Annotated in this window: 101 protein-coding genes, 4 tRNA genes and 1 pseudogene (2 of these 106 only partly in view); 29 read left to right on the top strand and 77 right to left on the bottom strand. The window is 39.0% G+C overall.

Annotated elements, in window-relative coordinates; genetic code table 11:
- From JFU24_RS16960 to JFU24_RS16945, 4 genes are all read right to left on the bottom strand, one after another.
- A protein-coding gene (locus JFU24_RS16960) for an ATP-grasp domain-containing protein (RefSeq protein WP_201187619.1) crosses the window boundary here: on the bottom strand, positions 1 to 396 show its 5' end (the start). Its footprint begins 558 nt before the window's first position; the window shows 396 of its 954 coding nt (coding positions 1-396); the start codon lies at positions 394 to 396; its stop codon lies beyond the left edge, outside the window.
- A gap of 104 nt (positions 397 to 500) precedes the next feature.
- Entirely contained in the window at positions 501 to 1,688 is a 1,188-nt protein-coding gene (locus JFU24_RS16955; RefSeq protein ID WP_242485352.1) for a class I SAM-dependent methyltransferase, read from the bottom strand.
- Positions 1,689 to 1,721: 33 nt separating this feature from the next.
- Entirely contained in the window at positions 1,722 to 2,630 is a 909-nt protein-coding gene (locus JFU24_RS16950) for a phosphotransferase (RefSeq protein ID WP_201222537.1), read from the bottom strand.
- Positions 2,631 to 2,645: 15 nt separating this feature from the next.
- Entirely contained in the window at positions 2,646 to 4,208 is a 1,563-nt protein-coding gene (locus tag JFU24_RS16945; RefSeq protein WP_201250205.1) for a DEAD/DEAH box helicase, read from the bottom strand.
- Between the two features lie 330 nt (positions 4,209 to 4,538).
- Here JFU24_RS16945 and JFU24_RS16940 point away from each other — a divergent pair, with 330 nt between their 5' ends.
- The gene (locus JFU24_RS16940) at positions 4,539 to 5,831 is read left to right on the top strand and encodes an NCS2 family permease (RefSeq protein WP_201187626.1); all 1,293 of its coding nucleotides are present in this window, start codon (positions 4,539 to 4,541) and stop codon (positions 5,829 to 5,831) included.
- Positions 5,832 to 5,929: 98 nt separating this feature from the next.
- On the opposite strand, the gene JFU24_RS16935 is transcribed toward JFU24_RS16940, so the two are convergent.
- Positions 5,930 to 6,478: a hypothetical protein gene (locus JFU24_RS16935; protein WP_201187628.1), complete on the bottom strand. Its 549-nt coding sequence runs from the start codon at positions 6,476 to 6,478 to the stop codon at positions 5,930 to 5,932.
- 8 nt (positions 6,479 to 6,486) lie between these two features.
- The gene (locus JFU24_RS16930) at positions 6,487 to 7,680 is read right to left on the bottom strand and encodes a ParM/StbA family protein (RefSeq protein ID WP_201250204.1); all 1,194 of its coding nucleotides are present in this window, start codon (positions 7,678 to 7,680) and stop codon (positions 6,487 to 6,489) included.
- Positions 7,681 to 8,065: 385 nt separating this feature from the next.
- Here JFU24_RS16930 and JFU24_RS16925 point away from each other — a divergent pair, with 385 nt between their 5' ends.
- Positions 8,066 to 8,326, top strand: coding sequence for an FAD-binding oxidoreductase (locus JFU24_RS16925; RefSeq protein ID WP_201250203.1), 261 nt, complete (start codon positions 8,066 to 8,068; stop codon positions 8,324 to 8,326).
- Between the two features lie 84 nt (positions 8,327 to 8,410).
- On the opposite strand, the pseudogene JFU24_RS31370 reads toward JFU24_RS16925, so the two are convergent.
- Positions 8,411 to 8,559, bottom strand: a pseudogene (locus JFU24_RS31370) (ParM/StbA family protein); the annotation flags it as partial.
- Between the two features lie 469 nt (positions 8,560 to 9,028).
- On the opposite strand from JFU24_RS31370, the gene JFU24_RS16915 reads away from it, so the two are divergent.
- The 3 genes from JFU24_RS16915 (at position 9,029) to JFU24_RS16905 (ending at position 11,718) form a co-directional block, all read left to right on the top strand.
- A complete protein-coding gene (locus JFU24_RS16915; RefSeq protein WP_201222530.1) occupies positions 9,029 to 10,546 on the top strand; it encodes an FAD-dependent oxidoreductase in 1,518 nt (505 codons plus the stop codon).
- Between the two features lie 110 nt (positions 10,547 to 10,656).
- A complete protein-coding gene (locus JFU24_RS16910) occupies positions 10,657 to 10,851 on the top strand; it encodes a YwbE family protein (RefSeq protein ID WP_053348380.1) in 195 nt (64 codons plus the stop codon).
- A 207-nt stretch (positions 10,852 to 11,058) separates the two neighbouring features.
- Entirely contained in the window at positions 11,059 to 11,718 is a 660-nt protein-coding gene (locus JFU24_RS16905; RefSeq protein ID WP_201222528.1) for an SIMPL domain-containing protein, read from the top strand.
- 64 nt (positions 11,719 to 11,782) lie between these two features.
- Here the strand turns inward: JFU24_RS16905 and purU are convergent, their stop codons facing one another.
- Positions 11,783 to 12,682 carry a formyltetrahydrofolate deformylase gene (purU, locus tag JFU24_RS16900; protein ID WP_056527664.1) on the bottom strand — a complete coding sequence of 300 codons (900 nt, stop codon included), beginning with the start codon at positions 12,680 to 12,682 and terminating at the stop codon, positions 11,783 to 11,785.
- A gap of 166 nt (positions 12,683 to 12,848) precedes the next feature.
- Entirely contained in the window at positions 12,849 to 13,190 is a 342-nt protein-coding gene (locus tag JFU24_RS16895) for a hypothetical protein (RefSeq protein WP_201187641.1), read from the bottom strand.
- Positions 13,191 to 14,007: 817 nt separating this feature from the next.
- Here JFU24_RS16895 and JFU24_RS16890 point away from each other — a divergent pair.
- The 4 genes from JFU24_RS16890 (at position 14,008) to JFU24_RS16875 (ending at position 18,195) form a co-directional block, all read left to right on the top strand.
- Positions 14,008 to 14,787, top strand: a complete 780-nt coding sequence (locus JFU24_RS16890) for a transporter substrate-binding domain-containing protein (protein WP_201187644.1) — start codon at positions 14,008 to 14,010, stop codon at positions 14,785 to 14,787.
- Between the two features lie 26 nt (positions 14,788 to 14,813).
- Positions 14,814 to 15,479 carry an amino acid ABC transporter permease gene (locus tag JFU24_RS16885; protein WP_053348376.1) on the top strand — a complete coding sequence of 222 codons (666 nt, stop codon included), beginning with the start codon at positions 14,814 to 14,816 and terminating at the stop codon, positions 15,477 to 15,479.
- 11 nt (positions 15,480 to 15,490) lie between these two features.
- Positions 15,491 to 16,231, top strand: coding sequence for an amino acid ABC transporter ATP-binding protein (locus tag JFU24_RS16880; RefSeq protein ID WP_056522118.1), 741 nt, complete (start codon positions 15,491 to 15,493; stop codon positions 16,229 to 16,231).
- Positions 16,232 to 16,542: 311 nt separating this feature from the next.
- Positions 16,543 to 18,195: a glutamine--tRNA ligase/YqeY domain fusion protein gene (locus JFU24_RS16875; RefSeq protein ID WP_057216200.1), complete on the top strand. Its 1,653-nt coding sequence runs from the start codon at positions 16,543 to 16,545 to the stop codon at positions 18,193 to 18,195.
- 65 nt (positions 18,196 to 18,260) lie between these two features.
- Here JFU24_RS16875 and JFU24_RS16870 read toward each other — a convergent pair whose 3' ends face one another.
- From JFU24_RS16870 to JFU24_RS16830, 9 genes are all read right to left on the bottom strand, one after another.
- Positions 18,261 to 19,118, bottom strand: a complete 858-nt coding sequence (locus tag JFU24_RS16870) for an STAS domain-containing protein (protein WP_201250202.1) — start codon at positions 19,116 to 19,118, stop codon at positions 18,261 to 18,263.
- A gap of 23 nt (positions 19,119 to 19,141) precedes the next feature.
- On the bottom strand, positions 19,142 to 20,101 hold the full coding sequence (msrB, locus tag JFU24_RS16865) for a peptide-methionine (R)-S-oxide reductase MsrB (RefSeq protein WP_201187653.1): 960 nt from the start codon (positions 20,099 to 20,101) through the stop codon (positions 19,142 to 19,144).
- A 182-nt stretch (positions 20,102 to 20,283) separates the two neighbouring features.
- On the bottom strand, positions 20,284 to 21,468 hold the full coding sequence (locus JFU24_RS16860) for a NupC/NupG family nucleoside CNT transporter (RefSeq protein WP_201187656.1): 1,185 nt from the start codon (positions 21,466 to 21,468) through the stop codon (positions 20,284 to 20,286).
- Between the two features lie 382 nt (positions 21,469 to 21,850).
- Positions 21,851 to 22,369: a hypothetical protein gene (locus JFU24_RS16855; RefSeq protein WP_201250201.1), complete on the bottom strand. Its 519-nt coding sequence runs from the start codon at positions 22,367 to 22,369 to the stop codon at positions 21,851 to 21,853.
- Between the two features lie 167 nt (positions 22,370 to 22,536).
- Positions 22,537 to 23,775 carry a sensor histidine kinase gene (locus tag JFU24_RS16850; RefSeq protein ID WP_201187661.1) on the bottom strand — a complete coding sequence of 413 codons (1,239 nt, stop codon included), beginning with the start codon at positions 23,773 to 23,775 and terminating at the stop codon, positions 22,537 to 22,539.
- A 10-nt stretch (positions 23,776 to 23,785) separates the two neighbouring features.
- A complete protein-coding gene (locus JFU24_RS16845; protein WP_201222520.1) occupies positions 23,786 to 24,457 on the bottom strand; it encodes a response regulator transcription factor in 672 nt (223 codons plus the stop codon).
- A gap of 108 nt (positions 24,458 to 24,565) precedes the next feature.
- Positions 24,566 to 25,744: an ABC transporter permease gene (locus tag JFU24_RS16840; protein WP_342214750.1), complete on the bottom strand. Its 1,179-nt coding sequence runs from the start codon at positions 25,742 to 25,744 to the stop codon at positions 24,566 to 24,568.
- On the bottom strand, positions 25,692 to 26,423 hold the full coding sequence (locus JFU24_RS16835) for an ABC transporter ATP-binding protein (RefSeq protein WP_207196236.1): 732 nt from the start codon (positions 26,421 to 26,423) through the stop codon (positions 25,692 to 25,694). Before JFU24_RS16835 ends, JFU24_RS16840 begins: the two co-directional genes overlap by 53 nt.
- Position 26,424: 1 nt before the next feature.
- Positions 26,425 to 27,387 (bottom strand): efflux RND transporter periplasmic adaptor subunit, encoded by a 963-nt coding sequence (locus JFU24_RS16830; RefSeq protein WP_201222518.1) that lies wholly within the window; start codon positions 27,385 to 27,387, stop codon positions 26,425 to 26,427.
- A gap of 335 nt (positions 27,388 to 27,722) precedes the next feature.
- On the opposite strand from JFU24_RS16830, the gene JFU24_RS16825 reads away from it, so the two are divergent.
- Together JFU24_RS16825 and JFU24_RS16820 are read left to right on the top strand one after the other, a co-directional pair.
- Complete coding sequence (locus JFU24_RS16825) at positions 27,723 to 27,998, top strand: DUF485 domain-containing protein (RefSeq protein WP_377375636.1); 276 nt, start codon at positions 27,723 to 27,725, stop codon at positions 27,996 to 27,998.
- A gap of 13 nt (positions 27,999 to 28,011) precedes the next feature.
- A complete protein-coding gene (locus JFU24_RS16820; RefSeq protein ID WP_201222516.1) occupies positions 28,012 to 29,550 on the top strand; it encodes a solute symporter family protein in 1,539 nt (512 codons plus the stop codon).
- Between the two features lie 224 nt (positions 29,551 to 29,774).
- On the opposite strand, the gene JFU24_RS16815 is transcribed toward JFU24_RS16820, so the two are convergent.
- From JFU24_RS16815 to JFU24_RS16805, 3 genes are all read right to left on the bottom strand, one after another.
- Positions 29,775 to 30,221, bottom strand: a complete 447-nt coding sequence (locus JFU24_RS16815; RefSeq protein ID WP_201187683.1) for a threonine/serine exporter family protein — start codon at positions 30,219 to 30,221, stop codon at positions 29,775 to 29,777.
- A 19-nt stretch (positions 30,222 to 30,240) separates the two neighbouring features.
- Positions 30,241 to 30,996, bottom strand: coding sequence for a threonine/serine exporter family protein (locus tag JFU24_RS16810; RefSeq protein ID WP_053348362.1), 756 nt, complete (start codon positions 30,994 to 30,996; stop codon positions 30,241 to 30,243).
- A gap of 423 nt (positions 30,997 to 31,419) precedes the next feature.
- Positions 31,420 to 32,226, bottom strand: a complete 807-nt coding sequence (locus JFU24_RS16805; RefSeq protein ID WP_201250200.1) for an alpha/beta fold hydrolase — start codon at positions 32,224 to 32,226, stop codon at positions 31,420 to 31,422.
- Positions 32,227 to 32,394: 168 nt separating this feature from the next.
- Between JFU24_RS16805 and JFU24_RS16800 the strand changes: the two genes are divergently transcribed.
- Complete coding sequence (locus JFU24_RS16800) at positions 32,395 to 33,663, top strand: dicarboxylate/amino acid:cation symporter (protein WP_201187686.1); 1,269 nt, start codon at positions 32,395 to 32,397, stop codon at positions 33,661 to 33,663.
- 139 nt (positions 33,664 to 33,802) lie between these two features.
- Positions 33,803 to 34,483 (top strand): lysoplasmalogenase, encoded by a 681-nt coding sequence (locus tag JFU24_RS16795; protein ID WP_201250199.1) that lies wholly within the window; start codon positions 33,803 to 33,805, stop codon positions 34,481 to 34,483.
- Positions 34,484 to 34,561: 78 nt separating this feature from the next.
- Here the strand turns inward: JFU24_RS16795 and JFU24_RS16790 are convergent, their stop codons facing one another.
- The 3 genes from JFU24_RS16790 to JFU24_RS16780 all read right to left on the bottom strand — a co-directional run bounded on the left by JFU24_RS16790 (position 34,562) and on the right by JFU24_RS16780 (position 38,379).
- The gene (locus tag JFU24_RS16790) at positions 34,562 to 35,761 is read right to left on the bottom strand and encodes a class I SAM-dependent rRNA methyltransferase (protein WP_201187690.1); all 1,200 of its coding nucleotides are present in this window, start codon (positions 35,759 to 35,761) and stop codon (positions 34,562 to 34,564) included.
- Between the two features lie 110 nt (positions 35,762 to 35,871).
- Positions 35,872 to 36,864 carry a PTS transporter subunit IIC gene (locus JFU24_RS16785; RefSeq protein ID WP_053348846.1) on the bottom strand — a complete coding sequence of 331 codons (993 nt, stop codon included), beginning with the start codon at positions 36,862 to 36,864 and terminating at the stop codon, positions 35,872 to 35,874.
- A 612-nt stretch (positions 36,865 to 37,476) separates the two neighbouring features.
- Positions 37,477 to 38,379: a LysR family transcriptional regulator gene (locus JFU24_RS16780; protein WP_056522058.1), complete on the bottom strand. Its 903-nt coding sequence runs from the start codon at positions 38,377 to 38,379 to the stop codon at positions 37,477 to 37,479.
- 161 nt (positions 38,380 to 38,540) lie between these two features.
- Between JFU24_RS16780 and gdhA the strand changes: the two genes are divergently transcribed.
- Positions 38,541 to 39,923, top strand: a complete 1,383-nt coding sequence (gdhA, locus tag JFU24_RS16775) for an NADP-specific glutamate dehydrogenase (protein WP_201187692.1) — start codon at positions 38,541 to 38,543, stop codon at positions 39,921 to 39,923.
- Between the two features lie 376 nt (positions 39,924 to 40,299).
- On the opposite strand, the gene rbsB is transcribed toward gdhA, so the two are convergent.
- The 12 genes from rbsB to JFU24_RS16715 form a co-directional block, all read right to left on the bottom strand.
- Positions 40,300 to 41,220 carry a ribose ABC transporter substrate-binding protein RbsB gene (gene rbsB / locus JFU24_RS16770; RefSeq protein ID WP_053348355.1) on the bottom strand — a complete coding sequence of 307 codons (921 nt, stop codon included), beginning with the start codon at positions 41,218 to 41,220 and terminating at the stop codon, positions 40,300 to 40,302.
- Between the two features lie 15 nt (positions 41,221 to 41,235).
- Positions 41,236 to 42,180 (bottom strand): ABC transporter permease, encoded by a 945-nt coding sequence (locus JFU24_RS16765; RefSeq protein WP_053348354.1) that lies wholly within the window; start codon positions 42,178 to 42,180, stop codon positions 41,236 to 41,238.
- 1 nt (position 42,181) lies between these two features.
- The gene (locus tag JFU24_RS16760) at positions 42,182 to 43,663 is read right to left on the bottom strand and encodes a sugar ABC transporter ATP-binding protein (protein ID WP_201222513.1); all 1,482 of its coding nucleotides are present in this window, start codon (positions 43,661 to 43,663) and stop codon (positions 42,182 to 42,184) included.
- A gap of 18 nt (positions 43,664 to 43,681) precedes the next feature.
- On the bottom strand, positions 43,682 to 44,074 hold the full coding sequence (rbsD, locus tag JFU24_RS16755; protein ID WP_053348352.1) for a D-ribose pyranase: 393 nt from the start codon (positions 44,072 to 44,074) through the stop codon (positions 43,682 to 43,684).
- Positions 44,071 to 44,955 carry a ribokinase gene (gene rbsK, locus JFU24_RS16750; protein ID WP_201222511.1) on the bottom strand — a complete coding sequence of 295 codons (885 nt, stop codon included), beginning with the start codon at positions 44,953 to 44,955 and terminating at the stop codon, positions 44,071 to 44,073. Before rbsK ends, rbsD begins: the two co-directional genes overlap by 4 nt.
- Positions 44,952 to 45,938 carry a LacI family DNA-binding transcriptional regulator gene (locus tag JFU24_RS16745; RefSeq protein WP_201222510.1) on the bottom strand — a complete coding sequence of 329 codons (987 nt, stop codon included), beginning with the start codon at positions 45,936 to 45,938 and terminating at the stop codon, positions 44,952 to 44,954. The genes rbsK and JFU24_RS16745 overlap by 4 nt, the downstream gene beginning before the upstream one ends.
- Positions 45,939 to 46,178: 240 nt before the next feature.
- Positions 46,179 to 47,990, bottom strand: a complete 1,812-nt coding sequence (locus JFU24_RS16740; protein ID WP_201222509.1) for an IucA/IucC family protein — start codon at positions 47,988 to 47,990, stop codon at positions 46,179 to 46,181.
- A gap of 22 nt (positions 47,991 to 48,012) precedes the next feature.
- Positions 48,013 to 49,341, bottom strand: coding sequence for a lysine N(6)-hydroxylase/L-ornithine N(5)-oxygenase family protein (locus JFU24_RS16735; protein ID WP_201222508.1), 1,329 nt, complete (start codon positions 49,339 to 49,341; stop codon positions 48,013 to 48,015).
- Entirely contained in the window at positions 49,316 to 49,900 is a 585-nt protein-coding gene (locus JFU24_RS16730) for a GNAT family N-acetyltransferase (RefSeq protein ID WP_201187704.1), read from the bottom strand. Before JFU24_RS16730 ends, JFU24_RS16735 begins: the two co-directional genes overlap by 26 nt.
- Positions 49,890 to 51,695 carry an IucA/IucC family protein gene (locus tag JFU24_RS16725; RefSeq protein ID WP_201250198.1) on the bottom strand — a complete coding sequence of 602 codons (1,806 nt, stop codon included), beginning with the start codon at positions 51,693 to 51,695 and terminating at the stop codon, positions 49,890 to 49,892. The genes JFU24_RS16730 and JFU24_RS16725 overlap by 11 nt, the downstream gene beginning before the upstream one ends.
- Positions 51,695 to 53,203 carry a pyridoxal phosphate-dependent decarboxylase family protein gene (locus tag JFU24_RS16720; RefSeq protein WP_201187708.1) on the bottom strand — a complete coding sequence of 503 codons (1,509 nt, stop codon included), beginning with the start codon at positions 53,201 to 53,203 and terminating at the stop codon, positions 51,695 to 51,697. The genes JFU24_RS16725 and JFU24_RS16720 overlap by 1 nt, the downstream gene beginning before the upstream one ends.
- Positions 53,204 to 53,210: 7 nt before the next feature.
- A complete protein-coding gene (locus JFU24_RS16715) occupies positions 53,211 to 54,563 on the bottom strand; it encodes an aspartate aminotransferase family protein (protein ID WP_053348344.1) in 1,353 nt (450 codons plus the stop codon).
- A gap of 273 nt (positions 54,564 to 54,836) precedes the next feature.
- Here JFU24_RS16715 and JFU24_RS16710 point away from each other — a divergent pair, with 273 nt between their 5' ends.
- The 5 genes from JFU24_RS16710 to pepT all read left to right on the top strand — a co-directional run bounded on the left by JFU24_RS16710 (position 54,837) and on the right by pepT (position 61,539).
- Complete coding sequence (locus JFU24_RS16710) at positions 54,837 to 55,520, top strand: polyphosphate polymerase domain-containing protein (protein WP_056522033.1); 684 nt, start codon at positions 54,837 to 54,839, stop codon at positions 55,518 to 55,520.
- A gap of 34 nt (positions 55,521 to 55,554) precedes the next feature.
- The gene (locus JFU24_RS16705) at positions 55,555 to 56,259 is read left to right on the top strand and encodes a DUF4956 domain-containing protein (protein ID WP_201250197.1); all 705 of its coding nucleotides are present in this window, start codon (positions 55,555 to 55,557) and stop codon (positions 56,257 to 56,259) included.
- 69 nt (positions 56,260 to 56,328) lie between these two features.
- Positions 56,329 to 58,113: a CotH kinase family protein gene (locus JFU24_RS16700; RefSeq protein ID WP_201250196.1), complete on the top strand. Its 1,785-nt coding sequence runs from the start codon at positions 56,329 to 56,331 to the stop codon at positions 58,111 to 58,113.
- 515 nt (positions 58,114 to 58,628) lie between these two features.
- The gene (locus JFU24_RS16695; RefSeq protein ID WP_201250195.1) at positions 58,629 to 60,086 is read left to right on the top strand and encodes an alpha-amylase; all 1,458 of its coding nucleotides are present in this window, start codon (positions 58,629 to 58,631) and stop codon (positions 60,084 to 60,086) included.
- A 217-nt stretch (positions 60,087 to 60,303) separates the two neighbouring features.
- Positions 60,304 to 61,539, top strand: a complete 1,236-nt coding sequence (gene pepT / locus JFU24_RS16690; RefSeq protein WP_201250194.1) for a peptidase T — start codon at positions 60,304 to 60,306, stop codon at positions 61,537 to 61,539.
- An 85-nt stretch (positions 61,540 to 61,624) separates the two neighbouring features.
- Here the strand turns inward: pepT and JFU24_RS16685 are convergent, their stop codons facing one another.
- The 5 genes from JFU24_RS16685 to JFU24_RS16665 form a co-directional block, all read right to left on the bottom strand.
- Positions 61,625 to 63,700, bottom strand: coding sequence for a catalase (locus tag JFU24_RS16685; RefSeq protein WP_201250193.1), 2,076 nt, complete (start codon positions 63,698 to 63,700; stop codon positions 61,625 to 61,627).
- A gap of 473 nt (positions 63,701 to 64,173) precedes the next feature.
- Positions 64,174 to 64,782 (bottom strand): hypothetical protein, encoded by a 609-nt coding sequence (locus JFU24_RS16680; RefSeq protein ID WP_201187722.1) that lies wholly within the window; start codon positions 64,780 to 64,782, stop codon positions 64,174 to 64,176.
- Positions 64,779 to 65,420: a phosphate starvation-inducible protein PhoH gene (locus tag JFU24_RS16675; RefSeq protein ID WP_201187724.1), complete on the bottom strand. Its 642-nt coding sequence runs from the start codon at positions 65,418 to 65,420 to the stop codon at positions 64,779 to 64,781. Before JFU24_RS16675 ends, JFU24_RS16680 begins: the two co-directional genes overlap by 4 nt.
- A gap of 284 nt (positions 65,421 to 65,704) precedes the next feature.
- Entirely contained in the window at positions 65,705 to 66,604 is a 900-nt protein-coding gene (locus tag JFU24_RS16670) for a LysR family transcriptional regulator (RefSeq protein WP_201250192.1), read from the bottom strand.
- A gap of 369 nt (positions 66,605 to 66,973) precedes the next feature.
- Positions 66,974 to 68,422, bottom strand: coding sequence for a DEAD/DEAH box helicase (locus JFU24_RS16665; protein ID WP_053348338.1), 1,449 nt, complete (start codon positions 68,420 to 68,422; stop codon positions 66,974 to 66,976).
- A gap of 367 nt (positions 68,423 to 68,789) precedes the next feature.
- Here JFU24_RS16665 and JFU24_RS16660 point away from each other — a divergent pair, with 367 nt between their 5' ends.
- Positions 68,790 to 69,122, top strand: coding sequence for a heme oxygenase (locus tag JFU24_RS16660; protein WP_201250191.1), 333 nt, complete (start codon positions 68,790 to 68,792; stop codon positions 69,120 to 69,122).
- Between the two features lie 207 nt (positions 69,123 to 69,329).
- Here JFU24_RS16660 and rlmN read toward each other — a convergent pair whose 3' ends face one another.
- The 25 genes from rlmN to JFU24_RS16535 form a co-directional block, all read right to left on the bottom strand.
- On the bottom strand, positions 69,330 to 70,397 hold the full coding sequence (rlmN, locus tag JFU24_RS16655) for a 23S rRNA (adenine(2503)-C(2))-methyltransferase RlmN (RefSeq protein ID WP_201187729.1): 1,068 nt from the start codon (positions 70,395 to 70,397) through the stop codon (positions 69,330 to 69,332).
- Between the two features lie 81 nt (positions 70,398 to 70,478).
- Positions 70,479 to 70,958, bottom strand: a complete 480-nt coding sequence (gene rlmH, locus JFU24_RS16650) for a 23S rRNA (pseudouridine(1915)-N(3))-methyltransferase RlmH (RefSeq protein WP_056522008.1) — start codon at positions 70,956 to 70,958, stop codon at positions 70,479 to 70,481.
- A 745-nt stretch (positions 70,959 to 71,703) separates the two neighbouring features.
- On the bottom strand, positions 71,704 to 71,868 hold the full coding sequence (locus JFU24_RS16645) for a CxxH/CxxC protein (protein WP_376182820.1): 165 nt from the start codon (positions 71,866 to 71,868) through the stop codon (positions 71,704 to 71,706).
- Between the two features lie 171 nt (positions 71,869 to 72,039).
- Positions 72,040 to 73,263 carry a S1C family serine protease gene (locus JFU24_RS16640; protein WP_201187731.1) on the bottom strand — a complete coding sequence of 408 codons (1,224 nt, stop codon included), beginning with the start codon at positions 73,261 to 73,263 and terminating at the stop codon, positions 72,040 to 72,042.
- Between the two features lie 267 nt (positions 73,264 to 73,530).
- Entirely contained in the window at positions 73,531 to 74,325 is a 795-nt protein-coding gene (locus JFU24_RS16635) for an MBL fold metallo-hydrolase (RefSeq protein WP_056522003.1), read from the bottom strand.
- Between the two features lie 6 nt (positions 74,326 to 74,331).
- Positions 74,332 to 75,129: a two-component system regulatory protein YycI gene (locus tag JFU24_RS16630; RefSeq protein ID WP_201187733.1), complete on the bottom strand. Its 798-nt coding sequence runs from the start codon at positions 75,127 to 75,129 to the stop codon at positions 74,332 to 74,334.
- Entirely contained in the window at positions 75,116 to 76,447 is a 1,332-nt protein-coding gene (locus JFU24_RS16625) for a YycH family regulatory protein (RefSeq protein WP_201222492.1), read from the bottom strand. The genes JFU24_RS16630 and JFU24_RS16625 overlap by 14 nt, the downstream gene beginning before the upstream one ends.
- The gene (gene walK / locus JFU24_RS16620) at positions 76,444 to 78,279 is read right to left on the bottom strand and encodes a cell wall metabolism sensor histidine kinase WalK (RefSeq protein WP_201222490.1); all 1,836 of its coding nucleotides are present in this window, start codon (positions 78,277 to 78,279) and stop codon (positions 76,444 to 76,446) included. The genes JFU24_RS16625 and walK overlap by 4 nt, the downstream gene beginning before the upstream one ends.
- 5 nt (positions 78,280 to 78,284) lie before the next feature.
- Entirely contained in the window at positions 78,285 to 78,992 is a 708-nt protein-coding gene (gene yycF / locus JFU24_RS16615) for a response regulator YycF (RefSeq protein WP_034316131.1), read from the bottom strand.
- Between the two features lie 284 nt (positions 78,993 to 79,276).
- Complete coding sequence (locus JFU24_RS16610; protein ID WP_201222488.1) at positions 79,277 to 80,698, bottom strand: M23 family metallopeptidase; 1,422 nt, start codon at positions 80,696 to 80,698, stop codon at positions 79,277 to 79,279.
- A 412-nt stretch (positions 80,699 to 81,110) separates the two neighbouring features.
- A tRNA-Phe gene (locus tag JFU24_RS16605) sits at positions 81,111 to 81,183 on the bottom strand.
- A 42-nt stretch (positions 81,184 to 81,225) separates the two neighbouring features.
- Positions 81,226 to 81,301: transfer RNA gene (locus JFU24_RS16600), tRNA-Asp, on the bottom strand.
- A 23-nt stretch (positions 81,302 to 81,324) separates the two neighbouring features.
- Positions 81,325 to 81,396, bottom strand: a tRNA-Glu gene (locus JFU24_RS16595).
- Between the two features lie 7 nt (positions 81,397 to 81,403).
- A tRNA-Lys gene (locus tag JFU24_RS16590) sits at positions 81,404 to 81,479 on the bottom strand.
- A 403-nt stretch (positions 81,480 to 81,882) separates the two neighbouring features.
- On the bottom strand, positions 81,883 to 83,175 hold the full coding sequence (locus JFU24_RS16585) for an adenylosuccinate synthase (protein WP_053348328.1): 1,293 nt from the start codon (positions 83,173 to 83,175) through the stop codon (positions 81,883 to 81,885).
- 509 nt (positions 83,176 to 83,684) lie between these two features.
- Entirely contained in the window at positions 83,685 to 85,049 is a 1,365-nt protein-coding gene (gene dnaB, locus JFU24_RS16580) for a replicative DNA helicase (protein ID WP_098177049.1), read from the bottom strand.
- Positions 85,050 to 85,199: 150 nt separating this feature from the next.
- Positions 85,200 to 85,649: a 50S ribosomal protein L9 gene (gene rplI, locus JFU24_RS16575; protein WP_098177048.1), complete on the bottom strand. Its 450-nt coding sequence runs from the start codon at positions 85,647 to 85,649 to the stop codon at positions 85,200 to 85,202.
- A complete protein-coding gene (locus JFU24_RS16570) occupies positions 85,646 to 87,616 on the bottom strand; it encodes a DHH family phosphoesterase (RefSeq protein ID WP_056521986.1) in 1,971 nt (656 codons plus the stop codon). Before JFU24_RS16570 ends, rplI begins: the two co-directional genes overlap by 4 nt.
- A gap of 35 nt (positions 87,617 to 87,651) precedes the next feature.
- Positions 87,652 to 88,593 carry a YybS family protein gene (locus JFU24_RS16565; protein ID WP_201187741.1) on the bottom strand — a complete coding sequence of 314 codons (942 nt, stop codon included), beginning with the start codon at positions 88,591 to 88,593 and terminating at the stop codon, positions 87,652 to 87,654.
- Positions 88,594 to 88,871: 278 nt separating this feature from the next.
- Positions 88,872 to 89,111 (bottom strand): 30S ribosomal protein S18, encoded by a 240-nt coding sequence (gene rpsR / locus JFU24_RS16560; protein WP_053348323.1) that lies wholly within the window; start codon positions 89,109 to 89,111, stop codon positions 88,872 to 88,874.
- A 47-nt stretch (positions 89,112 to 89,158) separates the two neighbouring features.
- Entirely contained in the window at positions 89,159 to 89,689 is a 531-nt protein-coding gene (ssb, locus tag JFU24_RS16555) for a single-stranded DNA-binding protein (protein ID WP_201187743.1), read from the bottom strand.
- A gap of 69 nt (positions 89,690 to 89,758) precedes the next feature.
- Positions 89,759 to 90,043 (bottom strand): 30S ribosomal protein S6, encoded by a 285-nt coding sequence (gene rpsF, locus JFU24_RS16550; RefSeq protein ID WP_056521977.1) that lies wholly within the window; start codon positions 90,041 to 90,043, stop codon positions 89,759 to 89,761.
- A gap of 208 nt (positions 90,044 to 90,251) precedes the next feature.
- The gene (gene ychF, locus JFU24_RS16545; protein WP_201187745.1) at positions 90,252 to 91,352 is read right to left on the bottom strand and encodes a redox-regulated ATPase YchF; all 1,101 of its coding nucleotides are present in this window, start codon (positions 91,350 to 91,352) and stop codon (positions 90,252 to 90,254) included.
- A gap of 167 nt (positions 91,353 to 91,519) precedes the next feature.
- The gene (locus JFU24_RS16540) at positions 91,520 to 91,717 is read right to left on the bottom strand and encodes a DUF951 domain-containing protein (RefSeq protein ID WP_201187747.1); all 198 of its coding nucleotides are present in this window, start codon (positions 91,715 to 91,717) and stop codon (positions 91,520 to 91,522) included.
- A gap of 21 nt (positions 91,718 to 91,738) precedes the next feature.
- Positions 91,739 to 92,575 carry a mechanosensitive ion channel family protein gene (locus JFU24_RS16535; protein ID WP_056521973.1) on the bottom strand — a complete coding sequence of 279 codons (837 nt, stop codon included), beginning with the start codon at positions 92,573 to 92,575 and terminating at the stop codon, positions 91,739 to 91,741.
- A gap of 391 nt (positions 92,576 to 92,966) precedes the next feature.
- Here JFU24_RS16535 and yyaC point away from each other — a divergent pair, with 391 nt between their 5' ends.
- Entirely contained in the window at positions 92,967 to 93,602 is a 636-nt protein-coding gene (yyaC, locus tag JFU24_RS16530) for a spore protease YyaC (protein ID WP_201187749.1), read from the top strand.
- 68 nt (positions 93,603 to 93,670) lie between these two features.
- On the opposite strand, the gene JFU24_RS16525 is transcribed toward yyaC, so the two are convergent.
- The 11 genes from JFU24_RS16525 to rpmH form a co-directional block, all read right to left on the bottom strand.
- Positions 93,671 to 94,372 carry a DUF554 domain-containing protein gene (locus tag JFU24_RS16525; RefSeq protein ID WP_201250190.1) on the bottom strand — a complete coding sequence of 234 codons (702 nt, stop codon included), beginning with the start codon at positions 94,370 to 94,372 and terminating at the stop codon, positions 93,671 to 93,673.
- A 76-nt stretch (positions 94,373 to 94,448) separates the two neighbouring features.
- Positions 94,449 to 95,309 carry a ParB/RepB/Spo0J family partition protein gene (locus JFU24_RS16520; RefSeq protein ID WP_053348315.1) on the bottom strand — a complete coding sequence of 287 codons (861 nt, stop codon included), beginning with the start codon at positions 95,307 to 95,309 and terminating at the stop codon, positions 94,449 to 94,451.
- Positions 95,302 to 96,063, bottom strand: a complete 762-nt coding sequence (locus tag JFU24_RS16515; RefSeq protein ID WP_053348844.1) for a ParA family protein — start codon at positions 96,061 to 96,063, stop codon at positions 95,302 to 95,304. The genes JFU24_RS16520 and JFU24_RS16515 overlap by 8 nt, the downstream gene beginning before the upstream one ends.
- A gap of 225 nt (positions 96,064 to 96,288) precedes the next feature.
- Positions 96,289 to 97,149, bottom strand: a complete 861-nt coding sequence (gene noc, locus JFU24_RS16510) for a nucleoid occlusion protein (RefSeq protein ID WP_056521967.1) — start codon at positions 97,147 to 97,149, stop codon at positions 96,289 to 96,291.
- Between the two features lie 410 nt (positions 97,150 to 97,559).
- Complete coding sequence (gene rsmG / locus JFU24_RS16505) at positions 97,560 to 98,276, bottom strand: 16S rRNA (guanine(527)-N(7))-methyltransferase RsmG (RefSeq protein WP_056521964.1); 717 nt, start codon at positions 98,274 to 98,276, stop codon at positions 97,560 to 97,562.
- A 30-nt stretch (positions 98,277 to 98,306) separates the two neighbouring features.
- On the bottom strand, positions 98,307 to 100,193 hold the full coding sequence (mnmG, locus tag JFU24_RS16500) for a tRNA uridine-5-carboxymethylaminomethyl(34) synthesis enzyme MnmG (protein ID WP_053348312.1): 1,887 nt from the start codon (positions 100,191 to 100,193) through the stop codon (positions 98,307 to 98,309).
- A gap of 20 nt (positions 100,194 to 100,213) precedes the next feature.
- Positions 100,214 to 101,599: a tRNA uridine-5-carboxymethylaminomethyl(34) synthesis GTPase MnmE gene (gene mnmE / locus JFU24_RS16495; RefSeq protein ID WP_201250189.1), complete on the bottom strand. Its 1,386-nt coding sequence runs from the start codon at positions 101,597 to 101,599 to the stop codon at positions 100,214 to 100,216.
- Positions 101,600 to 101,945: 346 nt separating this feature from the next.
- On the bottom strand, positions 101,946 to 102,566 hold the full coding sequence (gene jag, locus JFU24_RS16490) for an RNA-binding cell elongation regulator Jag/EloR (RefSeq protein WP_201222487.1): 621 nt from the start codon (positions 102,564 to 102,566) through the stop codon (positions 101,946 to 101,948).
- Complete coding sequence (spoIIIJ, locus tag JFU24_RS16485) at positions 102,563 to 103,351, bottom strand: YidC family membrane integrase SpoIIIJ (RefSeq protein WP_053348309.1); 789 nt, start codon at positions 103,349 to 103,351, stop codon at positions 102,563 to 102,565. The genes jag and spoIIIJ overlap by 4 nt, the downstream gene beginning before the upstream one ends.
- Positions 103,352 to 103,532: 181 nt before the next feature.
- Positions 103,533 to 103,889 (bottom strand): ribonuclease P protein component, encoded by a 357-nt coding sequence (gene rnpA / locus JFU24_RS16480; protein WP_053348308.1) that lies wholly within the window; start codon positions 103,887 to 103,889, stop codon positions 103,533 to 103,535.
- A gap of 80 nt (positions 103,890 to 103,969) precedes the next feature.
- Entirely contained in the window at positions 103,970 to 104,104 is a 135-nt protein-coding gene (gene rpmH / locus JFU24_RS16475) for a 50S ribosomal protein L34 (protein WP_034316183.1), read from the bottom strand.
- 988 nt (positions 104,105 to 105,092) lie between these two features.
- On the opposite strand from rpmH, the gene dnaA reads away from it, so the two are divergent.
- The 8 genes from dnaA to JFU24_RS16435 form a co-directional block, all read left to right on the top strand.
- On the top strand, positions 105,093 to 106,442 hold the full coding sequence (gene dnaA / locus JFU24_RS16470; protein WP_053348307.1) for a chromosomal replication initiator protein DnaA: 1,350 nt from the start codon (positions 105,093 to 105,095) through the stop codon (positions 106,440 to 106,442).
- A 193-nt stretch (positions 106,443 to 106,635) separates the two neighbouring features.
- Positions 106,636 to 107,772 (top strand): DNA polymerase III subunit beta, encoded by a 1,137-nt coding sequence (gene dnaN, locus JFU24_RS16465; protein WP_056521949.1) that lies wholly within the window; start codon positions 106,636 to 106,638, stop codon positions 107,770 to 107,772.
- A 220-nt stretch (positions 107,773 to 107,992) separates the two neighbouring features.
- Positions 107,993 to 108,205 (top strand): S4 domain-containing protein YaaA, encoded by a 213-nt coding sequence (gene yaaA / locus JFU24_RS16460; protein WP_053348305.1) that lies wholly within the window; start codon positions 107,993 to 107,995, stop codon positions 108,203 to 108,205.
- Positions 108,206 to 108,226: 21 nt separating this feature from the next.
- Positions 108,227 to 109,345: a DNA replication/repair protein RecF gene (gene recF, locus JFU24_RS16455; protein ID WP_053348304.1), complete on the top strand. Its 1,119-nt coding sequence runs from the start codon at positions 108,227 to 108,229 to the stop codon at positions 109,343 to 109,345.
- 12 nt (positions 109,346 to 109,357) lie between these two features.
- Positions 109,358 to 109,621 (top strand): extracellular matrix regulator RemB, encoded by a 264-nt coding sequence (remB, locus tag JFU24_RS16450; protein WP_053348303.1) that lies wholly within the window; start codon positions 109,358 to 109,360, stop codon positions 109,619 to 109,621.
- A gap of 77 nt (positions 109,622 to 109,698) precedes the next feature.
- On the top strand, positions 109,699 to 111,624 hold the full coding sequence (gyrB, locus tag JFU24_RS16445) for a DNA topoisomerase (ATP-hydrolyzing) subunit B (protein WP_201225048.1): 1,926 nt from the start codon (positions 109,699 to 109,701) through the stop codon (positions 111,622 to 111,624).
- A gap of 95 nt (positions 111,625 to 111,719) precedes the next feature.
- On the top strand, positions 111,720 to 114,284 hold the full coding sequence (gene gyrA, locus JFU24_RS16440) for a DNA gyrase subunit A (RefSeq protein ID WP_201187764.1): 2,565 nt from the start codon (positions 111,720 to 111,722) through the stop codon (positions 114,282 to 114,284).
- 328 nt (positions 114,285 to 114,612) lie between these two features.
- Positions 114,613 to 115,343 carry the 5' portion of an HD-GYP domain-containing protein gene (locus JFU24_RS16435; protein ID WP_201222485.1) on the top strand. The gene runs 265 nt beyond the window's last position, so only the first 731 of its 996 coding nucleotides appear in the window; its start codon is at positions 114,613 to 114,615; its stop codon lies off the right edge, out of view.

Below are 115,343 nucleotides of genomic sequence, written 5' to 3'. Positions count from 1 at the left end.
AGCGGCATTTAATTTCTCTGCTGCTTTCATGATATTTTCCTTGCCTACAGCTGCGATCGTTTGCGGAGTCTTAATTCCAGCCTTTGTCAGTGCCGTATATTGATTGACTTTGCTGACCTCCAAACGAAGCGCTCGTGTCCCATTGAAGACTGTACGATTATGCTGTTCAAGCCACGCTAGCACAGATTCTGTCATTTCAGGAGCAAATCGGTGCCCACGAGTATGTGAGCTTGCACTCATACGGCTATAAAAAACGCCCTCTGGCGGTTCCTCTGTTAAATCCACCACACCCTGATCAAGATGCCATTCTTCATAGGGAAGTTCTAACTCATTCATTCTTTTGGTTAAATGGGCAGTCCATTCCTCATTTTCATGAATGATATAAATTTTACTCATAAAAGGTTCCTCCTGATTGTTTAAAATTTAATTTTTTTATCTGAGGGCATAGAGACATTAATACAAACATCCTTTTTATATGCATAACACTTTTGACTGCATCCTTACACTCGTTCCGCTACCAAGGTATATGTTTTCGGAAGACCGATATCGTGGATCTTATGGTTTGGTTCTTCCTCAAGCACCTTGATCGCAAGCCCTGATTGACCTACTGCCGTTATAAGTTCTCCTATTGTCCATTTACGCTGAACCACTTTTGAAAGGCTCTCTTTTTCTTCATCCGGCATATGCTTGGAAAAAGCGACCTCGTTGTTTTCAATTGCTGGAGCAAAATAGTTGCCTGCCACCTTATGCTTTTTACCATTAGAGGTAATGAGTTTTGTTGAAATCGGGTGGAATTCATGTAAAATGAATCGTCCACCTGGCTTTAAAATCATTTTAATTTTTTCGAATAATGGTTGAAGATCAATTAGGTAGTGAAGCACACCCAGCTCCATTAAAACCAAATCCTGTTTCTCAGATACATGTTCTGATGATAATGACAGCACATCAGAGATGATATACTCAATCGTAACATCGGCCTCTTTTGCCAATTCATTTGCAAAAGTCGCGTTTTCCTGAGAAAAATCAACTACCTTGACATTGGCCCCTATGATGGCCATGGCAACCGCTTTAACGCCATTTGACCCCATTAAATGAGTGATTTTTTTGCCTGTTACATCTCCCATATATTTATAAAATGGATGCAGTCTCCATTTGGGATTTTGTCTGATTTTAGATGCCAGTTCTTTGGGTTTTCCGTAACGATTGACAAGTGCTAAATAATTATTCTGGTTCCATGCCTGTTCATTTTCAGCTGTGAAGCCCTGCTGCTCGGCAGATAAGTAGGCATGAATTTCAGCACTGTACTTCTTCATTTCCTCGTCGTATAAATAACTGTACAATGACCGGCACCAAATCTCCATTTCTCCAATCTTTATAGACAATCGATAAGGATCTGTTTTAATAGTCATGTTAAACAAACAGCGAACTGTGACTGTAACCCCATCAATCCCCAATAGAAAAGAAGAACTCTCAGGATTTTTTTCAGGCTGCGTAGGGGCGAATTTGGAAAACAGCTCAAAAACCTCATTAAAGACATCCCATTGCACATCAATGGTGATGTTCTTATACTCATCAACCTCCACTCCTTGCACAAACAGAGCAGATTGACCTGTATATTGATAAGGAACGTTAGATTTATCCAACATTTTCCCAATTAACGTAATTGTATGAAAATAACTTGCTTTCATATTAACCTCCCAATCATTAAAAGAAAGTAACAATTATTCTTCTATAGCAAATTTCAAACCAGTGCTCGTTATAGCAATCAGCTGTTCATCCTGACGATCAATGCCATAAACGAGTAAAGTAACAAGCATATATATTGCTCTGAACCGGGCCAAGCACTCCATCTCTTTATCGATGTCACCATAAATCCCAAAAAATACTTGGCGTGCTTCTTTTGGAAAATAGCTGTATAAAAAGGAAAAATCAATAGCTGGGTTTCCGATATGAACATCTCCCCAATCAATAATTCCAGCGAGAACACCTTTTTTATCGAGTAAAACGTTCCGGATATGAATGTCTCCATGAACGAGTGAGATTGGATGATGAACATTCAATGGTTTGAGTTTTTCAAAAAAATCCTTAACGGCATACGCCTGCTCAGAGTAACCTAGTTTTAATAGAGTAGAGACATTTTCCATTAGCATTTTCTGGCGAAAGGATATATCGAGCCTCATCATTCCATCAGGCTTTACACCTAATCGCTTCGCTTTTTCAACAGGAAAACTATGAAGTTCTTTTAAAAAATGGGCAAATCTTTTTGCCGATATAATCTTATTTTCAACTGATTCTTCCACAGGCAAGTATCCCTTTACCATTTTATAACCTGTAAAGGGATATGGATAAATGCTACTTGGTTTTCCAAAAAAAATCGGCTCAGGTATAGCAAGTGGAAAGTTACCTGCTATCGAGGGCAGAAGTTGATTTTCCACTTGGATTAACGTAACTGCAATAGGGCGTCGAGGGAAACGGAATACATATTGCTCATTAATTTGAATGACCGTGTTATCAAACCCCTCCCCAAGTTGGTTTATCTCTTTCAACTCAATTTCTGGAAACTGCAGCCTGATTAATTTCTCTGCTAGCTCTAAGGAAACTGGATATTCCGCCAACCAAGGCTTTTCCACTTCCATCGCCTCCTTTTACCGGTTTCTTCCTCTATTTGAAAAGCCCCCAGACCCGCCTCTCCTATTACTTGGCCCTTGGGTATTTCCCCCTTTTGCTCCCCGGCTGTCTCCTTGGCGGTCACCACGGGTATTATCACGCTTCGGTCCACGGCTGTCTTCTGGGCGTCCTCCCCTTGAATTCTCACGTTTCGGCCCGCGACTGTTTTCCGTACGACCTCCACTTGGATTCTCAAGTTTCGGTCCACGACTATTTTCCGTACGACCTCCGCGTGGTTTCTCTAGCTCTAATTCACGGTTGTCTGCTTGATTAGCAGAACGGTGACTTCCTCGATTAGGCCCTCTTGTATCTATACGCTCTCTGTGGCGGCGACCTCCTCCTGTACGTGGGCGACGAGTTCCCTCTTCTGAAGATTCTTCATAACGCTTCTTTTTATGACCCGTCTCATCAGGTTGGAACATTTTGACGCCTTCAATTGTTCTTCGTTCAATTTTCATTGAAATTCCTTTTTCGATATCACTTAACAGCTGCAAATCCTTAGTGGCAATAAAGGTTACGGCTAGACCATTCTCACCCGCTCGTCCTGTACGACCAATTCGGTGGATATAACTTTCCGCATCCTCAGGGACATCATAGTTAAATACATGGGTCACTCCTTCTACATCCAGCCCCCGCGCCGCAACGTCCGTTGCCACTAAATATTGGAGCTTTGCATCTCTGAAGTTTTTCATAACACGTTCTCGTTTAGCCTGTGAAAGGTCCCCATGAAGTTCCTCAGAATTAAAACCAGCGGATTTTAGAGCATCATTCAAGACTGAAACACGGCGTTTAGTGCGGCAAAAAATAATGGCTAGGTAAGGCTGTTCTTCTTTTATTATGGTAATTAATGAAGACTGTTTGGCACGATCTGTCGTCTCGATAACAAGTTGACGGATTTGCTCGACTGTAACTTGATCAGCCTTTACTGCCGCAGTTAATGGTTTATTCATGTAGCGTTTAGCTAGCTGATGAACTTGTTCAGGCATTGTGGCAGAAAAGAGCAATGTCTGCCGTTCTTCTGGAAGCTGCCCCATAATCTCTTCTACTTCCGGTAAAAAGCCAATATGAAGCATTTGGTCAGCTTCATCCAGAACGAGTGTCTGTGTTTGCGATAAATCAATGGTGCCTCTTCGTAAATGATCTAAAAGCCGCCCTGGCGTGGCAACCACGACAGAAATATTTCGTGTCAACTTTTTCATTTGCTGTTCGACATCCTGTCCACCATATACAGCAAGCACCTGCAGCTCCTCAATTTCATTAGCAAACTTTTTCAGTTCCGCTGTGATTTGCAAAGCTAATTCCCTAGTTGGTGTAACAATTAACGATTGGATGTGGGATGCTGTCGGATCTACTTTTTCTAAAATAGGCAACAAAAACGCCAAGGTCTTCCCAGTCCCTGTCTGTGCCTTCGCGATGACGTCCCTTCCCGCAAGAATATCTGGTATGGATTTCTCCTGGATAGGTGTCGGGTTAGAAATTCCTATTTGTTTTAATATCGCGTTAATCGCCGGGCTAACACCCAAGTCGATGAAATTTGTCATATATAAACCTACTCTCTAAATTTGTCATTCCCTTGTTTTTCCCATTAAAAAACTTGTAAATCGTCTTAAGGAACGTTGCGGAGTTACACTCTAAGGGAAACTTCCTTAATCTAAGCTATTTGTTAGTATATCATTATCTAATTTCGAGAAAACCTGTCACTGTAAATTTTACATGCTATTGTACTTTAGTTGTTTTTCTAATATAATTTATAAGATTTTATTATCAAATAAATTATACTACCGAGCTACTTACTTGAAAAAAGGGTAAGCACCTCCTCCTTGTAATGATTAGTACAAGGATTTTTTGTATATAAAAAGAGGAGTAACCGCATGTTTAAATTAAAAGAACGGAATTCAAATATTAAGACGGAAGTACTTGCGGGGCTTACAACCTTTTTAACATTAGCTTATATCATAGTTGTAAACCCAATGATTCTTTCTGATGCCGGGGTCCCCTTTGACCAGGCCTTCACAGCAACCATCATCGCAATCATAGTAGGTACTCTTTGCATGGCTCTTTTAGCCAATTATCCAATTGTCATAGCACCTGCGATGGGATTGAATGCCTATTTTGCGTACTCAGTGCTAGGCACTCATAATATCTCATATACAGTTGCCTTTTCGGCAGTCTTTGTTACAGGGATTATTTTTATCTTTTTATCACTTACCTCTTTCCGATCAAGATTGATTGAAGCCATCCCCAATAATTTGAAGCACGCAATCAGTGCTGGAATTGGACTTTTCATCACCTTTATTGGACTTCGTTTGTCAGGCGTTGTTACAAGTCATGAATCCAATCTAGTTACCCTTGGAAGTTTTAGAGACCCTAGTGTGGCACTTACGTTAATTGGTTTGGTTATAACGATTGTGTTAATTGTACGTAATGTGCAGGGAGCAATATTCATTGGAATGATCGTCACAGCCATTATCGCCTTCTTTACTGGACAGTTAAAAATTGATGGCTTTGTTTCGACACCGTCATTACCTGAGGGAATAATCGTCGCTAATCCAATCACATCTATTGCAGATGTCATTAACTACGGGCTATATGGAGTTGTCTTCTCAATCTTACTTGTCATGCTATTTGATACAACCGGAGCGTTACTTGGAATTGTACGTCAAGCTGGATTGTTGAAAAATGGGAAGCTTGAGAAATCTGGGAGTGCCTTCTTTGCAGACTCCATTGGTACAACTGTTGGTGCCATGTTCGGTACAAGCCCTACCGCTGCCTCAGTTGAGTCTTCTGCTGGCGTAGGTGCAGGCGGTAAAACAGGATTAACAGCTCTTGTCGTAGCTATTCTTTTCTTAATAACCGCCTTCTTCAGCCCCCTTATCGGAGCTGTCTCAAATGTAGCGGCAATCACCGCACCAAGCCTGATTATTGTAGGAAGTATGATGATTAAAAGCATTAACGAGATTGACTGGACGCATTTTGATGAATCTTTCCCAGCCTTTTTGGTCATTGTCGCAATGCCGTTAACATCAAGTATCGCCAATGGGATAGCACTTGGATTCATCACTTATCCTATTTTAAAAATGGCTAGAGGAAAGTTCCGAGAAGTGCATCCGTTAGTGTACATGTTTGCAATTCTTTTCCTCTATCAATTAATTTTCCTAGCTTAATTCATTCAAGAGGGGCCCTGAGGTCCTTCTTTTTTTGAAAGTCCCCGTTAATAAAAAAGAAGGATATCCAACATGTTGTCAGATACCCTTCTACATACTTATTGATTCATTTGATCAAGAAAATCACCAAGAAGATCATCAAGGTTTTCCTCTTCAGGTTCTGGTTCCTCCACTTGTTGTGTGGTTTCATCCAAACTCCAATCAAAGTCATCCAAATCTTTCTTAGATATTTCCTTCTGCACCACTTCAGTATCCTGTTCCTGTTCTTCGGGCCCATCCTGCAAATAAATCTCCTCATTAATTACATTACTGTTCAATGAGGCTAGCAAGGCAGTCGCGCGTAAAGGATCGGATAAAAGATGGTACATAATCGTTCCAAGCATAGCTTCTGAGTGGGAATGCTTGAGCCAGTCACGCTGAGATTTGCTAAGCTTGTTCGGCATGGGTAGAGCAATCATTTCCCGTTCCTGATGGGTGGATTGTCCGATTCCATCGAGAACATACTCGGCAATTTTACTGGAAAAATTCCTTCTTTCTGTTTCCTTCAATTTCTGCAGCTGTCTTAACGTATAATCTGATACATCTGAAGGGATACGAAAAGTGATGGCTTGTCCTCTTTTGATTTCAGAAGAAGCTGTTTTTTTCATTCTCTCACCTATTTAACAGCACCTGATCTATGTTCTTTCTTCTTTTGCGGGGATTGATGTTGTTCCTTTGAATTCCGGCGATTAAAATCCGAAATCAATTTATAATAGGCGTTGGCCATCATCCAAACGCTTTCCCGTTCATCTTCAAAAAAGTCTATATTGTAGCCATCAAAATTTTGATTTAGCGTTTTCAGATAATCTTTCAAGACAATCGATCCTCCGCCGACAAAATAGCAGATTTCCGTTTGCGAGTTTTTCTGCCATACGTTACGTAGGTGACGGTATTGCTTTTTCGCAAGTTCTCCTAAAATCCGGTCGATGATATCATGGACGCTTGTCCGGCTTCCGCGAACCATAATATGATTACGGTCGTTTTTCTTCGTGATGATTTCAACGACATCGCGTCTGCTATCCAACTCGACACCGTGTTTTTTTCTGATTTCTTCACGAATAGATTCAAGAGCCTCAGCTACTCCAAGATTGAATCCTTGCGCCTTATCATCGTCAACTTTACGGTTTTTAATGACCGCGATATCTGTCGATAGTCCGCCAATATCTTGAATGAGAATTCTTCTGTCTATTAATTCACGGTTAATGATATTCAAATCATTGTCCATGACTAAATTAATGTATGCGGCGAAGCCCTCTGGATAGACTTTCACTTCATCAAATTTGATATTAACCTTCATACCTTGGTATTTGGGTGTAATTAAAAATTCTACTTGGTGAACGGAACCCAGTAACTTCGAACGGTATCCAACATCTTTCCCTTCCTTAACTTCCCGAAGAGGTAGACCTGTGCCCAGCGTATAATTCGCTTCGACAACGTTATTTACTTTTTTGAACTTATCATTATTCCCTTGCTTGGCAGCATCCAATGCAAGAGCCGCAAAAAGCATTACTAATGTTTGGTCTTCCTCTGATTTACTGCTCCCCAAATCTAGTTCTGCTGGGTTATCACTTTTTGTCGCTAAATTTCCCACACGATAAATGGCATTATTGTCTTGCAGGGCAGGTGAATGGACTCTAATATGTATCCCTTCTAATGGGTTTTTTTCATCGAGTTCTTCGATTCCTATGACCGGCCGATCTTCAATGTCTTTTGCAATGACATTTGGTATATATAATTCAGACTCTAGCTTTCCAAAAATAGCTTTAATTGCATCATTTCCTACGTCTACTGCTGCGATTCTAGAACTCATCTAAAAACATCCCCTTTTATAAAAAAATTTAGGTGGAGCACTCTATTAAGCATAGAAAAGGTTTCTATAATAGTCAATCCATCATAAGTTGTAGCTTTATTTGTCGAATTGTATTCATTTTTGTGTACATTAGGAACAAATATGTACACACGTTATATATAACCATGTGTACTCATTTGTAAACCTGTTTACTTTTTCGTGTACAAACCATCTACTTTTGTTTACTTGCATACATAATTGTAAACAAGTAAAATAACTAACTTTTATAAATCTTCTTCTTATAAAAGCAAGCGTATATATAAAAGAAAATTTTGGGAGCGGTAATAAATGGAGATATTAAAAATGACCGAAAAAATACAGAACTCCCCCAATATCCGGAGCCATATTGGCGCAGTACTTTATCTTTCCTTCGTTTTCTAAGCTAGAAACGGATATAACAGCTGATGTCTTAATTGTTGCTGAAGGAATTTCTGGTATCACCTCAGCCTATCTATTAGCCAAGCAAGGTGTGAAAGCCACACTCATTGAGGCAGGCGAAATACTTAATAGAACAACTGGCCAGACAATCGCAAAAATCACGGCCCATCATGGCTTGATTTACGACCAGTTGATTACTGACCACGGTGAGGAAAAGGCTAGACTATGAAGCCAACACTGAAGGAATGGGGCTTATCAAAGGATTGATAGAAGAACATTCTATTGAATGTACAAGATGTTTAGTTTACGCAAATACTAATGTTTGGTCTTCCTCTGATTTACTGCTCCCCAAATCTAGTTCTGTTGGGTTATCACTTTTTGTCGCTAAATTCCCACACGATAAATGGCATTATTGTCTTTTAGTGCTGGTGAATGGACTCTAATATGTATCCCTTCCAATGTTTTTTGCAATGACATTTGGTATATATAGTTCACAGACTCTAGCTTTCCAAAAATAGCTTTAATTGCATCCTTTCCTACGTCTGCTGCTGCGATTCTAGAACTCATCTAAAAACATCTTCTTTTTCATAAAAAATTTAGGTGGAGCACTCTATTAAGCATAGAAAAGGTGTTTCTATACTAGTCAATCCTTCATAAATTGTAGCCTTATTTGTCTAATTGTATACATTTTCGTATACATCAGGAACAAATATGTACACACCATATATATAGCCATGTGTACTCATTTGTAAACATGTTTACTTATTTGTGTACAAACCATCTACTTTTGTTTACATGTATACAATATTGTAAACAAGCACAAAAACTAACTTTTAATAGTCTTCTTCTTATAAAAATAAGCGTAAAAAAAGAGAATTTGGGCATGGTAATAAATGGACAAACCACTAATGAAACGTATGGAGGTATTCAAATGACCGAAAAAAATACAGAACTTCCTCAATATCCGGAGCCATACTGGCGCAGTACTTTATCCTTTCCTTCGTTTTCTAAGCTAGAAACAGATATAACAACTGATGTCTTAATTGTTGGTGGAGGAATTACGGGTATCACTTCAGCTTATCTATTAGCCAAGCAAGGTGTGAAAGTCACACTCATTGAGGCAAGCGAGATACTTAATGGAACAACTGGCCATACAACCGCAAAAATCACGGCCCAGCACGGCTTGATTTACAACCAGTTGATTACTGATCACGGTGAGGAGAAGGCCAGACTTTACTATCAGGCCAACACTGAAGGAATGGAGCTTATCAAAGGATTGATAGAAGAACATTCTATTGAATGCAATTTGAATGTTCAAGATGCTTATGTATACGCAAATACCGATGAATATAAAAGTAAAATCCAAGAGGAACTAAAGGCCTATCAAAAACTTGGCATTCGAGGAGATTATGCAGAAAAGATCCCTTTCTCTATTCCATGTAAAGCTGCTGTGATTATGAAGGACCAAGCCCAGTTTCATCCATTAAAATATTTAACAGCCCTCATCCCCCCTATTCTGGAAGCTGGAGGGAATATCTATGAACGTACAACGGCTATGAAAATTGAAGACGGCAAGCCACCAACCGTTATAACTGAAACGGGGCATACAATCAAAAGCAACCATATAATAGTTGCCTCTCACTTCCCATTTAATGATGAAATGGGATTATACTTTGCTCGTACTCATATAAAAAGATCCTATGTTCTTGGAATTAAGACCGAACAGGAATACCCCGGTGGTATGTATTACAGCGCTGACAACCCTACCCGTTCCCTTCGTTATACAGAGGACAATGGGGAAAAACTTATACTTGTAGGCGGGGAAGGCCATAAAACCGGTCAGGGTATCTCGACAATTGAACATTATGAAGCCTTACAGGACTTTAGTTCCCAATATTTCAATGTAAAAGATATTCCTTATCGCTGGTCAGCACAAGATATTGTGACACCAGATAATCTGCCATTCGTCGGCCCAGTAACATCTAATCATCCAAACGTTCTCATTGCAACCGGCTATGCGAAATGGGGTATGACGAATGGATCAATTGCTGCAAAAATCTTAACTGATCATATTCTGCAAAAGGACAACCGATATGCAGATCTATATAATCCAGCCCGTATAAAAGGAATGAAAAATATAGTCGAAGACAACGCTGATGTAGCGAAGCATTTGATTAAAAGTAAATTGGCAGTTATTCATAAAACGCCAGAAGATTTAGGGATAGATGAAGGTGCCATCGTCAAGGTAAATGGAGATAAAGCCGGGTGTTACCGAGATCATGAAGGCCAGCTTCATATTGTAGATTCCACATGCACTCATATGGGTTGTGAGGTGGCGTGGAATAGCGGCGATCGCACCTGGGACTGTCCATGTCATGCTTCTCGTTACTCTATCACTGGTGAAGTATTAAATGGCCCTGCTGTCGAGCCGCTTAAAAAGATTCAATAGAGCTTTGCGAGATTGTTATCTAAAAGTCGACTAGGTCTGCTGTTTTCCTTATACTGAAGTTACTGCACTATCAAAGGTTGCAAATAACTCTAAAAAGGACTGAATTAAACATGAACGGTCAAAATCGAAAAGATATTACTCCAGGTACCTCTGTGGACATTGTTCTTAAAGCAGATCAACGCAGCGGAAAGCTAACACGTGGAACAGTAAAAGATATTTTAACCAACTCCAGCAGCCACCCGCATGGAATTAAAGTAAGATTGACAGATGGCCAGGTTGGCAGGGTTCAAGTCATTCATAAATAAAACGCACTCGGTTTTAGGCCGAGTGTTTTTTTGTATCTTTTTTTAAGCTAAAACAGATTAAAAAACATTCTGTTAGACATCCCTTTTTTCTTTAAATGTGCCGAAAGAATTAATAGCAGCCGGGATATTTCATATTTCAATCATGTTTCCCCCTAATACTTCGTACAATAGGGTTGAGATTATCTCTTTAAAAAGGTTGGTGTCAAAATGAATCAAGAATTTATTGTTCCTGACCGGGATTATCAACATAGCAGGAATCATACTTTGAAAGTTTCCGGTTCAGAAACGCTCCAGGCTGCTCCTGACCAAGCCGTAATCACCCTTGGAGTTATATCCGAGGATGTGGACCCTCAGGTAGCTCAGCAGGCCAATTCTCAGGCAATAGCGAAAGTCATTGCATCTCTTAGATCCATTGGCATTCCAGAAGAGCAATTAAAAACAAGTGATTACAGAATTGATCCACAATATGATTATATCGAAGGAAAAGAATTGTTTAAAAACTATAAAGTCCAGCACATTATCCAGGCCAAAACGACTGACATTGAAAAAATAGGCAGCATAATCGACACAGCAGTCAGAAGTGGTGCCAATTCCATTACAAGCATTCGCTTTTCCTTATCCAATCCAGAAGCTTACTATAACCAGGCACTTTCGCTTGCTTTAAAAAATGCATACGAAAAGGCCCTTTCCATGGCTCGAACGTTAGGAATCTCATTGAATCCAGTCCCTAATCAGGTTGAGGAACTCTCAGAAACTTCGCCACCCGCCCTTTTCCAAACCAGTTCCTATACAAAAATGGCCTCTACCCCTATTCAGCCTGGAGAATTAAACATCACGGCCTCAGTAAGGGTAGAATATACGTATTAATCATTACTTATTCAATACAAAAACCCCCCTTCAGCAAATTTCAATACCAAATGGGGGGCTCTTATTAAAAGACTACTGTTTTATTTTCATGAACAAGTACACGGTCCTCCAAATGCCATTTAACAGCACGGGCAAGTACCCTGCGTTCAGCTGAACGACCGACTTTCTTCATATCTTCTGCAGAATCACGGTGATCGACACGTTCAATATCCTGCTCGATAATTGGACCCTCATCCAAATCGTTTGTTACATAATGCGAAGTTGCCCCAATCAGCTTAACACCTCGATTATAAGCTCTTTCATAAGGTCGGGCCCCGATGAACGCAGGTAAAAACGAATGGTGGATATTGATGATTTTATTCGGATGTGCAGCCACAAAATCAGGCGTCAATATCTGCATATATCTTGCTAGTACAATTAGGTCGACATTAAATTCTTCCAGAAGTTTAAGCTGTTGTGCTTCCACTTCCTTACGTATGTCCTTATTAGCAGGAATATAATAAAAAGGAATGTTCATGGATTCGACAATTTGCCTCGTATCTTCATGATTACTGATGACAAGCGCAATATCAGCCAATAGATCCCCGCTTTGCCACTCCCATAGCAATTCCAGAAGGCAATGTGGCTCCTTAGAAACGAAGATTGCCGTCCTCTTTAAATCACTCACATAGTTAAATGTCCATTGCATCGAAAATTTTGTCGAAATTTCTTGAAAGGCTACTTCCATATCCAAAGCCTTTTCCTTTAAGCCCGGGCAATCAAATTCTATCCTGGTAAAAAAGGTGCCGCCCTCTGGGTTCATGGAATACTGGCTCAATTCAACAATATTAGCTCCATGTTCTTTAAGGAATGCCGTAACCGTCGCAACAATTCCTGGTTGGTCCGGACATTTTATAATTAAACGACCTCTATCTTGATTTTTCACACGAAATTCCTGTAACTGTTCTTGCACAAAGTTGCTCACTATTTTCCCAACTGCCCTTCTGCTATTTTGCTATATATTATACTTCAACACATAGGCAAAGTTAAAGTCAGTCTATTCAGAAAAACCCTGCCTGAAGCTAACTTGCCCCCTTAACTTTTAGAATAATTGTGTTTTTTTACAAAAAAAGGTAACAAAAGAAGGCTCATTATCCTTCTTTTGTTACCTTTTTTAAAAGCTCTTTTTCGTTGTTGTTATCTACCACAATAATGTAATCTTCTGTTCCCTTAACAGAATAGATTTTCGATCCAACTTCAAAATAATTTGATTGATTTTCTTTTGGCATTTCATCTGGTTTTGTTTTCTTTTCTACTGTACCAATCTCTTCTCCAAGCTCTTTACTCTTGTCTAGTTTATCTTCAGTTCCGTTATATTCTTTATTATTAACTATAACAATTACAGCAGAACTACCTGAGTCTGTGCTTTCTTGATTGCACCCAGTTAAAATAACTAGATAAACAATCAATAAAATAAAAAGTGCTTTTTTCATATTTGCCTCCAAAATAGAATTTTAAAATGTAATATATTTGATATTTTACCTTTTATTACTTTATCATTAAATTGAAATATTCAGAACAAATAGTATTAATTTATAAATATCGAATACTTACAACAAATACTTTCCATTAACTATATATAATTGTATAAGCAGGTCTTAGGTCTATTATGTTTTTGCATTTAGGCAATACATTATTCTTAGAATTTTGTCTCTTTTAATGAATGTATGTTAAGTGTAAATATCATACATTCAAATCTTTGATTTCATTGACCTCACGTTTATTCTCTTTATACTCAAAATAGAAGAAAAATCGTACATTCAAACCGCTGGTTGAAAAGGATTTATAGTTAAAGAAAGGTCGATGAAAGATGACTCAATCAAAAGACGTGCAGCAGTTAGAAGATATGACGGTAATTCAGTTAAAAAGGACTGAATTACCGTTTTTTACGTTTTAGAGAAATACCTAAAAAGAAGCCATTTTTACTGCATGAGTTAGATAACTATCCCAAAGAAATTAACCAATAATTAAAATTAATCCAATTCCTTCAATCCATATTAAAGGTTTACATATGGTGTGATTTCTCCATCTTTGTAATCTTTAATTATCGTTAAATCAAATGAAGTACAAATCAATATTATCCTCATTAATTTGCATATTAAAAAGGAATTAATCATTGAAAAGTCGGCCTATTCAGGGTTGACTTTTTATTGATTTGGTTTATTTTTCCTGTAAAATAAGGTTATTCACGATCTCATTAGGGTATAGACCATTCTATTAGTTTTTTTCAAAGGGGGAAATGAAATAATCATGAAATTATCAGTTAAATTCATTCTAGTATTACTGATTATTCTTGGTCTTCTGTCCGGCTGTGCTGAAAAAGATCAGCTAGAGGATGGTAGTAAGCTGATCAATAAGGACCAGTTTGTATTCGCTGCCTCAGGTGAATTCAAGCCATTTAGTTACGTTAATGATGACATGACCGTAACAGGATTTGATATTGAAGTCGGAGAAGCAATCGCGAATGAACTTGGTCTAGAACCGGTCCCAAAGCGGATTAAATTTAAGGGAATCGTCGAGGGTGTCAAAACCGGTCGGGCAGATGCCGCGGTTGCCAGTCATACAATTAATGAACAACGAAGTAAACATGTTGCTTTTTCCACCCCGTATTACTACTCAGGTCCACAAATTTTCGTCCGATCCGATAGTGATATCAAAACAGTCGAAGATTTAAAGGGAAAGGAAGTTGCCGCTTCTAAAGGATCCACATACGCAACCACAGCAGAAAAGTATACAACCAATGTAAAAACCTACGACAGTGATATCACCGCTCTTAAAGCATTAAGCGGAGGTCGTCATGATGCCGTTATTACCGACTTTGTAACCGGTAAAGAAGCGACCAAAGAAGGATTCGACATCAAAGGGCGTCAATTGATAGAACGCAGTGAGCAGGCCATAGTTCTACCGAATGATAACCCCCAGCTGCTGATACGCATTAATGAAGCACTTGAAAACCTCCGAGAAGATGGAACACTTGCAGCAATTAGCAAAAAGTACTTTGGGGAAGATATCACTACTAAACCTGAATAAAGATTGATAGAAAGGGAGTTTTTACATTGCCAAGCTTTTCTCATTTTTTTGATACATTATTTAGCTCATCGGATGTGTTTATCCGAGCCATGCTCCTCACATTGGAGCTTACGGTGGTTTCCATATTAGTAGGAATTATCATCGGGTTACTCTTCGCACTTTTAAAAATTTCTAATATAAAAATTCTTGCTTGGATTTCAGATACATACGTATTCCTGGTACGAGGAACACCGCTTATCGTACAGATATTTATTCTCTATTTTGGTATCAGCAATCTCTTCCTCCTACCAGACTTCTGGGCAGCGTCACTTGCCCTAGCCTTTCATAACGGAGCTTATATCTCTGAAATTTTACGCGGTACAATTCAATCCATTGACAAAGGCCAAATGGAAGCTGGACGTTCCCTTGGAATGAGCAATGCACTCGCATTAAGAAGAATCATCCTACCACAAGCCTTCCGACGCGCATTGCCGCCACTAGGCAACCAATTCATCATCGGACTGAAGGATTCATCACTAGCCGCCTTCATATCCATGAATGAGTTGTTTAACGTAGCCACTACGTTAGGTTCAAATAATTTTGATGAAATGACATATTTATTGATTGTAGCGGTCTACTATTTAATTCTTGTGGCATTCCTGACCATTATCGTCAATACATTTGAAAAGAAACTGTCCATTAGTGATCGATAGGGGGAATTGAAATGGAACAAAAAGAAATGATTCGCATTAGGAATTTAAATAAATCTTATGGAAACCTTCACGTGCTAAAAGATATTGATATGAAGGTATTAGATAGTGACGTTGTCTGTCTGATCGGGCCTAGCGGTTCCGGAAAAAGCACCCTGCTCCGTTGCTTGAACTACTTGGAGAAGAAAGACAGCGGACAAATCCTTATCGAAGGAACTGAAGTAGAGCCGGGTACCCACGATATTAATAAAATTCGTGAGAAAGTTGGAATGGTTTTTCAGCATTTCTATCTCTTCCCGCACATGACCGTACTCGAAAATGTTATTGAAGCACCGACTCACGTCAAAAAAATCCCAAAGGCCCAAGCCATCGAGGAAGCAAAAGCGCTACTGGCTAAAGTTGGGTTATCAGATAAAGCAGATGTCTATCCAAGCAAGCTCTCCGGTGGCCAAAAACAGCGGGTTGCGATCGCTCGAGCTCTCGCCATGAAGCCCGATATCCTACTCTTTGATGAGCCCACCTCTGCTCTCGATCCTGAACTTGTCGGTGAGGTACTAGCTACGATGAAGGAACTTGCCTTAGAAGGGATGACAATGGTAGTCGTTACCCATGAAATGAGCTTTGCCCGTGAAGTTGGGGATTGGATTGTCTTCATGCATAATGGACGGGTTGTAGAAAGTGGCCCACCAAAAGAATTTTTCTCCAATCCAAAAGAAGAGCGAACGAAGGAATTTTTACAAACAACGGTATTTTAACTATAATCCTTTATTAAGCAATGCAGGCTTGATTCCTGTATTGCTTATTTTTTATAAAAGTGATTCGATAAAACCCATCAATAGGTTTCGTTTTTTGTTTATTAAATACTAGTTAGATAGTTTCCTCACATAAATGATTAAAGTTTCAGGGATATTTCCGATCTGATTGTGCAAACTAAATACTAGATGAATTGTTTAAGAACGTATTCTAAAACCCTGATTCCGGCTCGAACATGGAAAAATATCTGTATTTATGGTATATATACAGGTAAAATTAAAAGAAGTATATAAATGAAAGAGGTCGAATTCAGTTGGAAAATAACTCTTCGAATTTTATTAAAAATATTATAAAAGATGATCTAGAGTCCGGAAAACATGATCATATTATCACCCGCTTCCCTCCTGAGCCAAACGGATATTTACATATTGGGCACGCCAAATCAATTATTTTGAATTTTGGAGTGGCTGATGAATTTAATGGTAAAACCAACCTTCGATTTGATGATACCAATCCATTGAAAGAAGATATTGAGTATGTCAATTCTATCAAGGAAGATGTGAAATGGCTCGGTTACGATTGGGATAACCTTTTTTTCGCGTCCGATTATTTTGACGAAATGTACAAAAGAGCTGTACTGCTCATCAATAAAGGACTGGCATACGTCGATGACCTGAATGCCGACCAAATCCGCGAATATCGTGGAACGTTAACAGAGCCGGGAAAAGATAGCCCGTACCGCAACAGAACAGTCGAGGAAAACCTTGAGTTATTTGAAAAGATGCGTAGCGGCGAATTCGAGAACGGTACAAAAGTACTGCGAGCAAAAATCGATATGAGCTCACCTAACATCAATCTGCGCGATCCCGTTATTTACCGAATCTCCCATACAGAACACCATAATACCGGCGACAAATGGTGCATCTACCCAATGTACGCCTTTGCCCACCCTATTGAAGATGCAATTGAAGGAGTCACACACTCCATTTGTACGCTTGAATTTGAAGATCAACGCCCGCTTTATGATTGGATTGTTGAAAACTGCGAAATGGAAAGTAAGCCACAGCAATACGAATTTGGCCGTCTAAACCTGACAAATACCGTAATGAGCAAGCGGAAACTGAAGCAACTTGTCGATGAAGCCTTTGTGGACGGCTGGGACGACCCACGTATGCCTACCGTATCCGGATTACGAAGACGCGGTTATACACCCGAAGCTATTCGTGCATTCTGCCTTGAAATAGGCGTTGCGAAAACTAGCGGTGTCGTAGACTCTCAAATGCTCGATCATTTCGTTCGAGAAGATCTAAAACTAAAGGCGCCACGGACCATGGCTATTCTAAAGCCTCTTAAAGTAGTTATCACCAACTATCCAGAAAATGAAGTTGAATGGCTGGATGCTGAGGTCAACCCAGAAGTTCCGGAGATGGGTACGCGACAAATTCCATTCTCACGTGAAATATATATCGAACAGGACGATTTCATGGAAAATCCCCCGAAAAAGTATTTCCGTCTTTTCCCGGGCAATGAAGTCCGTTTAAAACATGCTTATTTCATTAAATGTGAAGAAGTGATAAAAGACGAAGCTGGAAACGTCATTGAACTTCGCTGCACTTACGATATTGAAACAAAAAGCGGCTCTGGTTTCACTGGTCGTAAGGTGAAAGGAACACTGCACTGGGTCGAGGCTACACAAGCTGTTTCAGCAGAATTCCGTAACTACCAACCTTTAATTTTGGATAAGGAAAGTGAAGAAGAAGAAGAAAAATCATTCTTGGAGCGGGTAAACCCTGAATCCATAGAAATTTTACAAGGGTTTGTTGAGCCCAACATGAAAAATGTTAAGCCTCAGGATAAATTCCAATTCTTTAGACACGGCTATTACAATGTTGATTCAAAACTCACTGCAGCTGATCACTTGGTCTTCAACCAAATTGTTGGATTGAAGAGTTCATTCAAGTTATAAAATCACTAAAAAGAACCAGATCCCTTATTGGAATCTGGTTCTTTTTCACTCTATACACCCTTGAGTCATTTTCTTTCATATAGTTTGATTCCTTGCTTGGAAAGTGCCTGCTTAAGAGTACTGTGAGTCGAAACGTGACTAAAATCCAATCCTAGCTGAATGGACATCTGTGCTACTTCAGGACGAATTCCGGAAATTGTAGATTGAATGCCTAATAAATTAAGGGTACTTATCAATTGATAGATTTGATGAGCAACCATCGTATCTAAAAGGGTCACACCCGATAAGTCGATAAATAAGTGAGAAACATTTTTACTAATACATTTGCCTGGAGTAGTATTCAAAATCCCCTTTGCCCGAAAGGTATCAATTTCCCCGATTAATGGCAATACCGCAATAGCATCAACAATAGGAATAACTGGAGCACCTAATTCATTAATCAGTTCCTGTTGCGCTAGTAAACGTTCTTTTGTCAAAAGATAATACTGCTCAGTGAACTCATGGTTCAATTGATCAAATGCGCTATTAATAAGCCGACTCCATCGGATAATTGTCCCCTTTGAAATCCCCGCATCAACCTGGAGCATATAGCCAGCGATAAAATCCCAGTATGTTCTCCGTACTTTATTAAGCGCTTCTAACACTTCGTATATGGGCGTATCCGACTCAACCCTACTTTTCGCTACCAATGTTGCCCACTGCTCCATAGTTTCTACAAAAACAGTTTTATCCTCTAGTAAGACACTTGTCACTGTCTTGATAGTCAACGTATTCTGCTTCCTAAGAATCTCCTCAACTTCTTCATGGGTATCAACTGAATAGATGGATCCATCTTGTTTCTCTCGTAAAGCCAGCCAGTTTTCCGTAATTGTGGAAGAGTGATCAAGGATGTATCGATATAACAATTCATCTTTTATATCCATTTGTGTTCCCCTATCTCAACTAATTATTTCATTGAAAAAAGCAACAATAAATCTCCATAGCCTTCCCGCTCCATTTCATTTCTAGGAATGAATCGAAGGGCGGCAGAATTGATGCAATAGCGCGTGCCCTTAGGACCAGGACCATCCGGAAAAACGTGACCAAGATGTGAGTCAGCTTCCCTGCTGCGTACCTCCGTCCGGGTCATCCGATGGCTTAGATCCATTTTTTCATTGACGCTTGCCGACATGATCGGCTTTGTAAAGCTTGGCCACCCACATCCGCTATCATACTTATTCCGTGAACTGAAAAGGGGCTCCCCTGAAACGACATCCACATAAATGCCTTCTTCAAAGTGATTCCAATATACATTATCGAAAGGTGGCTCTGTCCCATTTTCTTGGGTGACATGAAACTGACTCTCGGTTAAAGTTTCTCTGAGATGAGCTTTATCATTAGGCCAATTTTCTTTTATAAAAGCATCGCGTCCTGAGCTTTTACGATACAATGCATAACGAAATTGATTTTTCCGATAGAATTCCTGATGGTATTCCTCGGCCTCATAAAATTCCCCTGAGGGTAAAATACCCGTAATAATAGGCTTTTTAAACCGCCCGCTCATCATTAAATTTTCCTTTGATTGCTCCGCTTCCATTTTTTGCTGATCATTTAGAAAGTAAATTATTGCCCTGTATTGCTTACCTCTATCCGAGAACTGTCCACCATCATCTGTCGGATCAATTTGCTGCCAAAATATCTCTAATAGTTCTTTATAGGCAATGATTGATGGATCAAATACCACTTGAACAGCTTCTACATGATCAGTCGTACCTGAAATCACTTGTTTGTAACTGGGATTGACTACATTACCACCTGTATAACCCGATGTTACTTTAATAATCCCATCCATATCATCAAAGGGAGCAACCATGCACCAAAAACAACCTCCTGCAAAGATAGCCGTTTCACTCTTATTCATTGTCATCTCCACTCCCTTTTCATGGCTAGTTATGCTGTTTATGTATTATATACCAGCATGCTAATCCCCTTCAATTCCCATCAAGAAATAGGAGTTTCCCAATCCGCCGAATAATAAAAGGCACTTGGGATATACCCAAGTGCCTTGAATGTTAGTCAGTATATTGATGAGCTGTCTAATCCCGTGATTTAAAGAATCACACTGACGATGATTGCTGATAGAATGCTGACAAGAGTCGCACCGTATAGCAACTTCAAGCCGAAACGAGCCACAACATTACCTTGTTTTTCATGTAGGCCTTTAACAGCACCTGCAATGATTCCGATAGATGAAAAATTCGCGAATGAAACCAAGAAAACCGAAACGATTCCTATCGTCCTATCGCTCAAGGCTGCTGATGCATCCCCTAAGCTCAGCATGGCAACAAATTCATTAGTTACTAGTTTTGTCGCCATGATTCCGCCTGCAGTCACGGTTTCTGAAATCGGTATCCCCATGATAAAAGCAAACGGTGCAAAAATATACCCCAAGATGTCTTGGAAACTGATGCCGATAATCATATCGAATAAGCTGTTAATTCCTGCAATTAGTGCAACGAAACCAATTAACATCGCGGCTACAGTGATAGCAACCTTAAATCCATCCATGATATATTCCCCAAGCATTTCGAAGAACGACTGCTTCTCTGCCCCTTCTTCAACAGGGAGAATATCATCTTCATCCGTTACCGTATAAGGGTTAATAATGGATGCAATGATAAATCCACCAAACATGTTAATAACAATAGCCGTCACAACATACTTTGGTTCAATCATAGTCATATAAGCTCCGACAATCGACATCGATACGGTTGACATGGCTGACGCACAAAGCGTATACATACGTGATGGCGGAATGGAACCGAGTTGCTTCTTCAAGGTTATGAAAACCTCGGATTGGCCGACAATTGCTGATGCTACCGCATTGTAAGATTCCAATTTCCCCATTCCATTCACCTTACTAAGCAGGTAGCCGATCCACTTCATGACGAACGGAAGGATTTTGAAGTGCTGTAAAATCCCTATTAATGCCGAGATGAATACGATAGGAAGAAGGACATTTAAAAAGAACGGCGATGCTCCTTCGTTTACAATCCCACCAAATACAAATGTAATCCCTTCATTTGCCCATTCTAATAGTTTTCCAAAACCATCGGCAATCGAATTGATTATCACTAAACCAAACTTCGTATTTAATAATAGATAAGTTAAAATAAGCTGCATGATCACCATGAGGATAATCGGTTTAACTTTGACTTTCTTTCGGTCACTGCTTGCCAACAAGGCTAGTCCAAAAACAATAAGCAACCCTAAAATTGCTATCAGAAATTTCATGTATTCTGCCTCCACTAAGGTGAATTTTAATGATCGTGCATTAATAGTAGGATACCCTCAAAAATTTTATGCAAACGTTTTCTATTTAATCCATATTACATTACTTGTACGTACATCTTCAAATTTATATATTATACTAATATTTTTTCAAGTGCAATTATTTTCTCTCTTTTTCAAAATGGGAATTTACGGGAATGCTAACTCTCCAAACATAAAGAAAAGGCTCCTTTATATAAGGAACCCTCTCTTTACATGCTTTGATTCCTATCACAAACACTAAAGACGTATAGTTTTTTGCAGAAATGTTCTTATAAAAACCTCTACTTGCTATAAACAATTAGGCAACAGTGTTCACTTATCATCTATTCATAAAACATGTAGTTTACCGTAATCTATATGTATATATAATAATTTCTTTTAAGTCTGCAGATTTTCTGGACATCACCGACGTGACTAATCCAGCTCCTCCTATGACAAGGATGATAATAGATGTGGCCAAACCACCCACCCCTTGATAAAAGTTGATAACTTTACCTGCTAAAGAGTCTCCGCCTTGAAAGCCCCCACCGCTCGGCATCTCACCTGGAGTTCCAGATCCGTTAGGCCCCCCCTGAGGAGGTGTCCCCATATTACCCTGTCCACCATTAGGGGTCGTAGCGGTAGTTGAATCATCGGTCGCTGCCGTATCGCTATCCGTTGAATCTTCTGTTATCGAGTCATCAGTTGTAGCCGAGTCAGTAGTGTTGTTGTTAGTAGGCTGGCCCATCATCCTTTGTCCTGCCATCTCCTCCTGTGTGTCACCGCCATTCACATACATCATGATGCCGAAAACTGCTTGAACAACTAAAAGGACTGAAGCAACTATCCCAATCAAAAAGTGTAACTTACTAAATTTCACCATATACAATTCTCCTTCGTAACAAAATGTATTATTTCTTATAAGGAGATTATCTAAAAAGACCCTTAATTTTTCCTTAAGTGACTGGGAAAAATAAGAGTCTTTTTTATTTCTATATTTTAATAAAAAGTATTTTAAATCTATTTCTGTTATAGGTCTTTTTAAAACCATTATTTATTTTTTTGGTTTCTAGGAAAAGTTATTTCAAAACGAGTGCTTGTATTCGGTTCACTAGTCACTTTGATAGTCCCTTGGTGGGTGTTGACAATCCATTTAGCAATAGACAGGCCTAATCCTGAACCTTCATTTGCGGAGCGAGACTGCTCAATTTGATAAAATCGATTAAAAATCTTTGGAATCTCTTCCTGGGGGATGCCTTTTCCATTATCCTCTACAGAAAGAATAATCGAAGATGAATTTTTAACGCAGGAAATGGAAATTACACCACCCTCATCCGTGAATTTCATGGCATTATCCACTAATATTACCAGTAACTGGTGTATTCTTTCTTTATCGCCAAGGAAAACAACCTGATTAGGAGCATAACTAGTAATTGTTTTTTCTTCGAAAGAAGCTATATCCGTATACTGTTCCACAATTTCCAAAAGTAAGTCATCCAGGAAAAAGTTTGCCTTTTTGACCTCCATTTGATTCGAATCCGTCCGAGTCAAGGTTAAAAGACCATTTACCAGCTTATTCAACCTCCTGACTTCTTTAGATATAATCGATATATCAACCGCTTTTTCCTCGATTGTCGCGTTCGGTGATTGAAATAGCAAATCAGCTCGCGATTGAATGACGGCAAGCGGCGTTCGAATTTCATGTGAGGCATCCGAGACAAACTGCTGCTGCTGATCCCAAGATTTCTTGACCGGGATCAGGGCCCGCCCTGCCAGAAGATAGCCTGCACCTACCGCCACTAGGCTTCCAATTCCTCCACCAACAAACAATATGAGCAACAAGCGATCGAGCATTTCCTTTTCTGTATCCACATTCCTGATGAATTGTACGGCCATCTCTCCATACTCCGTATCGACCTTGGTGGAAAGAGCCCGATACGTGTATCCATTCACCGATATTTCTTCAATCTCATCAAAAATTTCAGGGAAAAATTGTTGTTCATTGACCTTAAAAAAATGATCCTCACTCAGTCTTGGCTCAATGATCGTTTCATCCGGTCCCCAAACGATGACACTCGGTCCCGGTCCTAAGAGAAACTCACCTTGCGGACGTCCGCCTGGCATTCCTCCATTATTGAAATCCCTGTAATCCTTTTTAAGTGAATCATTGACATCCTTATAGATCTGATTTTCAGTATAGAAATAAATCGTTCTGCTTAATATGGCTATTAAGACAATAAAGACGACAGAATTCAATAATGTTAGTTGAAGCCGCGTTTTTTGGAACATAATGATCCCCTTATGGTTGTTTTAGCATATAACCAATACCCCGAACAGTTTGAATATCTTTATGATAATTGAAAGGTTCCAATTTTTTTCTAAGGTGATGGATGAACACTTCCACAATGGCAATCGTCGTATCTGAATCAAACCCCCAAATGCGGTCGAAAATCTGCTCACGGGTCAATATTTTCCCATTATTTTGAATTAGGTACTCCAATAATTCAAACTGTTTCAAGGTCATTTTAATGACCTTTCCATCAACCAAAATATCCTTTTCCTTTTCCAACAGTTCAATATTACGGTATTTCACTTGCTGCTCAAGCGATATAATGCCACTCCTTCGAAGCAGGGCACGAATCCTGGCCTTAAGTTCCGGTGCCTGAAACGGCTTGACTAAATAATCATCGCCACCCATTTCCAATCCTCTGACACGATCCTCAAGCGCATCTTTTGCCGTCAAAAACAAGACACTTGTATCTATTTTTGCATCCCTGATTTTCCGTACGATTTCAAATCCATCGATTCCCGGAAGCATTACATCCAAAATGATGATATCGTATATACTTTGCTTGGCCATGAATAGACCATCTTCCCCATTATCTGCTGTATCGACTTCATATTCATCCGTCAAAATTTGTCGGATCGATTCTAATAATGAAACATTATCTTCTACCACCAAAACCTTCATACAGGGTACCTCCCAACCGCTTCAATTGTGATATATGTTGATTTTATCCTTTTTCATATGCAAAAGAAAGCGGGCTTTTAATCGCCTGCTTTCTCTCAAATTGTATGTTCATTCGTGACGCAGTGCTTGGATTGGATTTAGCTTGGATGCCTTATTCGCAGGAAATACCCCAAAGACAACACCGATAAATATGGAGAATAGGAAGGCCATCATGGTCACCGACCACGAATAACTGATTGTTAAGCTTGAAACAACTGAAACCAATTTAGCGATTCCAAGCCCAATTCCTACTCCTAATAACCCACCTAAGCAGCTCAAGACAACCGCTTCAATTAAAAATTGAAGTAGAATGGATTTCCTGTTCGCCCCAATAGCCTTTCTGATTCCAATCTCTTTCGTCCGTTCTGAAACGGATACCAGCATTATATTCATAATTCCAATTCCACCTACAAGTAATGAAATACTTGCGATACCACCAAGCATGAGCGTAAACGTATCTGACACCGAGCTCATTGTATCCATTAAATCCTCTTGATTGGACACGGAATAGTTATCACTCTGGCCTGGGAATAATGTCGTCATTGTACCTTGTACTTGATACATCGCACGCTCTACAATATTCTCGTTCTCTGCTTTTAAATACACTGTTCCGATGGTCGTGCTACTCGTAGCACGCTTTGCAGTTGTGATTGGCGCAATGATTACATCATCACCACTTGATCCCATCGAGGTACCTACTGATTTCAACACGCCGATTACTCGATAGGAAACACCGCCAATAAGAACGTTTTGATCCACCGCTTTTTGATTTTCAAAAAGCGTGTCAGCCGTATCAGACCCTAAGACAACCACCTTAGAGCGTAATTCTGTTTCCATATCCGTTAAAAAACGGCCTTGGCTAAGCTCTAAATCCCTCACTGAAATATAGGAGGACGTCGTACCGGTCATTGAAACCTGTGTAGAATTTTCACCGTTTTTAGCATAAACACGGCCTGTGACCACAGGTGCAACTTCTGATATCCCGCTCAGGTCTTTAAACTGTTCAATTGTGTCATCCGTCAGCTCTACAGAATCTGTATCTGAGACACTGACCGTTAACAGGTTAGTCCCCAAGCTATTGATCTCCTCCTGAACGGACTGTGAAGATCCCTGCCCAATCGAAACAAGAACAATCACGGAGGCCACTCCAATAATAATTCCAAGCATAGTTAAAAAAGCACGGACTTTATTGGCTTTAATACTGCGTATAGCCATCTTCATTGATTCGCTCAGACTCAATCCAATCACCTCCGTTTTCAAATAACTGACCATCATGTATCCGAACGACCCGTGTTGCCTCTTTTGCAACTTCCAAGTCATGGGTAATCAAAATGATTGTTTGTCCCTTTTCATTAAGATTCTTCAGCATTTGCAGTACTTCCTTACTTGTTTTACTATCAAGAGCTCCCGTCGGCTCATCTGCCAATAAAACAGGAGGGTTACCTGCAAGGGCACGGGCAATCGCAACCCTTTGCTGCTGTCCACCTGAAAGTTGGGTTGGTAAATGGTTCATCCGGTCATTGAGGCCGACCTTATCTAGACAGGCATTGGCAACTTCTTTTCTTTCCTTTACACTTACACCTCGGTAAACAAGGGGAAGTTCGACATTTTCCAGCGCCGTCAATTTCGCTAACAGGTTAAAGTTTTGAAAGATAAAGCCAATTTTTATGTTTCGAATGGCGGCTAGCTCATTATCTTTCATCTTTTCTACTTCTTTTCCATCCAAAAGATATTCACCTGTGTCGGGCTTGTCGAGACAGCCAATCATATTCATAAACGTAGATTTCCCTGAACCAGAGGGTCCAATGATAGAAACGAAATCCCCTTTATTTATTGTAAGACATACTTCTTGCAGCGCCTTGACGGTTTCACCGCCCAATTCATACGATTTGGACATGTTTTTAATTTCAATGATGGGTGTCGTCATGTTACTGACCTCCCCTGCCGCCGCTTGGCATTTCATTGCCGCCCGGCATTCCGCCACCGCTCGGCATTCCAATTCCACCACCGCCTTGGCCTCCTCCCATTCCACCGCCACCTGTAGAGCTTTCATTGGAAATGGTAATAGGCAAGGAAACATACTGACCTTCTTCAAGTCCAGATGTTATTTCGATATACTTATCATTACTAATACCCGTCTTAACCACTGTCTTTGTAGTATTAGTTGTTGCATCTTCTGTTGAAGCGGATTGTTGGATATTCACATACTTCTCTTCTCCATCGATTTGGACTGCTTCAATTGGAACATAAAGAACATCTTTTACACTATTCGTCACAATACTCACTTCTGTCGACATCCCAATTTTTATATCTCCTGGTTTGTCAATTTTAATCGTTACATCGAAAGAAGAAACACCATTCTCATATGTACCTTCTTTTGCTACACTTGTTACTTTCCCTGTGAATGTTTCATCTTCAAAAGCACTAGCTGTAATTTCAACTGTTTGTCCTTTCTTAACACTTGAAACATCTAATTCATCAACACTGATCGTTGTTTTTAATTTTTTATAATCCGTCACATGGGCAACCACTTCACTACTTGAAACACGATCCCCTTCTTCTACATCCAACGTAGTTACTGTTCCATCAAATGGGGCAGTTATTGGGTCACTTCCATCCGTGAAGGTAATAAGTTCATCACCTTTTTCAACTATTTCATTTTTCTCTACAAGGACTTCATCGACTTCATCCGTTACGGAAGATGTGATGTCCTCGCTATTTATCGCAGCAACCGAACCGGAACCACTGATTTGAACTTCAAGGTCTCCCTTTTCAACTGTAGTTGTCATCGCCTTAGCAATAACGGGCTGACCATTGTCCTTCATAAAGAACCAAATGCATCCCCCTATAGCTACCACTAAAACTGCCCCTATCGTTATCCACTTTTTCATCATTTTGCTCCTTTCAGATTTCCTTGATTGAAATCAGTATCGTGAAAGAAGCTTAATTTTTCCTTAAGGATTGTTTTTAATTTTCATGGAAGACTGTGTTAAGCAAACGCTTCCCTTTTCATTACCTTTTTAATAATTAACACTACGTCGGACGAAAAAACATTTATTTGAAAATTTTAAATTTACAATATATTCTAATAAATATATACTATAACTGTTATCAGATACATTGAGTGATGAAAACCAAATTCATATTCAAAGGGGGAACCACATTGGCATTGAACGATTCAGGAGCAAAAGAATCTCAAGTAAGCGCCTCCACGGATTACACCCAGATTGTCCAATCACCATCATTTCAAGAACTCCTAAGAAAAAAACGCAATTTCATCGTCCCACTTTCCATTTTTTTTATGGTCTTTTATTTCACCTTACCTATCTTAACTTCCTATTCTAAAGTTCTTAACTCTTATGCCTTTGGAGCAATCAGCTGGGCTTGGATTTTTGCCTTCGCGCAATTTATCATGACATGGACCCTATGCATTCTCTACTCCAAGAAGGCTGCGACTTTTGACCAATTAGTTGAAAAAATCGTGAAAGAAGCGAAAGGGTAAAGGTGAATATACAATGAATACACTTGCTTTTATTTTATTTTTAATCATTGTTGGTTTAACATTAGTCATTACCTACTTTGCTTCACGTCGTACTAAAACAACGGCTGACTTTTATACGGCAGACAGCAGCCTTACTGGATGGCAAAATGGCTGGGCTATTGCCGGTGATTATATGTCCGCCGCTTCATTTTTAGGAATCGCTGGAATGGTCGCGCTCGCTGGATTTGATGGTTTTTTCTACAGCATCGGTTTCCTAGTCGCTTACCTGGTCGTTCTTTATATCGTGGCCGAGCCTCTTCGTAACCTTGGTAAGTACACACTTGCAGACATGATTGCTGCACGTTTTAATGAAAAGAAGGTGCGCGGTGTCGCTGCCCTGAATACCATTTCCATTTCAACCTTTTATATGATTGCACAGCTTGTCGGTGCAGGTGCCCTTATAAAGCTATTGCTTGGAATCGATTATCTATACTCCGTTATCATTGTAGGTATTTTAATGACCGTCTACGTCGTCTTTGGAGGTATGACTGCTACCAGTTGGGTACAAATCGTAAAAGCTGTTTTATTGATGGCTGGAACATTCATTATCTCGGTTATTGTACTGGCGAAATTCGACTTTAGCGTTATGGAAATGTTCAGGCAGATGAAAACAGCAACCCCTCTAGCCGGGGATTTCCTCAATCCAGGTAACAAATTTAAGGATCCATTGGATACCTTATCACTCAATTTAGCACTTGTACTCGGTACAGCTGGATTACCTCATATCCTGATTCGTTTCTTTACGGTAAAAGACGCTATCACCGCTAGAAAGTCCGTTGTATATGCAACTTGGATCATTGGAATATTTTATATCATGACCATTTTCCTTGGCTTTGGAGCAGCAGCTTTCGTTGGATATGACAAAATCATTGCCTCGAATGCGGCTGGAAATATGGCCGCTCCTTTGCTTGCCGAAGCTATTGGCGGTGACTTCTTATTCGCATTTGTGTCAGCTGTTGCTTTCGCTACCATTTTAGCGGTTGTCGCAGGTCTCGTTCTATCCGCAGCCTCTGCATTTGCCCATGACTTTTATGGCCATATTATTCGTAAAGGTCAAGCCACTGATAAAGAACAAGTGGTTGCTGCTCGTTGGGCATCGATCGGAGTATCCATTCTCTCCATCATCCTTGCTTTATTTGCTCAAAACATGAATGTAGCCTTCCTTGTGTCACTTGCCTTTGCCGTCGCTGCCAGCGCCAATCTACCAATTATTATCTTCACGGTATTCTGGAAACGTTTTAACACAACTGGAGCTGTCACAGGTATGCTCGTAGGTCTGATTAGTTCTTTATTACTTGTGTTTCTAAGCCCTAATGTCTGGTCTCCAGTAGAGAACGAGGCTATATTTGTTGGGGAACCACTATTCCCACTAGCTAACCCTGGCATCGTCTCCATCCCAATTGGTTTTATCGCTGCAATCGCCGGAACACTGTTATCCAGCAAAAAAGCTGATGCCAAAAAATATGACGAAATCGTCGTAACAGCTAACACGGGAATAAAAGATTCTATTTAAAGTTTTTTGACCTATTAAAATTTTATAGTGTAATTATGAGAAGTATAATCCTTTTATCTTCCCAACCAATATAAAAGGAGAGGCAGCTATTCCTAACTGCCTCTCCTTTTTCTGCATCTCAATTATAATTTTGTTCTCTACCTGTTTCTCGAAGATTGAAAACCCTCAGGATTAATTCTTAAAGCAATAAAAAAGAGGGATAAAGATATATCTCTTCATTCCCTCTAGTTTCTCATTCTCAATTTCCTTCTATTATATTTAGTTATCAACTGATTTATAACTTCTGCAAAGATCAGTCCCAACGCAATCGCCCCTGCCAGCATGAATGCCTTGGTAGCCAACTGAACAGCTATATTAAAATCATTTTCTACAAAATGCTTCATTGCGTCATAAGACAAACCCCCTGGTACGAGCGGGATGATTCCTGAGACATTAAAAACCGTGATTGGTGTTTTATACCTTTTAGCAAAATACTGACTGATTACTGCTACCATAAATGCAGCAGCAAGCGTTGCAATTATGCTATTTATCTCATTTTCGACCAAAAAAAAGTATAAAGCCCACCCTAGCATCCCTACACAACCGCATTGAATCAATGAATTTTTCGGTACATTAAAAATGACTCCAAAGGCGGCTGAGGCAATGAAACTTGTAATAAGCTGTGCAAACATCCTTTTTCCTCCCCTAAAATCATAAAAGAACAAATGCAACCGATATTCCTGTTCCAATGGCTAAAGCAGTTAAACCTGCATCTGCCCCCTTGGACAGACTGGAAACTAAATGCCCTGCAATTAAATCCCTGACCGCATTCGTAATTAACAGTCCTGGCACCAGCGGCATCACCGCTCCAATAATTATAGTATCCAAGTTACTACCCACACCGATTTGGACAAACAACATTGCTACTAATCCCACTACTAGTGAGGCTATAAATTCAGCAAAAAAGCGAACCTCCAATAACCAATGCAAGTAAAGCAGACAAGAAAATCCAAGTCCTCCGGCTATACAAGACCAGATAAAATCACTCCATTGCCCTTGAAACATGATTAAAAAACAACCGCTCGCAATAAAGGCAGCGAAAACCTGAACCCACAAGGGATATCCCATACCTGCCTTTTCAATTTGTTTTAATCGGGAAAAAGCTTCCTGTGGCGTCATTTCCTTACTAGAAATGCTTCGAGATATACTGTTAACAAGCGTTACCTTGTGTAAATCCGTGGACCGTTGGGAAACTCGAATTAATTTTGAGGCTGGGTGCATACCATCCAGAGAAAAAATAATCCCTGTCGGCGTTGAAAAGCTGTGTGAATCCTCGCATCCAAATGCAGCCGCAATTCTGACCATCGTATCTTCTACCCGAGAGGTTTCTCCTCCGTTTTGAAGCATTATTTTCCCCGCAAGCAAACATACATCTATAATTTCATTGTAATGTAACTGATCATTCATTATATCCTCTCCATCACTTTTAACGTACGAGCTTATATCGGGTAACAAACTTACCAGTTTAAATCCATCTCATAATAGCCCAATTTTCATGAAAAGGATATAAAAATATTTCCTCATTTAATTAATTATTTCCACCAATGTCGTTCTGACTGTCTTAGTTCCAGTATTCCCTTTATTCAATGCTAAAACCGCTTAGATAATTGAATGATTCGGTAGTTCTCTATTGTCCAATAGGAGAGGAATAGTTCGGCAACACTTTTTTCTACAATAAAAAAGGAATGCGGCACAAAACCTGCATCCCTCTTTATTGTTAGTTATTGCTGACTCTTTTATATTGTTAATTTCACCGAGTTTGAATGTACCAGTGCCCTGCACTACAAAATTGGTGCGTTGCACTGAAATTTAAGACCCCAGCATCTACCTCTATATTACTTTTTGAATAAACGCATCTACTGTTTTATTAAACAAACCACTTTCTTCTATAAAAGGGCAATGACAACTATCTTCAAAAATAACAAGTTCAGAATTCGGAATGTTCTTCTCCAAATGTACTCCTGCCGCAACAGGAATGACCTTTTCATGCCTTCCAAAGCAGAGAAGTGTAGGAACGGTAATTTCAGGCAAGAAATCACGATAGTCAACAATTGATTGATCAAATAGGATGGCACTGGCAATGGATGCCGGCATTTTCGTTACTTCCTCAAGCATCCAGTTTGCATCCCCTGCGGATAATTCATCTTTAAACATAGATGTAAGAAAGCCTTGTAAAAAGTGGGAACGATTCGTTTGAATCTCAGTCATGAAGGCAATCAATGTGTCGATATCAAAAGCCCCAATATCAAAATCGGGCCATTTAAAATCTGATGCCAATTCATCCACAATTACAGTTGAATGGACATTATCCTCGCCGAATTGCTTGAGATAATCCCATACGACGAAAGCCCCCATAGACCAGCCTACTAGTATGACATCCTTTAATCCTTGTTTATCAATGAACGCATGAAGATCTTTTGCATAAACAGAGACCGTATTTCCGTTATGAACGTGGGTTGACTGACCATGGCTTCTTAAATCAAGTAAGATAGTTCTGTACTTCTCTGAAAAGTACGGAAGCTGTCTTGTAAAGAACCGACTACTCATCCACACTCCGTGGATAAAAATAATCGGCCTCCCTTGACCCTTTTCTTCATAATATAACTGGACGTCCTTTTCAACCTCAATAAATGCCATCGTAACCCTCCTCCACAACATTTTTACAAATAATTCCTTCTTATTATTTATTGCGTTTCATCTTTTAACATTCCTTCCTATAAAAAAATATTGTCAAACTTCATTCTAGAGCTGATAATGAAGTTTAATATTTATTGACACCTTCATTCTGAAAGGACGGAATTTTTCATGAAGAGCTTTTTTAAAAACTATCGATCCTCTTTAGTATTACTCTCTGCAATTATTATTGGTGGGATAGCGGGCGTCGTTTTCGGTGAGAAAACCTCAGTCATACAGCCTCTAGGGGACTTATTTCTAAATCTAATGTTCACAATCATCGTTCCATTGGTATTTTTCAGCATTTCTTCTGCTATTGCTAATATGAGTGGGATGAAGCGTCTCGGGAAAATCATGGGCAGTATTGTTGTCGTTTTCCTGACTACAGCCGCTTTAGCTGCCGTAATTGGTTTTATTGGGACAACTATTATTAATCCTTTGGAAGGCACTGATACGACAGCTATTAAAGAACTGATGGAAAGCAGTTCCTCTGAAGAAACCATTGAAGAAGTTTCTTTCCTTAGTCAACTGGTTAATACTGTAACCGTGTCCGATTTTCCAGACCTGTTTTCTAGAAGCAATATGCTTCAACTTATCGTTTTCTCTGTATTAATTGGATTATCCACCGCACTGGTCGGCGAGAAAGCGAAACCGATTACTGAGTTTTTAACAGCGGGTACAGCTGTTATGATGAAAATCGTAAAAATTGTTATGTACTATGCACCAATAGGACTTGGCGCTTATTTTGCGGCTATTATCGGCCAGCTAGGACCGCAGATTTTAGAAGGCTATGCACGTGCCTTCATTCTTTATCTAGTTTTAGCTTTAATTTATTACTTCGGCTTTTTCACCCTATATGCCTTTATCGCCGGTGGGAAAGAGGGAGTTAAACTATTTTGGAAAAATGCCTTCACACCATCTATTACAGCCATTGCTACCTGTTCAAGTGCCGCGTGCATTCCGGTCAATTTGGAAGCCGTCAGAAAAATGGGTGTGCCAAAGGACATCGCAGAGACGGTCATCCCGCTTGGAGCCAACACTCACAAAGATGGTTCTGTATTTGGCGGGGTGTTGAAAATTGTTTTCCTATTCAGCTTATTTGGCAAAGATATGACAAGCATCTCCAGCATTTTAAGTATACTGGCTGTTGCCTTTTTGGTCGGCGCTGTTATGGGGGCCATTCCTGGAGGTGGCATGATAGGAGAAATGTTGATTCTAAGTGTATTCGGCTTTCCTGTTGAAGTTCTGCCGATTATTGCTGTTATCTCCACGATTATCGATGCACCTGCTACACTACTTAACTCAACAGGAAACACCGTTTGCACCATGCTTGTCACACGACTGGTCGAGGGGAAAAACTGGTTAAAACAGGCGTTTGTTAAGGAAGATTCTGTGGTGTGATTATCTAATATCGAACTGACTCCAAGACAATCTGGAGTCAGTTTTTTTTACTATTTTCAATAATTGTCTTTCTAGTAGTTTTTTAATCGGCAAGGAGTTCTGTATCCTTACATAGAATTAAAGAATGAGGAGGGATTTAATGTTAAAATGGTTGCCTGCTGTAATCCTTTTCATGGGACTGCTATATATTTTCTTTATACCTGAAGAGCCTTTAGTAATAAAAATTCTTTTTAAGATTATTCTTATGTTATTGATTTTGCTTTATGCCTACACGAAAAATGAGGGAAAACGGACTCGATATCAATTCTTAATTCTTCTCGGTTTACTCTTTTGCATGCTTGGAGACGGCTTGTTGATCTGGTTTGTCATTGGTCTTTCCGCCTTCTTAATCGGTCATCTTTTCTATATTGCCGCATTCCTCAACACATGGAGCTTTTCATGGATTCGATTTGCAACCATTCTTCCCATTGCTGGTTATTCCACTTGGATAGGCCGTGAAATTGTACTTTCTTTGATTGAAAAAGGTGAAAACAGCCTAATCATTCCTGTCATTTGCTATGTTACGGTAATTTCTCTCATGGGATGGGCGGCATTTATGACCGGAAATGTAGCCGCCATTATTGGAGGGCTGCTGTTCGTCATTTCTGACTCCATTTTATCCTGGAACAAATTCGTTGAAGATATTACCTTTTCTGGCCCACTGATTATGTTAACCTACTATACAGCTCAGTTTTTCATCGCTAACACCATCAGCTCGAAACCTGCTTTCCTTTCATCGAGCAACCGGAAAAACGGGCGAGCAATCGCCAGCAAATTCTGAGCTAAGCCGTTCCACATGAAACAATTCCCCACGAATAAAAGGCATTCACAGTTCTAATTAAACTGTGAATGCCTTTTTTCATCCATTAATTTTCTTAATGAAAACTACTTTTAAATAGTTACCTTCCTTATAATCCGAACTTGTTTTAAAATCTGCCGGCAATGAAAACTCTTCCATGAGTTCATATTTACCATTCATTTCTCTAAAGGCTGCCTCAATAAAGCTTTTAAATTTCTTCATGTCAAACGTACTGCAGTTGGTTGACGCTATAATGACCCCATTGTCCTCTGTTATGGAAATAGCATCCTTCAATAGATTCGTATAGTCTTTTCCGGCACTGAATGTGAATTTCTTTGACTTGGCAAAGCTGGGTGGATCAAGAATGACCATATCAAATTTCAGAGCCTTCTTAACTGCATATTTAAAATATTTAAATACGTCCATCACGACGATATTCTGCGTTTCAGGATCTATCTCATTCACACTGAACTGTTCAATCGTTTTCGGCAAACTGCGATTCGCCAGGTCCACACTAGTCGTTTTAACGGAACCGCCTAAAGCAGCAAATACAGAAAATGCTCCAGTGTAAGAGAACATATTCAGCACGGTCTTTCCTTTTGCATATTTATCTCGAATCGTCCTTCTAACCTCACGCTGATCAAGGAAGACACCGACCATGGCCCCATCATTCAAATAAACAGCGAAACGGACCCCATTCTCCTTGACAAGAAGCGGAAATTCCGGCTGCTCCCCCATAACAAAATCGTCTTCATCTACATATTGACCCTTTGTATCAAAGCGTTTCTTCTGATAAATGGACTTGACCTCGACCGTATTCTGCAGGGCCTTAATGATATAGTCTTTAAACGAATATATCCCTTTGCTGTACCAGCTAATGACGTAGTGACCATCGTAATGATCAATAATTAACCCGCCAATCCCATCTCCTTCTCCATTGAACAAGCGGAAAGCAGTAGTTTCTGTATCTTCAAAAAATGGCTTTCGGTAATCATACGCTGTTCTGATTTTTTCATTGAAAAATGATTGATCAATTTTATCATTCTCCTTTTGAGTCAATACCCAGCCATAGCCTTTATTCTGTTTCCCATAATACCCCTTTGCTAAAAACCGATTGTTCTCGTCAACCAAACGCACTAAAGATCCCTCATCTTGAAGGTCATTGAGATTGCCAATCGACTCTTTCGCAATCAAGGGAAAGCCTTTGGCGATTTTATTTACAAACTTAGCTTTCACTTTTATATCTATTTCTTTTCCCATATATATCATCCTATCTATGCAATTGCTTTCCTCCCCATTTTACCCTAATCCCTTTATAAATAAAAACCAGCCTGGTTCCTTCACCAGGCTGGTTTCCTAAAAATCTTTGATTATGATACTTCTAAATGAAGATCTCCTGGTTTTACTTTACCCATCATCTTCAATACTCGATGTAAGGCGAGGGTGATTACAGCTGGCAAGACCATACCCACCGCCACATAAACCAGGAACGTGTACAACCCTTGCCCTGTAATGATAGCAATCGGGGCAATCAATGAACTTAAGCCCATTCCTCCAAGCTCATACGGTACTTGGAAATCGAATGCCAACGTAGCGATTGGAGCACAAATGATTGCCGCTACAAAAGGCGGGACGACATATAATGGTTTTTTGATTAAGTTAGGAAATTGAACTTTCGGCGTAACAACCATCTGTGCAAGGAACCCACCCATATCATTATCTTTATAAGACATGACAGTGAACCCAACAAATTGAACGGTACATCCGATTAAAGCTGCCGCACTAGAAACAGGATCTAACTGTAGGGCTATCGCTAGAGCAGCGGAAGAAGCTGGTGTCATCAATAATATGCTCCATACTAATGCAATGACCATGGAACCAATTAATGGAGAACCTTCGACCTGAGCTGTAATTTGACTGCTTAACCATGTCAGGAACGGTGTCGTAACAAGCGCTAGACCATATCCAGAAACCCCACCGACAAGTACTGCAGCCAATGGAATGGCCATAATATCCAATTTCGTTTTACCAATTAGACGCTTACCTACATATGTTGCGATTAATGCTGCCAAAACTGCACTTAGTGGCTGACCCGTAACAATCGTAAAGACTCCCTCAGCAGTTCTGTTAATGGCAGCGCCACCTACTGCACTTGAAGCCATGGCACTAAAAATAATTAATGAATTTCCTCCTAGCTGATAGGCGATACCTGCTCCTAAAGCTGGGGCTAGTAAGACCTTTGCGGCCCCACCTATTGCCAGGAGGACCTCCCAATCTAAATATCCCCCTATGGATTCAAACAATAACCCGATCCCTAGCGTAACCAAAACTGCATTAGCTATCCCTGTTGATGCCTTGTACATTCGATCGTTGATGTATTCTTTCCTGCTCACTTAATTTCCACTCCTTATCAATTATCAGAATATTCAATTTAATAAATAAAAAAAAAAAAAACCTGTTATTTGGAGGGTACACCACTTGTTTTTACTTGAGCGTCTTGTTATAAAGTTCACAAGCAAGGCTCAAACAATTCCACATAATCAATCCCACTAACATAATAAGAGAATAATAATATGAAGTAATTCATTTGAATTACTACTCATCTAATTCCCCGCCTCCGATAATGTCTGTTCGTATAATAACATGAATTTTCTGATAATGTAAGCAGTATTTTTATTCTAGTAAAATAAAAACGCTTACAAAAATGGAGTATATATTACTTTTATGTACAATTAAATCTAATAATGTATTATTTTAAAATAAATTAATCTTTTTATTATTAAAAACTCTAAAGTATCTGCTTTTCAACCTGAATAGTCAGTACATTATTTCGATATAGGTTTCCAGTATTTACATCTCTTTTAATAAAGAAAGAGAACCCAATTAAATTGGATTCTCTTCCAGACTATGGTTTAAATGTGGATCTTTCATAAAGCTATTTAAAATTCCCTTACGCCTAGCTTTTAACTTTTCTTCTATTGAAAACCTTCCAAAGTTGCAAAGGTGTCTCTCAGGAATTGATAAAATAGTTTCTCCGTGGGCATTAACTCCCTTTCAGTTGGAATAATAACACCTACAGCCCTAGTTACGGATGGTTCATCCAACGGCAGTCTAACTGTAAAACGAGGCAAGCTGTCAATCAGAGAGATTTCTGGTATTAAGGTTACGCCAAGCCCTGCTGCCACTAGACCTTTTATAGCATCAGTATCTTTTCCTTCAAATGCAACTTCTGGCTCGAAACCGTGCAGTTTACATGCCTTCATGACAATATCACGTAAAACATACCCCTTAGGATATACGATGAACGGATTTCCTTGAAGTTCATTTAAGTTTAATGACTTCTTCAAGGCCAAAGGATGGCTTTCTGACAAAAGAGCAACTAAGTTCTCAATAAATAGAGTTTCTCCGTGAATTTTCTTTTCGTTCATCGGTAGAGGTCCAATTAAGGCCATATTAATATTTCCTTTTATAACAGAATCGATCAGGTAGCGATATGAACCTTGTTTCAAGGTGAACTTCGCTTCCGGGTAAATCTCTCTGAAATCAGAAATAACCTTTGGCAATATATAGGAAGCTAAACTACTTGGAAAGCCAATACGAATTGTCCCTTTTTCCGGATTTAAGCTCTCAGCCAGCTCACGCTTTGAACGATCAATGATATCCATAGCTTGTTCCATATTCGCTAGAAATGTATGTCCTATAGGCGTCAGCTTAATCTTCCGGCCTTCGCGGATAAATAAAGGCACACCTAATTCTTCTTCTAAATTATAAATTTGACGACTGACTGCAGACTGGGCAACATGCAAAGCCACTGCTGCTTCCGTCATATGTTCACGCTTTGCCACTTCAATGAAATATTCGATTTGTCTTAATTCCAATGTAAGCTCCTTCTTTCATATCAAAACAGCATGTTATTTATCTAATATTCAGATTGTTTCTTTCAAATTTAAATTATATCATGAAAGTATCACATAAAAACCTATATATATATTCAAATATATTTTCATGACTTTATTACCAAAAAAGGGGAGAAATATTAATGACAACGACACATGAAGTTGAGCAAGAGGAATTACAAGTTGCCAAAGAGTTTGTAAGTCAAGTATACGCACAGGTAAAGGAGCGTAATCCTCACGAAAGTGAATTCCATCAAGCCGTAAAAGAAATATTTCTTTCATTAGTACCAGTATTTTCAAAACACCCTATTTATATGAATAGTGGGATTTTAGAAAGACTCGTTGAGCCAGAAAGAATGATTACCTTCCGTGTCTCTTGGGTTGATGACCTAGGAAATGTACAAGTCAACCGTGGTTTCCGCGTGCAATTCAACAGTGCTATTGGGCCATTTAAAGGCGGTCTACGCTTTCACCCGACAGTAAACTCAAGTATTATCAAGTTCCTTGGTTTCGAGCAAATCTTTAAAAATTCTCTTACAGGACAGCCAATTGGCGGAGGAAAAGGCGGATCTGACTTCGATCCAAAAGGAAAATCAGACGCTGAAATCATGCGTTTTTGCCAAAGCTTCATGTCAGAACTGGCTCGCTATATCGGTCCGGATACAGACGTACCGGCTGGGGATATCGGAGTAGGGGCTAGAGAAATCGGTTATCTATTCGGTCAGTATAAAAAGATCCAAGGAAGCTACCATGCGGGTGTTTTAACTGGTAAAGGCATAAGTTACGGCGGAAGCTTAGCCCGTACAGAAGCGACTGGATACGGGACGGTTTACTTTGTCGAAGAAATGCTAAAAGACAAAGGATTACAGTTCCATGGTAGCACAGTTGTTATTTCAGGATCAGGTAATGTATCCATTTATGCCATTGAAAAAGCTACACAGCTGGGCGCTAAAGTTGTAGCATGCAGCGACTCTAATGGGTATATATATGACAAAAATGGTCTGAACCTAGATACAGTTAAACGTTTAAAAGAAGTAGAAAGAAAACGTTTGAGTGAGTATGTCGATGCTCATCCCGAAGCTGAATACAATGAAGGAAGCTACGGAATTTGGTCTGTACCATGCGATATCGCCCTTCCTTGTGCAACACAAAATGAAATTGATGAAGAAGCAGCAAAATTGCTTGTTAAAAACAACGTGAAAGCAATCGGCGAAGGTGCTAACATGCCATCAACTCTTGAGGCTATTGACGTATTCCTTAATAATGGCGTCCTTTTCGGACCAGCCAAAGCCGCTAACGCAGGTGGTGTTGCCGTTTCTGCACTTGAAATGGCCCAAAACAGTGCTAGAATGCCTTGGACATTTGAAGAAGTCGATACAAAACTACACGGTATCATGAAAAACATTTATAAAAACAGTGTAGAAGCAGCCGAAGCATACGGTGAACCTGGCAACTTAGTTGTCGGAGCCAACATTGCTGGATTCCTAAAAGTAGCCGATGCTATGCTGACTCAAGGCATACTCTAATAATAAGTTAAATTTCAGGAGGCGGTCCCAACATGGGCCGCCTTATTTTTTGTACAAGAGTAATTACATCTTCTTGCAGGTAATCGTTCATTTCAATCCGTGCTGAATAACCTTAAAATCCTCTTTACCACTACTTAAGTCCCTAAACGTAAAAAGTTCACATCCTAATAGTAGTGAACGCTAAATTATAACCGTTCAATATATTCACCTGTAGCATGATTTAAGAGGTTAGATTGTATTCTGCTATTCAACTGATTAATATGATCTTTGTATAGTTAGCCGCCACATTTGCATCAAACTAACTTGATTGTAAAAGATTGAATCATTGATCTACAAAAAGAGTGTCGGAAAAATTCCGACACTCTCACTAAAACTATTATTCTTTAGTAACCAATTTCAATGGTACAGAGATTGTTTCGTCTACCTTTTCACCTTTTAAGACTTTTTCTGAGGCATTAACCGCTTCTTTACCGATAAGAGCCGGTTGCTGAGCGATCGTTGCTTTTAGCTCACCGTTTTCAACAGCCTTTAAAGCATCATCGTTCCCATCAAAACCAACAACAATGATGTCTTTACCAGCTGCTTTGATTGCTTCAATAGCTCCTAGAGCCATTTCGTCATTATGAGCGAATACCCCTTGAATGTCCTTTTTACCTTGTAGGATATTTTCCATAACGTTAAGACCTTTTGTGCGGTCAAATTCTGCCGTTTGACTTGTTAGCACTTCTAATTGCTTGTCAGCAATATTGTGGAACCCTTTCCCACGTTCCCGAGTTGCAGATGCACCTGAAACCCCTTCTAGCTCCACTACTTTTGCGTTTTCGCCAAGCTCTTTAACTAGGTATTCTGCAGCTAATTCTCCACCAGCCACGTTATCGGAAGCGATGAATGTTTCGATATCCCCTTCTTCAGAAGAACGATCAATTGTAATAACAGGAATACCCGCTTCGTTTGCTGATTGAACAGCTGAAGAAATTGCGCTTGAGTCTGTTGGATTAACAAGAAGGATATCTACTTTTTGAAGAATTAAATCTTCAATCCCACTAATTTGTTTAGCTGTATCGTCCTGTGCATCAACAACTGTAACTTTCATGCCCTTTTCTTTTGCTTCTTTTTCAATACCATCTTTTAAAGAAACGAAGAATGGATTGTTTAACGTTGAAATACTGACTCCGACTTTCACGTCTTCCATAGAGTCTTTGGTTTCTTTTTTATCATCTTTTTGACCCGAATCCATTGAACAGGCAGCTAACACCATTAAAGAAAGAATCATGAACAACGATACTATTTTTTTCATTGATTACACCTCAACTTATGATTTTTTACGGTCAAGTAAAACCGCAACTAATATAACTGCACCTTTTACCACTTGTTGGTAAAAAGAAGATACACCTAGTAAATTCATACCATTATTCAAAGTACCGATAATCAGAACACCGACTAGTGTACCGAACAACCTGCCTTTACCGCCTGAAAGGCTTGTTCCGCCAAGCACTACCGCAGCAATGGCATCCATCTCATAGGATTGACCAGCTGTTGGTTGTGCCGAATTCAAACGGGATGTTAAAATGGCACCAGCAATCGCTGCCATAGTACCTGCCAGCCCGTAAATGGCTACTTTTACTCGATCTACTTTAATCCCAGATATTCGGGAAGCCTTTTCATTTCCACCAATTGCATACGTTTTACGGCCAAATGATGTTTTATGAAGTAGGAACCATAAAATAAAGAAAGCAATAATCATCACAACCGCTGGAACCGGCAGCCCAAGGAAGTATCCTCTCCCAAGCATTTGGAACAGTTCTGAATCACCAATTCCTGTAATTGGCTTTCCATCTGTATAGACGAGCGTTAATCCCCGGAAAATTGTCATCGTAGCCAGCGTCACAATGAAAGGTGCCATTTTCCCTTTTGAAACAAGAATTCCATTAATTACACCCATTAGTGTACCCAGTAGAACTCCTACTAATATTGCTAAAATTGGATCTAATCCTGAGACCATCATTCCAGCCATAAGTGCGCTGGATAGAGCCAGTATGGAACCAACGGACAAATCTATTCCACCTGTTAAAATGATAAAGGTCATCCCAAATGCTATAAGCGCATTAATAGAGGTTTGACGCAATAAATTCAAAATATTATTTGGTTCCATGAATGATGGATTTAAAACAGTTATTACGATAAATAATAAAATCAAGGCGAGTAACGGACCAAATTTCTGCCAAATCCCGCTTTTCCCTGTAGCCTCAAGTTTCATCCTAGTTCCCTCCTGTCGCCAATGCCATAATTTTTTCTTGTGTTACTTCCTGCTTTTTCAGTTCCCCGGCAATTTTACCTTCATGAACAACAAGGATTCGATCACTCATCCCAACGATTTCAGGGAGCTCTGAGGAAACCATAATAATGGCGATACCGCGCTCTGTTAATTCATTCATCAATTCATAAATTTCACGTTTAGCTCCAACATCAATTCCCCTGGTTGGCTCATCCATAATCAATACTTTAGGCGAAGTGCCAATCCATTTGGCAATAACCACCTTTTGTTGATTCCCACCGGATAAATTACCGATGATCGTTTCTGTAGAGGATGTTTTCACGTGAAGTCGCTTGATCATCATCTCTGCAAATTTTTTCTCATCTTCCGTTTTTACGAGTCCACTAGGAGCGAAGCTTTTTAAATTCGGCAGGCCGATATTTTCCCGTACTGAAAAGTCCAGGATCAAGCCCTCTTCTTTACGGTTTTCCGTGATGAAAGCTAAACCGTAGCGAACTGCATACGTTGGTTTTCGTATGGAAACTTTCTTACCTTCAACAGTAATCTCACCGCTGTCTATTTGATCAACCCCGAAAAGGGCACGCATTATTTCTGTTCTACCCGCTCCCATTAATCCGGCCACGCCCACAATCTCACCTTTTCGGACAGCGAAATGGATATCTTCAAAAAGCCCCTTTTTAGTTAGCCCTTTTACATCAAGGACTACTTCACCTAGATGGGCTTCACGATGAGGAAAACGATCCTCTAGCTCCCGGCCAACCATCTTTTGAACAACTTCATCGAAATTTGTATCTTTAATTCTTTTCGTATCGACAGTTTTTCCATCACGCATCACGGTGATTCTGTCGCAAATGGCAAAGATTTCTTCCATTCGGTGAGAGATATAAACAAGAGACACGCCTTTTTCGGTAAGGCCCTTCATCACTTCAAAGAGCTTCTCGATTTCTCTATCAGTTAAGGCCGCGGTTGGTTCGTCCATGATGATGACTTCGGCATCCGTCATAAGCGCTTTAGCAATTTCAATCATCTGCTGTTCCCCAACGGAACAAAGCCCTGCTTCCTTATCAAAAGGAAGGGAAATATTAAGCGTTTTAAAGATCTCTTTTGCACGCGCTTTCATTTGTTTATTTCTTAGGACACCGAAGGCATTTACCATTTCCTTGCCGATAAATAAATTCTCTAACACCGTCATTTCTGGCCAAATATTCAATTCCTGACGGATAAAGGCCATTCCCGCTTCTTCTGCTTCCTTTGAATCCTTAAATGAGGTTTCTTTACCATTAATTTCAATAGTCCCTTGATCATGCTTATGCAGCCCGGTCAAAATGTTCATCAAGGTCGATTTTCCGGCTCCATTTTCTCCCATAAGCGCGTGGACTTCTCCAGCCTCTAAAGAAAACTGAACGCCTTCCAATACCTTGTTTTGACCAAATGCTTTATAAATATTTTTCATTTCAATTTGCATGCTCTTCACCTCTTTTATTTAAAAAAATACTCCAGACTGCAAAATGCAGTTTGAATACGGCGTCGTTTCTCCTGTACGGATTACTGCCTTTGCTTTACTTGTCAGCCTTTTAAAATCCTCATGGGAAACATATTCAATCGCATTTCCGAATTGCTGTTCCATATATTGATGCTGCTTTGAATTCTTCTCCTTCACCTCAGTGGCGGCAATCACTTTCTCGACTACCATATCTTCATGAACGGCACGAACAACATCTTGAAATGAAGGCGTTCCAGGTATTAAGGCTAAATCTATTTTAAGTACTCCTGAAGGTACCGGGAGGCCGCAATCACCTATGACAATATAATCCGTATGCCCAAGGTCAACAAGAACTTTGGCTATTGAACTATTGATGATTCCATGACGCTTCATTCTTCAAAGCTCCTTTCGACTTCTTCCCTTGTCGGCATACCTCCTTGAGCTCCTAACTTCGTAACAGAAATAGAGGCAGCCCGGTTTGCGAATAACAGACAGTCGTCAAAACTTTTTCCTTCTGCAACAGCAACCGCGAGTGCAGCATTAAATGTATCTCCTGCACCTGTTGTATCGACTGCTTCAACCACAAAGCTTGGGACAACCTTCTCTTCATGCCCGTCAAAATAACGGACGCCATTTTTACCTTCTGTAATAAATAATTTATTTGGATACTCTGTTAAAACTTCCGTCCGGTCTCTTCCATCGAATAGTATTTCGAATTCATGTTCATTCGGTGTAATGAATGATGACTGTTGAATAACAGCCTCGCTTATCTTACGTGCAGGTGCTGGGTTTAAAAGTAATCTCTTTTGGAGTTTTTCACATAATTCAGCAAGGTATAAAACAGTTTCCTCTGGTATCTCCTGCTGAACCATGACGATATCTGAATCCTCGATGATTTTTTTCGCTTTTTGTACATATTCAGGAGTGATGGAATCATTTGCTCCTTTAACGACAATAATACTGTTATCACCTTCTGAAAGGGTAATGTGAGCTGTACCTGACATGGCACCTGTAACCGGTTCCACATACTTCGTGTTTACATGATTTTTTTTCAGGTTTTCTAAGATGATCTCTCCATAAAAATCATCTCCTACACATCCAATCATTGTTACTTCCGCACCAAGACGAGCTGCGGCCACGGCCTGATTGGCCCCTTTTCCTCCTGGAACTGTTATAAACGAATCTCCTAGAACTGTTTCCCCTGCTATAGGACGCTTAGCTGATGTTACCACTAAGTCCATTGAAGAACTTCCTACTACTGCAATTTTTATCATGGCTTCTCCGCCTTCCTTCTCGTTGTTTGTCTTTCCACAAAAGAAACTGGAAGCTTTTTGTGCGTTTCTTCTATTTTTTCCTGATTGATCTTTTTAATTAACAGTTTTGCTGCTTGTGCCCCCATCTCATAGGCGGGCTGGCGAATTGTCGATAGCGGAGGATGTAATAACGCTGTGAATGCGATATCATCATAACCAATCAATTGAATATCTTCAGGGATTCTTATTCCCCTTTTCAAGATTTCTTGTAGAGCGGCTGCTGCAACAATATCATTACAGGCAATGATTCCATCTGTCTCCGGATACTGTTCAAACAACTGTCTCGCACAAATTTGTCCACCTTGAAGGGTAAGAGATGAATCCATGACATGAACATTCACTTCCGCTTGCTCCAATTCTTCCAATGCTGCAATGTACCGTTCATATACAGGTTTTATTTCGACTGGTCCCCTGATAAGGACGATGTTTGTGCTACCTCGATCGAGCAATACACGAGCTGCCAATTTACCGCCTGTTTTTTGATCCGAATAGACGGCTGGCAACTCCTCTGCTGTACGATCAAGAAGGACAACAGGAATTTCTAGATTATCAAAATTTTCATTTGTCTCTTCACTTGTTGATGCAATCATGCCCACTACATTATTCTGTAGAAAGGTGTCAATATATTCTATTTCCTTATCTCGCTTTTCATCGCTATTCCCAAATATTAATCGATATCCAAATTTCTGCAGATAGTCCTCAACTCCCCTTGCCATTTCTGGAAAGAAGGGATTAGTAATGTCAGGTAAAATCAAGCCAACCAATTTAGATTTACGTTTATAGAGGGATCTTGCCACTTCATTCGGTTTATAATTTAACTTTTCAACAGCTGCCATGACCACTTTCTTTGTGTCTTCATGTGCATATCCGCTGCCATTCATCACTCTTGAAACCGTTGCTACGGAAACTCCCGCTTCCTTTGCAACATCCCGAATAGTTGCCAATATATCCACCTCAATATATTATGTGTAACCGTTTACATATTTAGCTTATCACCAATTCATATGGACGGCAAGTCCTATTCCACAGATATTTATTAGGTAATTTGAACCAAAAAGCATAACACAATCCTTTCTTAGATATACATTTGATGAATAATGAACACAAAGGTTCCTTTTACATCTCTAGTTATGAAAACAAAAAATTTGAAAAAGCTGGCTCAAATATCTGAGCCAACTTTACATTTAAAGTGTGTTTGCAGGTAACTTTTCGTAAAGAGCATTATTTACATACCCAAACTCAGATGCATGCGGACGATCTTCGCCATCACTATATCCGTATTGAAGCATACGGTTTCTGTTCAGACAGAGTTTGGTTAATTTAGGTGCAAAGAAATTGAATGTCTCGAAACGATCCTGCAATTGTGGGAATTTTTGCTGATGTGTAAGGATTGCCCGAGCAACACCTTCCCAAAAGACATTCTCATCCAATAGGTTCCTTCTCATAAGAAGTGTGGACAAGTAACGGAAATGACAGATAAATAGTCCCGTGAAAATGAATTGAACCAGGCCCTCCGGAGCTTCGCTTCTTAGTACCTTTTTTAGATTATCAGGAAGCATACTTAATTCAGGAAGCGGTTGATCACTGATATTTACATCATCTACAAAATCCTTGATTGCCAACCGGTGCGGTTTATAATCCTTCAATACTAAAATTGTATTTTGGCCATGCGGTGAGAAGACAACCCCATACTGATAGATAAAATGTAACAATGGTGAAAGAATGACGTCGAATAATTGGGCTGTCCAGGCCTCCGTAGTTAATCCAGATTTTTCAATCAGGCTTTCCACATACGGCTTTCCTTCGTGGTCCACATGCAAAAGGGATGCAAGTGTAATAGGCTTCTCGCCTTCTTCCATATAACTGTATATGCTTTCTCTCCAAATACCGCCTAGCATCTCTAAATATTGATATGGTACATTCTTTAGCTTAGAAAAATATGGGTGATCCACATTTAAACTGGCCACCTCACCAGGAAGTACTACTTTACATTCTTCCTTTAAGAACGAATCATTATTGTAAATGTTCTTAATATACTCTGTGATTTTTGGTGCAATGACAGTACGCTCTGCTGGTAATCCACGGTAGACCAACGTATTTAAAATGCTCATTGGTAGCTTGACGTGATGTTTGTTCTTATTCGAAACATTAACAAACGTCCGAATCGATTGCTGTGGAAGATACTCATCAGGGCCGTTTCCTAAAGCTACAATCAGACCTTTAGCTAAATCATCGGTAAAATTCTGAATGATTACATTCTTCCATTGCCATTCATGGATTGGCAGGTAAAAATAGTCTTCTTCCTTTAACCCTTTCTCTGCCAATCTGTTTCCAAATACTTTTCGGGTTTCATCATCTAGTTCATTTTCCATCAATTGTTTATAGGATAACGTTTGGATGGAATTGAACGCACCCCTTGTTTTATGAACGGCAATCCATGATAGCTGAATTTTCTCCTGATTTTCTGGAGCGAATTTCAGGTAATCATCATAACCGAATCCAATTCTTCCCTTGTTATAGGCAATCCAAGGGTGACCGCTCATCTCTCCTTCAAGTAGCGCATAGTCCAGTTCGACTAAATCATCCGCGTTTTGTTCCGGTTTAGATAGTAATTGCAGATCTGCAAGCAACGTATGATGGAACTCTTTGATTAAATGGCCCGTTGTTTCTGCAGTCATCCCGATTAACGGCTGAAGGTCCAAAATGAATTGAATGGCATCATTTGCTTGTCTGGTTTGTTCTGCTTCAAATACTTTAATCGATTCACCCTGTACATCATAACTGTCAAAAAGACGAGGCAAGGCTAAAAATTGATAAGATTTTTCCTCATTTATCTTTAACTCATATAAGTTTCCTGCTGCATTTTCGTTCAAGACAGCTGGATGGATTATATCTTCATACATATACTCGGAAATCATTTTAGCGAGTAGGTTTTGGTTTACTATCGACCAATTTTTTTCTGTAACCGCCTTTTCCACTTCATTTATGAACTGCATACATTGACTCCCTTTCTTTCTATTAATAGGCCATGACTGGTGCTTTTACACGGAATGATTGAAAAGCTCCTTTTGGTTCAGATGGATAAATCTCTTTTCCCGCTAATTGATTAATAATAATGGAGTTCCGGAATGCCCCTAATCCTAAATCAGGTGCGCCCACGCCGTGCGTATGTATCTCGCCATTCTGAATAAAAAGATGATTTGGTGTAGATACGGTCGTACCAACTCGATAGTCTTTCGTAATTTCAAGTCTGCCAAACTCATCGCGGACTATAAGGTCTTCCATACTGTCAAGGAATGCCGGCACGGTTGATTTGTAGCCAGTACCAAAAACGACCGCCTCTGTGTTCACATCAAATTCGCTTTCTTCCACCCACTGTCGACATTTCAATGTCCAGCCACTTTCAGTTGGCTTTACGGCTGCAACTTCTGTCATTGCCCTAAGTTCAATGGCAAGTTCTGCATTTCCAATAGACTTTTCATACATTTTGTCGAAGATCGCAGCAATTGTCTTCGCGCTGATTCCTTTATACAACAGATCCTGTTTTGGCAGAATTTCATCTTTCTTTTCCTGAGGCAGACGGTAAAAGAAATCTAGGTAATCTGGAGTGAAGTATTCCAACCCAAGTTTTGAATATTCCATAGGAAAAAAACCTTTGGATCTTGTATACCAGTTTAGCTGGTAACCATGCTTCTCCTGCTCATTAAGTAGGTCTTCAAATACTTCGGCCGCACTCTGTCCGGATCCGACAACTGTTATGGATTTTTTCTTTAAGACATTTCCTTTATTCCGTAAATAATCGGCCGAATGCAGGATGCTCTCTCCCATATATGGACTAAATGCAGACGGTACAGCTGGAGCACTGCCAATTCCCATGACTATATGACGGCTATAATAGACTTCAATCTGTTGAGTTTTTTCATCTCTCACACTGATCTGATAGAAAGGTTCCTCTTGATCCTTAATATACTCCAGCGCCTCCACCGCTTTTCCAAAACAGCAGCTATCAAGTTGATTCGCAGTCCAGCGGCAATATTCGTTATATTCTTTTCGCGGAATCAAGAATTTTTCAAGGAAGTAGAAATGATAAAGCCGGTCATGTTGCTGTAAATAATTCAAGTAACTATATGGGCTTGTCACATCTGCCATGCTAACTAGATCAGCAAAGAATGGTACCTGCAGTGTCGTCCCTTCAAGCAACATCCCTTCATGCCAATTAAATTCCTGCTTTTTCTCAAAAAAGACGGCATTTAGCTCCGAGGTTTTCTCTAAAAGGGCCGCAAGTCCAAGGTTAAAGGGACCTATCCCGATTCCAACCACATCATAGATAGATTGTTGCTTCTCCATACTTCCACTTCCTCTCGAAATTCTCCCGCGTACATGACATAAGTAATCCTGTTTTGTCAGGGAGTTCAATCTCTTTAATTGGGGTAAAGCCGCATTTTTCAAATAAATGAATCATCTTTGCATTCCGGATATCCGGTTCTGCCATCACTTTGTTTGTGGTAGAAGTCAGTAGTTGGAATTTCACCATTGCACGCAAAAATGGCAAAGCTAGTCCTTTTCCAAGATACTCGGGATCACCAATGAGTAAATGAATACCCTGGTCACCCTCCTCAGCCTCATAATATTTTTCAATGATATCGCCTTTTACCCAATACGACTCCCAATAGCTCATTGGGATCTCGTCCAGGCAACCCAAGTATAGTGTTTGGTGTGTATCAGCCAACGCTTTCTGCAAATGAACAGCAAATTTTTCTTTTGTAAAATTCAAGTTCCAGTAGGGTATCACATGATCTTCGTGCATCCAACTATGCAGAGTATCAATATCCCGCTCAAATTCCACTTTGACAAAAGAAAGCTGCTGATTACGGTCTTTCAGCTTTTCTTCATAACTATTTTTCATGGGTGGCCAAAACCCCCTGCGCGAACGGATTTTCAATGGTCGTATAAACAGACTGTGTCTCAAGTGAGCCAACAAGCTCGTCCATATCATGAAAACGCGTCAGTAAATTGGCTTTACAAGGTAGTTCTTGTTCATAAAGCAACCTCGAGACAACCCGGTTCAATCCTTCATCTTTGCTTTCCTTACCACTAGATTCTAATTGTTCCTGAACGAGCTGTAATAGTGTCTGCTCTGATGCTAATCCTTCCGTACCAAAATTGTTGATTATGCCTAATAAGTGATTAAAGAAGAAATAGTATTGAAGTCTTTCTTCAGCAACTTCATCAGAACAAATTGTGAAGCTTTTTTCACTTAGTTCAGGCAGGATGCTCATCAGCCGGTCTACTTTTGATTCACAATAGTAATACCCTTGATTATCTCGATAATAAAAAGTGGATGGGTACCCATTTTGAAGCTGGATAATTGAATTTTGTTGATGGGCTTCTAGAACAATTCCATACTCTTCAAACAGCCAAAGCATCGGTTTTAGTGTCATTGAAAGATACGTATTAAACCAATCCTTACTTACTTCTTCAGTACTACGGTTTTCTTCTTCTGCTAATTTTCGGATGATCGCTCCAAGCCTTGATGGTGCACCATAGGCATTGTCCTGACATAGACCTGCAATCAGGCTTGCTTGTTTATTGTTTTCATAGAAAGGATTTTCCCGAATATCAACATCAAAACCTGAATCTTGTTCAGTTGTTTTGATTGTTAGATAAGCAGGGTCCTTTATGACGCGGAAGGACGGGTGCTGCTTTCTTAAATCATCGCCCACTTTGGAATCTATTAATTTCGCGATTTCAACACCACGATCGAGTTCTTTTTGCAGATTTGCACGTAACGAGTTTGTGATTTTAACCGGAACGGAAAACTTATACATATATTTCGATGTAGCACTATAGACTGTTCTGAATGAAGAAGTGGCCGTGAATTTTTTCCCAAGCGGGCCTGCATAGATTAGTAGTCCTAGCTCAATTAACTTCTTGACTTCTTCTTTTTCGACTAGTTCTTTTGCCTGAAGCGGGTGCCCTGGAATAATGATATATGGGCTTTCTTTTTTGCAATACGATTCACGGAATCCACTGGAAATCTCCAAATCGCCGGCTAATTCCTGTTTAATGATCTCACTTGCAGATATGACTTCACTAGAGTCTTGGATGACAATCGATGAATCTGCTAGGAAGTAATGAAGCTGGAACTCCCCTTTTAATTCTGGTGAATAGTTCCATTCATCCCTATCTGATATTCCCTGCTTACTTTTCGGTGTTGGATGGAACAAGTGACCAAATAGAAGGGACTGTTCTGCTTCGATGTATGTAAAGTCAGGACTTTGAAGTGCATCAAAGTCTACTCTCCGTGCTTCCACATAGCGTTGAATATTTTGGCTACTTAGGATGACACGCAACATCAATTCATCTTCACTATCTGTTCGGCCCTGTTCATTTAATAATTCTTTAGACACGGCTGAAACCATTGTCACGTAGTCTAATTCACGCACTTGTTTGGACGCCGTTTGGTAGTAAACCGGGAAGGATATAATATGACGCCCCGTTTCCGACCAATACTTTAGTGGAACAAGCAATGCAATATCTTGGGATGCAAGATTACTGACTAATAAAGAAGTCGGTACAGTACCCTCCAGCTCAGGCCAGTTCTTTGTTTCTTCTAGACTGCAATTCCCAGTTTCTCGGAAATAACAATTCAGAAAGCTTTGCATCGTCGCCCGTTCAGCTATTTGCTTACTATTCATCATCATTCCTCCATCATCTTGAACATTTCACCTAATACCCGAATCTCATCAATGATTTCCTCTATGTGTTCAAGCTTTGTCATTGGATTCAATAGAGTCATCTTTAAATAAACCTGTCCATCAAAACGAGTTTTTGCCAAAAATGCACGTCCGCTCTTTAGTAATTCTTGCTGAATCTGTTTATTTAGAAGATTTACTAATTGATCACTTTTTCCTTCGGGATTATAACGAAATACAACTGCATTCAATTCGGGATTTTTATTTAATACGCTGAACCCTTCTGCTTTATTGATCTTCGCAGCCACTTCGCGTGCAAGATGACAAGTATAGTCAATCATTTCAGCAAATGTATCGAGTCCAACAACCTTTAATGACATCCAAAGTTTCAGCGCGTCGAATCTTCTCGTCGTTTGAATCGATTTATTGACTAAGTGGACCATACCCTCCTCTTCATCTTCCTGTGGATTCAAGTAATCGGCGTGATGCTGGATATATTGAAACGAATTGCGGTCGGAGACAAGAAAGGCACCGCAACTGATTGGTTGATAGAATAATTTGTGAAAATCAACCGTAATCGAGTCAGCCAGTTCAATTCCATTGATTAATTCTTTGAAATCCCGACTTAAAATCATCGCTCCGCCATAAGCGGCATCCACATGCAGCCATAACCCTTTTTCCATTGCAGCTGCAGACAATTCATGTAATGGATCTATAGAACCAAAATCCGTTGTTCCACATGTGGCAACAATCGCAAATGGAAGTAAATCCTGCTCCTCTAAAATCATAAGCTGACGATTCAGTTCATCTATAGAAAGACGGTGATTAGAATCCGTTTTAACCGTTATTACCGCCTGTTCACCAAGCCCTAGCTGCGCCGCGGATTTACGAACCGTAAAGTGGGCAGCCTCCGAGCATAAAATCCGCAGTTTTTTTGCTTCGGTTGGCAGACCATGTTGCTGTACATCTATATCCCAGACACGCTTACAATAGGCGTCTCTCGCCAATAACAGTCCCATATAATTAGATTGGGTTCCACCGCTTGTGAAAATCCCGTCCGCTTTATCAGAAAACCCTACCTGAGTGCACAACCAATCTATTAAACGCTCTTCAATAAAGGTTGCGGTCGAGCTTTGATCCCAGGAATCCATTGATTGATTTAGAGTACTGATAATCATTTCGGCAGCCACTGCAGGTACGAGTGTCGGGCAATGCAAATGTCCGATACAAGTAGGACTGTGTACATTGATGCTGTCATTAATAACAAACTCAGCTAGTTCAGCTGCGACACCTTCCAATGTCTCCCCTTTTATAGAACCAAGGGATAGCTCATTTAATCTCGCTTCTATTTCATGTGGTTTTTTCCCAGAATACGGCTGATTATTCTCTTTTAAAAAGTCGGTAAGTCTTTTTTCGATGATTGTTAAAGAATCGGTGTAATTATTGAAACCGGCCTCGTTATTCAAGAAAAATGGAGAATAAGCAAAATTAGTTTTATTAATCATTTCAATCATTTATTATTCACCCTCTTGCAACAGCTGCACGAACAGCTTCTTCAAAAATTGCAGTAGCTTCTCGAAGCTGGGATTCCGTTACGATTAATGGAGGCAAAAACCTCACGACGCTACCATGTCTGCCACCGACTTCTAAGATTAATCCTCTTTGGAAACATTCCTGTTGAATGGTGCTGGCAAGTTCAGAATTAGCCGGATAGCTTCCATTCGAGTTTTGCGGTTCTAAATGGTTAACCAGTTCAACACCGACCATCAATCCCCGGCCTCTAACATCCCCAATTTGTTGGATATCTTTTTGCAAATCTTTAAGAATATTCTTTAAGATTTCCCCCATTTTAGCTGCATGCTCCACAAGATTTGTTTCTTTCATGAACTTTAAAGTTGCTGTTCCTGCTGCCATTGCCAATTGATTTCCGCGGAACGTACCAATATGAGCACCCGGAGACCATAGATCCAGATCTTTGTTATAAATCACGACGGATAATGGAAGGCTGCCACCTATTGCTTTTGATAGTACAAGAACATCTGGAATGATTCCTGCATGTTCGAAGGCAAACATTTTACCTGTTCGGCCGATACCCGATTGAACTTCGTCGATAATTAATGGAATGCCTCTCTCTTTTGTAATTCTCCTGATCTCCTTAAGCCACGGAATTGGTGCTGGAATGGAACCTCCCTCACCCTGTACTGCCTCTAAAATCATTCCTGCAGGTGCTAATAATCCAGACTCAGGATCGTTCAACAGGTTTTCGATATACTGGCTACTAATTTTGTGACTTTCCTCTCCGCCAATTCCAAATGGGCAGCGATACTGGTATGGATATGGTAGGAAATGCACGTCTGGCATTAACCCTTGAACTTTTTCCTTTGGTTTTGTATTACCGCTAATTGACATTGTCGCATGTGTTGCTCCGTGATAAGCACCTTGGAAAGATAAAATGCTTCGGTTGCCTGTAGCTGTTTTAACTAATTTAAGTGCCGCCTCAATAGCATCTCCGCCTGTAGGACCACAGAATTGAATCTTTGCATTTTTTCTGAATTCTTCAGGCAGACATTCAAAAATTTCATCAACGAACTGCTCTTTGATTGGCGTAGTAAAGTCCAATGTATGTAAAGGTCGTTTAGCTTTTAGAACATTTTCCATTTCTTCTAGCACAGCCGGGTGATTGTGTCCGAGCGCTAATGTTCCAGCACCGGCAAGAAAATCAATATATTTTTTTCCATCCATGTCTGTTAGGTATATTCCCTCCGCTTGATCGATGGCCATAGGTAATCTTCTAGGATAAGATCGAGCATTTGATTCCCTTGTGTTTTGTTGTTCCAGTAATTGATCATTTTTGGTAAGTGTGGTTGTTCCCATAATGAGCCTCCCTGTATATTAATTAATTGAGAATAATTATCATTATCACACAATTCATTCTAATGATAATGATAATTATTCTCAATGAGTAAATACGCTCATTTTTCTTCTAATAAATTCCAATAAAATTAAACAAAGGTTAAAAATGGTATTTAAATGGTTGTAACTAGGATATTCTGTTCATTTTATGACCTGGAAATTTTTCTTAAGGTTTAATTAAGATTATATTAATAAGCTTGACCTAGATAAAAACACAGAAAAGGTGGAACAAAAATGAATGGTTTGAAAGGCAGGCGTGAACTCAAACATGCAATTACCAAAGCAGATTGTTATCTATTAAGAAATAACCTACAGAACTTTATGAAGCTTGATCCCCATGGGCATGATGGAAAGTATTTAATTCGCAGTGTCTATTTCGATAACTTTGACAATAAAATACTAAGGCAAAAAACAGAGGGCTTCTATCATAGAGATAAATTTAGAGCTAGACTTTATGATTATGATTCCGACTTTATTAACCTAGAAAAAAAGAGTAAGCGGGATAATTTAACCTATAAACAGAAATGTAGGCTCTCTGCTGAGGAATATGAACGAATTCGTTTAGGGGATATAGAATGGATGTCTGGGGATTCAAGGGATTTACTTCGAGATTTATATATTCAAATGACCCTTTTTCAGATCAAACCGACAACCGTCGTGGACTATGAAAGAGAAGTCTTTATCTATGAATATGGAAATGTTCGGGTGACGTTTGATAGTAACGTGAAAACCAGTTATCGGGACACAGATTTCCTGAATCCTGAATTAATCGTAGTCGATGCATTAGATCCCGATTGGGTCATTCTGGAGGTCAAATTTGATGAATTTCTTCCAGGTATCATCAAACAATTGCTTTCCATCATCGATACTAGAAAATCATCTTTTTCAAAATATCAACTAAGCAGAAGATACGGCTGATTTTCAGCTACCAATATTTTTGGAGGAATAAAACATGGATACGACCGCAACTTCAACAACCACAAGTACTTTTAATGATATTTTCAAATCTAGCTTTTTGGACAAGACCGAAAGCTTTTCAATTATTGACTCTTTAATAGGGTTACTGTTAGCATTTGCCATTGGTTTGTTCATTTACGTTATTTATAAGAAGACCTTTTCCGGTGTGATGTACTCACACAATTTCAACATCTCTCTCATCATTATGACAATGGCTACTGCCCTAATTATCATGGGTATTTCAACTAATATCGTTATCTCTCTTGGTATGGTTGGTGCTCTCTCTATTGTACGGTTCAGAACGCCTATTAAAGACCCTATGGATTTGGTTTTCCTATTCTGGGCAGCTGCTTCTGGAATTTTGTGCGGGGCTGGTCTAATTCCACTCGTCATCATCGGTGCTATTTTAATCGGTATTGTCATGCTTGTATTTGCAAACCGTTTGACTGTAGAAAATCCTTATTTATTTATCGTGAAATACACAGATGCTTCAATAGAAAAAACGTTAGAAGAAAGGATTTCTAGTAAAGTGAAAAAACACTCTATCAAATCGAAATCCGTAATGCCTGGCAATAACCTCGAAGTGACATATGAAATTCGATTAAAGGATAATAATACTGAATTCATTAATCAAGTCAAGGACATGGACAGCGTTCATTCTGCAATCATGTTAAGTTATGACGGCAACTTCACTGCCTAAGATAGAAGGCGGACATAAAAATCTATGTCCGCTCCTCTATTTAAGAATACAGGAGGAAGGAGCCTTGGCATGTTAAAAACAAGATATGTTTTAGCGTCGATTGGTTTACTGATAGTAATTTTTATAGCAGTGATGTTTTTCCTTCCCAATCTTCAAGTTGAAAAAGCTTCGAAAGGGAAAACTTATACAGAATCTGTATTTGACCAAAGTAAGGTGACAAACGTTGATATAAAAATGGACGAAGATGATTTAGTCTCCATCTTGGAGAATCCCACTGAAAAGGAAATTGTTAATGCCGATGTAACGATTGATGGAGAAACGGTTAAAAATGTAGGCTTTCGAACCAAGGGAAACCTTTCCTTAAATTCTGTTGTCCAAATGGAAGATTCTGATCGTTACAGCTGGAAGATAGACTTTGATTATTATCAGGAAGATCAAGATTTACACGGCTTGAAAAAATTGGCTTTAAATAACAATTACAGTGACCCAACCTATATGAGAGAGTATCTTTCATATGAGCTAATGGAAAAAATGGGCATAGCAACTCCCGGTCATTCCTATATGTACGTGACCATTAACGGCAAAGAATGGGGTTTGTATTTAGGTGTAGAAGCTATTGAAGAAACATTTTTAGATACTAACTTTGCTGATGGCACCGGGGACCTTTATTATCCTGATGGCACCGGAAGTGATTTAAAATGGATTAGCGATGATATTGATGACTACACAGGAATAAACTTAAAAACAAACGATAATTCCGATCAATCTGCTATGATCAAAATGCTTGATGTTATCAATAATGGCGGGAATTTAGAAGAAGTATTAAATGTTGACGAAATGCTGCGCTACTTTGCAGCTAATACAGCTCTTGTCAACCTCGATCACTATCAAGGCGATAAAAAGCATAATTACTATTTATATGAAGAGAACGGCGTCTTTTCCATCCTGCCATGGGACTATAATATGTCATTTGGTGGTTATTCAGGGGGCGGGGGCAGAAAGGGACAAGCCGCAGAGGATGAAAAGGCAGCTGATCAAAAAGATGCTGCAACGGTTAATGGTGATACAACTGCTGCTAATGCTAATGATGATGACAATGCAGAATTCCCTGGTGGTTCACCGAATATGAACGGTGGTGCCATGATGGACATGAGCTCCAATTTCATGAATGAAAGCATTATTAACTTCAGCATTACAGAGCCTGTGTCAGGTACGACACTTGAGAATCGGCCTTTATTAAATGCCCTGCTTTCCAACGAAGAGTACCGCGAAAAATATTATGATTATCTAGACGACATTGCCACAGATTTTTTCTCTGAAGAAAATATGACAGCAATGACAACTGAGATTTCCACATTAATCTCACCATATGTGGAAAAAGATCCGACAAAATTCTATACATTGGACGAGTATACAGAAGCAACGTCAGGCAAAGAAACCCTGGTTGATTTCGCTACCAAACGTGCTGATTCTATCTTAGCACAACTTTCTGGAGATCTAGTTGTTGAAGCTGAAACAGAAAGCAGTATGGGCGGTGCAGCTCCTAATATAGACGATGGAGAAGATGGCGCACCTCAGCCTCCTAATATGGGTGACGGTGAGAATGGTGCAGCTCCGCCTCCTAACATGGGCGGCGGTGAGAACGGTGCAGCCATGCAGCCCCCTAACATGGGTGACGGTGAAAATGGTGCAGCTATAAAGCCCCCTGGTATGAACGAGAATATGGGTTCGCAAGGAGTGGCTAACAGCAGTTACTCCAAAGAAACGATAATTCTATCTTCTGTTCTCCTTTTATTACTATTTGGCGCAATGGCATTCGCTCACTTCTTTAAACGAAGAGGAAAAAGAGGCTAACTGCCTATTAATTTCGTTACAATCAAGGTATCCTAAACTAAATTTTGGGATACCTTTTTTTATTTCATTAGCTTAATACCCTCTATCTATTTCCCAACCAAATGACTCTACGTACAAAAATAATTTCTTTCCCTATTATTCTTTATTTCTATAAAAGTTCACGAAAAAAACCAAAAATCAACTTGGACAGACGCAAAAAAAAAATCTAAAAAAATAAATACCTTGATTTCCTACTAATATGATTAACCACGCTCCAAGCGCCTTTTCATAACACTTTATTGAGCTTATTCCTCCCTCTTCCTGACTTAACAAACTGCTCTCATCGATTATTTTAAAACTTATAATTACCCTTATTTGGTATAAAATAGTAAAATAGAGAGAGGACTGAACCTCTATTCAGAGAGACTGGTTACTTGTTTATTAATTTTATATACGGGGTAAAGATTTCCATCATTAATTTTCCGATTGTCCATTATCAATCTTGTCAAAACGTGTCGGTGTCAGGGGGGGAACGAATGAAAAGAAATCATACAATGATGCAATTTTTCGAGTGGCATCTTGAAGCAGATGGCTCTCATTGGGACAGATTGAAGTATGAGGCTTCCAAGTTAAAAGATATAGGAATTGACTGTGTTTGGCTTCCGCCAGTTACAAAAGGGCAATCCGTAGGGGATAATGGCTATGGAATTTATGACGGATACGATTTGGGTGAATTCGACCAAAAAGGATCCGTTCGAACCAAATACGGAACAAAAGAGGAATTGCTTCAAGCAATAGCTACATGTCATAACTACGGGCTTTGCGTGTATATCGATCTAGTTATGAACCATAAGGCTGGAGCTGATGGAACTGAAAAATTTGAAGTCATTGAAGTCAACCCGGACAACCGGATGGAAGACATTTCAGAACCGTTTGAAATTGAAGGTTGGACAACATTCGATTTTCCAGGCCGTAATAATCAATACTCTGATTTTAAATGGAATCATACTCATTTTAATGGAACGGACTATGATGCCGGAAACGACAAAATGGGTGTGTACCGGATAACAGGGGAAAATAAACATTGGAATAAGCATGTTATTGATGAATTTGGTAATTACGATTACTTAATGTTTGCGAATATCGATTACAGTCAGCCAAAAGTTCGCCAGGAGATGATTAGCTGGGGAAAATGGATGGTCGACACGTTAAAATGCGATGGTTTTCGATTGGACGCTGTAAAACATATTGATTATGATTTTATTAATGATTTTTTAAAGGAACTCCTCCCTTATACAAAGGAACATTTCTTCATGGTCGGAGAATTTTGGAAGGCCGATGTGAAGGCTTGCCAAACTTACTTAGAACAAACAAATCATGACCTCAGCTTGTTCGATGTTTCTCTGCATTATAAATTTCATGAAGCCTCAAAAGCAGGCTCTAAGTTCGACCTCTCAACCATCTTTGATCATACCCTCGTTAAAACCAATCCGGCACAGGCCGTTACTTTTGTCGACAACCATGACTCCCAGCCACATGAATCACTAGAATCTTGGGTAAAGGACTGGTTTAAACCATCAGCATATGCCCTTATCTTGCTGAGACTTTGCGGTTACCCCTGTGTCTTTTACGGAGACTATTACGGAATTGGCGGACCTTCTCCAGTTCCTGGAAAAAAAGATATTTTAGACCGCCTCTTATTTGCTCGATATGAAAAAGCCTATGGAAAACAAGAAGACTATTTCGATGATCCAAACACGATAGGCTGGGTCCGACTTGGAGTCGAAGAAATAGAAGGGTCTGGATGTGCTGTCATTGTTTCCAATGGAGACCACAACAGTGAAAAGAGGATGTTCGTCGGTGAACATCGTGCTGGTGAAATCTGGATTGACCTGACCTTTCATAGAGATGATCATATCACCATTGAAGAAGATGGTTTCGCAACCTTTCCTGTTCATGGTAAAAGTGTATCTGTTTGGGCGTTGAATATGTAAAAGTACATGCCCTTAGACCATACCTTCAAAAAACAACAGCAAAGAAGAGCATGTGGGGTAATAACATGCTCTTCTTTGCTGTTTTATACAAAATCATATTTTAAAGTTCACACCCTAAAAACGATAGAAGGACGAATCATTCATCCACTAGAACAAAGTTGATTTTTTCATCCTAATCAAACATGGTAAGATAAGGGAAAAAGGAGCTGAGGGAAAAATGAAAAATGAAATTATTAAAAGATTTACTTCCTATGTAAAGGTGGATACGCAATCCAATGAGGAAAATCCCACATGTCCTTCTACAACCGGACAGTTAACTTTGGCAAATACATTAGTAGAGGAATTACAAGCAATCGGGATGACAGAAGTGACAATTGATAAAAATGGCTATGTTATGGCGACTTTGCCTGCCAATTCAGAAAAGAAAGTACCGACTATCGGATTTTTGGCTCATATTGATACGGCGACGGATTTTACTGGGAAAGATGTAAAACCGCAAATTGTTGAAAGTTATGATGGTAGTGATCTTACTTTACATGAAAAATTGAATGTCATCCTATCACCTAATGATTTTCCTTCGCTTAACGACTATAAAGGGCATACCTTAATCACAACGGATGGAACAACCCTACTCGGCGCAGATAATAAGGCTGGCATTGCCGAAATTATGACAGCTATGGATTATTTAATTCATCATCCAGAAATCAAACATGGAAAAGTCCGCGTGGCCTTTACTCCAGATGAAGAAATCGGCAGAGGACCACATAAGTTTGATGTAGCTGCTTTCGATGCTCAATTTGCCTATACAGTAGATGGCGGTCCACTTGGTGAACTTGAATATGAAAGCTTTAATGCGGCATCAGCCAAGATCACTATCAAAGGGACGAATATACACCCTGGTACTGCCAAAGGGAAGATGATCAACTCAGCTAAGATTGCCATGGAGCTCCACAGCAAACTCCCTCGAGAAGAAGCACCGGAATATACAGAAGGTTACGAAGGATTTTATCATCTCCTTTCATTTCACGGAGATGTTGAGGAAACCAAGCTTTCCTACATTATTCGAGATTTTGACCGCCAACAATTTAACAACCGTAAGAACTATATAGCGAAAGTCACCGAAGAATTAAGAGAAAAATATGGTCAAAATCAAATCCTTCTTGAATTGAATGATCAATACTACAACATGAAGGAAAAAATCGAGCCGGTCAAAGAAATCGTCGACATTGCCTATGAAGCGATGGAGAAACTCGGAATCAAACCAAAAATCTCACCAATCCGCGGTGGTACGGACGGTTCTCAACTATCGTATATGGGCCTACCAACACCAAATATTTTTATAGGCGGCGAGAACTTTCATGGCAAATACGAATTCATTTCCGTCGATAATATGATGAAGGCCACCAACGTGATTGTTGGAATTGTCTCTCTCTTTGAGGAAAAAGCATATTAAAGATGTGGAGAGTTATTACAATAATAATTTCTAAATCACACTAAAAACCCAGACTCCTTAAAGTCTGGGTTTTTACATTCAAGAATTAAGAACGTGCCCAATGACGGTGCTTAGCAATCGCATCGATAAAGGCAGCAGTAGATTCACTATTTGTATCCGAAACGGCTATAATGCCTCCGTTTGGATCAAGTGAAGTTATGCCTACCTTCGTTAGAATTTCGGCTCCTTCTTTTCCTGTTCCAATCGCTTTGAAATGGTTGTAAGCTTCTTCGACAAAGTAAATCGGATCCTTCAAAGTCTTTAATGAATCGACACTCTGCTGTCCTCCTGCCACATACACAGCATCGAATAAAACCGAGTCAGCTGTCAGGAATGTTTGATCGACCTCGAGTTGCTGGCCTTCAGCACTTGTAATCCAACCACGATTATTACTGATGATTTCTGCGATAATACTAGCCGATTTAAGAGATTCCAGGACTTGATAAACTTCAGATCCGTTAAATCCATCTGCAGCCAACACAGCCACTTTTCTTGTCGCCGCAGTATTGGCTTTCATTTTCTCTTGGCTTAATGCTGAAGAAGACAGATCCATTTTGACCTCACGCGTATTTGTAGGAGGATTCACTCCGACTCCAATTGCAATTATTTTAGCCAGCTCCACATCTACATTGCTGAACATCTCTACGATTTGCTGCTGAACGTCCTTACTTTTCACTTTTCCCACTTCAAAGTGGAAAGCCTGAATAATATGCTCTTTCTCCACATCTGTCATACTATTCCAGAATAATTTTGCCTGACTGTAATGATCATTGAAGCTTTCACTGCGTTGACGCACCTTCCTGCCATCCACTTTTTCCTGATAATGAGCATAGCCGCCTTCTGCATTTGAGGCAGGTTCTGGAGAGTTATCGGCTAGTGAATTCTTATAGTAGCTTACAGGACCAGGGTTTATTGCCATACGGTGCATGCCATCCCGTTGATTATTGTTCACGGGTGCAACCGTTCGGTTAATCGGAAGCTCATGGAAGTTAGGACCACCTAATCTGGATAGCTGGGTATCTGTGTATGAGAATAATCGTCCCTGTAGCAACGGATCATTGGAAAAATCAATACCCGGTACGACATGCCCCGGATGGAAAGCTATCTGTTCCGTCTCTGCAAAAAAGTTATCCGTATTTTGATTCAAAACCATTTTCCCGATAATTTTCACTGGGATCTGTTCTTCTGGCCATAGTTTAGTAGGATCGAGGATATCAAAGTCAAATTTGAATTCGTCTTCCTCCTTAATCAATTGCACGCCAAATTCAAATTCCGGATAATTCCCTGTTTCAATGGCTTCCCATAGATCTTGACGGTGAAAATCGGGGTTTTTCCCAGCAATTTTCTGTGCTTCATCCCAGACAAGGGATTTAACACCAAGTACCGGCTTCCAATGGAACTTAACGAAATGGGCAACACCTTCCTCATTAACAAAACGGAATGTGTGGACACCAAACCCTTCCATCATCCTGAAACTTCTTGGTATGGCTCTGTCCGACAGATGCCACATAATCATATGGGCAGTTTCTTCATTATTGGCAACAAAATCCCAAAATGTATCATGTGCAGACGCCGCTTGAGGTATTTCATTATGAGGTTCCGGCTTAACCGCATGAATTAAATCCGGAAATTTAATGGCATCTTGGATAAAAAATACTGGGATATTATTTCCGACCAAGTCATAGTTCCCTTCCTCAGTATAGAATTTAGTAGAAAATCCCCTAACATCACGGACCGAATCTGCTGATCCTCGGGAACCTGCTACGGTTGAGTATCGAACAAATACCGGTGTCTTAACTGATGGGTTTTGAAGAAACTTTGCCTTTGTATATTCAGCCATCGGCTCATATACCTGAAAATATCCATGTGCCCCGAACCCGCGCGCATGTACAATCCGCTCGGGAATACGCTCATGGTCAAAATGGGTCATTTTTTCACGAAAATGAAAGTCCTCCATCAATGTTGGACCCCGGTCACCCGCCTTCAAGGAATGCTCATCCTCCGAAACACGCAAACCTTGGTTAGTAGTCATCCTTTTCCCGTTATCGTCCACTCGATATTGATCCAACTGTTGATTTTTGCTTTGTTCATTTACTTTTCCGTGTTCGTTTTCATTCGTCATCCTTGTCATTCCCCTCCATGTCTTTAAATTTCAGGCAAAATCATGGTGTATGTATTTTCTTTATCAAGCTTTTCACTTCTTTTATATTTCAAATAAGTTACTATCTTTCCTCATATACCACCCGATTTTGACAATTAAACAGATCCCGAAAAAGAATATTTGGTTTTATTTTTCAACTAGCCAGACAAAAATGGATTTCTTCCTTCTTTAATAACAAAAAATACCCAAGTAGATTCACTGGATGATTACTATAAATTATTGGAACAAAATGGTGTGGGGGAACTTTACTGTAGCAAACGCAGTACTTGCTATACAATCGGAGTAGAGTCCATTTAATCATTCTTGTAAATCCATAAAACTATAGCAACATGCTCTTTCCTGAACAGGAAGCCATCGAACTATCCTAAATAAGAAAAGGTAACGGAGGACATGTTGATCTCCGTTACCTTTTGGAAGATTTTCAAATTACATCATTATACATCGCCTTCAGCAAGCCAAGGGAAGAATCCATTCAGAAACCTTTCCGTTGCTGGCATAAAATAAGAGCCATAATGGTAATCAGGGTCAAGAGTCATAACTACCCAAGTACCTTTTGTACTGACCTTATCAATATAAAGAACGGCACCACCATCCTCAGTAGAGACAAGGATATCTGAACCTTTAGGCGGCCAATATACGCCATGCTGATGCCAAGTCGAATCAGCAAGTGTTAGATAGCGGCTGAATAAGTCATGGTCAGGCTTTTGGAGGACCAAACCGCTTTTGGGATCCTTTTCAAGCCACCACCAAAAATTCGTTTCCCTGAACTCCCAATTATGGCCTGGAATCCATTCATTCAGCTGTGGACCAAAGGACACAATGATCCCACCCCTATTAGCGAATTCATATATTTTATCCATGGACTTCATGAGAAGGCCCATATGTAGTTGGGAAGGAAGGAGCAGGACATCAAATTCATCAATTGACGTTTTAACTAGATCAGGAAGATAAATTAGTGTATCAATATATTTACGATATTTCGGCTCGGTATATGTCCGATGGTGTTGTGAACTACCACCGTCAATTACTGCAATTTTCCTCATTTCACTTCACTCTTCTCTTGAAGTATTTGGTATTCATTCCGTACCCACTGCATGAGTTGGAAGCTAATACGGACTGTTGTTTTTTTCACATTCATCGAACCAAATAAATCGTTTCCTGAATGAACAAGAATTGTTCCTTTTGTGCTGTGCCTATCAATATATGTGATTGGTTCTCCACCAGGCAACGTCAACAAAACCTCAGCTTTATCAGGAATTGGATGATGACCTCTTGCAAAAAAGCCTGAAACCCCTTTATTATAGGTCATATCATCCTCTTCCACCCCTTCAAAAATCGGGTGGGGTTGGTGGACTGATACAACATAGTCTTGAAAACTGTGTATCGTTTTAGGGATAAAGTTCGATCCCCCTGGTAGCCAATCCATAAATATGTTGCCACAAAAAACGATGACTTTTTTATCATTTAAAAATTCATGAATTAACTCTTTATGTTTATATAAAAATTTCTGATCTATTAAACCCTGGATGACCAGGCATTTAAAAGGTTTTAAATCAATATCTGGTAGTTCGTAAGTATCAATAAATGTAAAATCCTCCTGATACTTAGGGTCGTTCACCCTTGCTTTTCCAAAATAGCTTCCTGTATCAAGCATCAGAAAGTCGTTTTTTTTCTCATTCATTTTTTTCCTCCTCAACAATGCATCTATCAAACTTTGCATAAAACAGATGTTGGCGATATCTTCATAGCTTCCTTCTACATCCTTAATTATCAGAATCACCTTTGTGTAATCTCAAACTACCAAAATTGATAATGATTATCAATATCGATTATTCTGCTTTTTTAATGATAATCCTTAGTTTCATTGCCGCCATATTCCTTTTGTGATATTTATGAATGGCACTATTCATTTTCTTAATACAAAGGTTAGTTATACAAATAAAAAAAATCCTCTCGATGAGGATCTTAAACGAATTGAAGGAAATGTTGCTTTAACTTATTACAAAAATCCTGTTCATAATCTGTAAGCTGAGTATTCTTACGGATTACTAATCCGTTTTTCCGCTTAATTGATAGCCCTGATACCGGCCTTGAAACTAACTCTCCTTTACTTAATTCCTCCGCAACAGCAAAGCTAGGTAGAAAGGCAATCCCATGTCCAGCTTTTACAGCCTTTTTGATTAATTCAAAGTTGCTCATTTGTAAATACCTCACCTTAACTTGTCGACTACGTAAATGACTCTTGATATATTGCTGTAAGTAATGACTCTTTGGCAAGAGGACGGTTTGGTTATGTAAATCACGGCAGTAAAGTGTTTTTCTTGTATCCCATAAATAATCGTTTGGGAAAATCAGGGATAGTTCATCCTCGAATAAAACTGACGTGTCATAGTGGTCCATTAAATAGTAGTCTTCAGGATAGATTGGCATGATTGCAAAATTGGTCAAGTTATCTTGAAGGCTTTTCTTTAAATCATCGTAACAAAAACTATTGATTTCAATGCACTTCTTTCGTGAAATCTCCTTGTATTGATGGAGAAGATCCGCAAAGAAGTAATCCGCAATATAATTGCTGACGAACACCGAGAGTGTCTGTTCAAAGTAGTCTACTTTTTTCATCGTTACTGAAGCCTCATCCACAAGACTCAGAATCTGTTTTGCATAAGTCAAGAGAACTTCCCCTTGCTTCGTTAACTCTACTTTCCTACCAGTACGATGAAAAAGTCTTGAATCAAAGTCTTGTTCTAAGTGATTGATATGATGACTAATAGTAGGTTGTGAGCAATAAAGTCGGCGGGCAGCCTCTGTGAAAGAGCGACACTCGGCAAGTACGATAAACGTCTCCATTTTCTCCAGTGTATTCATGTGTGTTTTCCCCCTCAAGACCGTCCTTTTGTGAAAATGATAATCATTATCATTTATATACTATCAGGACATGCTCATCCTGTCCATGTCAAAAATGCATCTATACTTTCTCTTTCATATGCTGTTCCTTAAAATTCAACTTAAAGGAATATTTCTATGTAGCTTCCTTTACACTCCTGTCGCTATGAGCCTTTGTATAATGAAAGATGTTAGACATCCCTTAAATGAAGTTACTTTTCTAGCATGTGATTGCCCTATCTACCGCTATATAACGGAGTAAAAATTTCTCATAAATAATCAATAACAAAAATAAAGAAGCGGCAAAGACCAATCATTCATCTTTACCGCTTCTTTATTTATCATTCCCTTTTAGTTCTTAAAGGCCTCTGAAACCTTTAAAAGCTTGCCTTTGACTTTCGTATTTTTCATCACTTTCAAAACAAGAGGTCCCTTTTCATTCAATATTTCCACATAGGAAACATTGTCCTGAATGGTGATAATTCCAATATCTTCGGCTTTAACACCATCAATTTTCGCAATTGTACCCACGAAATCAACGGCTCTGATTTTCTTTTTCTTACCGCCATTAAAATATAGCTTCATGATTTGTTTATTCAATTGTTCACTTTTATCTTTTTTTATTTTGGGACGAGCCTCTAGTTTCGCTTCAAAATCATTCATCTTATTCGAGACATCTTCTTCTGATGGAGGAGAGATTTTAGGGATGTCAAATCCGATATAGCTTTGAATCTCTTTAAGGAACTTATCTTCGTACGGTGTCACGAAAGTAATAGCTTTCCCTTTTTTACCAGCTCGACCTGTTCTTCCAGTTCGATGTACATAGCTTTCTTTTTCTAGTGGAAGATCATAATTAATAACATGAGTAATATTATCAATGTCAATTCCCCTTGCAGCTACATCTGTAGCAACTAAATAGCGGAATTCACCTCTTCTGTACTCGTTCATCACAGCAAGACGATCTTCTTGAAGCATACCTCCATGAATCATATCGCAAGGATAATCTAAATCCATTAACTTTTCACAGACTTCGTCCACCCGATCTTTCGTCCGACAAAAAATGATGCAGCTATCAGGATTCTCAGTGATTGTAACGTCTTTAAGCAAGGAAAACTTATCATCTTCCTTCACTTCGATTAGGGCATGTTCAATCTTTTCAGTCGTTATGCCCGTTGCCTTAATCTCAATATCTAAAGGATCGTTCATATATTTTTGACAAAGTTTCTTTATACTCTCTGGTAAAGTAGCAGAAAACAACATGGTAACTCGGTTTTTTGGAAGCTCTTTAATAATGGCTTCCACTTGTTCGATGAACCCCATATTTAACATTTCATCCGCCTCATCAATAACCAAATGTGTTAAGCGCTCCAAAACAAACGTACCTTTTTCAATATGATCGAGTACTCGTCCTGGCGTTCCTACAACTACATGACTTTTTTGTTTAAGTTCTGCTTTTTGTAGAGCAAATGGAGATTTTCCATAAACCGCTGTTGCTTTAATTCGTTTAAATCTACCTATATTCGTAATATCCTCTTTCACCTGTACAGCAAGCTCTCGCGTAGGTGTTAAAATAAGTGCCTGCGGCTTATTCTCCTGCCAATCAACCATATCGCAGATCGGTATGCCAAATGCTGCTGTCTTACCACTCCCTGTTTGCGACTTCACGACAAGATCCTTTCTTTTCAATGCAACAGGAATCACTTCACGTTGAACTTCCGTTGGTTGCTGATAACCCAGACTCTCCAATGCCCTTACAATTTCATCACTTAATGTATAATCAGTAAAACTTAATTCAGTCATATAATAGCCTCTTTTGTTGTTTATTATCTTACTTTATTGTTTCCACAATCGTTATTTCCTTATACTGATTTCTATTATACGCGATATGAAGTGATAAACCTCGTAATAACCAAACTACTAGATGCTTTTTTCATGTGATCTATTCTTCTATTTTTAAAAGACATGTCTTTTAAAAAATAATAAAATGAAGCTCCTTTACCTATTTTTTAGTGAAAGGTTGCCTTCCGAAAAATTTATTTCTTTCAAACTTCTTTAACCTTGCTTTGATTAATCAAAATATCCTGCTTATATGCTAAAATATGTATGATACAAGAGAGTTAAAAAAAGGTAAAAACCATTAAATTCTATCTAAAAGGAGCGTTGATTTATGATAATCGTAACGAATAGAATTAGAGTTAAAAAAGGGATGGGTGCAGTTATGGCCCCAGGATTTACTGCACCAGGCCCACTTGATACAACAGAAGGCTTCGTAAAAGTAGAAGTATTATTAACACAAAACTTAACAGATCATGATGAACTAAACGTAAATATGTACTGGGAAAACCTTGATAACTTTACTGCTTGGAGAAATAGTGATGCGTTTAAAGCTACACATAAACGACCTGAACCTAGTTCCGATGAAGCAAAAAAAGAATCACCTATTCTAGGCAGTGAACTTACTACTTATGAAGTTGCCTCAGTAAAAGAAATAGCTAAATAGGAAACTTCAAAAAGAGTTTTATACGAAATTCGTCCGTTGGAGGTATTATTTCGACCGTGGCCAGGAATAATTCGACCTTCAAAGAGATTATTCGTCCGTCGACACAATTAAATCGACCTTCCATCATTTAATAAATCAGAAAAAACAGTATGTGTTCAATAACATACTGTTTTTTCTGTTGGATTTTGGCTTTTATTCATCAAATTCTTATTGAACTTCAGCCTTTTTAATTTGTTTACTTCTTAACTGTCCGCAGGCTGCATCAATATCCGTTCCATGTTCTTGGCGGATTTTACAATTTACGCCTCTCTTTTTCAACGTATCATAAAACGAGAGAACTGACTCTTTCTCACTTCTTTGATATTGACTATGTTCATCTACAGGATTATATGGAATTAAGTTAACATAAAGCCGATGTTTTTTGTCATCAAGAAGATTGGCAAGTTGCTCGGCTTCTTCTTGATGATCATTTACATCTTTCAATAGGATATACTCAATAGTAATTCTTCTGTTTGTTTTTTCTAAATAATAATCAAGCGATTTCATTAATTTTTCTATTGGAATACCTCGGTTTATTTTCATTATCCGGGTTCTAAGTTCATTATTCGGTGCATGCAATGATATTGCCAGGTTTACCTGTAATTGAGTATCTGTGAATTCATAAATCTTGTTGGCAAGTCCACTAGTCGATACAGTGATACGCCTTGCAGCGATAGCAAGCCCTTTATGGTCCATAATTACCTTTAAAAAGTCTATCATATTTTCAAAGTTGTCAAACGGCTCGCCAATTCCCATTACAACTACATGACTAACAATGTCTTCTTGTTCCAATTTATCTAGATGCAGTTGAACGTTCATAATCTGTTCTACAATTTCCCCACTAGATAAATCACGACTTTTGGCTAATAGACCACTTGCACAGAAACTGCAACCAATATTACATCCTACCTGTGTGGTGACACAAACCGAAATCCCGTATTTATGCCTCATCATAACCGTTTCGATGAGGTTTCCATCCTGTAATTTAAACAAGAACTTAATCGTTCCATCCGCTGACTCTTGCTTAACATGCTCAGTTAAAGTTTGGATGAAAAAGTTATCTTTCAGTAATTGAATGCACTCTTTATTTACATCTGTCATTTCAGAGAAATCTGTTACGCGCTTCCTATAAAGCCACTCCCAGACTTGTGAAGCTCTAAACTTTTTATGACCATGTTCCAAAAGCCACGCTGTCAATTGATCGAATGTTAAACCATAAATGGACTCTTTATTCATACGTTACCCTCTTTTCATAACATTAAAATTTAATTCTACAACTCCAAAAACCTTATAAGCAATTCCTCTGAATTGGCAAATTTATTTATGATACGGTTCATTTCTATTTATTCTAAACGCTCGATATATTTGCTCCAACAGAACCAACTTCATTAGCTGATGCGGAAAGGTCATTTTAGAAAAGGAAAGTGCATAATCACTTCTTGAAATCACCTCTGAGCTAAGCCCCAGAGAACCACCAATAATAAAAGCAATTTTGCTTTTTCCATAAGTAGCTAGCTGGTCAATATGAGATGCTAGCTGCTCAGAGGTGAGCTGTTTTCCATTGATTTCAAGTGTAATAACGTAGGTGTCTTGGCTGATTTTAGCTAAGATTCGCTCACCTTCCTTTTGTTTTACAATGTCCATATCCGCTGCACTAAGGTTCTCCGGGGCTTTTTCATCTGGTACTTCAATAAGTTCTATATTAGCATAGGCACTTAAACGTTTTGTATATTCAGCAATTCCTTGCTTTAAGTATTTTTCTTTTAGCTTGCCAACAGTAATAATCGTTATTTTCATATATATCCTCTAACTTTCATTATGTTTTAGTATCATTTGTTGGATTTGCCTACCTATTATCATACCTTAGAGGGACCTATAAGCAAAACAAGCATATCCTTTCCAGTTTTGGATAAGTCCATTACATTTATAACCACTATAAATAATGATTCAACTATCATCTTTATATTAAAAAGCCGCTTCCTCCTTAAAAAAGTGGCAACGGCTTCCTTCATTCATAAGTGAATAATGTACATTTGTTTCTTTTCTAGAATAACTCAAGAGTAATGTAACCAAAAGTAGAACCAACAAAAAATGAAAATAAAAAACCAAACCTATTGAACTAGAATGCCTTAATATAACAGTAATCCAGTCATCATTATTCCAATAATGACTATTATTGATGCTTTATATAATTTTGTCCCTGATAAACTATGAAATTCCTTCATAATATAATCCCATTAAATCTTGATATGAATTTTATCGACAAATTTTGTATAAAACTAAGGTTGCCTAGATAGGCAGAGCTGATTACTTTAATAAGAATTCGCTACCCTAACTTTATTTTGCAGCCTTAATACTCTTTTTTTTGTTCTAATGACCTTTATCTCATATAAAGCACCAACGGCTTAAATATACGGCAATTCCATGCTCTAGTTTCTACTTTATAAAATGTTAAGAACATGTTAAGAACAGGTTACAAACATGTTATCCACAAAAGTTATCCACATATCCACATTTTCTATCCACATCTTGTATGAGAATATTAGTTCCCTACTAGATATATTGCCACGTTTCGACAATATTCACAGGTTGTTGATAACTGTTTTTCTTCAGAAATGAATGTTAAAACAGGGTAGGTTTCACACTCATATACCACTTCATCCAACGCCATATCTACGTGTTCCTGACAGCAATATAATTCCATCATACATCCTCCTCTTCTTTATTCAGTTTTACTAATAATGATGTACCTATTTATCCACACTTTGATTGGTATCTTTATCTTTTAGCAAATATCCACAAGTAATCGTATCAAAAAACAAGAAAATCGCAAGCAAAATAAAAGACAGGAAGTAGTCGCTCCCTGTCCTTTTTTTCTTTAGATTTCGCTGTTTGAAAGCGTGACTTCCGTGGTTTCTTTCTTTCCATCACGGTAATAGATAATTTTAACCTTATCACCGATTTTCTTATCATTGTAAAGATACTTTCTTAATTCTACTACGTCATGGATTTCTTCATTATCCATTCCAACGATGACGTCAAATTCTGCTAGACCTGCTTTATCTGCTGGAGAGTTACTTTGAACACCTGTTATTGCCACACCTGCAGTAACCTTCTTAGGCAATTTCAATGTATTTTGTTGATGATATTGCGAAATTTCTTCTACAGATGCTAAATTCACACCTAAGAAAGCACGTTTAACTTCACCAAATTCCTCGATATCATTAATAATTGGAATAACCGAATCAATCGGAATGGAAAGTCCGATTCCTTCCACTGCATTTTCTGCTATCTTCATCGAATTGATTCCGATGACCTGCCCGGACATATTAACAAGTGCCCCTCCACTGTTTCCTGGGTTAATCGCCGCATCTGTTTGAATAACCTCTGCATTCCAATCCACCTGTCCGTCTTCATTGATATCCACTTCAATTGTACGTTCCAAACCGGAAATGATCCCTTGTGTAATGGATCCAGAGAATTGAAGACCTAGCGGATTACCAATGGCAATGACAGGCTCTCCAGGTTTCAATTTTCCAGATTTCCCGAACTCGGCAATGGTCTTAATTTTATCTCCATCTACTACAATGACGGCAAGGTCTGTCCATGGGTCGCTACCTTGTAGTTCAGCTGGTAATTTAGTTCCATCACTTAACGTGACTTCCAATTCATTTGCGCCTTCAATGACGTGATTGTTTGTAACAATATAGGCTTTACCGCCATCTTTCTTATAAACGACACCAGAACCAGTACCCGCTTCAGCAGAACTGCTCTCGTTTCTTCCCTGCTGGCCCCAGAAGGTTGTTTCCTGAATATTTGTGATGCCGACTACCGCGTCGCTGGCCTTATCAACAGCATCAGTGACGGCACTTGTCACATCTACAGACAGGCTTTGCTGTGTCTGCTTCATCGATTCACTATCAGTTGATTTCTCTGTTGTATTTTCGCTGCTTTCGTTAACCAACAGTCCACTTCCCGGAAAAGCTAATAAAATAAGTAATGCCCCAATGATGGCGCCTCCCAAGCCTGAAAGAAAATAGCTCGTATGGCTCCCCTTTCTCTTTTTGTTTTGGTTCTCATCATTCTGATCATAATAACCCAAGACAGCTCCATCCTCTCATTTTAGGAATGAATTATAGCAACTACTATTGTTTGGTATCCTCCCTTAATTATACTCATTTAACCGAATTTTTCTAAAAAAATGTACGCCCTTATTTAAGGGTAAACTTAAAATTGAATAATATGTAGCAACTTTTCTATTTTCCTATACAGTTCTAACCAAACGATACCCCTTTTAATCCGGTTAGTAACTTATATATTTTATAAATAAAAAGGAATGAACAAGGTTTCCCTCATCCATTCCCTTTATTTATAACGTTACAAGCTCTGTCGGTTTTTTCGGATCCGTATCATACAGAGAAAATTGTTCACCGACGATGATTCCTTTTGTCTTTAAAGTTTGTTCTACCGACATTCTTGCTAGGTCCTTCATATTGTTATCAAGGCTCAAGTGGGCCAGGTAAATCCGCTTTGTCTTATCTCCGGCCACTTCACTCATGGCAAGAGCAGCGTCTTCATTACAAACATGTCCAACATCACTTAAAATTCTGCGCTTAATGCTCCACGGATATTTTCCCATCCTCAACATAGATACATCATGATTACTTTCAAATACATAAGCATCAGCATTCGAGATAATACCTTTCATCCGATCACTTACGTATCCTGTATCAGTAATAACCACAAGCTTCTTATCTTCATGATGAAACACGTAAAACATTGGTTCTGCAGCATCATGCGATACACCAAAGGATTCTATATTAAGACTGCCGAACGTTTTGACTTGTTCCATTTCAAATGTGAATTTTTGTTCGACAGAAATTTCACCGATTGAACGCTCCATGGCACTCCATGTCTTTGCATTCGCATATATCGGGAGTTTATGTTTTCTAGCAACCACGCCAAGACCTTTAATATGGTCACTGTGTTCATGGGTAACAAGGATTCCGGATAGCTTCGACATATCACGGCCTATATCCTGAAACAACGCTTCTAAGGCTTTACCGCTTAAACCGGCATCGACAAGAAAAGATTGATCCTCCGTTTCCACGAAAAAGGCATTTCCTGTACTCCCGCTTGCGAGAACACTAAAATGCATAGTCATCTATACTCACTCCAGTATTTTTTCTTCTGTATTTAATTCAATGACCTCTCCATCAAAAGCATTCACAAATAGATCCGTTTCGTCATCCAAGACCACCCACCATGTTGGCACAAGTAAATGTGACACAGATGTCGTCTGCAGGGAATTATAAAAACCTAGTTGTACATTAGTCACTTTGCTTTTAGGATCAATATCACCATGATTATATAAAGCTCCAATAGCATTTAGGGCAGATTCCAACTCTTTTGGTTTGTTGAACTTCTCTATTCCCTCTAAATACATCTGTTCATAGGAGACAACTTCCCCCTTCTTGTTCAGATATAAAGTGACCTTTCCCTTACTATTATTATAAAACATCTTTTTGTCTGCTACTTGATAGCAGATAATGGTCTGGTTGATCTCGTCATAGCTCCAAAAACGATAATCATTACCATTCAAGATATACTCCTTCAAGAATATCTCAACATCGGCAGCCTGAATTTTATCATTCATACTTACCGGCGTTTTAAATGTACCGACAAGGTTCTTATCGTCTATAATTTTCGCTTTTTGATTTTTCAGGTACTGTAAATCTTTCTTCTCGAAATTTTTACTATTAGCAATCAAGAATTGATCCTTCACCTTTTGTTTTGGAAGTGGAACGGCTATTGTAATCTCATCTTCTTTTAAAAGTTCTTCCGTTGTGGACTCTGTGATATTTTCGTATGTGTAGTCATTTATTTTCTCCAAAAATTGATAAAGCAAAAAAATGTTCAAAATGAAGAAAACCATAATGAAAATTGACTTTGTATTATTCCAATCCACTTTGATCGCCTCCCGAGTCTTCATCAAAAGGCACAATAAACCATTTATCGCCGATACGATAATACCAAGTGGGTTCAAGTGTAACAAGAGTGACAAGCTTGGAATCTAACGACTTATGCAGCTTATAACCAACCGAGATGTCCTCCACACTCTTGAAATCAATACTTTCCTTAGATTTCAACTGATTCAGTACTTCCCTGCCACTTTGTAAAGTGGCTACCGATCCTTCTGAAGGAAGTACAGAAGCAAGTGAAAAGTAGGGACGCTCATAGCTATAAATTTCTTCTTTCCCCCAAATTTGTTCGATTTCGGTCATTCCATATTCATTGAAGGCCGGATATCCATTTACGAATAGGCGGAATACCACACGTTGCTCATTCTCCGACATATAAGCAAAGCGGTAATTGCTATCTTCCCAGCCGGCATGATCATTAATAAAATCAATGCTTTTTCCCAAAAGGTCACTGGAACTGCCCTTGCGCTTTTGTGCCGGATTAATATAGGAAATTATATAATTCTCTTTATTGATCGTCATCAGTCTTGTACCATCCGTGTATTCCTCACCGACTGAAACTGATTCCTGTCGTACATACTTGGGATAATTAAATAACGCATCTTTCAGATTTCCAATATCAAAGTAGTCAATATAATATTGAAATCTGTTAATCTTTATAGAATTTTCCGGAACAAACAGTGTCCTTTTACTGTTTATGGTTTGGGCTGTGTATTCAGGATATTTTTTGTGTGAATCATTATAAAAATCATCCATGAAATCTTTAAGTCTTTTAGAACTGACCATGCTTTGATAGATTTTCTCTTGTTCATAAGAGACAAAATAAACCGCAGATTCATTACCACTGATATCTTTTTGTTTAATGATGATGCGATCAAAAGAAAAGCTAGGCAATTCCTTATCCGAAATATCCAATACCGTTTTATAGAGAGAGATTGGAACATCATCGGAAAATTCGATTTCCATCGATCCCTCTTCATGAACAAAATCATCAAATTTCCTTTGAAGCCTTTTCATGGATAACTCTTTTACGCCGGTAAAACTCCATTGAGAAAATTCTTTCTCCATTTTATCTATTTCTACAGGATCGGAGGTTTGAAAATGTTGACCATTGCTGTGAAAAAGGATACTAACCGGTTTAATGACATCACTGACAATCTGCACATCACTTTTAATCCTTATAAGATCATCTGATTGGTCAAACTGATCATATTCAGGCTCGTACGTCCAAATACTCCAAGTCAAAAAAATACTAGTCCCAACTAAAATAATCAGTATTATACTTTTCGCACGTTCAAAATTCATGACCAATCATCCTCTTCTTCCTGTTCGTAAGGAAGTGTAAAGAACACCGTAGTTCCTTTTCCATCCACACTTTCCGCCCAAATTTTCCCGCCATGCGCCACGACCATTTCTTTCGCAATCGCTAAACCAAGTCCAGTCCCACCAAGGTTTCGTGACCTTGCTTTATCCACACGGTAAAATCGGTCAAATATTTTATCGATGACATTTTTCGGAATTCCCACTCCTTGATCAGTAATACTGACAACGATAAAGCTTTCAGCTGCCCTGACACGGAAGGTCACTTGACCACCTTCAGGAGAGTACTTTAATGAGTTGGATATTACATTATAGAGAACCTGGGTGATTTTATCTTCATCAATATCCACAAAATAAGCATCCTTAGGCAGATCACGCTTAAATGTGATATCATCATTTTTCGTCATTTCAAATCGATCGATAATATGGTCATAGAATTTATTGAAATTCACCCAGCCCGTTTTAAGCCGATAGTCTTTACTGTCCATTTTTGAAAGCTGTAACAGGTCATTTACAAGCCTGATCATTCGCTCTGTTTCATTTTGCGTGACACTTAAAAAGGCAGGAGCGATCTCCTCTTCCTTCCAAGCCCCATCCGCCAATGCCTCCAGGTAGCTCCTCATCGTTGTAAGCGGTGTTCTTAGCTCATGCGACACGTTGGCAACAAATTCCCTACGCTCACCCTCAATTTTCTCTTGCTCTGTGATATCATGCAAAACAGTGATCAATCCATTAACGAATCCCGTTTCCTTTTGAATAACTGAAAAGTTACCCCTCAAAATGAACGGCCTATCCTTTTTGCTGTAATCAAGGATTACGGACTCCCGTTCTTCCAGTAAATCCTCAAATTTATATTCTTCTTCAAGACCCAAAACCTCAATGATAGGTTGGTTCATGACGGTTTCATGTGAGACATTCAGTAATCGTGCAGCCGGTTCATTAATCAAGTTCACTCTACCGCGTCTATCAGTTGAAATAACACCGTCTGTCATATTGGTGAGGACAGATGAAAGTTTACGTCGTTCTCCCTCTGTGCTAGATTGCGATTCTTGAAGCTTTTTAGTCAAATTATTGAAAGTAACAGCAAGCTGACCTATTTCGTCATCGCCATATACTCTAACTTTTCTAGAGAAATTCCCTTTCGCCATCACCAATGCCTGTTTTCTCATATCCGACATGGGCCGAGTGATAGTCCGTGCCAGCAGAATTCCTAAGATAGCCGTAATGACCAGGGCAATAGCCGTACCCGTCATAAAGATACTATTGATTTCATCCATCTGTTCAAAGACGTTCTCCATCTCAGCTATGACATAGACAGCTCCAATGACCTCACCTTTTGCTTCAATGGGTGTCGAAAGAACCCAGACCCGTCTGCTGCCTGTTTTCGGATCCCGGTACACTTCACTATCTTCTTTCCCATAAATCAACGTATTCTTTATAAGGACCTGTGTCGTTTTCTTCCCTACGATTTCCTGGTTACCCGGGGCGGAGGTTCCAATTACCCGTCTGCTGCGTGTGTCGATAACACGTACTTCCGAAATATCGTTCGATGAATTATCGCGATCCTTCAGTATCGTATTAATCGCTTCTTCGAGGGTTGGGTCTTCCTCTCCCCTCTCTTTTTCCATTTCTTCGCCAATACTGTAGGTAAGCAGGTTAACGTGGCCTTTTATCGATTTCGTGAAGTTCCCGACAAGATTTTCTTCCAATTCCCCAACAAAATATACCCCGATTATTTGCATCGCTACGAAGATAAGCAACACATAAATCAGAACAAATTTAAAATGAATTGAGCGAAAAAAACCAACCTTTTTCATAAGAACTACTCCTGTTCAGGGTTACGCAGGTAATAACCGACCCCTCTTCTAGTTACAATCCAACCAGGATGGCTTGGATTATCTTCAATCTTCTCACGAAGACGTCTTACCGTTACATCGACTGTCCGTACATCTCCAAAGTAATCATATCCCCAAACGGTTTGTAATAAGTGCTCCCTTGTCATAACCTGGCCGATATGCTTTGCTAAATAATGGAGCAATTCGAATTCGCGATGAGTTAATTCAATCGTATCGCCACGCTTAGAAACGACATAGGCATCAGGATGGATAGTAAGAGTGCCTATTGTAATTTCCTTCGGTTCATTTTCTTGATCCGGAACCGGGACAGCTTGCTGGCGTCTTAAGTTCGCCTTAACACGGGCGATTATTTCCCGGGTACTAAATGGCTTTGTCACATAGTCATCTGCACCAAGCTCTAACCCTAATACTTTATCTATCTCAGAATCCTTAGCCGTTAACATGATGATTGGCGTTTCATATTTCTTTCTTACTTCTCTACAAACTTCCATCCCATCACGCTGTGGTAGCATTATATCAAGCAAAATCAAATCAGGCTGCCGTTCTTCTACCATTTTAAGAGCTTCGTTGCCATCATAAGCACAAAAAACCTCATAACCCTCTTTTTTCAAATTGAATTGTAAAATATCCGCGATTGGCTTTTCATCATCGACTACCAAAATTTTCTTATCCATGTACTTATCTCCTTTTTAATAACTAAACTAAATCTATTAAAAACCTTGTCCTTATCCGGGACCTTTTTTCATATTTTCCTACTGATTACACCGACCTATCATCTTAGTCCAACAAAGTTCACTATATATACCCTATTAAAAGGTCTAAACACCTAAATGTAAGCAAATTGTATCTATTATACTTTATCATTTTACAGGCATTAAATCACCTTTTTCCTATTATTCTCATCTATGTATGTAGCAGAAGAAGAAGTCTTCGAATATTTTTCGAAGACTTCTCTCAATTACTGACTTATATAATTTAGCGGATTTGCAAGAGACCCGTTTTTATATACTTCAAAATGAAGGTGGACACCGGTGGAATGGCCTGTTGAGCCCATCATCCCAATTTTCATTCCTTTTCCAACCTTTTGTCCTGCTTTTACATCTATTGAATCTAAATGGGCATACAACGTTTTAAATCCATTATTATGATTGATTATTATTTTATTACCATAACCTCCGGAATCTCCTGCGAATTCGACTATTCCATGATCGGCTGCCGTGATGGTCCTTGTTGTTGGTCGGGCAATATCTATTCCTTTATGTAGTTTCCCCCAGCGCTGGCCCTGCTTACTGGAAATATAGCCCCCGTCTGCAGGCCACGAATAGGTGCCGCTTCCGTTTGAAGGAATGACCTTTGTTCCTTTTCTAGTGATCTCTGTGATCGCTTTTTCCGTAACTTCTTTTTTTACGATAGTTTCACTGATTTTTTTACCATTTGTTTCTTCAACTGTATAGGTGAATGCCTGAACGCCATCGTTACCCTCTTGTTCAATAACGAGCTCGTCCTTCAGAAGATCATCATCCTTTTTTACTTTCTTTTCAAAAGGAATCCCCTCTTCTTTCAAAACTTCTCTTTCTACCATTACGTTCACATAGGGTGTAGCTTGGGTCACATAGACGCTCTCACCTGCTTTAAGCCCATTACCCTTATTAAGGTCCGGGTTTAGCTCCAACAGCTGAATTAGGTCCATATCATGATTATTAGCAACCTCTTCAAGTTCCTCATCTTCCTTTACCACATAGATAGCCTTTTCTTCTTTTCCTTCTTCTATCATGGAAAGGGTCTTGTTAACCGTCATAATCTTTTCAGGATCAACCGCGGTTTCATTAAACGTAATTGGATGCGAAAATTCGATATTTAGAATTCTGCTTCCTGGTTTTTTTAACGTTTCAACCGTATCCGATTCACTTTCTCTCTTGCTGGATTCATATTCAGCGTATTCTTCCTCATCTACATATAATAAGGTGATGTTTCTCACAACTTCCTCAGCATCTTCCTTAGAAGGAACATAAGCGACCACCTGATTATCAATGTTAATCTCATACGCGTCTGCCTTTACATCCAACTGATCGTCAATCTCCTTTAAGACTTGGTCCTCTTTTACTTCTTCACTAAATACTTCCTCGCCCACAAATGCTAACTGCGTCTCACTATCAAATGTATAGTCAGGATAATCCGCCTCTGCTTCTGCAATTTTATCCGCTACAATCTTTTCTATTTCCGCTTCATCCGTTACACTTCCCACGAATTCATTGTTGAGATAAACATGCTGAATGGTTTTAATTTCCGATACACCTGCTGCTGTTGCTCGATTTCCTGCAAGCAATAGCATTACGGATATCACGAACAGAAAGATTCCTTTATTTTTTGAGATAAACATATATTGTCCTCCTTAAACGGCCCAGTCACCAATTAAGAAACTAATCAAATTTATATGAGATATATTAGTTCAATTTCAATATTTCAATATTTACGCGTACATGACTAATTTCTATAACCATTTTTTCACTCATAACTCTATCATAATAATAAAAAAATCAAGAAATAGACTTCATAATGTAATAGAACTGTATAAATGGTGACAACAAGTACCAATAAATATGTTTTTAGAAAAGGTATCTTTCGAAATAAAAAAGGAGGTAGACGTAAGCCTGATAAGGAATAGCGAACCATTTATATAAATGGTTAAAATTGGATTGTTACAAATCAATAACAATCTATTAACAGGATTTAACCCGTTTGTAAATTAATATATAACAAAAAAAGCGCCCGAAAGGCGCTTTTCAAAAGGATGGCTCAGGACGGAATCGAACCGCCGACACAAGGATTTTCAGTCCTTTGCTCTACCGACTGAGCTACTGAGCCAAATATTCTATTTCAAATGAAAAAATCATGTAAAAAATAAAATGGCGGTCCCGACGGGAATCGAACCCGCGATCTCCTGCGTGACAGGCAGGCATGTTAACCGCTACACCACGGGACCAGCATATAAATTATATAAAGAAGTGACCCATACGGGATTCGAACCCGTGTTACCGCCGTGAAAGGGCGGTGTCTTAACCGCTTGACCAATGGGCCGGAAAAATGGTGAGCCATGAAGGATTCGAACCTTCGACCCTCTGATTAAAAGTCAGATGCTCTACCAACTGAGCTAATGGCTCGTTCTAATAAATTTTCGCCACATAATTTCCGGATTTTCCGTTTACCTTCTGCAAGATGTAAACTCCGCTACTCGCGCTACTCGTGGAAGCTTTGCTTGTTGCTCTACCGTGTTATTGGCTTGTTCTATTGTGACGACGCTTTTGATAATATCATAGTTTTTATTGTTTATGCAATAGTTTTTTAAAATAAAATTTATTTTATTTTATATTTTTTCCTTTTCACTACTGTTTTAAATAAAATTTACCCTTTAAAAACATCATTTCCTTGTTAGTATCTCAGTACATATTGTTTAATCATAATTGTACAAACTGACATACTAGCCACTTGTAAACCTTACACCACCAAGGAGTAGTTTTAAATAAAAAAGGAGCTGGCAAAAAAGCCAGCTCCTTTTTTCATGAATTACGCTAGACGCCAAGGGCTTCTTACGATGTTTGTTTGGTTACGGTCAGGACCGACAGAGAAAGTAGTCAAAGGAATGCCTACTAATTGAGATACGCGCTCTACATAGTGACGAGCGTTCTCTGGTAGTTCATCCAATGATTTGCATCCCGTGATGTCTTCTGGCCAGCCTGGCAGCTCTTCATAGACTGGTGTACATTCGCCAATCGCTTTCAAAGTCGCTGGAACCTCATGAATGATTTCGCCTTTGTATTCATAAGCCACACAAATTTTGACCGTATCAAGACCTGATAACACGTCAATTGAGTTTAAAGATAAATCGGTAATCCCGCTAACACGGCGTGCATGGCGAACAACAACAGCGTCAAACCAGCCGACACGGCGCGGTCTGCCTGTAGTAGTACCATATTCACGGCCTACTTCACGGATTTGATGACCGATTTCATCATGTAATTCTGTAGGGAAAGGACCATCACCCACACGGCTTGTATATGCTTTACATACTCCAACCACATGGTTAATTTTCGTAGGTCCAACACCTGAACCAATCGTTACGCCGCCTGCAACTGGGTTAGATGAAGTAACAAATGGGTATGTTCCTTGATCGATATCAAGCATAACCCCTTGAGCCCCTTCAAATAATACGCGTTTTCCTTCATCAAGTGCGTCATTCAATACAACGGATGTATCGCAAACATATTTCTGCACTTGTTGTCCGTACTCATAGTATTCTTCTAAGATATCTTCGATTTTAAAACCTTCTGTTTCATAAAAACGTTCAAACATGCGGTTTTTTTCGACAAGATTTTGGGACAATTTTTCTTCAAAAATTTCACGGTCCAAAAGATCTGCCATACGGATGCCGTTACGAGCAGCTTTGTCCATATAAGCAGGGCCGATTCCTTTTTTCGTCGTACCAATTTTATTAGCACCTTTACGATCTTCTTCAACTTCATCCAATTTAATATGGTAAGGAAGAATGACATGTGCACGGTTAGAGATACGAAGATTATCCGTGCTCACTCCGTGACTATGTAAATATGCAAGCTCTTCTACAAGCGCTTTTGGATCAACTACCATTCCATTTCCAATAACACAAATTTTATCACTATAAAAAATCCCTGACGGAATTAAATGCAGTTTATAAGTAACACCGTTAAATTTAATCGTATGCCCTGCATTATTCCCACCTTGATAACGAGCAATGGCTTCCGCATTCTGGGATAGAAAATCTGTTATTTTACCTTTACCTTCGTCTCCCCATTGTGTACCGACTACTACAACTGATGACATCTGAATAAAGCACCTCCAAAGGATCACGTAATACCGGTTATTAACCGGTTCTTATCAAACAAACCTATTTTATCAATAATTCAAAGAGGAAGTCAATACAAAATCCGAACATTATATAAATTAATAAATAATTCGTTCGTAAATATGCATTTTACCTACTTTCCTACAGTGTAAATATAAGGTATTAACCTTCTGTAGCGTTTTTCATACTGATAATTCTGAAAAATAAAAAGATTATCACTTGGTAATAATTGGATTATATTCTCACCTTTTTGCTGATAGGGAATGAAGCAACTAAGATGAAAATAGCGTTTTTAAGGTATTTATAGCGGCTTTCTTTTTCTCATTTCGATTTAGATTATTCTCTTCAATATTTCAATATCATATATTTTACCCATGGAAATCCTTTATTATTTACGGTGGCTTTTCTTTTTTATCATTTTCTCCATAAAAACGGCCCGCCACTTCAAAAGTGGCGGGCCGTTTTCTATGAATAACATTAAATCTATTTAAGCCCCGGGAGACATCGAGTCATCATCGAAGCGCCGTTCCAGGTTAACGAATTTATTGTATTCTTTAACGAATGCAAGCGAAACCGTCCCAACAGGGCCATTACGCTGTTTGGCAATAATGATTTCGATAATATTTTTATTCTCAGATTCTTTATCATAATAATCATCACGATATAAGAATGCCACGATATCAGCATCTTGCTCAATACTCCCTGATTCCCGGATATCTGACATCATGGGGCGCTTGTCTTGGCGCTGCTCCACTCCACGGGAGAGCTGGGAAAGGGCGATAACAGGTACTTCTAGTTCACGAGCAAGCGCTTTGAGTGAACGAGAAATTTCCGATACTTCTTGCTGACGATTGTCGCCTGAACGGCCATCTCCTTGAATCAATTGAAGGTAATCAATCAATATCATGCCAAGTCCATGTTCCTGCTTCAAACGACGGCATTTTGAACGAATTTCACCAATCCGGACTCCTGGCGTATCATCAATATAAATACCGGCATTCGACAAGCTTCCCATCGCCATTGTTAGCTTGCGCCAGTCCTCATCTGTTAAGGATCCTGTCCGCAAATTTTGAGCGTTAATGTTTCCTTCCGCGCAAAGCATACGCATAACAAGCTGCTCGGCACCCATCTCAAGACTAAAAATCGCAACGTTCTCTTCTGTTTTCGTTGCAACATTTTGAGCGATGTTCAAAGCAAAAGCGGTCTTACCAACAGAGGGACGAGCACCCACGATAATAAGGTCATTACGTTGAAAACCAGCTGTCATTCGGTCCAGTTCAGCAAATCCGGTCGGAATTCCTGTGACATCACCTTTACGGGTGGTCAATACCTCGATATTATCGTAAGTCCGTACTAATACATCCTTAATATTTTGAAAGGACCCGGAATTTTTCCGCTGGGCTACTTCCATGATCGTTTTTTCTGCTTCCCCGAGCAGCTCCTCGACCTCATCCTCGCGGCTGTATCCTTCCTGAGCAATATTCGTTGCTGTCCTGATCAATCGACGTAGTAACGACTTCTCTTCTACGATGCGGGCATAATATTCAATATTAGCTGCGGTAGGTACCGACCCGGCCAATTCACTTAAATATGAAACGCCACCCACTTCTTCAAGGTTCTTTGCAGCGGCTAGTTCTTCAGTCACCGTAATCAAATCGACAGCTTTTCCTTCGTCATTCAACTTAATCATCACATTAAAGATTTTTTGATGCGAGCTTCTGTAGAAATCCTCTGGAATCAAAACTTCCGATGTAACAGTTAGTGAAGAAGGCTCTAGAAAAATGGCCCCTAGCACAGCTTGTTCTGCTTCTATATTTTGAGGGGGAACTCTATCTTGAAATTGTTCTATCAAATCTTAAAACCTCCCATTCTAAGAGGATACTTTTTGCTTATTTATATGTTTCTAGTTAAAAAGAAAAAAGTGAAAGGACAACATGCCCAATCACATTTTTTTCGTCTATCTCTATTTTATCAATTTTTCACAGATATGAAACCACTAAAATTAGTTAATTTCTTTCACTTGCACTGTGAGTGTTGCTGTAACCTCAGGATGCAGCTTTACAGGGAGCTTCGTATGTCCTAAAGAACGAATTCCGTCAGCAAGCTCCATTTTACGTTTATCAATCTTAATGCCATGTTTTTTCTGAAGCTCTGAGGCAATTTGTTTCGTCGTGATAGAACCGAATAAACGCCCGCCTTCCCCAGCTTTAGCGGATAATTCAACAGTTAACTTCTCCAATTGTACTTTCAGTTCTTCTGCATGTTGAAGTTCTTCGGCAGCAAGCGATTCTTCTTTATTCTTCTGCGCTTCCAAAGTTTTCACATTTGTATTATTTGCTTCTACAGCCAATCCTTGTTTAATCAGGAAATTATGTGCATAACCATCTGCAACATTTTTGACTTCCCCTTTTTTTCCTTTACCTTTAACATCTTTTAGAAATATAACTCTCATTCTTTTTGTCCCCCTTCTAAATAATCATCAATTGCTGCTTTTAATCGACTTTCGGCTTCTTCAATGGAACATGCCTGTTGAGTAGCGGCATTTGTTAAATGTCCGCCTCCATTCAACATTTCCATTATCACCTGGACATTGATATCACCGAGAGAACGTGCACTTATGCCAACTGTATCATCAGATCTCTTAGCCATTACAAAGGAAGCGACAACGCCGTCCATGGTCAAAAGCGTGTCGGCTGCCTGAGCAATGAGCACCTGATTATGGACCTGATCAGTTTTTGCCGAAGCAATTGCAATACCCTTTTTATAGAAGACAACCTCTTCAATCAGCTTCGACCGTTTAATATAGGTGTCTACGTCTTCCTTTAAGAATTTCTGAACAAGTACCGTATCTGCTCCATGAGCCCTTAAATAAGAGGCTGCATCGAATGTTCGTGAACCAGTTCTTAAAGTAAAACTTTTCGTATCGACAATAATCCCGGCAAGCAGTGCCGTAGACTCAAGCATATCAATTTTGCTGCGTTTTGGCTGATATTCAAGCAATTCAGTTACAAGTTCAGCTGTTGAGGATGCATATGGCTCCATATAAACGAGCAATGAGTTTTTGATAAACTCCTCACCTCGGCGATGGTGGTCAATGACAACTACCTTATCAATCCTATTTAATAATCGCTCTTCAATCACCATTGAAGGTTTATGCGTATCAACTACAACGAGCAACGTTTCATCCGTAATCATTTCAAATGCTTCTTCGGGAGTTATAAACCGTGCATACAAATCCTCTTTATTTTTAATTTCTTCCATTAAACGAAGGACACTGCTATCAAGTTGCTGTGTGTTTATGACAATATATCCGTCACGTTCATTCATTTGAGCCACTTTTAAAATACCGATGGCTGAACCTATTGCATCCATATCCGGATTTTTATGGCCCATGACAATGACTTTATCGCTATCCAAGACTATATCCTTTAATGCATGCGAAATGACGCGTGCGCGGACCCTCGTGCGTTTTTCCATTGGATTGGTTTTACCACCATAAAATTTCACTTTTCCGTTTGCCTGCTTAATAGCAACTTGATCTCCGCCCCGTCCCAAAGCTAGATCTAAGCTAGACTGGGCAAGTGATCCCAATTCCGGTAAGGAAGATACAGCCGAGCCAACCCCAATGCTCAAGGTAAGTGGTACATTTTGCTTGGCTGTCGTTTCCCTAATTTCATCTAAAATAGTGAATTTACCCTTTTCAAGTTGATGAAGGATATGTTCATTAAACACAGCGATAAACCGTTCCGAGGAAACCCGTTTAAAGAAAACGCCATTATCCCTTGCCCATTTATCAAGAAGTGAGGTAACCAAACTGTTTATACTACTTTTACGCTGATCATCCATTCCCTGCGTCAAATCATCATAATTATCAAGCAGAATAATGGCGATTGCTGTCCGCTCATCTTCATATAATTTTTCAATTTCAACTTGCTCTGTTACATCAAAAAAGTAAAGAAGTCGTTCCTCACGCTTATGGACCACTTTAAATTTCCGGTCATGGAGTGTAAGCGTCTCTGTCTCAATCTCTTGCTTAATTAACGGTACAATCGAATCAGCGACATCGTAGAGAGATCTTCCTGCCAATGAATCTTCACTAAAACATGAAGCCAGAAATGGATTGGTCCATTCAATGTAAAAATCGTCATTAAAGAGCATAATCCCAATTGGCATTTCCAGTAACGCTTCTTCACCCACCTTCTTTAGACGGTAGGATAACGTTGTTATATATTCTTCTGTCTTACGCTGTTTTTTTTCTTCCACTTTTAATGTTAAATAAAATAAACCGGCAAGAATCAATAATCCAACAAGTGCAACAACCCAATTATAATAAGCCAGTACGCCCAAAAGTAACAAGCCTGCAGCCAGCACCCCATATAACGGGGACTTAATCGAGTACTCTTTCAAATAAGATGGCATAGTTTCAGCTCCTAAAAGCATCTGTTTTACAAGGACTATTCCTTTTTCTTGATTGTCTCCCTAAAAGGAAATCCTAAATCTATTATACCTAAAAATCGAATGATGGTTATGAAAATCGGATGTAAAAGCGAAGCAACCACGATTAAAATAAGTATAGCTTTAGTCCAAGACTTCACATGACTGATATAAAATACCAGCGAATATCCTTGTATCAAAATGAAAAACTGCAGGATAAAAAATAGGTTTGTTATGGCCATATATACAAAACTATTCTTGTCCGTATTCACAAAAAGAGCCAGAAGCATCGTAATTAAATAATACCATAAAAGGCTTTTCGGGAGTCGCAGATCTCGAAAATGTGGCCACTTTAAAGTTTTATCGCTGAACCTCTTCAAAATAGGATGGGCCGCAAAGAAAATCAGTAAAACCATGATGACAGAAGTGACAACGAACAAACTTGGCATAAGCGTGTTCAGCAAATCTATTGATTCATGCATTCTCTTTTCGATTCGCTCTGTCGGTGCCTGATCAAACGATTCCATGATCCCAACAGAAGAATCAATGGACTCCTCAAGCATGACCATCGATTTTTCTATGTAGTTTACATCTAATACCAATACCGTTGCCGCATATATTAATAATGTACCCCCTAGGAAAACAAGGACAGTGCTAATAAACATAGGTGCCATCGGTTTATCCTTTTTTAAAAAATAACCAATGGTAATACCCGTTGCCCCCATAAGTAAGGTCATCGGAACGGATAATATTGTTGAGATAAGTATCGACAATAATGAAGCAACAAATAAATACCCCAGAGCCCATGATATCTTTTGTTTGGTTGTCACCAGAATAAAAGGAATGGGTAAAAAGAAAAGAGTGAAGGTACCCACTATTGGGATATGAACTGTGATGAACAATAAAATGCAATATAGTGCCAAAAGGGCCCCGCCCTCAGCAATTCGTCTCCCGCTATTCATTTATTTTCACCCCCGTTTTTATAAAACTAAAAATAATGTCTCCAGTCTCCATCTTTATATTGTATCCGTTAAGCATAGGATATTTCAAACATCACAATCTTTTTTCATGATATAGAATTTTTTCTTTGGAAAGAGACTATTTTCGTTTATAAAAATCCTTTCAAAAAACAAAAAAAACCGCATTTTAGCGGATTTTTAATAAAAGGGCTATTTTTATACGTCACTCCTATTGCATAAAAAAAAGCACATTAAGGACTGCTCCTCAATGTGCCTATTAATTATTCACCAGATACGTATGGTAGTAATGCCATAGTACGTGAGCGTTTAATAGCAATCGTTAATTTACGTTGATATTTAGCGCTTGTGCCAGTTACACGACGTGGTAAAATTTTACCGCGTTCTGAGACGAATTTTTTAAGAAGATCTGTATCTTTGTAATCAATTTTAGTGATTCCGTTAGATGTGAAATAACAAACCTTTTTACGCTTACCGCGTCCTTTACGTCCACCCATTGCCATAATAAATTTCCCTCCCTGCTTGTTGAATTTTCATTTTAAACGGCTGTTTAAAACGGAAGATCATCATCTGAAATGTCGATTGTTTTACCGTCATTTGCAAATGGATCATCATCTACACGAGTGTAGTTGTTGTTGCTCCGTTGATTCTGATTAGGATTTTGTCCATACGAATTGTTGTCATTTCCGTTATTATTGTTGCTATAACTTTTTTGACCTCCACCGTAAGAACCGCCTTCATTTCTTTCACCCGCTGAACTGCTTCGTGGTTCAAGGAATTGAACGCTCTCAGCCAGAATCTCCGTCACATATACTCGTTTGCCGTCTTGTCCTTCATAATTACGTGTTTGGACACGTCCATCCACGCCAGCTAAACTGCCTTTTTTCAAGAAGTTAGCTACATTTTCTGCCGGTTTACGCCAAACTACACAGTTAATGAAATCTGCTTCACGTTCACCCGACTGATTCGTAAAACTACGGTTCACAGCCAAAGTAAAGGTAGCCACAGGAACTCCATTAGGTGTATATCGTAATTCAGGATCTTTAGTTAAGCGTCCTACCAAAACTACGCGATTCATCATCAGAATCAACCCCTAGGTTTCAAACTTGTTTCACGTGAAACAAGATTAGAATTTATATTAAATATCGGATTATACTTCTTCTCTAGTAGCCATGTGGCGAATAATGTCTTCACTGATTTTAGCAAGACGATCGAATTCTAGAATCGCAGCACTTTCAGCGTTAACTTTAAGAAGCATGTAGTAACCATCACGGAAATCATTGATTTCGTATGCAAGACGGCGTTTACCCCATTCTTTTGCTTCTACTTCCGCACCATTATCAGAAAGGATTGTGTTGAAACGTTCAACTAAAGCTTTTTTAGCTTCTTCCTCAATGTTTGGACGGATGATATACATAATTTCGTATTTTCTCATCACTGTCACCTCCTTTTGGTCTAAGCGGCCCAATTGGGCAAGGAGCAATTATTTATAATTACTCACAAGAAGAAATTATAGCATAGTTAAAGGGGCTTTGCAACGAACGGTTAGACATATTACAATTTATTGAAATCAAATGTTATAGACTTAAACTATACCGAGAAAAAAGACTCTACAGATTGGGTCTGTAGAGTCTCTCTATGCCTTATACGTTAAAACGGAAATGGATTACGTCGCCGTCGTTAACGATATATTCTTTACCTTCTAATCGTACTTTACCCGCGTCCTTTGCAGCGCTATGGCTTCCTGCTTCAAGTAGGTCATTATACGAAACGATTTCGGCACGGATGAAACCGCGTTCGAAGTCTGTGTGAATGACACCTGCACATTGAGGCGCTTTCATACCTTTACGGAACGTCCAAGCACGTACCTCCTGAACTCCAGCTGTAAAGTATGTTGCCAACCCGAGCAGGTTGTATGAAGCACGGATCAATTGATCAAGACCGGATTCCTCGATGCCGAGTTCAGATAGGAACATTTCCTTTTCTTCACCTTCAAGCTCCGCAATTTCTTCTTCAATTTTTGCACAAATTACGATAACTTCTGCGTTTTCTTTCGCAGCATATTCACGAACTTGTTGAACATATTCATTATCAGCAGCATTAGCCACTTCGTCCTCACTTACATTCGCTACATAAAGAGTCGGCTTCGCTGTAAGCAAGTGCATGCCCTTCACGATTTTTTGCTGTTCTTCAGTAAATTCAACTGAACGAGCTGGTTTTTCTTCTTCCAATGCTTCTTTCAAAGCGACAAGGATTTCATGCTCAGCCACTGCGCCTTTATCTTTCTGCTTGGCCATTTTTCCAACGCGGTCGATTCGTTTATCAACAGATTCCAAATCAGCAAGAATCAATTCAAGATTGATGACTTCAATATCATCTATTGGATTTACTTTTCCAGAAACGTGAGTAATGTTATCGTCAGAGAAGCAACGAACGACTTGACAAATTGCATCAACTTGACGAATATGAGAAAGGAATTTATTTCCAAGACCTTCCCCTTTACTAGCTCCTTTTACAATCCCGGCAATATCCGTGAATTCAAATGCTGTCGGAACTGTCTTTTTCGGCTGCACCAATTCAGTCAATTTTTGTAAACGATGATCAGGCACTTCTACAATCCCAACGTTTGGATCAATTGTACAAAAAGGATAGTTGGCAGATTCCGCACCTGCCTGAGTTATTGCATTAAATAAAGTGGATTTACCTACGTTAGGCAAACCAACTATACCAGCTGTTAAAGCCATTTATATTTCACTCCTTTAAGATAATTCGTACATATAGGAAAAAGACTGATCTTCTATAAAGACCATCCAATTACCTAAACCTTTCCCAATTATAGATTTCGCTTCCTAAAAAGACAAGTAAATCATTGAGATAGTAGGACCGCTTTCTTTCCATGAAAAAAGCATGATCATTCCTCATGCTTTTGTAGAACCTTTTTCATTTTCTTCGCAAACTCACGTCGGGGCAACATCACGCTATGACCGCACCCTTCACATTTTATCCGGATATCCATGCCCAGCCGGATAATTCTCCACTTATTCACTCCACATGGATGTGGTTTTTTCATTTCGACAATATCTTTAAGTGCAAATTCCTTTTCATCCATAACCATGAGCCCCCCTAGTTCCTACGACTCGCTGCCTTTGTATGTAGATGTAATTCCACTTAAATCAAGAGCAGCACTTAATTCTTTTCTTATTATTCTGCTCATTTCGACATGACGCATCGGTTTTGTTTCAGCTGTGACCCGAAAGACAACTTCATCAGGACTTATCATTTCAATTCCTAAAAATTCAGGTGCTTTGACTAAGAAGTCATATTTACCTTCCATATTATTCAAAGTTTGAATAAGTACCCTCTCAGCAAGTTCTACTGATCCATCATTAGGTATAGCTACATCCACCACTGCTTTACTGTTTAATATGGAGTAATTTGTAACTTGAACAATACTACCATTAGGTATGAGGTGCAATTCTCCTGAGCTACTTTTAATTTTTGTTGTACGAAGCCCAATTTCGAGAACTTCACCCTCAAATGTATTAATCTTAATATAGTCCCCAACCGAGAAGTGATCTTCAAAAATCACAAAGAATCCTGTGATAATATCTTTGACCAAACTTTGGGCACCAAACCCAACTGCCAAACCAAGAATCCCAGCTCCAGCCAGTAAAGCTTTTACATCGAATGAGAAAATTTCAAGAATCATTATCAAGGCAATGAAATTGATAACGTAAGTGATGATATTTTCCAGTAACTTAATGAGTGTCGTTTCCCTACGCTCCGAAACCCGAATAGGACTTCTTAATCGAGCTTTGAAGAATTTATTTATAATGGTCTTTCCTATTCTAATAATAATACGCGATAACAACAGAACAAGGAAGATTTTAATAATTCCCTCCCCCATCAGTAGCCATACTTTTTCATCCAATAATTCTTTTGTAACGTTATTATAAATGCTATCCATCTCTTCCTCCTGCCTATTGCAAAAACCTGCAAAACTTTTAGATTCCCTATGACCTTCCTATTTGGACGTATTCCATCTACCCCTCAAGCCGAAAGATAACCCTAAATAAGAAAAGTTTTCTCTATTTTATCAATAAATATGGGTTTCTGTACAAAAAAAATATGGGTAATAGGTAAGGTAATTAGAAGTTTTTTCTATTTCCATGAATGATTTTTTGCTAGAGAGTATATATAACGAAAATTGGTAGAGGAAGAAGCATCTTACGATTTCCCCTTCCCCGTTTGCGTGTTCTTATCAAATAAATCCCCCACCAATTTTACATTAAATACCGTATATTTTTCCTTTTTTATCCGTATACTGTAATACCAAACGAAGTAAAGGAGTTGAGCCGATGAATCTGAATTCTAGTCTATTTAATAATAATAAAAATAGATTGAGCCGCATCCTACATGAAGATACGGATGCATCTAAACAAATTTCCCAAGAATTAATCAACCTTCTTCCAACTGGAAAGCTTCAACCTATCGTAATTGTCTGTATTGGCACAGACCGTTCTACTGGCGATTCCCTCGGTCCACTTGTCGGCACTCTGCTTAATGAAAAAACAGAAGACGGTGCCTCTTCCTTCCATGTTTATGGAACTCTCGATAATCCTATACATGCTATGAATTTACAGGAAAAATTAAGTGAAATTAACAAAATCCATACCGATCCCTTTATCGTCGGAATCGATGCTTGCTTAGGAAAATTGAAAAGCGTCGGCATTGTTCAAATTGGCCAAGGTCCGGTGAAACCTGGCGCTGGAGTCAATAAAGATCTACCTTCTGTTGGCAATGCCCATATTACTGGAATCGTGAATGTCAGTGGATTCATGGAGTTTATGGTCCTACAAAATACTCGTCTTAATCTAGTCTTAAAAATGGCCAAAACCATTGCAGAGGGTATTTATGAAGCACAAAATCATTATCCAGTTAAACCAACTTTCACTCCATTCTCCTGGTCATTCAAGCAGGAAAAAACCCTTTGATTCTAATGTTCCTGAAAAGTTTGGCCGAGTATAAAAATAAAGGAAGGGGTTCACCCCTTCCTTTATTTTTATACATAATACATGATTGTAACTAGAATTGCTGTAATCATTATTCCTGGAAGCAGGTTAGCCACCCTGATTTTGGTGACACCGATAATATTCAAGCCAATCGCTAAAATCATGACTCCTCCAGTTGCTGTCATTTCAAGAATGAAGGAATCCATTAACGCAGTTGGGATCAAAGTATTAATTTGCCTTGAAAAAATGGCAATGAATCCTTCATAAAGAATGATAGGGAATGCTGAAAAAAGTACACCAATGCCAAGAGTACTGGACAGAACTAGCGCTGTAAACCCATCAATAATCGATTTTGTTATTAAAACATCATGATCATTACGGATCCCACTATCCAAGGCACCGATAATGGCCATCGCTCCAATGCAAAATATGAGCGTGGCTGTTACGAATCCCTGTGATATCGAAGTTCCTTTTTTCGCTTTCATCCGACGTTCAATCCAATTGCCTAAAGAATTAAGCCTGGCTTCAAGATTCATCCATTCTCCAAGCACAGCGCCTCCCACAATACTTATAATGACCATGATAAAATTATCACTCTTAAAACCCATCTGCAATCCTAAGACAATAACGGTCAAACCGATACCACTCATAACCGTTTCTTTTATCTTCTCAGGTATATGCTGTAAAAACATTCCCAAAATCGACCCGATTAAAATACAAGCCCCATTCACAAAAGTCCCCAATAAAACCATCTTATTCACCTAATTCTCTACAGTAAGATCCCCTTGTTGCATATCTGCATTCAAAAATCGTCTCTCAAAGAAGGGACTAAGAGGAAAGGTTTTCTTGATCAATCAAGTCTAATATTCTCTCTAAATCTTCTTTTGAAAAGAATTCGATTTCTATTTTCCCTTTTTTCTTGCTTTGTTTAATAGTCACGCTTGTTCCTAGTCTTTCACGTAGACTTGACTCCCGCTGCTTTATAAAAATATCTTTTTTCACTTGTTTCGCAGGTTTAGTTTCACGTGAAACCGTATCATTTAATTGATGAATATATTGCTCTAGCTTTCGGACATTCATTCCTTCTTTGAGAATTTTGTCTATAACTGGCTGAAGCAACTCTTTTTTCTTTAATCCTAGTAATGCACGACCATGCCCCATAGAAATTTCACCTTCAGAGATATAACTCCTTATCTTTTCAGGCAAAGATAGTAATCGAACATAGTTAGCAATATGCGGCCGACTTTTCCCCAAGCGAATAGCCAACTGTTCTTGAGTAATTTCTAATTTTTCAAGCAGGGTTTGATAAGCAGCCGCTTCCTCGATTGGGTTTAAATCTTCCCGTTGAAGGTTTTCCAAAATGGCTAGTTCCATCATCTGTTGTTCATTCAGTTCCCTCACAACAACCGGTACTGTCTTTAAACCAGCTTCTTTTGCGGCACGATAACGTCTCTCCCCAGCCACAATTTCATAGCCTTTAATACTTTTCCGGGCAATAATCGGCTGTAATATCCCGTGCTCTATGATTGATTGCTTAAGTTCTTCTATCGCTTCAGGTCGAAAACTTTTCCGGGGCTGATAAGGATTTGGCCTTAATTCCCTCAATTTAATTTCCCGCACGATTTCATCTTTACTGATTTCCCCATTGTTGAATAGTGCGTTTAGTCCTTTGCCAAGTCCCTTAGCCATTTGACACCACTTCCTTTGCCAGTTCTAGATAGACCTCCGCTCCTCGTGACTTTGGATCATAAATAATTATCGGTTCTCCATGGCTCGGCGCTTCACTCAATCGGACATTACGTGGAATGATGGTTTGATAAACTTTATCCTGAAAGTATTTTTTGACTTCCTCAATAACTTGAAGACCCAAATTTGTTCTAGCATCCAACATCGTCAATAGCACACCTTCGATTTTCAAATCATGGTTTAAATGCTTTTGCACGAGACGGACCGTATTTAAGAGCTGACTTAAGCCCTCCAATGCATAATATTCGCATTGTACAGGAATTAAAACAGCATCAGCAGCTGTTAATGCATTTAGGGTAAGCAGTCCTAATGATGGTGGACAATCGATTACAATGTAATCATACTGACTCTGCACCTCTTCTAACGCCCTTTTTAAACGGACTTCCCTAGAGATGGTTGGAACAAGTTCTATTTCAGCACCCGCAAGTTGAATTGTCGCAGGTATGACATATAAGTTTTCAACCTTTGTTTCCAAGATAACGGTACTGGCTTCGACATCATCAACCAATACATCATAAATACATTGTTCTACATCTGCTTTATCAATACCTGCACCGCTTGTCGCATTTCCCTGCGGATCGATATCGACCAATAAGACTTTCTGTCCTATGTATGCAAGACAAGCACTAAGGCTGACAGAAGTTGTCGTTTTTCCAACACCGCCTTTTTGATTGGCAATGGCGAGAATCTTACCCACGAATTCACCTGCTTTCAACTATCTTTATACTCTATATCTAAATGCATTTACCGTAATTTTCTTTCTTTCTATTTTATCATGAATAATCCTGGAAGAAATCGTTTTCTGAAATTCCTCTTAAAATTTGGAATTTCCCTAAAAATGACCAAAAGATACTGTTGAAAAGAGAGAATAAAAAAAGCTTGGTAATCGAAGACTACCAAGCGGGGGCTAAGGAAAAGGGGATCAAGTTTTCTTCTTAGGAATTTTAATCGTAAATTGATAATATTCCTCGAATTCCTCTTCCTCTGCATCCAAATTTATTCCATTGTCTGTTACCATATTCAACGATTGACGGATGGTATTTACCGCAATCCTCATGTCTTTACTAAACGCCTTTCGTTTTGGCTTCGGCTTAAGTACCGTTCCGGTGAGGAGCTTGACGACCCGCTCTTCTGTCTGCTTAACGTTATAGCCTTTTTCGATGATTTCCAAAAGTAGTTTGATCTGCTTTTCCGGACTTTTTAAAGGAATTAACGAGCGGGCATGACGTTCCGTAATTTGCTTTTGAAGAAGTGCATCTTGGACCTCCTTCGGCAGCTTAAGCAGCCGAAGCTTATTCGCCACGGTAGATTGGCCAATTCCGAGTCTTTGTGCCAGAGCCTCTTGAGTTAAACTATGAAGCTCTAATAGTTTCCCATAAGCTAATGCTTCTTCAATCGGTGTCAGCTCTTCACGCTGAAGGTTTTCTATCAGCGCAACTGAAGCCGTTTCAGTATCCGTAAAATCCTTAACAATAGCCGGTGCCAATTCCCAACCAAGCTTTTGCATAGCACGAAAACGACGCTCGCCTGCAATGATTTCGTATTTCCCCTGACCATACGCCCTTACTACAATCGGTTGAATGATTCCGTGTGTATGAATCGTTTGAGCCAATTCTGCAATTTTATCGTCATTAAAAACGGTCCTTGGTTGAAATCGATTAGGCACAATATCAGAAATGGAAATTTTTCTTATTTCTTCGTTATTATTGCTAGGTGTCTCCATCTCTAGTTGCTGTTCTTCTTTTTCGCCAAACCCAAAGAACCGCGAAAAAGGATGCTTCATCTTCCTACACCACCTTTTAAAACTCCCAAATAACATATTCTCTATTGAAAGGACAAGTCCTGCATACATTTCCCGACATGGTTATACATATGGTCCATCGTTGTAAAAAACATGTCGACTGTCGTCATTAAAGCAATAATGAGGCATAGACGCCCAGATATTATAGATATCTGCCGGCTTGCCCGAGATTATTTCCCTAATTTTTCAAAAAGATAAAACTCCGACTTTCTCGCTCTGTAGGAAAACGAGGCATATGGTTGTAAAGAACACTTTGTCGGATATTATCCTTCAGGTTTACTTATACATTTTTAAATGGATAAAAAAATCCTACATTTATAGTAAAAGAAAATTAGAACAAGTGCTAGCCAAAATCTATCTATCAGCCACAATGAATAGCCATAGTAAAAGGATTATTCAATGGGCTGTTTATTTGGTGTACCAGGTTTTCTAGGGTATTTTTTAGGAGTCTTCTTTACTTTTTTTACCGTAATGATGTTTCTTTCACTATTTTCTTCGGGCAATGTGAAGGGATAAATTTCTTCAATTTTTCCGCCTAATGTAAAAATCGCCTTCTTACCTGTATCCATTTCATCTTGTGCACTTGCCGCTTTCATGGCAATGAACGTCCCATCCGGTTTGACAAGCGGCAAACAAAGCTCACTTAAGACAGACATCCTCGCTACCGCTCTTGCCATAACAATATCATAGGATTCACGATGCTCTGGTTTTTGAGCGAAGGTTTCCGCCCGGTCATGGTAAAAGGAAACGCCCTTTAATTGTAACTCATCAGCAAGATGATTTAAAAAGGAGATCCGCTTATTCAAAGAATCCACGATAGATACGTGGATATTTGGGAAACAAATTTTCAAAGGAATGCTCGGAAATCCAGCTCCAGCTCCAACATCGCAAATCTGATAAGGCTTGTTAAAATCGAAATAGAATGCTGCACTGATTGAATCATAAAAATGCTTTAAATAAACTTCTTCTTTATTCGTGATGGCGGTTAGATTCATCTTTTCGTTCCATTCCACCAATAATCGATAATAGGTGTCAAACTGTTCAAGCTGACGAGGAGAAAGCTCGATACCCTTCTCCTGTAGCGCTTGTTGAAATTGTTCAATGTTCATGAATTCTTCAATCCTTTTCGGGTATTTCCGTTACTGAGAAACTCTGGCAATCTTACCTTGCTCCAAATAAACAAGCAAAATGGAGACATCAGCAGGATTTACACCGGAAATTCGTGAAGCCTGAGCTACTGATAGCGGGTGGACCTGTTTTAATTTTTGACGTGCTTCCGTTGCAAGACCGGAGATGGCATCATAGTCGATGTTCTCTGGAATTTTTTTATTCTCCATTTTTTTCAGACGATCGACCTGTTGCAGAGATTTTTCAATATATCCCTCATATTTAATCTGGATTTCGACTTGTTCCGTCACTTCGTCGCTTAGTTCGACATCACTTGGAGCCAGCTTCTGAATATGAGAATAATCCATTTCAGGACGTTTCAATAAATCAGACGCACGAATTCCATCCTTCAACTCACTGCCACCACTTGTGATAATAACGTCTTGCACTTCTTGCGTTGGTTTAATGAAGGTTGATTTCAGTCGTTCTTTTTCTACTTCAACTGCTTCCTTTTTCAAAAGAAAACGTTTGTAGCGGTCTTCTTTGATCATTCCAATATTGAAACCAATTTCCGTTAAACGTAAATCCGCATTGTCATGACGCAACAGTAAACGATATTCTGCACGTGAAGTCAGCAAGCGGTATGGTTCATTCGTACCTTTCGTAACAAGATCATCAATTAAAACTCCAATATAGGCATCCGAACGGCTTAAGATCAGTTCTTCTTTTCCTATCGCATTCAATCCTGCATTAATACCAGCCATCAACCCTTGGCCCGCCGCTTCTTCGTAGCCGGACGTTCCGTTAATTTGGCCTGCTGTATACAAGTTTTTAACTTTTTTCGTTTCTAGTGTAGGCCAAAGCTGTGTAGGAACGATTGCATCATATTCAATTGCATATCCCGCACGCATCATTTCCGCCTTCTCGAGCCCTGGAACCGTTTGAAGGATTTTTACTTGTACATCTTCAGGTAGACTTGTTGACAGCCCTTGCACATAGACTTCCTTTGTATTGCGCCCTTCAGGTTCAAGGAAAATTTGATGGCGCGGTTTATCATTAAAACGTACGACCTTATCTTCTATTGATGGGCAATAGCGTGGTCCAGTTCCCTTAATCATCCCAGAGTACATCGGTGAACGGTGTAAATTCTCATCGATGAGCTGGTGTGTTCCCTCATTCGTGTATGTTAACCAGCATGGCAATTGGTCAGTGATGAATTTCGTTGTTTCATAAGAAAAAGCACGTGGGACTTCATCACCAGGCTGTATTTCTGTTTTGCTGTAATCAATAGATGAACTATTGACGCGAGGAGGCGTTCCAGTTTTAAAACGAACTAAATCAAATCCTAATTGCTCCAAATGTTCAGAAAGTCTGATGGAAGGCTGCTGATTGTTAGGACCGCTTGAATATTTTAGTTCCCCTAAAATAATTTCTCCACGTAAATATGTTCCTGTCGTGATTACTACAGTTTTCGCACGATACACTGCACCTGTTTTAGTAATGACACCCGTACAAACATCATTTTCAACAATTAATTCCTCAACCATTCCTTGAATTAATGTCAAATTTTCTTGATCTTCTATCGTCTTTTTCATTTCTTGCTGATAGAGATATTTATCAGCCTGTGCCCTCAACGCACGGACTGCCGGACCTTTAGCTGTATTCAACATCCTCATTTGAATATGGGTTTTATCAATATTTTTCCCCATTTCACCGCCTAAAGCGTCAATTTCTCGGACAACTATCCCTTTTGCTGGTCCGCCAATAGACGGATTGCATGGCATAAAGGCGACCATATCTAAATTAATGGTAACCATCAAAGTTTTAGCTCCAACTCTTGCAGCTGCAAGGCCTGCTTCACTACCAGCATGTCCAGCTCCAATAACAATAACATCATAGCTTCCTGCTTCGTATTGCATGTTTTCTCCTCCTTTTACTGTTATTTTCCTAAACAAAATTGCGAGAACAATTGGTTGATCAAATTATCCTGAACACTTTCACCAATTATTTCGCCGAGAAGCTCCCAAGCCTTTGTGAAATCAATTTGAACTAAGTCAATCGGCGTCCCCATGTCAATCGCTTCAATTGCATCCTCAATTGACTGTAATGCTTGACCAAGTAAGGCTATATGACGAGCATTCGAAACATAGGTTAAGTCTCCTGATTCTAAAGAACCCTCAAAGAATAAAGAAGCAATCGCATCTTCCAACTCATTGACTCCTTGATCCTCAAGTAAAGACGTAGAAACAATTTTATGCGATGCTGCCTTTTCCTTAACCTGATCCAAATTGATTTTTTGCGGAAGATCAGTTTTATTGATAATAACGATAACATCCATTCCTTTAACGGCCTGGAATAGTTTTTCATCTTCCGGTGTAAAGTCATCGGAATAGTTTAAGACAAGTAATATTAAATCTGCCTCTTTTAATACCGCACGAGAGCGTTCAACACCAATTCGTTCAACAATGTCCTCTGTTTCCCGAATTCCTGCTGTATCGACAAGTTTAAGCGGTACTCCGCGAACATTGACATATTCCTCAATTACATCACGTGTTGTGCCGGGAATATCAGTAACAATGGCCTTATTTTCATGAACTAAGCTGTTAAGCAAAGAAGATTTTCCGACATTTGGGCGTCCGATGATAACCGTCGCCAGCCCATCTCGCAGAATTTTCCCTTGCTGTGCAGTATGCAGGAGTTTCTCTATCTCCGTCTTCACATAGCTGCCTTTTTCCAAAAATAAACGATGTGTCATTTCTTCGACATCATCATATTCCGGGTAATCTATGTTTACCTCGACTTGTGCGAGGGTCTGTAAAATTTCCTGACGTAACTTTTGAATTAATTTCGAAAGCCGCCCTTCCATTTGCCCTAAGGCTACATTCATCGCTTTATCTGTTTTTGCCCGAATTAAATCCATAACAGCTTCTGCTTGGGAAAGATCAATCCTTCCATTCAAAAAAGCTCGTTTCGTAAATTCACCAGGTTCTGCTAAACGAGCTCCCTGTGAGAGGATAAGCTGTAATACCCGATTGACCGAAACGATCCCGCCATGACAATTTATTTCGACTACATCTTCTCTTGTAAATGTCTTTGGGCCTTTCATAACAGAAACCATAACTTCTTCTATGATTTCACCTGTTTTCGGTTGAGTTAAGTGTCCGTAATGAATCGTATGTGATTTCACTTCGAGCAAACTTTTCCCGCCTGGTCCTTTAAAGATTCTATCGGCTATTTCTAGGGCCTCATCACCGCTGATTCTTACGATGGCAATTGCCCCTTCCCCTAAGGGAGTAGAGATAGCGGTGATTGTATCGAATTCCATGCTTTCACCTCTTATATATTGATGTTTCTATATTTTTCCCATAATAAAATCGTCGAATTCCCTAAATAACTACAATACCACAGTATATTCATGAAAAAAAGTAGATACTCCTTCCTTTCAAGAGTTATCCACATGCATTAAAACCCATATTCTGTATCACTTATTTTAACTTATCCACATGTGAATAACAAATATTGCCCGCTTTCCTTCTTGCTCTTTTCTTAACTCTTTACCAAATTACGAATGGTCAAAACAGAAACATGTCGAATATTGTTGAATTTTTCTTTTATTTCTAGAGAATTCAACAGACAACCAAAAAAAGAACCTCCGCTTAATAGCAGAAGGTTCATCTGATTGGAGTAATGACCAAATGGCGATATGGCTCTGTACCATTGGAATTTGTTTTGATTTTTGGGTAATGCAGTAGAGCATTATGAATGACCTTCCGTTCAAAGGATGGCATTGGCTCCAGCGAAACAGATTTACCAGTTTTTATTGCTTTATTTGCCATTCTTTCAGCCAATTGGATTAAAGTATCATTGCGGCGATTTCGATAATCTTCTGCATCTACAGTTACATTCAAAAACTGCTTCGAATAGCGATTTGCAACCAGCTGCGTTAAATACTGAAGGGAATTTAATGTTTGCCCTCGTTTTCCAATTAATAAAGCAATCTTTTCACCTGATAAATGAAACGTTACATTCTTACCTTGACGACGGACATCAATTTCTGCATTAATTCCCATGTTTTCACTGACATTCTTCAAAAATTTCAGTGACTCTTCAATAGGGTCGGCTGGCAAAGTCACATGGACGATTGCCTTCCTTGCACCAAATAAACCAAGAAAACCTTTTTTGCCTTCATCTTCAATTTCAATCTCCACGCGATCCCTAGTGCTGTTCAGTTGAGCTAAAGCTAAATTTACTGCTTCTTCGACAGATTGTCCTGCAGCAGTTACTTTTTTCACTTTTTCTTTGCTCCTCCCGCGTTTTCCGCAGCTGCTTTTCTAAGATCTGGACCTTTAATGAAATACGTTTGAACGATACCGAAAATGTTACCTACTACCCAGTAAAGTGAAAGAGCAGCGGGAAATTTAATTGCAAAAACAACAATCATAATTGGCATGATGTAAAGCATCATTGTCATTTGTGCTGCCATTTGTGGATTAGAGTTCATTCCAACCATGGATAATTTTTGCTGAATAAAAGTCGTAATACCTGCAACAACCGGTAAAATATAATACGGATCCGGGGAACCTAAATCAAACCAAAGAAAGCTATGAAGAGCAATTTCTTCCGTACGGCTGATAGCATGGTAAAAACCGATCAAAATCGGCATTTGCACCAATATTGGTAAACATCCCGCCAATGGATTCACATTATATTTTGAAAATAAAGCCATCGTTTCTTGCTGTAGTTTTTGTTGTGTGGCAGCATCTTTTGAGCTGTATTTTGCTTGAAGTTCTTTCATCTCAGGCTGAATGGCCTGCATTGCTTTCGAGCTTTTCACCTGTTTGATCATAAGTGGAAGTAATGCTAAGCGAATGATTAAGGTAACACCAATAATCCCGAGACCATAGTTTTCCCCGAATGCTTCAGAGAGCCAAATAATCAGAGCTGATAATGGATAGACAATGTATTGATTCCAGAACCCTTCACTTTCTGCAGTTATAGGTTCTTTAATTTCCGTACACCCTGCTAACAACATCATTATAGAAGCTAGTCCAATAATGAGTAATATTCGTTTTTTCAACCGTAATTTCCTCCTAACTGCAATCAATCTTTTTTGAAACAATTTTGAACTGTTTACAAGCAGACTTCAAGGAAAAGTAATCCACTTTTTGTACAGTCCAATAAGGAATTTTCTATGTTATTTTTCTCAATGTTTACGACATTATCTGAGGAGTACTTAGTTTTCGATATAAAGGAGAACTTTATTGTTTTTTCATTATAAAGTTTAGTGATTTAGAACGTTTTAGGACATGGATCAAGCTGCTTTTCACTTGGGAAAAGTCCATTTCCGCCGCTGGCTTTCGAGCAATCACAATATAATCCTTACCATCTTCTATATCATCTTTCAATTCCAAAAACGCTTGCCGTATGTATCTTTTAATCTGATTCCGAACAACGGCATTCCCGATTTTTTTACTGACAGAAAGGCCTATCCGGAAATAATCCTGTTCGGGCTTTTCAAGGACATAGACAACGAATTGCCGATTAGCAGAGGATTCGCCCTTTTTAAACACAAGCTGAAACTCGTCCTCTTTCTTAATCCTTAACTTTTTTTTCATCTTTACACCTTCATTAAATGAATTGAGTCTCAGTAAATCCCTTATTTTGCGAAAAAAGACCACTGAGACTTTTCAGTGGTCTATGCAGATAATACTTTTCTGCCCTTACGGCGACGTGCAGCAATTACTCTACGTCCGTTTTTCGTGCTCATACGTGCACGGAAACCGTGAACTTTACTATGCTTACGATTATTCGGTTGATAAGTTCTTTTCATTATATGACACCTCCCTGAGGAATAACAGTTAAAGACAGTCTTTACAATTATATAGATGATGGTTTCTACTTGTCAACCTCATCCAAAAAAATATATTTCTTTTTATGCTCAATGTCCAGTAGGTCTTTTTTTACTACCTAGCCTATTGTAAATGATTTTGCCTCGAACTGATATAGAAATTTTTGGTGAGAGGGAAATTTCCGTGAATTTTTCCCTTAAACACATTTAAGCGGATCTCTTAGTTTACACGCTCCACTCTGAAAAGGAATCAGCAAATATTAAGGGAAGGCCTGGTTATTTTTAAATGAACCATTGGGTTTGCCAGGAATAGGTTTTAATATTTACCGTTTTTGACAGCTTAAACAACATGTTTTTCTGTCCTATTCGTTTTAAAGGAGCAGAGAAATAAATTTATATAATTCGTGCCAAAACTTCAGTCTGTGGATAAAATTCGACATGATTTTTCCTATCCACAACCTGTTTTATAGACTTTTGCACATAACAATAGCCTGTGGAAAAGTTTTTCCCACAGGCTCGGTAAGTTGTGGATAAAGTTTTCTAACCCATTGCAAGACGCCTGAATTTCTGATATTATATTTGTGTTTTCACTCTGAATAACTTTATCAACAGGTAAGGTTTATCCACAGACTGTGCATAACATGTGGATAGCTTATTCGACCTGTGTATATTAATCTGTCCACAAACGGTGGATATTGTCGAAAACCCTTTTTTCTTCTTTATTATATATTTCTCCAAATACCTGTTGATGAATAATCATCCAAACCTACATCACCTTACAAGATGTAGTCTGTACAAAGGTTGTACAGCGCAAGATATAGTAATAGGGACATCACATTACAGAACACTCCCTTATACAGCTCACCGAACTTTTGCTGTCAAAATTTATATTAAGACGGCAATCGATGAGTTTATTTGTGCCTATACATTTTAGATATTATTAAAAATATTTTGCAAAGGAGGGATAAGTTTGGATAACATCGATAGCCTCTGGAACCAGGCGCTCGGAAAAATTGAAAAAAAGATCAGTAAACCAAGCTTTGAAACTTGGCTTAAATCAACCAAGGCTTATTTACTACAAGGTGATACATTAACAGTCACCGCTCCCAATGAATTTGCCAGGGACTGGCTTGAAGAACGCTATTCACATCTTATTTCTGATGTATTGTTTGAACTTACCGGTGAGGAATTGGAAGCAAAATTCATCATTCCTCCCAATCAAGAAGATGGTGATTTTACTGTTCCTGTTCAGCCTAAAAAGATTAAAAAACAGGATAAAGAACATAATGCATTTCCTCAGCATATGTTAAACGCGAAAAATACCTTTGATACGTTTGTCATCGGCTCCGGCAATCGTTTTGCCCATGCCGCGTCTCTCGCTGTCGCAGAAGCTCCTGCTAAAGCCTATAACCCATTATTTATTTATGGAGGCGTAGGACTAGGTAAAACCCATTTAATGCATGCAATTGGGCATTACGTACTTGAGCATAATCCGAAGGCAAAGGTCGTTTATTTATCTTCTGAAAAATTCACGAACGAATTTATCAATTCAATCCGAGATAATAAAGCAGGAGAATTCCGTGATAGATACCGAAGTGTAGATGTTTTATTAATTGATGATATTCAATTTCTAGCAGGAAAAGAACAAACTCAAGAAGAGTTTTTCCATACATTCAATGCACTACATGAAGAAAGTAAACAGATTGTCATCTCGAGTGACCGTCCTCCAAAAGAGATCCCAACACTCGAAGATCGCCTCCGTTCCCGCTTTGAATGGGGTTTAATTACGGATATCACACCGCCTGATTTAGAAACGCGAATTGCTATTTTACGTAAGAAGGCAAAAGCAGAAGGTCTTGATATCCCAAATGAAGTTATGCTTTATATTGCCAATCAAATTGACTCGAATATTCGTGAACTTGAAGGTGCACTTATACGTGTTGTTGCTTATTCTTCGTTAATTAATAAGGATATTAATGCTGATTTAGCAGCCGAAGCATTAAAAGACATTATTCCAAGCTCGAAACCTAAAATAATCACCATCTTAGAAATCCAAAAAACAGTTGGTGAGCATTATAGTGTTAAATTGGAAGATTTCAAAGCAAAAAAACGGACTAAATCTGTAGCCTTTCCAAGGCAGATCGCCATGTATCTTTCCAGGGAGTTAACGGATTCATCTCTGCCAAAGATAGGGGATGAATTTGGTGGTCGCGATCATACGACCGTTATTCATGCGCATGAAAAAATTTCTAAACTCATGCAAACAGATACCCAGCTTCAACGTCAGGTCAAAGAAATACAGGATCAGTTGAAGGTATAGATGATTCTGGATAATGTGTATAACTGATGACTACTTACACACAGTCTGTCCACATGTGGATAGACTGTTTTTCCTTAGGTTGAGTCGACTTATCCACATATCAACAGGCCCTACTACTATTACTACTATCTTTTTTAATAAAAATTATTAATAAATATGCCTATTCGGCAATTAAAAATTTGGAGGATGAAACATGAGATTTATAATTCAAAGAGATCGATTAGTTCATAGTGTCCAAGAAGTAATGAAAGCAGTCACATCAAGAACAACGATTCCTATTTTAACGGGGATAAAAATAAGTGTTACAACTGAAGGGGTTACTTTGACAGGTAGTGATTCCGATATTTCCATTCAATCATTTATTCCAGCTGAAGTAGACGGTGATGAAATTGTTGAAGTGAAAAATAGCGGGGGAATTGTCCTAAATGCTCGTTTTTTCAGTGAAATTGTCAAAAAATTACCGATGGATACTGTAGAAATTGAAGTCGAAAACAACTTTCAAACAATTATTCGCTCAGGTAAAGCTGAATTTAACTTAAATGGACTGGATCCTGAAGAATACCCTCATCTTCCAATCATTGAGGAAGAAAATATTTTCAAGCTTCCAACAGACCTATTAAAAACTCTTATTCGTCAAACTGGCTTTGCAGTGTCCACCTCAGAAACACGCCCTATCTTAACAGGTGTAAACTTAAAGGTTCAAGATGACGAATTGACCTGTATTGCAACAGATAGTCACAGGCTAGCAATGCGCACAGCAAAAATTGAAAATAAAATTACTGGGACCTATAGCGTTGTGATTCCAGGCAAAAGTCTAAATGAATTAAGTAAAATCCTTGATGATACAAACGAACTCATAGAAATTGTCATTACCGATAATCAAGTCTTATTCAAAGCAGAAAATTTATTATTCTTCTCCCGCCTACTTGAGGGGAATTATCCAGATACGTCCCGCTTGATTCCTTCAGATAGCAAAACGGATGTAACTGTTCACACAAAAGATTTTCTGCAAGCAATCGACCGAGCATCTTTATTGGCCAGAGAAGGCAGAAATAATGTGGTCAAACTGACAACTTTAGAAGGCCGCATTATCGAAGTCTCTTCTAATACACCTGAAATTGGTAAAGTAATTGAGGAAGTTCAAGCAGAAGCCATTGAAGGTGAGGATTTGAAAATCTCCTTCAGTGCTAAATTTGTTATGGATGCCTTAAAAGTTTTAGAAGGATCGGATATTAAAATCAACTTTACAGGTGCGATGCGTCCATTTGTAATTCGTCCGCTTCATGATGATTCTATGCTTCAATTAATTCTGCCTGTAAGAACTTATTAAGCTAAAATAATATTTCAAAAAAATTAAAGGCTTGTTTAGCAAGCCTTTAATTTTTTTATACTTAAATATAGGCCCCATAAGGTTTTTTACAGCTTTTTTAATTCTGAATAAAACCTAGAAATATAAAAAACAAGAGCGGAAAAAGCTATACTTTGTCTTAATGGGATTTATTTAGTAAAATGAAGTATTAAAGACTACTTAGAAATGAGTGAGGCATGAAATGGACTCCATAAAAATCAGCACAGAATATATTACGCTTGGACAATTCTTAAAATTAGCCGATTTGATTCAAAGCGGCGGAATGTCAAAATGGTTCTTAAGTGAATACGAGGTTTTCATTAATGGCGAATTAGACGTGAGAAGAGGCAGAAAGTTAAGATCAGGTGATAAAATAGAGATTCCTGGATTTGGCGTCTTCACAATTACAAGCTAAAACATAAGGGAAGAGCGGAATATGTATATTGAAAATATAAGTTTGAGAAATTACCGCAACTATACCGAATTGAACCTGACTTTTGAGAATAAGGTCAATGTAATCCTTGGCGAAAATGCTCAAGGAAAAACAAATGTCATGGAATCTATTTTTGTTTTAGCAATGGCAAAATCTCACCGGACCTCAAATGATAAAGAACTTATTCGCTGGGATGAAGAGTATGCTAAAATAGAAGGAAGAGTTAGAAAGAGAAATACCTCAATACCACTTGAGCTGACCATTTCAAAAAAAGGGAAAAAGGCGAAGTGCAACCATATTGAACAAAGAAAATTAAGTCAATATGTTGGAAATATGAATGTGGTCATGTTTGCGCCTGAGGATCTTAACCTTGTAAAGGGAAGTCCTCTAGTCAGACGCCGTTTTATAGATATGGAAATTGGCCAGGTTTCTCCCGTATACCTTCATGATATGAGCCAATATCATAAAATACTTCAACAAAGAAATCATTACTTAAAGCTTCTGCAGACCCGGAAACAAACGGATACGACGATGCTTGACGTGCTAACTGATCAATTTATTCAGTATGCAGCGAAAATTGTCGAAAGAAGATACGAGTTTCTTTTAAAGCTCCAGCAGTGGGCAGAGCCAATTCACTCGGGGATCTCCAGAAATCTAGAAGTATTGAAAATCCAATATAAACCGTCGCTTGATGTATCAGAATCTATGGATTTGACGAAAATGATAGAAGTATACACAGAAAAATTTGATAAAATAAAAACAAGGGAAATTGAACGGGGTGTAACACTGGTAGGTCCTCATCGTGACGACCTGGTTTTTTTTGTGAATGACCGTGATGTCCAGACATATGGTTCACAAGGACAACAACGTACAACTGCCCTGTCTTTGAAACTTGCCGAAATTGAGCTGATTCATGAAGAAATCGGCGAGTATCCCATTTTATTATTGGATGATGTGTTATCGGAACTTGACGATTTCCGTCAATCTCATTTACTGAATACGATACAAGGGAAAGTGCAAACATTCGTGACGACACCCTCTGTTGATGGAATCGATCATCAAACCCTTAGAGAAGCGTCCACCTTTTATGTTAGTCAAGGAAGTATAAAAAAGGTTAAATGATGAGGTGAATGTATGTATCTCCATATTGGTGAAGACATTCTTGTGAAAACGGACGATGTCATAGCCATTTTAGATAAGAAGCTGCTCCAGGCCTCTCCAATCATGAGTGAGTTTTTGGAGAAAAAGTCTGATGTAACTTACCATTTAGCCAAAAACTCGGTTAAATCGATTGTAGTGACGGATAAACAGGTCTATTATTCACCGCTTGCGTCGTCCACTTTGAAAAAGCGTTCACTGCAGCCATCGTTATTAATCGATGATATAGATTCTCTTTGAATTTAAGCGATAACGTAATAATTACTCCTGAAAAATTGATAAATGCCAAAAGAAAAGTGTAGGTGATACGTATGACAATGGAACAAAAAGAAGTACAAGCTCAGGCATACGATGAGAATCAGATACAGGTTTTAGAAGGCTTAGAAGCAGTTCGTAAACGTCCGGGGATGTATATCGGTACTACCTCTGCAAAAGGACTTCACCATCTTGTTTGGGAAATTGTCGATAATAGTATTGATGAGGCACTAGCAGGTTTCTGTACTGAAATCAAAGTGACGATCGAAGAAGACAATAGCATAACAGTAGTCGATAATGGTCGGGGAATTCCAGTAGGTATCCATGAAAAAATGGGACGGCCAGCAGTAGAAGTAATCATGACGGTCCTTCATGCGGGCGGTAAATTTGGCGGCGGAGGTTATAAGGTCTCCGGTGGTCTGCATGGTGTAGGTGCTTCAGTAGTTAATGCCCTATCCACGGTATTGGAAGTGTATGTACATCGTGAAGGTAAAATCCACTATCAGCAATTTAACCGAGGGGTCCCTAGAGAAGATTTGAAAATTATTGGGGAGACCGATCATACAGGGACAACAGTACACTTTATTCCGGATCCTGAAATTTTCAAGGAATCCGTGGAATATGATTTCGATACATTAGCCACACGTATCCGTGAGCTTGCATTCTTGAATAAAGGCTTGAAGCTCATCATTGAAGATAAACGTGAAGAAGAAGAGAAAATCAAGGAATACCACTACGAGGGCGGTATCAAATCTTATGTTGAGCATTTGAATCGTTCAAAAGAAGTCCTTCATGAGGAACCGATTTTCATGGAAGGCGAGAAAGAAGGTATATCTGTCGAATTAGCTTTGCAATATAATGACAGCTATATCAGTAACGTTTTTTCCTTTGCCAATAATATTCATACGTATGAAGGCGGTACACATGAATCAGGATTCAAGACTGCGTTGACACGGGTCATCAATGATTATGCACGGAAAAACGGGCTCTTAAAAGAGGCCGACACCAATTTCTCTGGTGAAGATGTTCGTGAAGGGTTAACGGCAATTATTTCTATTAAGCATCCTGAACCGCAATTTGAGGGGCAAACCAAAACCAAACTTGGAAACTCAGAAGTAAGAACGGTTACTGATTCCATTCTTTCGGAAAGGTTGGATTCCTTCTTATACGAAAATCCTTCAGTGGCTAGAAAAATTGTTGATAAAGGGCAAATGGCGGCAAGAGCTCGTTTGGCGGCCAAGAAAGCACGTGAGTTAACTCGAAGAAAAAGTGCCTTGGAAGTCTCCAGTCTACCTGGTAAACTGGCAGATTGTTCGTCGAAGGATCCGTCTATCAGCGAATTGTACATTGTAGAAGGAAACTCGGCTGGTGGCTCAGCTAAACAGGGACGTGACCGCCATTTCCAAGCTATTCTGCCGCTAAGGGGTAAAATCCTAAATGTGGAAAAGGCGCGATTGGATAGAATCCTTCATAATATAGAAATTGGTACAATTATTACTGCACTCGGAACAGGTATTGGCGATGAATTCAATATTGAAAAAGCTAGATACCATAAAATTGTTATCATGACCGATGCGGATGTAGACGGTGCCCACATTAGAACTTTAATGTTGACATTCTTCTATCGCTATATGCGGAAAATTATAGAGTATGGTTATATTTATATTGCCCAACCACCTCTTTTCAAAATTCAGCAGGGTAAACGAGTGGAATATGCCTATAATGACCGCGAACTAGAACAAATCATGGCGGGTCTGCCAAGCACTCCTAAGCCTAACTTACAGCGCTATAAAGGGTTGGGTGAAATGAACCCAGAGCAACTATGGGAAACAACAATGAACCCTGATACGAGAACGCTACTTCAAGTTAGTTTGAAAGATGCCATTGAGGCAGATGAAACTTTCGAAATGTTGATGGGAGATAAAGTAGAGCCGCGTCGTAACTTTATTGAGGAAAATGCGATTTATGTAAAAAACCTCGATATCTGATTTTTTTGACAGGATGAATTTACATCCTGTTCTTTACATAATGCAAGATCAGTTAAAAAAATGAGAGTAAAAGCTTTATAAAGGAGGTTGGCTCCATGTCAGAAAATGAAAGATCAGGTGTAAAAGAAATAAATATAAGTACCGAGATGCGTACATCTTTTTTGGATTACGCGATGAGCGTTATCGTATCCCGGGCGTTGCCTGATGTAAGGGACGGCTTGAAACCGGTACACAGAAGAATTCTTTATGCGATGAATGATCTTGGTATGACGTCGGATAAACCATTTAAAAAATCAGCCCGTATTGTCGGAGAAGTAATCGGTAAATATCACCCGCATGGTGACTCTGCTGTTTATGAAACGATGGTCAGAATGGCTCAGCCATTTAACTATCGTTATATGCTCGTTGATGGACACGGGAATTTCGGTTCGGTCGATGGTGACCAAGCGGCCGCCATGAGGTATACAGAAGCGAGAATGTCAAAGATTTCGATGGAATTGCTTCGTGATTTGAATAAGGATACGGTTAACTATCAGGATAACTATGATGGTTCAGAAAGAGAACCAGCTGTTATGCCAGCCCGTTTCCCAAACTTATTAGTGAATGGTTCGTCAGGGATAGCAGTCGGAATGGCTACCAATATTCCGCCCCATCAATTAGGTGAGGTAATTGACGGTGTATTGGCTTTAAGTAAGAATCCTGATATAACGATTCCAGAATTGATGGAATTTATCCCTGGTCCAGATTTTCCAACTGCGGGGTTAATTTTAGGGCGCAGTGGAATTAGAAAAGCCTATGAAACTGGAAAAGGGTCAATCATTCAGAGGGCGAGAGTCGAAATTGAAGAGAAGTCCAATGGAAAACAGGTTATTCTAGTTAAAGAAATCCCTTATCAAGTGAACAAAGCAAGATTAATTGAAAAAATTGCAGAACTTGCTCGTGATAAGAAAATTGAAGGTATTACCGATTTACGGGATGAATCAGATCGTAACGGTATGCGTATTGTTATGGAACTACGAAAGGACGTAAATGCAAATGTCCTTTTAAACAACTTGTATAAGCACACTGCAATGCAAACAACCTTCGGAATCAACTTGCTTGCACTGGTGGATGGACAGCCTAAAGTATTGAACTTAAAGCAATGTCTGCACTATTACTTAGAGCATCAACAGGTAGTTATACGTCGTAGAACTGAATTTGAACTACGTAAAGCGGAAGCGCGTGCTCATATTTTAGAAGGTTTGCGAATTGCCCTTGATAATTTGGATGCGGTCATTACATTAATCCGTGGTTCCCAAACTACAGACATTGCCCGAGAAGGGTTAATGACACAATTTTCACTTTCTGAAAAACAGGCGCAAGCAATTTTAGATATGCGTTTACAACGCTTGACCGGTTTGGAACGGGAAAAAATTGAAGATGAATATCAAGCGTTAATGGCATTAATCGCAGAATATAAAGCTATCCTTGCTGATGAGGAAAAGGTTCTTGAAATTATTCGTGAAGAGCTTCTTGAAATTAAAGAACGCTTTAATGATAAAAGAAGAACTGAAATTACATTAGTCGGTTTTGAGAGCTTAGAAGATGAAGATTTGATTCCAGAGGAAAATATAATCGTGACATTGACTCATAACGGTTATATTAAACGTTTGCCTGCAACCACGTACCGCAGCCAAAAACGCGGAGGCCGAGGTATACAGGGAATGGGTACGAATGCAGATGACTTTGTGGGTCACTTGTTAACAACTTCGACTCATGACACACTATTATTCTTTACTAATAAAGGTAAAGTTTATCGTTCCAAAGGATACGAAATTCCTGAATATGGTCGGACGGCAAAAGGACTGCCACTTATTAATTTGCTAGAAGTTGATAAAGGTGAGTGGGTCAATGCAATCATACCGGTGAAGGAATTTGTCGATGATTGGTATTTATTCTTCACTACCAGACACGGTATATCAAAGCGTACACCACTGTCATCCTTTGCAAATATCCGCAATAACGGTTTAATTGCTCTAGGGCTACGAGAAGATGATGAATTGATCTCTGTACGTCTTACGAATGGAGAGAAACAGATTATTATCGGAACAAAAGCCGGAATGATGATTCGTTTCCCTGAAACGGATGTACGCACAATGGGACGTACCGCAGCTGGAGTAAAAGGGATTTCCTTAAGGGCAGATGACGAAGTTGTCGGTATGGAAATTCTTGAAGAAAATGAAGAAGTCCTGATTGTTACGAAAAATGGATATGGAAAACGGACATCTGCTGAGGAATACCGTATTCAAAGCCGTGGTGGTAAAGGGATAAAAACATGTAATGTCACAGAGAAAAATGGTGAACTTATTGCCGTGAAAACAGTGACAGGAGAAGATGAGGACTTGATGCTGATTACAGCAGCTGGTGTGCTAATCCGAATGGAAGTCGAAGGCATTTCTAAAACGGGTCGTAATACACAGGGTGTTAAGCTCATTCGTCTCGAATCTGCAGACAATGAATATGTTTCAACGGTGGCCATCGTTGGAAGAGAAGAAGAAGAAAAAGAAGAATTCGTTGAACAAGAAGAAGGAATAGAACAGAATCCAACGAGTATTGATTTAGATTCTGATTCTAACGAAGTAGTCGAAAACGAAGAACCTGAAAAAGATACGGAAGAATAATCGTTTAATAATAGAGACCCAGCCATTATGCTGGGTCTTTTTTTATGAAGTAATTGAGGGTTTTCAGGCGAAGTCTCTCTAAAAGATAAAGTAAATGGCGGGTATATAGTCATGTTTTTTTGAGGGAAGATAAAGGTATCATACTAGTGAAAAGCTTTTTTTAGGTATTTAATCACGAAAAATATAGTTTGTTCCATGTTTTTCTAGTAAAATGATATTCATTAAATAACTGTTACAGAGGTGAACAGTTTTGCTAGTGAAAACTCACTATTTAGCTGAAGGATGTATTCTTTCAAAAGATATTAAAGGTCTTACGGACCGCCCTATCATGTATGAAAAAACAATATTGACTAAGGAATTAATAAAGACCTTGCAAGCCTTTTTAATAACAGAGGTTAGCGTTGAAAAAACATTAATTGATGGAAAAAAATTTTTACCGAAAGAAGTTATAGATAATGAACTGGATGAAATAGAAGGATTTTCAAATTTTACTAATTTATATCTAAAATCGGTTCAAACGTATAAGAGTTTATTTAAAAATTGGCAGGCTGGGAGCAAGGTAGAGGTAGCCATGATTCGTTCAATTCTTATTCCTTTAGTTGATAAAGTCTTGGAGAAACCAGGAAACATTCTGATATTGCACCATTATTCCAATAAAGAAGATTACATGTATCATCATGCTATTTCAACTGGATTAATAGGGGGATATATTGCCTTTAAAATTCAATGCGATTTAGCGGATGTCTATCAAGTAGCTATTGGAGGGTGTTTGGCTGACTGTGGTATGGCTAAGCTGTCACCAAGGATTTTCAATAAAACGACGAGTTTAACAGTCGAAGAAAATGAGGAAATCCACAATCATCCCATTTTTAGCTATAAAATGATAAAAGATAGTTCTATCATTAAGGATAGTGTGAAGTTAGCTATTTTAGAGCATCATGGAAGGTTAGATGGAACTGGCTATCCCCAAACAATAAAAACTAAATCCATGCACTTATTTTCAAAAATCATTGCAGTTGCAGACGTTTTTCATGCCATGACTTCGGAAAGGTTATATAG

It is taken from the genome of Peribacillus sp. TH27 (assembly GCF_016650915.1).
In the GTDB taxonomy this organism is placed as follows: domain Bacteria; phylum Bacillota; class Bacilli; order Bacillales; family DSM-1321; genus Peribacillus; species Peribacillus butanolivorans.
Note: the sequence above shows the minus strand (reverse complement) of the source record. Positions and strands in the feature narration are given on the sequence as shown.

Excerpts from the sequence above, each read along its gene's own strand:
- JFU24_RS16890 (WP_201187644.1), top strand. The coding sequence starts at position 14,008 with ATGAAATTATCAGTTAAATTCATTCTAGTATTACTGATTATTCTTGGT.
- JFU24_RS16935 (WP_201187628.1), bottom strand. The coding sequence starts at position 6,478 with ATGAAAAAAACAGCTTCTTCTGAAATCAAAAGAGGACAAGCCATCACT.
- JFU24_RS16705 (WP_201250197.1), top strand. The coding sequence starts at position 55,555 with ATGGATACGACCGCAACTTCAACAACCACAAGTACTTTTAATGATATT.
- JFU24_RS16810 (WP_053348362.1), bottom strand. The coding sequence starts at position 30,996 with ATGAATGATCAGTTACATTACAATGAAATTATAGATGTATGTTTGCTT.
- JFU24_RS16625 (WP_201222492.1), bottom strand. The coding sequence starts at position 76,447 with ATGAATTTTGAACGTGCGAAAAGTATAATACTGATTATTTTAGTTGGG.
- JFU24_RS16945 (WP_201250205.1), bottom strand. The coding sequence starts at position 4,208 with ATGACAAATTTCATCGACTTGGGTGTTAGCCCGGCGATTAACGCGATA.
- JFU24_RS16675 (WP_201187724.1), bottom strand. The coding sequence starts at position 65,420 with ATGAATGAGAAAAAAAACGACTTTCTGATGCTTGATACAGGAAGCTAT.
- JFU24_RS16540 (WP_201187747.1), bottom strand. The coding sequence starts at position 91,717 with ATGGATGAAAAGGAATTTGCACTTAAAGATATTGTCGAAATGAAAAAA.
- JFU24_RS16915 (WP_201222530.1), top strand. The coding sequence starts at position 9,029 with ATGACCGAAAAAAATACAGAACTTCCTCAATATCCGGAGCCATACTGG.
- remB (WP_053348303.1), top strand. The coding sequence starts at position 109,358 with ATGTATCTCCATATTGGTGAAGACATTCTTGTGAAAACGGACGATGTC.
- ssb (WP_201187743.1), bottom strand. The coding sequence starts at position 89,689 with ATGATGAATCGCGTAGTTTTGGTAGGACGCTTAACTAAAGATCCTGAA.
- JFU24_RS16535 (WP_056521973.1), bottom strand. The coding sequence starts at position 92,575 with ATGGATAGCATTTATAATAACGTTACAAAAGAATTATTGGATGAAAAA.
- JFU24_RS16570 (WP_056521986.1), bottom strand. The coding sequence starts at position 87,616 with ATGCCATCTTATTTGAAAGAGTACTCGATTAAGTCCCCGTTATATGGG.
- rplI (WP_098177048.1), bottom strand. The coding sequence starts at position 85,649 with ATGAGAGTTATATTTCTAAAAGATGTTAAAGGTAAAGGAAAAAAAGGG.
- rpmH (WP_034316183.1), bottom strand. The coding sequence starts at position 104,104 with ATGAAAAGAACTTATCAACCGAATAATCGTAAGCATAGTAAAGTTCAC.
- gdhA (WP_201187692.1), top strand. The coding sequence starts at position 38,541 with ATGACAACGACACATGAAGTTGAGCAAGAGGAATTACAAGTTGCCAAA.
- msrB (WP_201187653.1), bottom strand. The coding sequence starts at position 20,101 with ATGACAATGAATAAGAGTGAAACGGCTATCTTTGCAGGAGGTTGTTTT.
- pepT (WP_201250194.1), top strand. The coding sequence starts at position 60,304 with ATGAAAAATGAAATTATTAAAAGATTTACTTCCTATGTAAAGGTGGAT.
- JFU24_RS16670 (WP_201250192.1), bottom strand. The coding sequence starts at position 66,604 with ATGAATACACTGGAGAAAATGGAGACGTTTATCGTACTTGCCGAGTGT.
- JFU24_RS16680 (WP_201187722.1), bottom strand. The coding sequence starts at position 64,782 with ATGAGGAAAATTGCAGTAATTGACGGTGGTAGTTCACAACACCATCGG.
- rpsR (WP_053348323.1), bottom strand. The coding sequence starts at position 89,111 with ATGGCAATGGGTGGACGTAAAGGACGCGGTAAGCGTAAAAAGGTTTGT.
- mnmG (WP_053348312.1), bottom strand. The coding sequence starts at position 100,193 with ATGCAATACGAAGCAGGAAGCTATGATGTTATTGTTATTGGAGCTGGA.
- rpsF (WP_056521977.1), bottom strand. The coding sequence starts at position 90,043 with ATGAGAAAATACGAAATTATGTATATCATCCGTCCAAACATTGAGGAA.
- JFU24_RS16645 (WP_376182820.1), bottom strand. The coding sequence starts at position 71,868 with ATGATGGAATTATATTGCTGTCAGGAACACGTAGATATGGCGTTGGAT.
- JFU24_RS16795 (WP_201250199.1), top strand. The coding sequence starts at position 33,803 with ATGTTAAAATGGTTGCCTGCTGTAATCCTTTTCATGGGACTGCTATAT.
- JFU24_RS16845 (WP_201222520.1), bottom strand. The coding sequence starts at position 24,457 with ATGAAGGTTTTGGTGGTAGAAGATAATGTTTCATTATTAGAATCGATC.
- yycF (WP_034316131.1), bottom strand. The coding sequence starts at position 78,992 with ATGGATAAGAAAATTTTGGTAGTCGATGATGAAAAGCCAATCGCGGAT.
- yyaC (WP_201187749.1), top strand. The coding sequence starts at position 92,967 with ATGAATCTGAATTCTAGTCTATTTAATAATAATAAAAATAGATTGAGC.
- JFU24_RS16710 (WP_056522033.1), top strand. The coding sequence starts at position 54,837 with ATGAATGGTTTGAAAGGCAGGCGTGAACTCAAACATGCAATTACCAAA.
- JFU24_RS16565 (WP_201187741.1), bottom strand. The coding sequence starts at position 88,593 with ATGAATAGCGGGAGACGAATTGCTGAGGGCGGGGCCCTTTTGGCACTA.
- JFU24_RS16955 (WP_242485352.1), bottom strand. The coding sequence starts at position 1,688 with ATGAAAGCAAGTTATTTTCATACAATTACGTTAATTGGGAAAATGTTG.
- JFU24_RS16730 (WP_201187704.1), bottom strand. The coding sequence starts at position 49,900 with ATGAAAAATAGTTATGAAGAAAAGCTGAAAGACCGTAATCAGCAGCTT.
- JFU24_RS16725 (WP_201250198.1), bottom strand. The coding sequence starts at position 51,695 with ATGATGAATAGTAAGCAAATAGCTGAACGGGCGACGATGCAAAGCTTT.
- JFU24_RS16830 (WP_201222518.1), bottom strand. The coding sequence starts at position 27,387 with ATGAAAAAGTGGATAACGATAGGGGCAGTTTTAGTGGTAGCTATAGGG.
- recF (WP_053348304.1), top strand. The coding sequence starts at position 108,227 with ATGTATATTGAAAATATAAGTTTGAGAAATTACCGCAACTATACCGAA.
- JFU24_RS16665 (WP_053348338.1), bottom strand. The coding sequence starts at position 68,422 with ATGACTGAATTAAGTTTTACTGATTATACATTAAGTGATGAAATTGTA.
- JFU24_RS16695 (WP_201250195.1), top strand. The coding sequence starts at position 58,629 with ATGAAAAGAAATCATACAATGATGCAATTTTTCGAGTGGCATCTTGAA.
- walK (WP_201222490.1), bottom strand. The coding sequence starts at position 78,279 with ATGAAAAAGGTTGGTTTTTTTCGCTCAATTCATTTTAAATTTGTTCTG.
- JFU24_RS16660 (WP_201250191.1), top strand. The coding sequence starts at position 68,790 with ATGATAATCGTAACGAATAGAATTAGAGTTAAAAAAGGGATGGGTGCA.
- rnpA (WP_053348308.1), bottom strand. The coding sequence starts at position 103,889 with ATGAAAAAAAAGTTAAGGATTAAGAAAGAGGACGAGTTTCAGCTTGTG.
- JFU24_RS16910 (WP_053348380.1), top strand. The coding sequence starts at position 10,657 with ATGAACGGTCAAAATCGAAAAGATATTACTCCAGGTACCTCTGTGGAC.
- JFU24_RS16720 (WP_201187708.1), bottom strand. The coding sequence starts at position 53,203 with ATGATTGAAATGATTAATAAAACTAATTTTGCTTATTCTCCATTTTTC.
- JFU24_RS16635 (WP_056522003.1), bottom strand. The coding sequence starts at position 74,325 with ATGACTATGCATTTTAGTGTTCTCGCAAGCGGGAGTACAGGAAATGCC.
- rbsK (WP_201222511.1), bottom strand. The coding sequence starts at position 44,955 with ATGATAAAAATTGCAGTAGTAGGAAGTTCTTCAATGGACTTAGTGGTA.
- JFU24_RS16790 (WP_201187690.1), bottom strand. The coding sequence starts at position 35,761 with ATGGGAAAAGAAATAGATATAAAAGTGAAAGCTAAGTTTGTAAATAAA.
- dnaN (WP_056521949.1), top strand. The coding sequence starts at position 106,636 with ATGAGATTTATAATTCAAAGAGATCGATTAGTTCATAGTGTCCAAGAA.
- JFU24_RS16870 (WP_201250202.1), bottom strand. The coding sequence starts at position 19,118 with ATGGATATAAAAGATGAATTGTTATATCGATACATCCTTGATCACTCT.
- JFU24_RS16715 (WP_053348344.1), bottom strand. The coding sequence starts at position 54,563 with ATGGGAACAACCACACTTACCAAAAATGATCAATTACTGGAACAACAA.
- JFU24_RS16685 (WP_201250193.1), bottom strand. The coding sequence starts at position 63,700 with ATGACGAATGAAAACGAACACGGAAAAGTAAATGAACAAAGCAAAAAT.
- JFU24_RS16820 (WP_201222516.1), top strand. The coding sequence starts at position 28,012 with ATGAATACACTTGCTTTTATTTTATTTTTAATCATTGTTGGTTTAACA.
- JFU24_RS16855 (WP_201250201.1), bottom strand. The coding sequence starts at position 22,369 with ATGGTGAAATTTAGTAAGTTACACTTTTTGATTGGGATAGTTGCTTCA.
- rlmH (WP_056522008.1), bottom strand. The coding sequence starts at position 70,958 with ATGAAAATAACGATTATTACTGTTGGCAAGCTAAAAGAAAAATACTTA.
- JFU24_RS16905 (WP_201222528.1), top strand. The coding sequence starts at position 11,059 with ATGAATCAAGAATTTATTGTTCCTGACCGGGATTATCAACATAGCAGG.
- gyrB (WP_201225048.1), top strand. The coding sequence starts at position 109,699 with ATGGAACAAAAAGAAGTACAAGCTCAGGCATACGATGAGAATCAGATA.
- JFU24_RS16805 (WP_201250200.1), bottom strand. The coding sequence starts at position 32,226 with ATGGCATTTATTGAGGTTGAAAAGGACGTCCAGTTATATTATGAAGAA.
- JFU24_RS16835 (WP_207196236.1), bottom strand. The coding sequence starts at position 26,423 with ATGACGACACCCATCATTGAAATTAAAAACATGTCCAAATCGTATGAA.
- JFU24_RS16700 (WP_201250196.1), top strand. The coding sequence starts at position 56,329 with ATGTTAAAAACAAGATATGTTTTAGCGTCGATTGGTTTACTGATAGTA.
- JFU24_RS16940 (WP_201187626.1), top strand. The coding sequence starts at position 4,539 with ATGTTTAAATTAAAAGAACGGAATTCAAATATTAAGACGGAAGTACTT.
- ychF (WP_201187745.1), bottom strand. The coding sequence starts at position 91,352 with ATGGCTTTAACAGCTGGTATAGTTGGTTTGCCTAACGTAGGTAAATCC.
- JFU24_RS16585 (WP_053348328.1), bottom strand. The coding sequence starts at position 83,175 with ATGTCATCAGTTGTAGTAGTCGGTACACAATGGGGAGACGAAGGTAAA.
- JFU24_RS16930 (WP_201250204.1), bottom strand. The coding sequence starts at position 7,680 with ATGAGTTCTAGAATCGCAGCAGTAGACGTAGGAAATGATGCAATTAAA.
- JFU24_RS16800 (WP_201187686.1), top strand. The coding sequence starts at position 32,395 with ATGAAGAGCTTTTTTAAAAACTATCGATCCTCTTTAGTATTACTCTCT.
- JFU24_RS16785 (WP_053348846.1), bottom strand. The coding sequence starts at position 36,864 with ATGTACAAGGCATCAACAGGGATAGCTAATGCAGTTTTGGTTACGCTA.
- JFU24_RS16860 (WP_201187656.1), bottom strand. The coding sequence starts at position 21,468 with ATGAAATTTCTGATAGCAATTTTAGGGTTGCTTATTGTTTTTGGACTA.
- JFU24_RS16880 (WP_056522118.1), top strand. The coding sequence starts at position 15,491 with ATGGAACAAAAAGAAATGATTCGCATTAGGAATTTAAATAAATCTTAT.
- noc (WP_056521967.1), bottom strand. The coding sequence starts at position 97,149 with ATGAAGCATCCTTTTTCGCGGTTCTTTGGGTTTGGCGAAAAAGAAGAA.
- JFU24_RS16765 (WP_053348354.1), bottom strand. The coding sequence starts at position 42,180 with ATGAAACTTGAGGCTACAGGGAAAAGCGGGATTTGGCAGAAATTTGGT.
- JFU24_RS16850 (WP_201187661.1), bottom strand. The coding sequence starts at position 23,775 with ATGTTCCAAAAAACGCGGCTTCAACTAACATTATTGAATTCTGTCGTC.
- rlmN (WP_201187729.1), bottom strand. The coding sequence starts at position 70,397 with ATGAATAAAGAGTCCATTTATGGTTTAACATTCGATCAATTGACAGCG.
- JFU24_RS16760 (WP_201222513.1), bottom strand. The coding sequence starts at position 43,663 with ATGCAAATTGAAATGAAAAATATTTATAAAGCATTTGGTCAAAACAAG.
- JFU24_RS16520 (WP_053348315.1), bottom strand. The coding sequence starts at position 95,309 with ATGGCTAAGGGACTTGGCAAAGGACTAAACGCACTATTCAACAATGGG.
- JFU24_RS16895 (WP_201187641.1), bottom strand. The coding sequence starts at position 13,190 with ATGAAAAAAGCACTTTTTATTTTATTGATTGTTTATCTAGTTATTTTA.
- JFU24_RS16735 (WP_201222508.1), bottom strand. The coding sequence starts at position 49,341 with ATGGAGAAGCAACAATCTATCTATGATGTGGTTGGAATCGGGATAGGT.
- gyrA (WP_201187764.1), top strand. The coding sequence starts at position 111,720 with ATGTCAGAAAATGAAAGATCAGGTGTAAAAGAAATAAATATAAGTACC.
- JFU24_RS16740 (WP_201222509.1), bottom strand. The coding sequence starts at position 47,990 with ATGCAGTTCATAAATGAAGTGGAAAAGGCGGTTACAGAAAAAAATTGG.
- JFU24_RS16525 (WP_201250190.1), bottom strand. The coding sequence starts at position 94,372 with ATGGTTTTATTGGGGACTTTTGTGAATGGGGCTTGTATTTTAATCGGG.
- rbsD (WP_053348352.1), bottom strand. The coding sequence starts at position 44,074 with ATGAAGCGTCATGGAATCATCAATAGTTCAATAGCCAAAGTTCTTGTT.
- JFU24_RS16815 (WP_201187683.1), bottom strand. The coding sequence starts at position 30,221 with ATGTTTGCACAGCTTATTACAAGTTTCATTGCCTCAGCCGCCTTTGGA.
- mnmE (WP_201250189.1), bottom strand. The coding sequence starts at position 101,599 with ATGGAATTCGATACAATCACCGCTATCTCTACTCCCTTAGGGGAAGGG.
- rbsB (WP_053348355.1), bottom strand. The coding sequence starts at position 41,220 with ATGAAAAAAATAGTATCGTTGTTCATGATTCTTTCTTTAATGGTGTTA.
- yaaA (WP_053348305.1), top strand. The coding sequence starts at position 107,993 with ATGGACTCCATAAAAATCAGCACAGAATATATTACGCTTGGACAATTC.
- JFU24_RS16610 (WP_201222488.1), bottom strand. The coding sequence starts at position 80,698 with ATGTTTATCTCAAAAAATAAAGGAATCTTTCTGTTCGTGATATCCGTA.
- rsmG (WP_056521964.1), bottom strand. The coding sequence starts at position 98,276 with ATGAACATTGAACAATTTCAACAAGCGCTACAGGAGAAGGGTATCGAG.